The sequence below is a fragment of the Bacillus sp. JS genome (genome assembly GCF_000259365.1).
GTDB lineage: Bacteria > Bacillota > Bacilli > Bacillales > Bacillaceae > Bacillus > Bacillus stercoris.
Window position 1 is genome coordinate 2,382,962 of record NC_017743.1, and the last position, 112,840, is coordinate 2,495,801.

129 protein-coding genes, 1 tRNA gene, 1 pseudogene and 1 riboswitch (2 of these 132 cut by a window edge) are annotated in these 112,840 nt (G+C 43.8%); of the genes and pseudogenes, 30 read left to right on the forward strand and 101 right to left on the reverse strand.

Going from position 1 to position 112,840, the window contains the following annotated elements:
* Positions 1–387, forward strand: partial view of an NADPH dehydrogenase NamA gene (gene namA, locus MY9_RS11965; RefSeq protein WP_014664514.1) — the 3' end only. 630 nt of this gene lie to the left of the window's left edge; only the last 387 of its 1,017 coding nucleotides appear in the window; its start codon lies beyond the left edge, outside the window; its stop codon occupies positions 385–387.
* 109 nt (positions 388–496) lie between these two features.
* Positions 497–1,258, forward strand: coding sequence for an alpha/beta fold hydrolase (locus tag MY9_RS11970; RefSeq protein WP_014664515.1), 762 nt, complete (start codon positions 497–499; stop codon positions 1,256–1,258).
* 43 nt (positions 1,259–1,301) lie between these two features.
* Here the strand turns inward: MY9_RS11970 and rpmG (MY9_RS11975) are convergent, their stop codons facing one another.
* Positions 1,302–1,451: a 50S ribosomal protein L33 gene (gene rpmG / locus MY9_RS11975; protein ID WP_003226511.1), complete on the reverse strand. Its 150-nt coding sequence runs from the start codon at positions 1,449–1,451 to the stop codon at positions 1,302–1,304.
* Positions 1,452–1,530: 79 nt separating this feature from the next.
* The gene (gene rnz / locus MY9_RS11980) at positions 1,531–2,454 is read right to left on the reverse strand and encodes a ribonuclease Z (protein ID WP_014664516.1); all 924 of its coding nucleotides are present in this window, start codon (positions 2,452–2,454) and stop codon (positions 1,531–1,533) included.
* Positions 2,455–2,680: 226 nt separating this feature from the next.
* Here rnz and zwf point away from each other — a divergent pair, with 226 nt between their 5' ends.
* Positions 2,681–4,150, forward strand: a complete 1,470-nt coding sequence (gene zwf / locus MY9_RS11985; RefSeq protein WP_014664517.1) for a glucose-6-phosphate dehydrogenase — start codon at positions 2,681–2,683, stop codon at positions 4,148–4,150.
* Positions 4,151–4,272: 122 nt separating this feature from the next.
* On the opposite strand, the gene gndA is transcribed toward zwf, so the two are convergent.
* Positions 4,273–5,682 carry an NADP-dependent phosphogluconate dehydrogenase gene (gene gndA, locus MY9_RS11990; RefSeq protein WP_014664518.1) on the reverse strand — a complete coding sequence of 470 codons (1,410 nt, stop codon included), beginning with the start codon at positions 5,680–5,682 and terminating at the stop codon, positions 4,273–4,275.
* 109 nt (positions 5,683–5,791) lie between these two features.
* Positions 5,792–7,036, reverse strand: a complete 1,245-nt coding sequence (locus MY9_RS11995; protein WP_014664519.1) for a DNA polymerase IV — start codon at positions 7,034–7,036, stop codon at positions 5,792–5,794.
* A 72-nt stretch (positions 7,037–7,108) separates the two neighbouring features.
* On the opposite strand from MY9_RS11995, the gene mifM reads away from it, so the two are divergent.
* The 3 genes from mifM (at position 7,109) to MY9_RS12010 (ending at position 9,167) form a co-directional block, all read left to right on the forward strand.
* Positions 7,109–7,396 (forward strand): membrane protein insertion/folding monitor MifM, encoded by a 288-nt coding sequence (gene mifM, locus MY9_RS12000; RefSeq protein ID WP_072182058.1) that lies wholly within the window; start codon positions 7,109–7,111, stop codon positions 7,394–7,396.
* Positions 7,397–7,426: 30 nt separating this feature from the next.
* Entirely contained in the window at positions 7,427–8,254 is an 828-nt protein-coding gene (locus MY9_RS12005) for a membrane protein insertase YidC (protein WP_014664521.1), read from the forward strand.
* Between the two features lie 184 nt (positions 8,255–8,438).
* A complete protein-coding gene (locus MY9_RS12010; RefSeq protein ID WP_014664522.1) occupies positions 8,439–9,167 on the forward strand; it encodes a YqjF family protein in 729 nt (242 codons plus the stop codon).
* Between the two features lie 40 nt (positions 9,168–9,207).
* Here MY9_RS12010 and MY9_RS12015 read toward each other — a convergent pair whose 3' ends face one another.
* From MY9_RS12015 to mce, 3 genes are read right to left on the reverse strand one after another with little or no spacing between them, the layout of a single operon-like run.
* Positions 9,208–10,323, reverse strand: a complete 1,116-nt coding sequence (locus MY9_RS12015; protein WP_003230352.1) for a tripeptidase T — start codon at positions 10,321–10,323, stop codon at positions 9,208–9,210.
* 17 nt (positions 10,324–10,340) lie between these two features.
* Positions 10,341–11,864, reverse strand: coding sequence for an acyl-CoA carboxylase subunit beta (locus tag MY9_RS12020; protein WP_081483679.1), 1,524 nt, complete (start codon positions 11,862–11,864; stop codon positions 10,341–10,343).
* The gene (gene mce / locus MY9_RS12025) at positions 11,857–12,279 is read right to left on the reverse strand and encodes a methylmalonyl-CoA epimerase (RefSeq protein ID WP_014664524.1); all 423 of its coding nucleotides are present in this window, start codon (positions 12,277–12,279) and stop codon (positions 11,857–11,859) included. Before mce ends, MY9_RS12020 begins: the two co-directional genes overlap by 8 nt.
* Before the next feature lie 89 nt (positions 12,280–12,368).
* On the opposite strand from mce, the gene prli42 reads away from it, so the two are divergent.
* Positions 12,369–12,461, forward strand: a complete 93-nt coding sequence (gene prli42, locus MY9_RS21740) for a stressosome-associated protein Prli42 (protein WP_041521370.1) — start codon at positions 12,369–12,371, stop codon at positions 12,459–12,461.
* 21 nt (positions 12,462–12,482) lie between these two features.
* On the opposite strand, the gene MY9_RS12035 is transcribed toward prli42, so the two are convergent.
* The 6 genes from MY9_RS12035 to brxB all read right to left on the reverse strand — a co-directional run bounded on the left by MY9_RS12035 (position 12,483) and on the right by brxB (position 17,034).
* Positions 12,483–13,013: a L,D-transpeptidase gene (locus MY9_RS12035; RefSeq protein ID WP_014664525.1), complete on the reverse strand. Its 531-nt coding sequence runs from the start codon at positions 13,011–13,013 to the stop codon at positions 12,483–12,485.
* A gap of 51 nt (positions 13,014–13,064) precedes the next feature.
* Positions 13,065–14,033 (reverse strand): aromatic acid exporter family protein, encoded by a 969-nt coding sequence (locus MY9_RS12040; protein WP_014664526.1) that lies wholly within the window; start codon positions 14,031–14,033, stop codon positions 13,065–13,067.
* 73 nt (positions 14,034–14,106) lie between these two features.
* Entirely contained in the window at positions 14,107–14,829 is a 723-nt protein-coding gene (gene artR / locus MY9_RS12045) for an arginine ABC transporter ATP-binding protein ArtR (protein WP_014664527.1), read from the reverse strand.
* On the reverse strand, positions 14,822–15,481 hold the full coding sequence (artQ, locus tag MY9_RS12050) for an arginine ABC transporter permease ArtQ (RefSeq protein ID WP_014664528.1): 660 nt from the start codon (positions 15,479–15,481) through the stop codon (positions 14,822–14,824). Before artQ ends, artR begins: the two co-directional genes overlap by 8 nt.
* An 80-nt stretch (positions 15,482–15,561) precedes the next feature.
* The gene (gene artP / locus MY9_RS12055) at positions 15,562–16,329 is read right to left on the reverse strand and encodes an arginine ABC transporter substrate-binding protein ArtP (protein WP_014664529.1); all 768 of its coding nucleotides are present in this window, start codon (positions 16,327–16,329) and stop codon (positions 15,562–15,564) included.
* Between the two features lie 267 nt (positions 16,330–16,596).
* The gene (gene brxB / locus MY9_RS12060; protein WP_014664530.1) at positions 16,597–17,034 is read right to left on the reverse strand and encodes a bacilliredoxin BrxB; all 438 of its coding nucleotides are present in this window, start codon (positions 17,032–17,034) and stop codon (positions 16,597–16,599) included.
* Positions 17,035–17,194: 160 nt separating this feature from the next.
* On the opposite strand from brxB, the gene MY9_RS12065 reads away from it, so the two are divergent.
* The 3 genes from MY9_RS12065 to bmrR all read left to right on the forward strand — a co-directional run bounded on the left by MY9_RS12065 (position 17,195) and on the right by bmrR (position 20,267).
* Positions 17,195–18,088, forward strand: coding sequence for a diacylglycerol kinase family lipid kinase (locus MY9_RS12065; protein ID WP_014664531.1), 894 nt, complete (start codon positions 17,195–17,197; stop codon positions 18,086–18,088).
* 100 nt (positions 18,089–18,188) lie between these two features.
* Entirely contained in the window at positions 18,189–19,358 is a 1,170-nt protein-coding gene (gene bmr, locus MY9_RS12070; protein ID WP_014664532.1) for a multidrug efflux MFS transporter Bmr, read from the forward strand.
* Positions 19,359–19,430: 72 nt separating this feature from the next.
* A complete protein-coding gene (bmrR, locus tag MY9_RS12075) occupies positions 19,431–20,267 on the forward strand; it encodes a multidrug efflux transcriptional regulator BmrR (RefSeq protein WP_014664533.1) in 837 nt (278 codons plus the stop codon).
* Between the two features lie 59 nt (positions 20,268–20,326).
* Here the strand turns inward: bmrR and bfmBB are convergent, their stop codons facing one another.
* From bfmBB to MY9_RS12115, 8 genes are all read right to left on the reverse strand, one after another.
* Positions 20,327–21,601 carry a branched-chain alpha-keto dehydrogenase complex dihydrolipoyllysine-residue (2-methylpropanoyl)transferase gene (bfmBB, locus tag MY9_RS12080; RefSeq protein WP_014664534.1) on the reverse strand — a complete coding sequence of 425 codons (1,275 nt, stop codon included), beginning with the start codon at positions 21,599–21,601 and terminating at the stop codon, positions 20,327–20,329.
* A 21-nt stretch (positions 21,602–21,622) separates the two neighbouring features.
* On the reverse strand, positions 21,623–22,606 hold the full coding sequence (gene bfmBAB / locus MY9_RS12085) for a 3-methyl-2-oxobutanoate dehydrogenase subunit beta (RefSeq protein WP_041521371.1): 984 nt from the start codon (positions 22,604–22,606) through the stop codon (positions 21,623–21,625).
* Between the two features lie 13 nt (positions 22,607–22,619).
* Complete coding sequence (gene bfmBAA / locus MY9_RS21440) at positions 22,620–23,612, reverse strand: 3-methyl-2-oxobutanoate dehydrogenase subunit alpha (RefSeq protein WP_014664535.1); 993 nt, start codon at positions 23,610–23,612, stop codon at positions 22,620–22,622.
* Positions 23,613–23,633: 21 nt separating this feature from the next.
* On the reverse strand, positions 23,634–25,058 hold the full coding sequence (gene lpdA / locus MY9_RS21445) for a dihydrolipoyl dehydrogenase (protein WP_014664536.1): 1,425 nt from the start codon (positions 25,056–25,058) through the stop codon (positions 23,634–23,636).
* Positions 25,059–25,078: 20 nt separating this feature from the next.
* Complete coding sequence (gene buk, locus MY9_RS12100; RefSeq protein WP_014664537.1) at positions 25,079–26,170, reverse strand: butyrate kinase; 1,092 nt, start codon at positions 26,168–26,170, stop codon at positions 25,079–25,081.
* A gap of 18 nt (positions 26,171–26,188) precedes the next feature.
* Positions 26,189–27,283 (reverse strand): branched-chain amino acid dehydrogenase, encoded by a 1,095-nt coding sequence (bcd, locus tag MY9_RS12105; protein WP_014664538.1) that lies wholly within the window; start codon positions 27,281–27,283, stop codon positions 26,189–26,191.
* Between the two features lie 11 nt (positions 27,284–27,294).
* Positions 27,295–28,194 carry a phosphate butyryltransferase gene (gene yqiS, locus MY9_RS12110; RefSeq protein ID WP_014664539.1) on the reverse strand — a complete coding sequence of 300 codons (900 nt, stop codon included), beginning with the start codon at positions 28,192–28,194 and terminating at the stop codon, positions 27,295–27,297.
* A gap of 124 nt (positions 28,195–28,318) precedes the next feature.
* On the reverse strand, positions 28,319–30,397 hold the full coding sequence (locus MY9_RS12115) for a sigma-54 interaction domain-containing protein (protein WP_014664540.1): 2,079 nt from the start codon (positions 30,395–30,397) through the stop codon (positions 28,319–28,321).
* A 152-nt stretch (positions 30,398–30,549) separates the two neighbouring features.
* Here MY9_RS12115 and MY9_RS12120 point away from each other — a divergent pair, with 152 nt between their 5' ends.
* Positions 30,550–30,786 carry a DUF2627 domain-containing protein gene (locus MY9_RS12120; RefSeq protein ID WP_014664541.1) on the forward strand — a complete coding sequence of 79 codons (237 nt, stop codon included), beginning with the start codon at positions 30,550–30,552 and terminating at the stop codon, positions 30,784–30,786.
* A 43-nt stretch (positions 30,787–30,829) separates the two neighbouring features.
* Here MY9_RS12120 and prpB read toward each other — a convergent pair whose 3' ends face one another.
* The 9 genes from prpB to MY9_RS12165 all read right to left on the reverse strand — a co-directional run bounded on the left by prpB (position 30,830) and on the right by MY9_RS12165 (position 39,443).
* Positions 30,830–31,735, reverse strand: a complete 906-nt coding sequence (gene prpB, locus MY9_RS12125) for a methylisocitrate lyase (RefSeq protein WP_014664542.1) — start codon at positions 31,733–31,735, stop codon at positions 30,830–30,832.
* Positions 31,736–31,751: 16 nt separating this feature from the next.
* On the reverse strand, positions 31,752–33,167 hold the full coding sequence (locus tag MY9_RS12130) for a bifunctional 2-methylcitrate dehydratase/aconitate hydratase (protein WP_014664543.1): 1,416 nt from the start codon (positions 33,165–33,167) through the stop codon (positions 31,752–31,754).
* Positions 33,168–33,181: 14 nt separating this feature from the next.
* Positions 33,182–34,300, reverse strand: coding sequence for a citrate synthase (mmgD, locus tag MY9_RS12135; RefSeq protein ID WP_014664544.1), 1,119 nt, complete (start codon positions 34,298–34,300; stop codon positions 33,182–33,184).
* A 34-nt stretch (positions 34,301–34,334) separates the two neighbouring features.
* The gene (locus tag MY9_RS12140) at positions 34,335–35,474 is read right to left on the reverse strand and encodes an acyl-CoA dehydrogenase (protein WP_041521373.1); all 1,140 of its coding nucleotides are present in this window, start codon (positions 35,472–35,474) and stop codon (positions 34,335–34,337) included.
* A 26-nt stretch (positions 35,475–35,500) separates the two neighbouring features.
* Entirely contained in the window at positions 35,501–36,364 is an 864-nt protein-coding gene (locus tag MY9_RS12145) for a 3-hydroxybutyryl-CoA dehydrogenase (protein WP_014664546.1), read from the reverse strand.
* Positions 36,365–36,388: 24 nt separating this feature from the next.
* A complete protein-coding gene (locus MY9_RS12150) occupies positions 36,389–37,570 on the reverse strand; it encodes an acetyl-CoA C-acetyltransferase (RefSeq protein ID WP_014664547.1) in 1,182 nt (393 codons plus the stop codon).
* A gap of 127 nt (positions 37,571–37,697) precedes the next feature.
* Positions 37,698–38,429, reverse strand: a complete 732-nt coding sequence (locus MY9_RS12155) for a glycerophosphodiester phosphodiesterase (protein ID WP_014664548.1) — start codon at positions 38,427–38,429, stop codon at positions 37,698–37,700.
* Between the two features lie 77 nt (positions 38,430–38,506).
* Positions 38,507–39,127 (reverse strand): N-acetylmuramoyl-L-alanine amidase family protein, encoded by a 621-nt coding sequence (locus tag MY9_RS12160; RefSeq protein WP_081483628.1) that lies wholly within the window; start codon positions 39,125–39,127, stop codon positions 38,507–38,509.
* Positions 39,128–39,146: 19 nt separating this feature from the next.
* Positions 39,147–39,443 (reverse strand): hypothetical protein, encoded by a 297-nt coding sequence (locus MY9_RS12165; RefSeq protein WP_014664550.1) that lies wholly within the window; start codon positions 39,441–39,443, stop codon positions 39,147–39,149.
* A gap of 297 nt (positions 39,444–39,740) precedes the next feature.
* Between MY9_RS12165 and MY9_RS21605 the strand changes: the two genes are divergently transcribed.
* Together MY9_RS21605 and MY9_RS12175 are read left to right on the forward strand one after the other, a co-directional pair.
* Entirely contained in the window at positions 39,741–39,881 is a 141-nt protein-coding gene (locus tag MY9_RS21605; protein ID WP_373922682.1) for a hypothetical protein, read from the forward strand.
* Positions 39,882–39,953: 72 nt separating this feature from the next.
* Positions 39,954–41,072, forward strand: a complete 1,119-nt coding sequence (locus MY9_RS12175; RefSeq protein ID WP_041521374.1) for an NADH-dependent flavin oxidoreductase — start codon at positions 39,954–39,956, stop codon at positions 41,070–41,072.
* A gap of 215 nt (positions 41,073–41,287) precedes the next feature.
* Here MY9_RS12175 and MY9_RS12185 read toward each other — a convergent pair whose 3' ends face one another.
* From MY9_RS12185 to MY9_RS12325, 28 genes are all read right to left on the reverse strand, one after another.
* The gene (locus MY9_RS12185; protein ID WP_014664554.1) at positions 41,288–41,467 is read right to left on the reverse strand and encodes a hypothetical protein; all 180 of its coding nucleotides are present in this window, start codon (positions 41,465–41,467) and stop codon (positions 41,288–41,290) included.
* A 145-nt stretch (positions 41,468–41,612) separates the two neighbouring features.
* On the reverse strand, positions 41,613–42,416 hold the full coding sequence (gene spo0A, locus MY9_RS12190) for a sporulation transcription factor Spo0A (RefSeq protein ID WP_003226427.1): 804 nt from the start codon (positions 42,414–42,416) through the stop codon (positions 41,613–41,615).
* Between the two features lie 275 nt (positions 42,417–42,691).
* On the reverse strand, positions 42,692–43,972 hold the full coding sequence (spoIVB, locus tag MY9_RS12200) for a SpoIVB peptidase (protein WP_014664555.1): 1,281 nt from the start codon (positions 43,970–43,972) through the stop codon (positions 42,692–42,694).
* Between the two features lie 174 nt (positions 43,973–44,146).
* Complete coding sequence (recN, locus tag MY9_RS12205) at positions 44,147–45,877, reverse strand: DNA repair protein RecN (protein WP_014664556.1); 1,731 nt, start codon at positions 45,875–45,877, stop codon at positions 44,147–44,149.
* A gap of 36 nt (positions 45,878–45,913) precedes the next feature.
* Positions 45,914–46,363: an arginine repressor ArgR gene (gene argR / locus MY9_RS12210; protein ID WP_003230265.1), complete on the reverse strand. Its 450-nt coding sequence runs from the start codon at positions 46,361–46,363 to the stop codon at positions 45,914–45,916.
* Between the two features lie 96 nt (positions 46,364–46,459).
* The gene (locus MY9_RS12215) at positions 46,460–47,305 is read right to left on the reverse strand and encodes a TlyA family RNA methyltransferase (RefSeq protein ID WP_014664557.1); all 846 of its coding nucleotides are present in this window, start codon (positions 47,303–47,305) and stop codon (positions 46,460–46,462) included.
* Positions 47,302–49,203: a 1-deoxy-D-xylulose-5-phosphate synthase gene (gene dxs / locus MY9_RS12220; RefSeq protein ID WP_041521375.1), complete on the reverse strand. Its 1,902-nt coding sequence runs from the start codon at positions 49,201–49,203 to the stop codon at positions 47,302–47,304. The genes MY9_RS12215 and dxs overlap by 4 nt, the downstream gene beginning before the upstream one ends.
* Before the next feature lie 175 nt (positions 49,204–49,378).
* Positions 49,379–50,269 carry a polyprenyl synthetase family protein gene (locus MY9_RS12225; protein WP_014664560.1) on the reverse strand — a complete coding sequence of 297 codons (891 nt, stop codon included), beginning with the start codon at positions 50,267–50,269 and terminating at the stop codon, positions 49,379–49,381.
* Entirely contained in the window at positions 50,259–50,513 is a 255-nt protein-coding gene (locus tag MY9_RS12230; RefSeq protein ID WP_003226409.1) for an exodeoxyribonuclease VII small subunit, read from the reverse strand. Before MY9_RS12230 ends, MY9_RS12225 begins: the two co-directional genes overlap by 11 nt.
* The gene (gene xseA, locus MY9_RS12235) at positions 50,510–51,856 is read right to left on the reverse strand and encodes an exodeoxyribonuclease VII large subunit (RefSeq protein ID WP_041521376.1); all 1,347 of its coding nucleotides are present in this window, start codon (positions 51,854–51,856) and stop codon (positions 50,510–50,512) included. The genes MY9_RS12230 and xseA overlap by 4 nt, the downstream gene beginning before the upstream one ends.
* Before the next feature lie 138 nt (positions 51,857–51,994).
* Positions 51,995–52,846, reverse strand: coding sequence for a bifunctional methylenetetrahydrofolate dehydrogenase/methenyltetrahydrofolate cyclohydrolase FolD (gene folD / locus MY9_RS12240; protein ID WP_003226403.1), 852 nt, complete (start codon positions 52,844–52,846; stop codon positions 51,995–51,997).
* 11 nt (positions 52,847–52,857) lie between these two features.
* Entirely contained in the window at positions 52,858–53,253 is a 396-nt protein-coding gene (nusB, locus tag MY9_RS12245; protein ID WP_014664562.1) for a transcription antitermination factor NusB, read from the reverse strand.
* 262 nt (positions 53,254–53,515) lie between these two features.
* Positions 53,516–53,923, reverse strand: a complete 408-nt coding sequence (gene yqhY, locus MY9_RS12250) for a fatty acid biosynthesis protein YqhY (RefSeq protein WP_003236896.1) — start codon at positions 53,921–53,923, stop codon at positions 53,516–53,518.
* Between the two features lie 20 nt (positions 53,924–53,943).
* Positions 53,944–55,296 carry an acetyl-CoA carboxylase biotin carboxylase subunit gene (gene accC / locus MY9_RS12255; RefSeq protein ID WP_014664563.1) on the reverse strand — a complete coding sequence of 451 codons (1,353 nt, stop codon included), beginning with the start codon at positions 55,294–55,296 and terminating at the stop codon, positions 53,944–53,946.
* A gap of 11 nt (positions 55,297–55,307) precedes the next feature.
* Positions 55,308–55,790: an acetyl-CoA carboxylase biotin carboxyl carrier protein gene (accB, locus tag MY9_RS12260; RefSeq protein WP_014664564.1), complete on the reverse strand. Its 483-nt coding sequence runs from the start codon at positions 55,788–55,790 to the stop codon at positions 55,308–55,310.
* A 156-nt stretch (positions 55,791–55,946) separates the two neighbouring features.
* Positions 55,947–56,603: a stage III sporulation ratchet engulfment protein SpoIIIAH gene (gene spoIIIAH, locus MY9_RS12265; RefSeq protein WP_003230250.1), complete on the reverse strand. Its 657-nt coding sequence runs from the start codon at positions 56,601–56,603 to the stop codon at positions 55,947–55,949.
* On the reverse strand, positions 56,604–57,293 hold the full coding sequence (spoIIIAG, locus tag MY9_RS12270) for a stage III sporulation protein AG (protein ID WP_041521377.1): 690 nt from the start codon (positions 57,291–57,293) through the stop codon (positions 56,604–56,606).
* Positions 57,286–57,906, reverse strand: coding sequence for a stage III sporulation protein AF (gene spoIIIAF / locus MY9_RS12275; RefSeq protein WP_014664566.1), 621 nt, complete (start codon positions 57,904–57,906; stop codon positions 57,286–57,288). The genes spoIIIAG and spoIIIAF overlap by 8 nt, the downstream gene beginning before the upstream one ends.
* Positions 57,907–57,919: 13 nt before the next feature.
* A complete protein-coding gene (spoIIIAE, locus tag MY9_RS12280; RefSeq protein ID WP_014664567.1) occupies positions 57,920–59,119 on the reverse strand; it encodes a stage III sporulation protein AE in 1,200 nt (399 codons plus the stop codon).
* Between the two features lie 18 nt (positions 59,120–59,137).
* Positions 59,138–59,539: a stage III sporulation protein AD gene (spoIIIAD, locus tag MY9_RS12285; protein ID WP_014664568.1), complete on the reverse strand. Its 402-nt coding sequence runs from the start codon at positions 59,537–59,539 to the stop codon at positions 59,138–59,140.
* A 6-nt stretch (positions 59,540–59,545) separates the two neighbouring features.
* Positions 59,546–59,752, reverse strand: a complete 207-nt coding sequence (spoIIIAC, locus tag MY9_RS12290; RefSeq protein ID WP_003153142.1) for a stage III sporulation protein AC — start codon at positions 59,750–59,752, stop codon at positions 59,546–59,548.
* A gap of 22 nt (positions 59,753–59,774) precedes the next feature.
* Positions 59,775–60,290 carry a stage III sporulation protein SpoIIIAB gene (spoIIIAB, locus tag MY9_RS12295; protein ID WP_014664569.1) on the reverse strand — a complete coding sequence of 172 codons (516 nt, stop codon included), beginning with the start codon at positions 60,288–60,290 and terminating at the stop codon, positions 59,775–59,777.
* Positions 60,284–61,207: a stage III sporulation protein AA gene (spoIIIAA, locus tag MY9_RS12300; RefSeq protein WP_014664570.1), complete on the reverse strand. Its 924-nt coding sequence runs from the start codon at positions 61,205–61,207 to the stop codon at positions 60,284–60,286. Before spoIIIAA ends, spoIIIAB begins: the two co-directional genes overlap by 7 nt.
* 75 nt (positions 61,208–61,282) lie before the next feature.
* Positions 61,283–61,564 carry a YqhV family protein gene (locus tag MY9_RS12305; protein WP_014664571.1) on the reverse strand — a complete coding sequence of 94 codons (282 nt, stop codon included), beginning with the start codon at positions 61,562–61,564 and terminating at the stop codon, positions 61,283–61,285.
* A 145-nt stretch (positions 61,565–61,709) separates the two neighbouring features.
* Positions 61,710–62,267: an elongation factor P gene (gene efp, locus MY9_RS12310; RefSeq protein ID WP_003226377.1), complete on the reverse strand. Its 558-nt coding sequence runs from the start codon at positions 62,265–62,267 to the stop codon at positions 61,710–61,712.
* A gap of 24 nt (positions 62,268–62,291) precedes the next feature.
* A complete protein-coding gene (papA, locus tag MY9_RS12315) occupies positions 62,292–63,353 on the reverse strand; it encodes an aminopeptidase PapA (RefSeq protein WP_014664572.1) in 1,062 nt (353 codons plus the stop codon).
* Between the two features lie 2 nt (positions 63,354–63,355).
* A complete protein-coding gene (aroQ, locus tag MY9_RS12320; protein WP_014664573.1) occupies positions 63,356–63,796 on the reverse strand; it encodes a type II 3-dehydroquinate dehydratase in 441 nt (146 codons plus the stop codon).
* 86 nt (positions 63,797–63,882) lie between these two features.
* On the reverse strand, positions 63,883–64,419 hold the full coding sequence (locus tag MY9_RS12325; RefSeq protein WP_014664574.1) for a YqhR family membrane protein: 537 nt from the start codon (positions 64,417–64,419) through the stop codon (positions 63,883–63,885).
* A gap of 225 nt (positions 64,420–64,644) precedes the next feature.
* Between MY9_RS12325 and MY9_RS12330 the strand changes: the two genes are divergently transcribed.
* Positions 64,645–65,601 carry a DUF1385 domain-containing protein gene (locus MY9_RS12330; protein ID WP_014664575.1) on the forward strand — a complete coding sequence of 319 codons (957 nt, stop codon included), beginning with the start codon at positions 64,645–64,647 and terminating at the stop codon, positions 65,599–65,601.
* A gap of 39 nt (positions 65,602–65,640) precedes the next feature.
* A complete protein-coding gene (locus MY9_RS12335) occupies positions 65,641–66,036 on the forward strand; it encodes an SA1362 family protein (RefSeq protein ID WP_014664576.1) in 396 nt (131 codons plus the stop codon).
* On the opposite strand, the gene MY9_RS12340 is transcribed toward MY9_RS12335, so the two are convergent.
* The 3 genes from MY9_RS12340 to lipM all read right to left on the reverse strand — a co-directional run bounded on the left by MY9_RS12340 (position 66,033) and on the right by lipM (position 68,397).
* The gene (locus MY9_RS12340; protein ID WP_014664577.1) at positions 66,033–66,908 is read right to left on the reverse strand and encodes a patatin-like phospholipase family protein; all 876 of its coding nucleotides are present in this window, start codon (positions 66,906–66,908) and stop codon (positions 66,033–66,035) included. The two genes, MY9_RS12335 and MY9_RS12340, sit on opposite strands and share 4 nt — an antisense overlap.
* A 124-nt stretch (positions 66,909–67,032) precedes the next feature.
* Positions 67,033–67,461, reverse strand: a complete 429-nt coding sequence (mntR, locus tag MY9_RS12345) for a transcriptional regulator MntR (protein WP_014664578.1) — start codon at positions 67,459–67,461, stop codon at positions 67,033–67,035.
* Between the two features lie 99 nt (positions 67,462–67,560).
* Complete coding sequence (gene lipM, locus MY9_RS12350) at positions 67,561–68,397, reverse strand: octanoyltransferase LipM (protein WP_014664579.1); 837 nt, start codon at positions 68,395–68,397, stop codon at positions 67,561–67,563.
* A 190-nt stretch (positions 68,398–68,587) separates the two neighbouring features.
* Here lipM and MY9_RS12355 point away from each other — a divergent pair, with 190 nt between their 5' ends.
* A complete protein-coding gene (locus tag MY9_RS12355; protein WP_014664580.1) occupies positions 68,588–68,968 on the forward strand; it encodes a rhodanese-like domain-containing protein in 381 nt (126 codons plus the stop codon).
* A 35-nt stretch (positions 68,969–69,003) separates the two neighbouring features.
* Here MY9_RS12355 and gcvPB read toward each other — a convergent pair whose 3' ends face one another.
* Genes gcvPB through gcvT form a run of 3 tightly spaced genes read right to left on the reverse strand, consistent with a single transcriptional unit; the run spans position 69,004 to position 72,926 of the window.
* Positions 69,004–70,470 carry an aminomethyl-transferring glycine dehydrogenase subunit GcvPB gene (gcvPB, locus tag MY9_RS12360; protein ID WP_014664581.1) on the reverse strand — a complete coding sequence of 489 codons (1,467 nt, stop codon included), beginning with the start codon at positions 70,468–70,470 and terminating at the stop codon, positions 69,004–69,006.
* Positions 70,463–71,809, reverse strand: a complete 1,347-nt coding sequence (gcvPA, locus tag MY9_RS12365) for an aminomethyl-transferring glycine dehydrogenase subunit GcvPA (protein ID WP_014664582.1) — start codon at positions 71,807–71,809, stop codon at positions 70,463–70,465. The genes gcvPB and gcvPA overlap by 8 nt, the downstream gene beginning before the upstream one ends.
* Before the next feature lie 28 nt (positions 71,810–71,837).
* On the reverse strand, positions 71,838–72,926 hold the full coding sequence (gcvT, locus tag MY9_RS12370) for a glycine cleavage system aminomethyltransferase GcvT (RefSeq protein WP_014664583.1): 1,089 nt from the start codon (positions 72,924–72,926) through the stop codon (positions 71,838–71,840).
* 171 nt (positions 72,927–73,097) lie between these two features.
* Positions 73,098–73,199: riboswitch (glycine riboswitch) on the reverse strand.
* Between the two features lie 168 nt (positions 73,200–73,367).
* Here gcvT and MY9_RS12375 point away from each other — a divergent pair.
* The 4 genes from MY9_RS12375 (at position 73,368) to sinR (ending at position 76,582) form a co-directional block, all read left to right on the forward strand.
* Positions 73,368–75,041 carry a DEAD/DEAH box helicase gene (locus MY9_RS12375; RefSeq protein WP_014664584.1) on the forward strand — a complete coding sequence of 558 codons (1,674 nt, stop codon included), beginning with the start codon at positions 73,368–73,370 and terminating at the stop codon, positions 75,039–75,041.
* Between the two features lie 20 nt (positions 75,042–75,061).
* Entirely contained in the window at positions 75,062–75,856 is a 795-nt protein-coding gene (locus MY9_RS12380; RefSeq protein ID WP_014664585.1) for a YqhG family protein, read from the forward strand.
* Between the two features lie 183 nt (positions 75,857–76,039).
* Positions 76,040–76,213 carry an anti-repressor SinI gene (sinI, locus tag MY9_RS12385; protein ID WP_003230187.1) on the forward strand — a complete coding sequence of 58 codons (174 nt, stop codon included), beginning with the start codon at positions 76,040–76,042 and terminating at the stop codon, positions 76,211–76,213.
* 33 nt (positions 76,214–76,246) lie between these two features.
* On the forward strand, positions 76,247–76,582 hold the full coding sequence (gene sinR / locus MY9_RS12390; protein WP_003226345.1) for a transcriptional regulator SinR: 336 nt from the start codon (positions 76,247–76,249) through the stop codon (positions 76,580–76,582).
* 93 nt (positions 76,583–76,675) lie between these two features.
* Here the strand turns inward: sinR and tasA are convergent, their stop codons facing one another.
* The 3 genes from tasA to tapA form a co-directional block, all read right to left on the reverse strand.
* Positions 76,676–77,461 (reverse strand): biofilm matrix protein TasA, encoded by a 786-nt coding sequence (gene tasA, locus MY9_RS12395; protein ID WP_014664586.1) that lies wholly within the window; start codon positions 77,459–77,461, stop codon positions 76,676–76,678.
* 63 nt (positions 77,462–77,524) lie between these two features.
* Entirely contained in the window at positions 77,525–78,097 is a 573-nt protein-coding gene (gene sipW / locus MY9_RS12400) for a signal peptidase I SipW (protein WP_014664587.1), read from the reverse strand.
* Entirely contained in the window at positions 78,081–78,836 is a 756-nt protein-coding gene (gene tapA / locus MY9_RS12405; RefSeq protein ID WP_014664588.1) for an amyloid fiber anchoring/assembly protein TapA, read from the reverse strand. Before tapA ends, sipW begins: the two co-directional genes overlap by 17 nt.
* A gap of 271 nt (positions 78,837–79,107) precedes the next feature.
* Between tapA and MY9_RS12410 the strand changes: the two genes are divergently transcribed.
* Positions 79,108–79,434, forward strand: coding sequence for a YqzG/YhdC family protein (locus MY9_RS12410; protein ID WP_014664589.1), 327 nt, complete (start codon positions 79,108–79,110; stop codon positions 79,432–79,434).
* Between the two features lie 40 nt (positions 79,435–79,474).
* Here the strand turns inward: MY9_RS12410 and MY9_RS12415 are convergent, their stop codons facing one another.
* From MY9_RS12415 to corA, 10 genes are all read right to left on the reverse strand, one after another.
* Positions 79,475–79,654 carry a YqzE family protein gene (locus MY9_RS12415; RefSeq protein WP_014480252.1) on the reverse strand — a complete coding sequence of 60 codons (180 nt, stop codon included), beginning with the start codon at positions 79,652–79,654 and terminating at the stop codon, positions 79,475–79,477.
* Positions 79,655–79,725: 71 nt separating this feature from the next.
* The gene (comGG, locus tag MY9_RS12420; RefSeq protein ID WP_014664590.1) at positions 79,726–80,100 is read right to left on the reverse strand and encodes a competence type IV pilus minor pilin ComGG; all 375 of its coding nucleotides are present in this window, start codon (positions 80,098–80,100) and stop codon (positions 79,726–79,728) included.
* A complete protein-coding gene (locus tag MY9_RS12425; protein ID WP_014664591.1) occupies positions 80,101–80,481 on the reverse strand; it encodes a ComGF family competence protein in 381 nt (126 codons plus the stop codon).
* A gap of 25 nt (positions 80,482–80,506) precedes the next feature.
* Entirely contained in the window at positions 80,507–80,854 is a 348-nt protein-coding gene (gene comGE, locus MY9_RS12430) for a competence type IV pilus minor pilin ComGE (RefSeq protein WP_014664592.1), read from the reverse strand.
* Entirely contained in the window at positions 80,838–81,269 is a 432-nt protein-coding gene (gene comGD / locus MY9_RS12435) for a competence type IV pilus minor pilin ComGD (protein ID WP_014664593.1), read from the reverse strand. Before comGD ends, comGE begins: the two co-directional genes overlap by 17 nt.
* On the reverse strand, positions 81,259–81,555 hold the full coding sequence (gene comGC / locus MY9_RS12440; protein ID WP_003230162.1) for a comG operon protein ComGC: 297 nt from the start codon (positions 81,553–81,555) through the stop codon (positions 81,259–81,261). The genes comGD and comGC overlap by 11 nt, the downstream gene beginning before the upstream one ends.
* A 13-nt stretch (positions 81,556–81,568) precedes the next feature.
* Complete coding sequence (comGB, locus tag MY9_RS12445) at positions 81,569–82,606, reverse strand: competence type IV pilus assembly protein ComGB (protein WP_014664594.1); 1,038 nt, start codon at positions 82,604–82,606, stop codon at positions 81,569–81,571.
* A complete protein-coding gene (gene comGA, locus MY9_RS12450; RefSeq protein ID WP_041521378.1) occupies positions 82,593–83,663 on the reverse strand; it encodes a competence protein ComGA in 1,071 nt (356 codons plus the stop codon). The genes comGB and comGA overlap by 14 nt, the downstream gene beginning before the upstream one ends.
* 211 nt (positions 83,664–83,874) lie before the next feature.
* Positions 83,875–84,285 carry a CBS domain-containing protein gene (locus MY9_RS12460; RefSeq protein ID WP_041521379.1) on the reverse strand — a complete coding sequence of 137 codons (411 nt, stop codon included), beginning with the start codon at positions 84,283–84,285 and terminating at the stop codon, positions 83,875–83,877.
* Between the two features lie 62 nt (positions 84,286–84,347).
* Positions 84,348–85,301, reverse strand: a complete 954-nt coding sequence (corA, locus tag MY9_RS12465) for a magnesium transporter CorA (RefSeq protein ID WP_014664598.1) — start codon at positions 85,299–85,301, stop codon at positions 84,348–84,350.
* Positions 85,302–85,443: 142 nt separating this feature from the next.
* Between corA and MY9_RS12470 the strand changes: the two genes are divergently transcribed.
* Positions 85,444–86,772 (forward strand): hemolysin family protein, encoded by a 1,329-nt coding sequence (locus MY9_RS12470; RefSeq protein ID WP_040083766.1) that lies wholly within the window; start codon positions 85,444–85,446, stop codon positions 86,770–86,772.
* Between the two features lie 49 nt (positions 86,773–86,821).
* Here the strand turns inward: MY9_RS12470 and rsbRD are convergent, their stop codons facing one another.
* A complete protein-coding gene (gene rsbRD, locus MY9_RS12475; RefSeq protein ID WP_014664600.1) occupies positions 86,822–87,658 on the reverse strand; it encodes an RsbT co-antagonist protein RsbRD in 837 nt (278 codons plus the stop codon).
* 84 nt (positions 87,659–87,742) lie between these two features.
* Between rsbRD and MY9_RS12480 the strand changes: the two genes are divergently transcribed.
* Positions 87,743–87,813 (forward strand) — tRNA-Gln (locus MY9_RS12480).
* Positions 87,814–87,879: 66 nt separating this feature from the next.
* Here the strand turns inward: MY9_RS12480 and mgsR are convergent.
* On the reverse strand, positions 87,880–88,260 hold the full coding sequence (gene mgsR, locus MY9_RS12485) for a transcriptional regulator MgsR (protein ID WP_014664601.1): 381 nt from the start codon (positions 88,258–88,260) through the stop codon (positions 87,880–87,882).
* A 232-nt stretch (positions 88,261–88,492) separates the two neighbouring features.
* Between mgsR and MY9_RS12490 the strand changes: the two genes are divergently transcribed.
* The gene (locus tag MY9_RS12490; RefSeq protein ID WP_003226300.1) at positions 88,493–88,738 is read left to right on the forward strand and encodes a DUF2626 domain-containing protein; all 246 of its coding nucleotides are present in this window, start codon (positions 88,493–88,495) and stop codon (positions 88,736–88,738) included.
* 39 nt (positions 88,739–88,777) lie between these two features.
* On the opposite strand, the gene MY9_RS12495 is transcribed toward MY9_RS12490, so the two are convergent.
* On the reverse strand, positions 88,778–89,413 hold the full coding sequence (locus MY9_RS12495; RefSeq protein WP_014480263.1) for an MBL fold metallo-hydrolase: 636 nt from the start codon (positions 89,411–89,413) through the stop codon (positions 88,778–88,780).
* A 156-nt stretch (positions 89,414–89,569) separates the two neighbouring features.
* On the opposite strand from MY9_RS12495, the gene MY9_RS12500 reads away from it, so the two are divergent.
* The gene (locus tag MY9_RS12500) at positions 89,570–89,743 is read left to right on the forward strand and encodes a DUF2759 domain-containing protein (protein WP_003230141.1); all 174 of its coding nucleotides are present in this window, start codon (positions 89,570–89,572) and stop codon (positions 89,741–89,743) included.
* A gap of 31 nt (positions 89,744–89,774) precedes the next feature.
* Here MY9_RS12500 and MY9_RS12505 read toward each other — a convergent pair whose 3' ends face one another.
* The 12 genes and pseudogenes from MY9_RS12505 to MY9_RS12560 all read right to left on the reverse strand — a co-directional run bounded on the left by MY9_RS12505 (position 89,775) and on the right by MY9_RS12560 (position 100,033).
* Positions 89,775–90,089, reverse strand: coding sequence for an MTH1187 family thiamine-binding protein (locus MY9_RS12505; protein ID WP_014664603.1), 315 nt, complete (start codon positions 90,087–90,089; stop codon positions 89,775–89,777).
* Between the two features lie 2 nt (positions 90,090–90,091).
* Positions 90,092–91,147, reverse strand: coding sequence for a hypothetical protein (locus MY9_RS12510; RefSeq protein ID WP_014664604.1), 1,056 nt, complete (start codon positions 91,145–91,147; stop codon positions 90,092–90,094).
* A gap of 67 nt (positions 91,148–91,214) precedes the next feature.
* The gene (locus MY9_RS12515; RefSeq protein WP_081483629.1) at positions 91,215–92,345 is read right to left on the reverse strand and encodes a M14 family metallopeptidase; all 1,131 of its coding nucleotides are present in this window, start codon (positions 92,343–92,345) and stop codon (positions 91,215–91,217) included.
* An 82-nt stretch (positions 92,346–92,427) separates the two neighbouring features.
* A complete protein-coding gene (locus MY9_RS12520; RefSeq protein WP_014664606.1) occupies positions 92,428–94,344 on the reverse strand; it encodes an LTA synthase family protein in 1,917 nt (638 codons plus the stop codon).
* A 116-nt stretch (positions 94,345–94,460) separates the two neighbouring features.
* Positions 94,461–95,426 carry a glucose kinase GlcK gene (glcK, locus tag MY9_RS12525; protein ID WP_014664607.1) on the reverse strand — a complete coding sequence of 322 codons (966 nt, stop codon included), beginning with the start codon at positions 95,424–95,426 and terminating at the stop codon, positions 94,461–94,463.
* Between the two features lie 10 nt (positions 95,427–95,436).
* Positions 95,437–95,653 (reverse strand): annotated as a pseudogene (locus MY9_RS12530) (YqgQ family protein).
* A 111-nt stretch (positions 95,654–95,764) separates the two neighbouring features.
* Complete coding sequence (yqgP, locus tag MY9_RS12535) at positions 95,765–97,276, reverse strand: rhomboid protease YqgP (RefSeq protein ID WP_014664609.1); 1,512 nt, start codon at positions 97,274–97,276, stop codon at positions 95,765–95,767.
* Positions 97,277–97,365: 89 nt separating this feature from the next.
* Positions 97,366–97,539, reverse strand: a complete 174-nt coding sequence (locus tag MY9_RS12540) for a hypothetical protein (RefSeq protein WP_003230126.1) — start codon at positions 97,537–97,539, stop codon at positions 97,366–97,368.
* A 66-nt stretch (positions 97,540–97,605) separates the two neighbouring features.
* Entirely contained in the window at positions 97,606–98,169 is a 564-nt protein-coding gene (locus MY9_RS12545) for a 5-formyltetrahydrofolate cyclo-ligase (protein WP_014664610.1), read from the reverse strand.
* Positions 98,170–98,253: 84 nt separating this feature from the next.
* Positions 98,254–98,403, reverse strand: coding sequence for a 50S ribosomal protein L33 (gene rpmG, locus MY9_RS12550; RefSeq protein ID WP_003153056.1), 150 nt, complete (start codon positions 98,401–98,403; stop codon positions 98,254–98,256).
* A gap of 83 nt (positions 98,404–98,486) precedes the next feature.
* Positions 98,487–99,566, reverse strand: coding sequence for a glycosyltransferase family 4 protein (locus tag MY9_RS12555; RefSeq protein WP_014664611.1), 1,080 nt, complete (start codon positions 99,564–99,566; stop codon positions 98,487–98,489).
* The gene (locus MY9_RS12560; protein WP_014664612.1) at positions 99,563–100,033 is read right to left on the reverse strand and encodes a hypothetical protein; all 471 of its coding nucleotides are present in this window, start codon (positions 100,031–100,033) and stop codon (positions 99,563–99,565) included. The genes MY9_RS12555 and MY9_RS12560 overlap by 4 nt, the downstream gene beginning before the upstream one ends.
* A gap of 179 nt (positions 100,034–100,212) precedes the next feature.
* On the opposite strand from MY9_RS12560, the gene MY9_RS12565 reads away from it, so the two are divergent.
* Complete coding sequence (locus tag MY9_RS12565) at positions 100,213–100,566, forward strand: hypothetical protein (RefSeq protein WP_014477348.1); 354 nt, start codon at positions 100,213–100,215, stop codon at positions 100,564–100,566.
* Complete coding sequence (locus MY9_RS12570) at positions 100,563–101,027, forward strand: endolytic transglycosylase MltG (protein WP_014664615.1); 465 nt, start codon at positions 100,563–100,565, stop codon at positions 101,025–101,027. The genes MY9_RS12565 and MY9_RS12570 overlap by 4 nt, the downstream gene beginning before the upstream one ends.
* A 30-nt stretch (positions 101,028–101,057) precedes the next feature.
* Here MY9_RS12570 and pstB (MY9_RS12575) read toward each other — a convergent pair whose 3' ends face one another.
* The 9 genes from pstB (MY9_RS12575) to MY9_RS12615 form a co-directional block, all read right to left on the reverse strand.
* On the reverse strand, positions 101,058–101,840 hold the full coding sequence (pstB, locus tag MY9_RS12575; RefSeq protein ID WP_014664616.1) for a phosphate ABC transporter ATP-binding protein PstB: 783 nt from the start codon (positions 101,838–101,840) through the stop codon (positions 101,058–101,060).
* A gap of 10 nt (positions 101,841–101,850) precedes the next feature.
* Positions 101,851–102,660 (reverse strand): phosphate ABC transporter ATP-binding protein PstB, encoded by an 810-nt coding sequence (gene pstB / locus MY9_RS12580; RefSeq protein ID WP_014664617.1) that lies wholly within the window; start codon positions 102,658–102,660, stop codon positions 101,851–101,853.
* A 20-nt stretch (positions 102,661–102,680) separates the two neighbouring features.
* A complete protein-coding gene (pstA, locus tag MY9_RS12585; RefSeq protein ID WP_014664618.1) occupies positions 102,681–103,565 on the reverse strand; it encodes a phosphate ABC transporter permease PstA in 885 nt (294 codons plus the stop codon).
* Complete coding sequence (gene pstC, locus MY9_RS12590) at positions 103,565–104,494, reverse strand: phosphate ABC transporter permease subunit PstC (RefSeq protein WP_014664619.1); 930 nt, start codon at positions 104,492–104,494, stop codon at positions 103,565–103,567. Before pstC ends, pstA begins: the two co-directional genes overlap by 1 nt.
* Before the next feature lie 67 nt (positions 104,495–104,561).
* A complete protein-coding gene (locus MY9_RS12595) occupies positions 104,562–105,464 on the reverse strand; it encodes a phosphate ABC transporter substrate-binding protein (RefSeq protein ID WP_014664620.1) in 903 nt (300 codons plus the stop codon).
* A 154-nt stretch (positions 105,465–105,618) separates the two neighbouring features.
* Positions 105,619–107,769 carry a penicillin-binding protein 2A gene (pbpA, locus tag MY9_RS12600; RefSeq protein ID WP_014664621.1) on the reverse strand — a complete coding sequence of 717 codons (2,151 nt, stop codon included), beginning with the start codon at positions 107,767–107,769 and terminating at the stop codon, positions 105,619–105,621.
* Positions 107,770–107,882: 113 nt separating this feature from the next.
* A complete protein-coding gene (locus MY9_RS12605) occupies positions 107,883–109,175 on the reverse strand; it encodes an MFS transporter (RefSeq protein WP_014664622.1) in 1,293 nt (430 codons plus the stop codon).
* 106 nt (positions 109,176–109,281) lie between these two features.
* On the reverse strand, positions 109,282–109,890 hold the full coding sequence (gene sodA, locus MY9_RS12610; RefSeq protein WP_014664623.1) for a superoxide dismutase SodA: 609 nt from the start codon (positions 109,888–109,890) through the stop codon (positions 109,282–109,284).
* Between the two features lie 178 nt (positions 109,891–110,068).
* Positions 110,069–110,551, reverse strand: a complete 483-nt coding sequence (locus tag MY9_RS12615) for a DUF456 domain-containing protein (RefSeq protein ID WP_014664624.1) — start codon at positions 110,549–110,551, stop codon at positions 110,069–110,071.
* Between the two features lie 110 nt (positions 110,552–110,661).
* Between MY9_RS12615 and MY9_RS12620 the strand changes: the two genes are divergently transcribed.
* The 3 genes from MY9_RS12620 to ispG form a co-directional block, all read left to right on the forward strand.
* Complete coding sequence (locus MY9_RS12620) at positions 110,662–111,423, forward strand: DUF1189 domain-containing protein (RefSeq protein ID WP_041521381.1); 762 nt, start codon at positions 110,662–110,664, stop codon at positions 111,421–111,423.
* Positions 111,424–111,517: 94 nt separating this feature from the next.
* The gene (locus MY9_RS12625; RefSeq protein WP_014664626.1) at positions 111,518–111,817 is read left to right on the forward strand and encodes a LysM peptidoglycan-binding domain-containing protein; all 300 of its coding nucleotides are present in this window, start codon (positions 111,518–111,520) and stop codon (positions 111,815–111,817) included.
* Positions 111,818–111,939: 122 nt separating this feature from the next.
* Positions 111,940–112,840, forward strand: partial view of a flavodoxin-dependent (E)-4-hydroxy-3-methylbut-2-enyl-diphosphate synthase gene (ispG, locus tag MY9_RS12630; RefSeq protein ID WP_080478249.1) — the 5' portion only. It continues 233 nt past the right edge of the window; only the first 901 of its 1,134 coding nucleotides appear in the window; its start codon is at positions 111,940–111,942; the stop codon falls past the right edge of the window.

Consider the following 112,840-nt stretch of genomic DNA (forward strand, 5'->3'; position numbering starts at 1 on the left):
CCATTATTTGTCCGTGTATCTGCTTCAGACTATACAGATAAAGGATTGGACATCGCCGATCACATCGGTTTTGCAAAATGGATGAAGGAGCAGGGTGTTGACTTAATCGACTGCAGTTCAGGCGCCCTTGTTCACGCAGACATAAATGTATTTCCCGGCTATCAGGTCAGCTTCGCCGAGAAAATTCGTGAACAGGCGGACATGGCGACTGGTGCCGTCGGCATGATTACAGACGGTTCAATGGCTGAAGAAATTCTGCAAAACGGACGTGCCGACCTCATCTTTATCGGCAGAGAGCTTTTGCGGGATCCATTCTTTGCAAGAACCGCCGCGAAACAGCTCAATACAGAGATTCCGGCCCCTGTTCAATACGAAAGAGGCTGGTAATGCCTATGAGAGATATCCACTGCCGGATATCTCTTTTTTTATTTTTAGAGAAACGATCGGCTAAGGTTCTCCGTCTCCCTAGTAGAACCAATTAGAGGAGATGACTCCAATGAAATCAGCTTGGATGGAAAAGACATATACAATTGACGGATGTGCGTTTCATACACAGCACCGGAAAGGAACAAGCGGTGTAACGATTGTCTTTGAGGCCGGCTACGGTACTTCTTCTGAGACGTGGAAACCATTAATGGCGGACATTGATGATGAATTTGGCATTTTCACATATGATCGGGCGGGCATAGGGAAAAGCGGGCGAAGCAGAGCGAAACGAACAGCTGAACAACAAGTGAAAGAATTGGAGAGTTTGCTTAAAGCAGCAGATGTAAAACCTCCTTATCTGGCTGTTTCACACTCATACGGAGCTGTCATCACCGGCTTATGGGCCTGCAAAAACAAGTATGATATTATCGGCATGGTCCTTCTTGATCCAGCTTTAGGAGATTGCGCCAGCTTCACCTTTATACCCGAAGAGATGCACAAATCATATACGAGAAAGATGATGCTTGAGGGCACACCTGCAGAATTTTCAAAAAGTCTGCAGGAGCTCAAACAGCGGCAAATCCATTTAGGAAACATGCCTCTCCTTGTATTGTCATCAGGAGAACGGACTGAGAAATTCGCTGCTGAACAGGAATGGCAAAACTTGCACAGCAGCATATTGTCTCTATCCAACCAAAGCGGCTGGATTCAAGCTAAAAACAGCTCCCACAACATCCATCATGATGAACCTCATATCGTTCATTTGGCTATTTATGACGTATGGTGCGCAGCGTGCCAGCAGGCTGCCCCTCTTTACCAGGCAGTCAATTAACGTAAAAAAAGACCGGGCCGTAAGAGACGCCCGGTCTTTTTTGTTATTTTGTTTCACGGTGAAGGGTATATTTCTTCAAACGCGGTGAATATTTTTTCAGCTCCAAACGATCTGGATTGGTGCGTTTATTTTTTGTTGTAATGTAATTTCGGTCTCCCGTTTCAGTGCAAGCTAAAGTAACATTGACTCTCATCGTTCACATCTCCTTTTCAAAACGTAATGATTACGCTTTATTATACAACGTAATGGCAAATTGTCAAATAAGTATGCCTTCAGCCTCGCGGGATGGGTACCTCTAAGAAATCATATGCCGCCACACTATTTGGGAAAACGTCAACCGCTTCTTTTTGAAGCTCCAAAGAGGCATCCCCCTGATATCTTGCGCTGATATGGGTTAAAATAAGCTGCTTCGCCCCTGCTTCTTTCGCTGTTACAGCCGCTTGTTCCGTTGTGCTGTGATAATAACCAAAAGCAAGTTTATGATCTTCCTTAGCAAAGGTTGCTTCATGAACAAGCACATCACAATCTCTTGCAAGCTCTTTTAGTTTGTCGCTAACTCTCGTATCTCCGGAGAACACAACAGATCTTCCTTTTTTGGGAGGCTCCAGAAAATCACTCCCATTGATGATGCGTCCGTCTTCAAGCGTTACCGTTTCGCCTTTTTTGATTTTCTGATACACGGGTCCGGGCGGGATGTTCATTTCTTTTAATACATCCGCCTTCAGGGCACCCGTTACGTCTTTTTCCTGCACACGGTATCCGAAGGCTTCTACGCCATGAATAACAGAAACCGCTGTGACAATAAACTGATCGTCTTCAAACACGATTCCTTCTTCAATTTCCTGGACCGCAAGCGGATATGTCAAATGGGTTTTCGTGACGGCAAGGCTTGTTTCAATAAACGCTTTGATCCCTTTAGGTCCGTACACTGTCAGCTCGTCCTCTCCGCCTTGAAAGGAACGGCTCCCCAGAAGCCCCGGAAGTCCGTATACATGGTCACCATGCATGTGTGTAATAAAGATTTTCTCTATTTTACGAGGTTTAATCGTTGTATGTAAAATTTGATGCTGTGTGGCTTCCCCGCAGTCAAAAAGCCATACCGAACGCCTTTCTTCAAGCAATCTCAATGCGATAGAGGTGACGTTTCTCGTCTTGGCGGGAATGCCGGCTCCCGTCCCTAAAAAAAGTAATTCCACGTTTCCTTCCTCCTACTAGAACCAGATACCTACAAGAATACAGGATCAAGCGCAAAATGTGAATCTTGCCTCTCAAAAGAACAATCCTTTCGTGCTAGAAACATTTTTTCAGCATTCTGCTTAAAAAAGGGCTTAAATGTTTGCTTTCGTTGAATTTTAGATTTAAAATGAAGGAAATATACGGGGTGTACTAAAATAAAGCTTCGAATAAAGTGAGGTACTTTTAGTGAAAACAAACCAACAACCAAAAGCAGTAATTGTCATATTCGGTGCAACTGGAGATTTAGCAAAACGAAAATTGTATCCGTCTATTCACCGTTTATATCAAAACGGACAAATCGGAGAAGAGTTTGCAGTGGTAGGAGTTGGAAGAAGACCTTGGTCAAATGAGGATCTTCGCCAAACCGTTAAAACATCCATTTCCTCGTCTGCAGATAAGCATATAGATGATTTCACGTCTCATTTTTACTATCACCCGTTTGACGTGACAAATCCTGGATCTTATCAAGAGCTTAACGTATTGCTTAACCAGCTGGAAGATACATATCAAATTCCGAACAACAGAATGTTCTACCTGGCAATGGCTCCTGAATTCTTCGGAACAATTGCAAAAACATTAAAATCAGAGGGTGTAACAGCTACAACAGGCTGGTCCCGCCTTGTCATCGAAAAGCCGTTCGGCCACGATCTGCCAAGCGCACAGGCATTAAACAAAGAAATCCGTGAAGCGTTTACGGAAGATCAAATTTACAGAATCGACCATTATCTAGGCAAACAAATGGTTCAGAATATTGAAGTGATTCGATTTGCCAATGCGATTTTCGAACCGCTCTGGACAAACCGCTACATCTCAAACATTCAAATTACGTCTAGCGAATCACTTGGCGTAGAAGACCGTGCAAGATATTACGAAACATCAGGCGCCCTGCGCGACATGGTGCAAAACCATATTATGCAGATGGTTGCCCTCCTTGCAATGGAGCCGCCGATCAAATTGAACACAGAAGAAATTCGCAGCGAAAAAGTGAAGGTGCTGAGAGCACTGCGCCCTATTGCAAAAGATGAAGTGGATGAATACTTTGTGCGCGGACAATATCAAGCCGGTGAAATTGACGGTGTACCTGTTCCTTCTTATACAGAAGAAGATAATGTCGCTCCTGACTCCAATACAGAAACCTTTGTTGCCGGCAAGCTCTTGATCGACAACTTCAGATGGGCTGGTGTTCCATTCTATATCCGTACCGGAAAACGAATGAAAGAAAAGTCCACAAAAATTGTCGTTCAATTTAAGGACATTCCGATGAACCTGTACTACGGCAATGAAAACAACATGAATCCGAACTTGCTTGTCATTCATATTCAGCCTGAAGAAGGCATTACTCTTTACTTAAATGCTAAAAAGCTTGGCGGAGCAGCACACGCGCAGCCAATCAAACTCGATTATTGCAGCAATTGCAATGACGAGTTGAACACCCCTGAAGCATATGAAAAACTAATTCACGACTGTCTTCTTGGCGATGCAACAAACTTTGCACACTGGGATGAAGTTGCCCTTTCTTGGAGCTTTGTCGACTCCATTTCTGAAACATGGGCAGCAAACAAAACCTTATCTCCTAACTACGAATCAGGCTCAATGGGACCGAAAGAATCAGATGATCTTTTGGCGAAAGACGGCTTGCACTGGTGGAATATATAATAAGAAAAGAGCCGAAAATGCTTGTGAGCATTTTCGGCTTTTTTGCAGCTGCCACAGAGGTATAGCACTCTCTTTAATAACAAAACCCCCCGAAGCTCTTGAGGTTCGGGGGGTTCTATTGATTACTTCATCCATTCAGTATGGAAAATACCTTCTTTATCAGTACGCTCATACGTATGAGCGCCAAAGTAGTCACGCTGTGCTTGGATTAAGTTTGCAGGCAGTACGGCTGTACGGTAGCTGTCATAATAAGCTAATGCGCTTGAGAATGATGGCACCGGCACACCTTGAGCAACTGCAAGTGAAATCACCTGGCGAAGCGCTCCTTGGTAGCTTTCTGCAATATTCTTGAAGTAGCTGTCAAGAAGCAGGTTGTCAAGCTCAGGCTCGCGATCGTAAGCTTCTTTGATTTTCTGAAGGAACGCTGCACGAATGATGCAGCCGCCACGGAAGATCATAGCGATTTCACCATATTTCAGATCCCAGTTATATTCTTCAGAAGCAGCTTTCATTTGGGCAAATCCTTGCGCGTATGAGCAGATTTTACTCATGAACAACGCTTTTCTGACCGCTTCAATCAGCTCTTCTTTATTTTCCGTAACAGGCTTCACTTCCGGTCCTGAAAGAAGTCCGCTCGCTTTCACACGCTCTTCCTTCATAGCTGAGATAAAACGCGCGAATACAGATTCAGTAATAATCGGAAGCGGAACACCTAAGTCAAGTGCGCTTTGGCTTGTCCATTTTCCTGTTCCTTTTTGCCCTGCTTTATCGAGAATCACATCAACAAGCGGTTTGCCTGTCTCTTCGTCTTTTTTCGTGAAGATGTCAGCTGTAATCTCAATCAGGTAGCTGTCAAGCTCTCCTTTATTCCATTCAGCGAAAACTTCATGAAGCTCATCAGCTGAAAGGCCCAGCACCTGTTTCAGAATGAAGTAAGATTCAGAAATCAGCTGCATATCTCCGTATTCAATACCGTTGTGCACCATTTTTACATAATGGCCGGCACCATCTGGACCGATATATGTCGTACAAGGTTCTCCGTCAACTTTTGCAGAAATGGCTTCAAGAATCGGTTTCACAAGCTCATGTGCTTCTTTTTGTCCGCCAGGCATGATAGAAGGCCCTTTAAGCGCCCCTTCTTCTCCGCCGGAAACGCCTGTTCCGATAAAATGAATTCCGCTTTCAGCGAGTTCTTTGTTACGGCGCTGTGTATCTTTATAATATGTATTTCCGCCGTCAATTAAAATATCATCCTTCTCTAGATGAGGAAGAAGAGATTGAATTGTCGCATCTGTTGCAGTTCCCGCTTTAACCATTAATAAGATTTTGCGCGGTGTTTCCAAGGATTGGACAAATTCTTCAATGCTGTATGTGCCAACAACATTTTTTCCTTTTGCCTCTTGCAAAAACTCCTCAGTCTTACTGCTAGATCTGTTGTAAACAGAAACAGAAAATCCCCGGCTTTCGATATTTAAAGCCAGATTTTTACCCATAACCGCAAGTCCGATAACGCCGATTTGTTGTTTTGACATATTCTAACGTCCCTTCTGCAAACGTTTAATCATTTTAAAATTTAAATTAAAATAAAATGATATTTATAATAAAGAAATTACCATACTTTCACCCTTTTTTTCAAGCGATTCAGCTTTTCTTTTCATCCTGAAAAAAATCTTTATTAAAGCTTGTTCCCTTCGTTTTGCTCTCCTCTTTTTTTAACCTTGCACCTTTTCTGATCAGTTTAGATCCGTACTTTTCATTCAGCTTTTCCATTATCTGCTGAATGGGCTCATCCCTCGCATCCTCATTAAAGCTGAACAAATCGAGCTGCTTATAGGCCTGCTCTTTTTCTACCAAATCGGTTCCGGTAATGCCAAGCAGCCTGACAGGATTTTTATTCCAGTGCTTAAAAAAGAGGTGCTCTGCTTCTTTCAAGATTTCATTTTTTTGATCAATCGGATTTCTCAGCGTGATGCTTCTCGTAATGGTTTTCCAATCCGCATATCTAATCATAATAAATAGCTTTGAAGCCATGACTTCCTTGCGCTGTAAACGGTCACTCACGGAAGCGGCAAGTTTTCTGAAAACGCCTAACAGCTCCTCTTCATCACTGGAGTCATGTGAAAGTGTCGATGAGTTGCCGACGCTTTTAAATTCGTAAATGCGCTCCGGGTCAACCGGCGCATGGTGAATGCCGTTTGCTTTATTTTTAAGGCGCGGACCGTTGATGCCAAGCAGGCGCTTCAGCGAGTGTTCATCAGCTGCAGCTAGCTCTCCGATTGTATGAATGCCGAGTCCTTTCAGTTTTTCCGCTGTCTTATTGCCAACTCCGTGCATCTCTCCAACAGGAAGCGGCCAAAGGATGTCGGGCACTTGCCTCTTTCTTAAAATCGTAATTCCAAGCGGCTTTTTCATATCAGACGCCATCTTAGCGAGAAATTTATTCGGCGCGATTCCTATGCTTGACGGAAGCAGCAGCTCTTTTTGCAATCTGCTTTGGATTTCTTTTGCCGTCTCCAGCGCTCGGCTGCTGTATGGTGTATCGGTCATGTCCATATAGCCCTCATCAATGGAGACAGGCTCCACCAGGTCAGTATATTCACGGAGAATAGTAAACATGGCTCTGGAAGAGTTTCTATAGCGGTCAAAATTCGGCGGAAGAACGATGAGCTCTGGACAATGGCGCTTCGCTTGCCAAACCGGCATTGTTGTTTTGACGCCGCGCGCCCTTGCTTCGTAGCTGCATGTCACCACAATGCCCTTTCGCTCCTTTACGTTTCCGGCAACTGCGACCGGCTTTCCCCGGAGAGCCGGATCATATGCCATTTCAACCGATGCATAAAAGCTATTCATATCAATATGGAAAATAATTCGGCTCTTTCCCGGCATAAACAAATCTCCTTTTCGTTCATTAGACAACAGCTTGTACATATAGTAAAATGAAGCTATTGAATGGATGTGATGACAATGTTTGTGGAATCGATAAATGACGTTTTATTCTTAGTCGATTTTTTCACAATTATTCTTCCTGCTCTGACGGCAATCGGGATTGCATTCCTCTTACGAGAGTGCCGTGCCGGCGAGCATTGGAAATCCAAACGAACAGATGAACATCAGACAGTCTTTCACATTAACCGAACAGACTTTCTTATTATTATATATCATCGCATTACAACTTGGATACGTAAAGTCTTCCGCATGAATTCGCCTGTGAACGATGATGAAGACGCCAGTTCTCTTCTTTTATAAACCGCATTTATAAAAAGGAGGAGAACAAAATTGCTAAAAACATATCAAAAACTTATGGCTATGGGTATCTTTTTGATCGTATTATGCTCGGGCAATGCTGCCTTCGCGGCGACGAATCAGGTGGGAGGTCTCAGCAACGTAGGGTTTTTCCACGATTATTTAATCGAACCGTTTTCCGCGCTGCTTAAGGGGGTTGCCGGGCTGTTTCATGGAGAATACGGACTCTCTATTATTCTCGTAACCATTATTGTGCGTTTGGTTGTACTGCCCTTGTTTGTCAATCAGTTCAAAAAACAGCGTATGTTTCAAGAAAAAATGGCGGTTATTAAACCTCAGGTTGACAGCATTCAGGCCAAACTGAAAAAGACGAAGGACCCGGAAAAGCAAAAAGAGCTGCAAATGGAAATGATGAAGCTGTATCAAGAGAACAACATCAATCCGCTTGCCATGGGATGCCTCCCAATGCTGATTCAGTTTCCTATTGTGATTGGATTTTATTACGCGATTCGCTCCACACCTGAAATTGCGTCACACTCGTTTTTATGGTTCAGTTTAGGACAATCAGATATTCTCGTGTCTCTTAGTGCGGGAGCTATGTACTTTATCCAGGCCTATGTCGCCCAAAAACTGAGCGCGAAATATTCCGCTGTCCCGCAAAACCCTGCGGCGCAGCAATCCGCAAAATTGATGGTGTTCATCTTCCCAGTGATGATGACGATTTTCTCGCTTAATGTCCCGGCAGCGCTGCCGTTGTACTGGTTCACAAGCGGGCTATTCTTGACAGTCCAAAACGTCGTCCTTCAGATGACGCACCATAAAAATAAAAAAACTGCCGCTCTTACTGAGCCGGTGAAATAATGAAGCAACCCCGCGCGACAAGCCGGGGTTGTTTTTTTGTTGCTTGCGAAGTATTCACCGCGCAGGCAGCCTCTTTTGTTATGGCTGAAGCAGAGATGGCCATCCTAAAAAAACAGCGGTCTCGTTTAAAAAGAAGGAAATCGGGAATACCTTTACTCACCTCCAAACGAAAGGAGCATATACGTTGGCGGAACGTTTTCAGCAAAAAAACATTTCTGTACCTGAAGGAATTTGGATCATGAGACAAACCTGGAATGATGTCTTATTTGCCCACTGGCCTGTTGATGTTTCTATCCTTCGCGCTTTGGTACCGTCCGTATTAGAATTAGATACATACAACGGGCAAGCTTGGATCAGCATGCTTCCCTTTATGCTCACGAACCTAAGGGCGCGTTACCTTCCTCCCATTCCCGGTGCGCGTGCATTTCCTGAGCTTAACCTCCGCACCTATGTCACATATAAAGGCAAGCCCGGCATTTATTTTTTCAGCTTAGATGCCGATCATCGGCTGGCGGTTTTGGGCGCTCGCACGTTCTTTCATTTGCCTTATGTTCACGCTGATATGAAAGCTGACAAAAACGTTGATGGCATTGACTATGTCAGCAAGCGGAGAGACGGCAGAGAAGCAGTATTCCGCGCCGCATACCGGCCCGTTTCAGCTCCTTTTACAGCGGAAAAGGATTCACTCGATTATTGGCTGACGGAACGGTATAGACTCTACACTGCCTACCGAAATAAACTCTATTACGAAGACATCCACCATCACCCATGGCTGCTGCAAAACGCTGAGGCGGAAATTTCAGTCAATACGGTGACAGATGCTCACGGCATTACGTTGCCAGAGGCAGACCCCTTGCTTCATTACGCTAAAAAACAGGACGTGTTATTTTGGCCGCTTAGAAAATGGAGCTAAAAAAACCCGATGCGGGAAATCGCATTCGGGTTTTCTTTTTTTATTTTGCCGCCTCTTCAATAATGGCAACAACCATTTCTGCCGTTTTGACGAGTTCTTCGATCGGCATTTTTTCATTCTTTGTATGAATTTGCTCATAACCGACAGCAAGGTTGACCGTCGGGATGCCATGACCTGCGATTACGTTCGCGTCGCTTCCACCGCCGCTTGTTTGCAGCTCGCTTGGACGTCCGATTTTAGCAGCCGCTTTTTTCGCGATTTCAACAACTTGGTCGCCATCTTGATATTTGAAGCCAGGATACATGACTTCAATTTCGACTTCTGCGCGTCCGCCCATATCAGCAGCAGCCTCTTCAAAAGCAGCTTTCATTTTTTGAACCTGAGCTTCCATTTTCTCAGGAACTAAAGAGCGTGCTTCAGCAAGAATATGGACTTCGTCGCACACAATGTTTGTTTGCGTGCCGCCTTCAAACCGGCCGATATTTGCTGTTGTTTCTTCATCAATACGGCCCAATGGCATTTTTGAAATGGCTTTGCTAGCGATTGTAATCGCAGAAATGCCTTTTTCAGGTTCAACCCCGGCGTGCGCGGTTTTCCCGAAAATTGCCGCTCTTACCTTTGCCTGTGTCGGCGCAGCCACAATGATATTTCCGACTTTCCCGTCTGAGTCAAGGGCATAGCCGTAGGATGCTGTAATCATAGAACGGTCAAGCGCCTTCGCTCCGATCAGGCCAGATTCCTCACCAACTGTGATGATGAATTCAATCGTTCCGTGCTCAATGTTTTCTTCTTTCAGCACCTTAATCGCTTCAAACATTGCAGCCAGTCCCGCTTTATCATCAGCACCTAAAATCGTCGTGCCGTCTGTTTTGACGTAACCGTTCTCTACAACTGGTTTTACACCGTTACCGGGTACAACTGTGTCCATATGAGATGTAAAGTAGATCGTATCTGTTTGCTTTGTCCCTTTTAATGTGCAAATCAGATTACCGGCTCCGTGGCCAGTGATATCCATTGTATCGTCTTCTTTAACGTCCACACCTAAATCAGAAAATTTTCGTTTCAGCACTTTGCAGATTTCTGCTTCGTGTTTTGTTTCTGAATCAATTTGGACAAGCTCTAAAAACTCTTCCAGCAGGCGTTTTTCATTCACCATTTGTAAGTCCCTCCATATTAAAGCGGTATGTTACCGTGCTTTTTTTTCGGTCTCTCTTCTGTCTTATGTGCAAGCATATGAAAAGCTTGAATCAGTCTTCCCCTTGATTCTTCCGGCAAAATAATGTCATCGACCATTCCACAAGCGGCCGCTTTGTATGGGCCGGCGTTTTGCTTTTTGTATTCAGCTGTTTTTTGGCGTTTCGCCTTTTGCGGGTCAGCTGAAGCTTTGATTTCCTTTTCATACAAAATCGATGCCGCACCTTCTGGACCCATCACCGCAATTTCAGCATTCGGCCATGCAAATACAAGGTCCGCTCCAATTGCTTTGCTGTTCATGGCCACATAGGCGCCGCCATATGCTTTTCTGATAATGAGCGTGATTTTTGGGACAGTCGCTTCTGCATAAGCAAACAATAATTTTGCTCCGTGTCTGATGATTCCGTTGTGCTCCTGCTGAATACCGGGGAGAAATCCCGGGACATCCTCAACAGTCAACAGCGGGATATCAAATGCGTCACAAAAACGGATGAACCTTGCTGCTTTATCAGCAGCGTCAATCGTCAGGCTTCCCGCCAGATGCTTTGGCTGGCTCGCAACAATGCCGATTGCTTTTTCACCCAGCCTTGCAAATCCGATGACAATGTTTTTCGCAAAAAATGGCTGAATCTCAAAAAAAGACTGTGGATCGGCCAGCTCCTTAATCACCGTCCGAACATCATACGGCTTTGTCGTGTCAGCAGGCACGAGACGGTTTAATAACGGTCTGGAGGCCTCTTTCTCTGGTCTCGGCTCTGTTGTCCGGCCATTCAGCGGCAAATAAGACAGCAGTTTTTTCACCCCTGTCAGAACCTCCTTCTCCGTATGTCCGGAAAAGTGAGCGTTTCCGCTGACGGCATTATGTATCCCCGCTCCGCCTAAGCTCTCCGCATCGACCTGTTCCCCTGTCACTTTTTCAATCACCTTCGGGCCGGTAATAAACATCCGGCCGGTCTGTTCAGCCATAAATATAAAATCTGTGAGTGCCGGAGAATATACAGCGCCTCCAGCGCACGGCCCTAAAATAACCGATATTTGCGGAATGACTCCGGAATATAAGACGTTTCGGTAAAATATGTGACCGTATCCATCTAATGATACCACACCCTCTTGAATTCTCGCACCACCTGAGTCATTCAGCCCGATAATCGGCGCCTTATTTTTTGCTGCCAGGTCCATCAAAGCGCAAATTTTCCTGGCATGGGTTTCGCCAAGCGCACCGCCAAACACAGTGAAGTCTTGCGCAAATACATAAACTGAGCGTCCGTCAATTGTGCCATACCCTGTCACGACCCCATCCCCTAACATGCGCTGTTCTCTTGTTAACACTTGACTTTCCATGAAGGGGTGTAATTCGATAAAGCTGTTCTGGTCAAGTAGAAATATGATCCTTTCCCGGGCGGTGAGCTTTCCCTTTTTCCGCTGCTGAGCCTGCTTTTCCAGTCCACCGCCCTCTTCTGCCTGTCTGCGTTTCGTGTATAAATGATCAATGTGCTCATTCATGTTCATTGTGTTGGTCTCCTTTCGGTTCACAAAGCTCTACAAGAACACCATTTGTTTCTCGAGGGGAAATAAACGCGATCTTTTTCCCGTTCGCTCCCTGTCTTGGATACCTGTCAATCAATTGAACTTGCTGGTCAGACAATGCTTTGAGCTGTTCAGATAGGCTGTTGCACAAAAATGCAATATGATGCAGCCCCTGCCCTTTCTTCTCCAAAAATAAACGGATGGGGCTGTCAGCTGTCGACGGTTCTATCAGCTCAAGTTTGACGCTCCCCGCTTGAAAAAAAGCAACTTTCACCTTTTGCTCTTCAACCGTTTCTTGATGAAGAAATGCAAGCCCCAATACATTTTCATAAAAGCGTCTTGCATCTTTTATCGAAAAAACGGCTATCCCGATATGGTCAAGCCTGTTCATTTGCATCCCTGCTTTCGCTAATAGATATCGCTTGTCCGTCCATTCAAAACACGCTAAAATATAGACAGATTGTGTAAGGAGTGAAAATCATGTCTCAAAAACTGATGAAAAGCGTTTTGATCGTGATTTTGGGAGTTTTTATTCTTTCAACTGTACTCTCAGGAATCATCATGTTTTTATAACGATAAAAAAGCAGGGCAGCCTTATTCAATGGGAACATCCTGCTTTTTTATCAGAGCTTTATGCTCGATGGCAATCTCCTCAAAAGAGCGATTGTCGTCTGTGATCAGCACTCTCGTTCCTACTGGTATCGTTTGAAACAAATGAACGACCTCATCGTTATGCATACGTATACAGCCGTTTGACACAAATTTCCCTACTGATTCCTCTCGGTTTGTCCCATGAATTCCATAAATCCGCCCGTCCGTTCCTTTCGCGTCAAATCCGATCCATCTTGCCCCAAGCGGGTTGTCAGGAGATCCTCCTTCAATATTTTTCTTTCTGTAGTAAGGATTTTCCGCTTTTACCGTTACCGAAAACTCTCCTTCAGGCGTCAAATCATCTGTTTTTCCAGTGGCCACACTGTACACGCCTTCTACTTTGTTGTCGAGGATAACAGCAAGTTCATTTGTTCGCTTGTTGACAATAACATACGGATCACCCGGCAGCGGATTTTCGCCGAGCGGCCAAATCGGTGAAATCATCATTAAAATCGAACATAAGAAAAAACGCATAAGCTCCTCCTTTTTCATTAGGTTGACCAATGAAGGAAGAGCTCATGCGAATCATCCGAGTGATTTTTGCGCTTTTATTCCTTTAAAATAACTTTTAATCACTAAATATTGTTCCATTTCGCCGAGAAGATGGAAGAGAGCGGCTCTCGCTTCAAATTCCTCTCTAGTCGCCGGAAGCGGCATCTCCTCAAATTCTTTTCTCATGTCAGCAAGTCTTTTCAGAAATTTATACGCCGTGTTCCCAGGGTGTATCGCCTCCCGCAAATCGTGAATGAATTCAGCGATCATTTTTCCCTGATCTACAGTGATGGAGATCGATGTCACTTTAGGGAGAAGGCGTTCGATAATTTCAAATTGCTTTTCTCTCATTTTAAAATAATGATAATGCAGATTTTCGTAACGCAAAATGTGGTTTTGCACATCTCGATATGCCAGGTTTTTGGCCTCCGTAATGAGCTGGTGCGTTTCCGGAATTTCTTTTCCTGACCAATCTTGCTCACCAGTTAACAAATACCGTTCTATTTCTGCGAAAATGACAGCAAAGTTATCCTCTATCTTTTTGCGGTAAGCAATCAGCTTCCTGTCAAGACTTGGCATATACAAGTTCATCAATAGAGCGACGCCGATGCCGACTGTAATCAGCTGAACTTCATTCCAGATGAAAGCAGGCGTAATGCCGCCGGACATGTATAAATGAAGGATAATAACAGAACTGGTGACGATACCTTCGTTAATTTTTAACAGAACCGTTATCGGAATGAATATCAGAAGAAGCGCTCCGATCACAAACGGGTGGTAGCCAATGAGCTCGAAAAAGAGATAAGAAAAAACAATTGCCAGACAGCATGCCGCAAAGCGGGCCCATGACGCCTGAAGCGACCGTTTTTGTGTGATTTGAATGCACAAAATGGTGATGATTCCTGCTGATGCGAAGTTTTGCAAATGCAATAGCTGGCTTATATAAATAGCCAAAGCTGTTCCTAGCGCGGTCTTTATTGTGCGGTAACCAATTTTAAACATGTCGGACTCCATTTCTATTTGTTTCTTCAATAAAAAAGAAGAAGCGATCAGCCTTCTTCTTTTTTTCTATATTCTATAATATTTTCTCTAAAAAGTCCTGCGCTCTTTTGGATTTTGGCGAAAGAAAAAATTCCTTCGGATTGCCGTCCTCGACAATCGTTCCTTGATCCATAAACAGCACGCGGTCTGCCACTTCTTTTGCGAAGCCCATTTCATGTGTGACAATCACCATGGTCATGCCTGTTTCGACTAGCTCTTTCATCACCTGCAGCACTTCTTTGACCATCTCCGGATCAAGGGCGGAGGTCGGCTCGTCAAACAGCATGATGTCCGGATTCATCGCAAGAGCCCTGGCAATCGCGACACGCTGTTTTTGTCCGCCAGACAAGCGGTTTGGATAGTCATTTCGCTTTTCAAACAAACCGACTTTGCGGAGCAGGTCCTCAGCTTTCTCTTGTGCAGCCTGTTTTGATTCTTTTTTTACATTGACAGGCGCGTACATGATATTTTCGAGAACCGTTTTGTGCGGAAAGAGATGAAAATGCTGAAAAACCATCCCGATGTTTTCCCGAACCTTTAATGTGTTGGTTTTCGGCTTCGTAATCTCTGTATCTTTTATTGTAATGGTTCCGCCGTTTGGCTTTTCCAGCAGGTTTAAACAGCGTAGGAACGTTGATTTGCCTGAGCCTGAAGGACCGATCACGGCAACAACCTCGCCATCAGCGATTGTTGTTGAAATATTTTTTAATACTTCGTGTTTCCCAAATGATTTTGACAGCTTTTCAACCTTAATCATTGGATTTCAGCTTCCTTTCTACAGCCTTGCCGATAAACGTTAAAATCAAGACAAGCACGTAATAAATCAATCCCGCGATAATGAGCGGCTCAAGGTAATTGTAAGTAGCGGCGCCAGCTTGATATGCGCGTCTCATGACATCACCAAGCCCGATGACGGTGACGATCGCCGATTCTTTTGTTAACGTAATTAATTCATTCACAATTGCAGGGGATATATTTTTGAAGGCCTGCGGCAAAAGCAGATCCTTCATCATTTTGCCGTACGGGACACCCAGTGCGACAGCCGCTTCTTTTTGCCCTTTATCAATGGCGTTGATTCCGGCTCTGATAATTTCCGATACATAAGCGGCGGAATTCAAAGACAATGCGACAACCGCAGCCCAAAACTGGTCAATTTGAAATCCGAGCAGCTGAGGAAGTCCAAAATAGACAATCATAAGCTGCAGCACTAAAGGTGTGCCTCGGAACACTGATGTATAAAAATCAGCGATCCAGATCAGCGGGCGGAATGTGCTGATCTTGCATAAGCTTAGCACAATACCGAGTATAAGTCCGATAATAGCAGATACAACAACAATTTTTAATGTAATTGCCAAGCCTTCTAATATAAAAGGAATTTGGGGGATCGTTGCTGAAAAATCCAAATTCATAGCCTTTGTCTCCTTTTCTTACAGGAAAAAAGATTTCCTATTCAATAAAAAGGCTCAACGAAAAAGTTGAGCCGCTTTTTTTACTTCTCGTCAGTGAACCATTTTTTCTTCAATTTCTCAAGCTCTCCGTTATCTTTCATTTCCTTGAGCGCTTTATTGAATTTGTCTGTCAGTTCACTGTCCTTTCTGAAAGCAATTGCTGAACCGGCCTCTTCCGCTTTCGCATCAGGAATCACGAAGCCTTGCAGGTCATCATTTGATTTGAAATACCCTTCTGCAACAATGTCTTCAATAATCGCGGCATCGAAGCGGTCAGATTTGATTTCCTGCACCAAATCAGAAATTCTGTTGCGGTCTTCTGTTTTAAAACCATATTCCGGAGAAAGCTCTTTCCCCTTCTCTTCCTGAATAGAGCCAAGCTGAACGCCAACCGTTTTTCCTTTCAGGTCTTTCAAAGATTGAATGCCGCTGTCTTTTTTGCTGACAATCATATGGTTCGCTGTGTAGTACACCTCAGAAAAATCAACTTGTTTTTTACGATCAGGCGTCGGTGTCATTCCTGACAGAACGAGATCAACTTGTTTTGATTTAAGCGCTGTAATTAAGCTGTTGAAGTCCATATCCTGCACTTCAATTTCATAGCCAGCCTTCTTCGCCAGTGCTTTTGCCAACTCCACATCAAAGCCGACAATATCATCGCCTTCTTTATATTCAAACGGTTTGTAATCCGCCGAAGTACCCATAATTATTTTTTTCTTTCCGCTTTCTGAACCTGAATTGCTTGAACCGCATGCAGTTAATGCAAAGGTGATGCAGGCAGCTACAAGTAATAAGAGTATTTTTTTCATGATCCATTTCCCCCATATTCATTACTTTTGGTGTATCTGAATATTTATTCGTTAATTTGTATTTTAAACAGTTTCTTATTTTTATGCAATACTATTTTTAAAAATTATCTTCAAGCTTATCTTTCCAGTGATCTCTTTTGATATTACTAGATAAAAATAAAATCACTGTACAATCCGATTGAATAATTCGTTAATATTTATTCATATACCCTTGGAATTTTATGCACAAAAAAACCCGGGAAACTTTGAGTATCCGGGTTTTTTGTCTTATACTTCTTCACAATATTCTTCAAAGGCTCCCTGCAGCTTTGCCACTACGGCCATCGGCTCATGGCCTTCAATTTCATGGCGCTCTACCATTTTCATGATCTTTCCGTCTTTCAAAATCGCAAAGGACGGAGAAGATGGCGGATATCCTTCAAAATAGTCGCGGGCACGCGCTGTCGCTTCTTTGTCCTGTCCGGCAAAAACGGTCACGAGCTGATCAGGTCTTTTATCATAGTGAACGGAGTGGTATGCTGCCGGTCTTGCAATTCCTCCGGCGCATCCGCAAACAGAGTTTACCATGACGAGCGTCGTGCCTTTTTTCGTAAGTGCCGCGTCTACCTCTTCGGCAGTTTTCAGCTCGGTGTATCCGGCAGCTGTTATTTCTTGTCTCGCTTGGCGTACAATATCATTCATAAATAAATTAAAGTCCATGTTCAATGAAGACCTCTCCTTTTTCATCATCTGTTCTTATGATAGCAAGGAAACGTCCAAATCGGCAAATGACTTTGCTTCGCCGTGCACTTTTTTTGCTTTTCGTTTACTGCTTACAGAAAAAGGGGATTATATAACCAGAAGTAAAATAAAGGAGCAGTTGTATATGAGCCAACGGAAAGCATTACTGATTCATAACGGAAATGCCGGCAACAAAAATATAGAAAAAGCACTTGGTGCTGTCGTGCCGGTTTTATCTCACCATTTAGATGAGGTGATTATTAAGCAGACAAAGAAAAAGGATGATGCGTATCATTTTTGCCAATCCATTGATGATTCTGTCGACACCGTCTTCATTCTCGGCGGCGACGGCACGATCCATCAATGCATAAATGCTATCAGCGCTCTAGAAAGAAAACCCGCGGTCGGAATTTTGCCCGGCGGCACGTGCAATGACTTTTCAAGAGTGCTTGGCATCCCTCAAAATCTTGCAAAGGCCGCGGAAGCACTTATGTCAGGAAAAAAAACCAGCGTAGACGTATGTCAGATGAACGACCGTTATTTTTTAAATTTCTGGGGGATCGGCTTAATTGCAGAAACGTCGAATCAAATCAACGAAACAGAAAAAGCATTATTGGGGAAAATCAGCTATTTTACAAGTGCATTGCGAACCGTCTCATCCGCTGCATCGTTTCCGATGAGATTAAAAATTGATGGAGAAGAAATTAAAGAAGAAGCCGTTATGCTGCTTGTGATGAACGGCCAATACATTGGAACAAATCGAATTCCTCTACCCGATGCCAGTATTGAAGACGGCTTACTCGATGTCCTCATTTGCCGCAACACCAACCTCACCGCGTTGCGGGAGCTGATGAGCATGGAACAGGGCACAATTGATCGTTTTACCGGAGAGCTGTCCTATGTCCAGGCCTCTCGAATCGAGATTGAAACAGACACTGCCAAAAAGGCGGATATGGATGGAGAAGTTTATACACATACACCCGCAGTCATTCAGGTCCTGCCGCAGCATATCGACATGCTTGTTCCCGCAAATGATTAACTGTCTTAAGGGCTTAGAAAGATTTTGCAAATCCGTTGACTCTCCCCTAGGAGGAGGTCTTACAGTATAAGGGATACACACTTGAAAAAGGGGAAGTCATATGGAGAAGAAAAATATTACCTTAACGATATTATTAACCAATTTATTTATTGCTTTTTTGGGGATCGGGCTTGTGATTCCTGTAACGCCGACCATTATGAATGAATTGCATTTATCAGGGACCGCGGTCGGCTATATGGTTGCCTGCTTCGCTATTACGCAGCTCATTGTTTCACCCATAGCCGGGCGCTGGGTTGATCGCTTCGGACGCAAGATTATGATCGTGATCGGCCTGTTTTTCTTTAGTGTGTCGGAGTTTTTATTTGGCATTGGAAAAACAGTTGAGATGTTATTTATCTCCCGTATGCTAGGCGGTATCAGCGCTGCCTTCATTATGCCTGGGGTCACGGCTTTTATCGCAGATATCACGACCATTAAAACACGGCCGAAAGCGCTCGGTTATATGTCAGCCGCTATTTCAACAGGATTTATTATTGGTCCCGGCATCGGGGGATTTTTAGCAGAAGTCCACTCCCGGCTGCCTTTTTTCTTTGCGGCCGCTTTTGCACTGTTAGCAGCCATTTTATCAATGCTCACGCTGCGCGAGCCGGAACGGAACCCTGAAAATCAGGAAATAAAAGGGCAAAAGACAGGCTTCAAGCGAATTTTTGCACCCATGTACTTCATTGCTTTTCTCATTATTTTGATTTCATCTTTTGGTCTAGCATCATTTGAATCTTTATTTGCATTATATGTGGATCATAAATTCGGATTTACGGCCAGCGACATTGCCATTATGATTACAGGAGGAGCGATTGTGGGCGCTATTACGCAAGTCGTCTTATTCGACCGCTTCACAAGATGGTTTGGCGAAATTCATTTCATTCGGTACAGCTTAATTCTCTCAACGAGTCTGGTATTCTTGCTGACAACCGTAAATTCATATATTGCGATTCTGCTGGTTACAGTCACCGTTTTTGTCGGATTTGATCTCATGAGGCCTGCGGTAACGACTTACCTGTCAAAGATTGCGGGAAACGAACAAGGATTTGCCGGCGGTATGAATTCAATGTTTACAAGTATCGGCAATGTATTCGGGCCTATTATCGGCGGAATGCTGTTCGATCTTGATGTAAACTATCCTTTCTACTTTGCAACGGTTACCTTAGCTATAGGCATTGCACTGACGATTGCTTGGAAAGCGCCTGCACACCTTAAAGCCAGCACATGATCAAAAGCGTATTCTTTGTGTACTGCAAAGAGTACGCTTCTTCTTTATACTGGTGATAAAAGGAGTGATGGCATGAAGGAATCGTATTACTCAATTGGAGAAGTTTCAAAACTGGCAAACGTGTCGATTAAAGCGCTCCGTTATTACGATAAAATTGATTTATTTAAACCCGCCTACGTCGACCCGGATACCAGCTACCGCTATTATACAGATTCTCAGCTCATTCATCTGGATTTGATCAAATCATTGAAATATATCGGCACCCCTCTAGAAGAAATGAAAAAAGCACAGGACTTAGAGATGGAAGAACTGTTTGCTTTTTATACAGAGCAGGAGCGGCAAATCAGGGAGAAATTAGACTTTTTATCAGCACTGGAGCAAACGATTTCGTTGGTGAAAAAACGGATGAAACGGCAGATGGAATATCCCGCGCTCGGTGAGGTGTTTGTTTTAGATGAAGAAGAAATACGGATTATTCAGACAGAGGCAGAAGGAATCGGGCCTGAAAACGTGCTCAACGCCTCCTACAGCAAATTAAAAAAATTTATCGAATCAGCAGATGGATTTACGAACAATAGCTACGGCGCCACTTTTTCTTTTCAGCCCTACACCAGCATTGATGAAATGACTTACCGTCATATTTTCACGCCTGTACTGACGAATAAACAAATTTCAGCCATTACGCCGGATATGGAAATCACAACGATTCCTAAAGGAAGATATGTGTGTATCGCGTACAATTTTTCGCCTGAACATTATTTTCTCAACTTACAGAAGCTTATCAAGTATATCGCAGACCGCCAATTAACAGTTGTCAGTGATGTATACGAGTTAATTATACCGGTTCATTACTCCCCGAAAAAACAAGAAGAATATCGGGTCGAAATGAAAATACGAATCGCAGAATAATACTGCATAGAAAAAGAGCATTTTTGAAACAAAACTTCAAAAATGCTCTTTTTGCTTATTTAGTAAACAGATGTCTTTTCGTCAATAGATTCTAAAATTTGTTTCACTCGTCCCAGGAATCGTCCGCACACGAGACCGTCAAGCACTCTGTGGTCTAAGGACAGACACAGATTAACCATGTCTCTGACAGCAATCATGCCATTCTCCATGACAACCGGGCGTTTGACGATGGATTCTACTTGAAGAATCGCAGCCTGAGGATAGTTGATGATGCCCATCGACTGAACAGAGCCGAACGAACCTGTGTTATTGACGGTAAACGTGCCTCCCTGCATGTCATCTGCTGTGAGCTTTCCATCCCTTACTTTTTTGGCAAGACCGGTAATGTCTTTCGCAATGCCTTTAATTGTTTTTTCATCAGCGTTTTTAATCACCGGAACAAATAAAGAATCCTCTGTGGCAACTGCAATTGAAATATTGATATCCTTTTTCTGAATAATTTTGTCCCCCGCCCACATGCTATTCATTTGCGGGAATTCTTTTAACGCCTGAGCGACTGCTTTGACAAAAAAGGCGAAGAACGTTAAATTAAAGCCTTCTGTCTTCTTAAAGGAATCTTTTATACTGTTGCGATATGCAACCATATTTGTGACGTCGACTTCCATCATCGTCCAAGCATGCGGAATTTCTGTTTTGCTGCGCTTCATATTGGAAGCAATTGCTTTTCTTACGCCTGTGACAGGGATTTCTATATCACCTGCTGCAGACGCAGGATATGAAGTCTCTTCTTTTGGCTCAGGTTTTGGTGCAGACTTCGGTGCAGGAGCTGCTGTGTTCGGCTCCTCAGCCTTCCGTTCTTGCACGCCGCCTGTTTCAATTAAGCGCTGAATATCTTTTCGTGTGATGCGCCCGCCGGCACCTGTTCCCGTCACTTGATCAAGGTCAATGCCGTGTTCACCGGCTAAACGGAGTACAGCTGGCGAGTAACGCTTCTTATTGGGCTGATCGGTTGCTTCGGCACTATTTGCAGCAGGCGTCCCAGCGGATTCTGGCGCTTCTGGCTGTTCTTGTTTTTGTTCGATCGGATTCGCGCCTTCTGTTTCAACTTTGCAAATCACTTCTCCGACTTGCAGGGTCTGGCCTTCTTCTCCCACAAGCTCTGTTATCGTTCCAGTAAAAGAAGACGGAACCTCTGCATTTACCTTATCTGTCATGACTTCCGCGATCGGATCGTATTTGTTCACTTTATCACCGGGGGCGACAAGCCATTTGCTGATCGTCCCTTCTGTTACGCTTTCTCCAAGCTGCGGCATCGTCATTTGTTCAATTGCCATGATTGTATCCTCCTTACGTCTTTAAAACTCCGCTAATTCTCTCATCGCCGCTTCCACTTTATCAGGGTTGACCATAAAGTATTTTTCCATTGTCGGCGCATAAGGCATAGCCGGAATATCAGGACCTGCAAGCCGTTTGATCGGCGCGTCTAAGTCGAACAGACAATGCTCGGATATAATTGCGGCTACTTCGCTCATGATGCTGCCTTCTTTTGTATCTTCTGTGACCAAAAGAACCTTTCCAGTTTTGGACGCAGCTTCGATGATGGCTTCTTTATCAAGCGGGTAAACCGTTCTTAAATCTACCACATGTGCTGAAATGCCATCTTTTTCGAGACGTTCTGCAGCCTGTAAGGCGAAGTGGACACACAGGCCATATGTGATCACTGTGATATCGTCGCCTTCCCGTTTTACGTCCGCCTTTCCGATTGGCAGGACATAATCATCTGCTGGAACCTCTCCCTTTATCAGGCGATACGCCCGTTTGTGCTCAAAAAACAGCACTGGGTCTTCGTCACGAACTGCGGCTTTTAAAAGGCCCTTGGCGTCATATGGTGTTGAAGGCATGACAATTTTCAGTCCGGGCTGATTGGCGAAAATCGCTTCGACTGATTGAGAATGATAAAGGGCACCGTGCACACCTCCGCCGTATGGCGCTCTGACGACAATCGGACAGCTCCAGTCATTGTTGCTGCGGTAGCGGATTTTAGCCGCTTCAGAAATAATTTGGTTGACCGCCGGCATAATAAAATCGGCAAACTGCATTTCAGCAATCGGTCTCATTCCGTACATTGCCGCTCCAATACCAACTCCTGCGATCGCAGATTCAGCAAGCGGTGTATCCATCACGCGCTCTTCCCCGAATTGTTCATAGAGACCGGCTGTCGCTTTAAACACTCCGCCTTTTCTTCCTACATCTTCCCCAAGGACGAAGACTCGGGGATCTCGTTCCATTTCTTCTTTCATTGCCAAATTGATTGCATCAATATATGACATTACTGACATTTGTTCTTCCTCCCTACTTCGCATACACATAATCAAGCGCTGACTCAGGAGCTGCATAAGGGGCGTTCTCCGCTTCATCCGTCGCTTCATTAACGATTGCCATAATTTCATCCAGCATGGTTTGTTCTGTCTCATCGGACAGCAGGCCAGTTTCCTTTAAGTAAGTTTGATAAGTAAGCAGGGGATCACTTTTTTTCGCTTCCTCTACTTCTTCACGGCCTCTGTAGCTGCTGTCATCGTCATCACTGGAATGCGGTGTAAGGCGGTAAGAAATCGTTTCAATTAATGTCGGACCTTCTCCTCTGCGTGCCCGTTCGCGTGCTTCTTTAACCGCTTGATAAACTTCCAGCGGATCATTTCCATTCACAGTGACGCCAGGCATCCCATAGCCTACGGCACGGTCAGAAATGTTCTCGCATGCGACTTGCTTATCGTAAGGCACTGAGATTGCGTATTTATTGTTTTCACACATGAAAATCACAGGCAGCTTATGAACAGCGGCAAAGTTTGCCCCTTCATGGAAATCGCCTTGGTTTGAAGAGCCTTCGCCAAATGTAACAAAGGCTGCGATATCCTTTTTCTCCATCCGTCCCGCAAGCGCAATGCCGACTGCGTGCGGCACTTGCGTTGTAACTGGAGATGATCCCGTCACAATACGGTTTTCCTTTTGTCCGAAATGTCCCGGCATCTGGCGGCCTCCCGAGTTCGGATCCGCCGCTTTTGCAAATCCGGACATCATTAAGTCCTTTGCTGTCATGCCAAACGCGAGCACGACACCCATGTCTCTGTAGTACGGCAATACATAATCCATTTCACGGTCAAGTGCGAAAGCCGCTCCTACCTGTGCTGCTTCCTGTCCTTGACAAGAGATTACGAATGGGATTTTGCCAGAACGGTTTAACAGCCACATTCTTTCATCGATTTTTCTTGCTAACAGCATGGTTCTATACATATCAACGGCTTCCTTATCAGTCAGCCCTAGTGCTTGATGTCGGTTTTTACTCATTCAAGCCCCTCCTTTATGCTTTTAAAAATGAATGGCTTTGCCATCTACGGCAAGCGCTGCTTCTCCAATTGCTTCAGAAAGTGTCGGATGCGGGTGAATCGTTTGCCCGACCTCCCACGGCGTAGCGTCCAGCACTTTGGCAAGACCCGCTTCAGAAATCATGTCAGTGACATGCGGGCCGATCATATGAACGCCGAGAATATCATCGGTATCTCGATCCGCCACGATTTTGACAAAACCGTCGCTTTCACCGTATACAAGCGCTTTTCCAATCGCCATAAATGGGAACTTACCGATTTTGACATTATGCCCGTTCGCCTTCGCTTCATCTTCTGTTAAGCCGACACTGGCAGCTTCAGGGCTTGAGTAGATGCACTTCGGTACCAGCGTCGGATCAAGCGGATGCGGATTGAGGCCTGCAAAATGCTCAACAGCAATGATTCCCTCATGTGAAGCAACGTGAGCTAACTGCATGCCACCGATTACGTCTCCGATTGCATAAATATGAGACTCCTTCGTTTGGCAGCTTTCATTGACTGAAATCACGCCATTTTCAGTGATAATATCGGTGTTCTCTAGGCCGATGCCTTCGATATTTGCTTGTCTGCCGATGGAAACAAGCATTTTTTCAGCAGAGTAGGTGGCGGTTTCTCCGTCTATTTCCGCTTGTATACTGATATCATCTGATGTTTTTGTCATTGTGTCAGGCAGCACCTTTGCCCCTGTTATGAACTGGATGCCTTTTTTCTTAAGAAGACTTTCCATTTCTTTTGAAATCTCTAGATCTTCAGTCGGCAATATGCGATCCGCGTATTCGATAACTGTTACCTTCACGCCAAAATCATGAAGCATAGACGCCCATTCGATACCGATAACACCTCCGCCGACGATAATGATTGATTTTGGCAGCTCCTCCATTTGGAGCGCCTCATCTGAAGTCAGTACAGACTTACCGTCCGCTTCAAGGCCCGGAAGCATTCTCGGTCTTGATCCTGTTGCAATGATCACTTGTTTGGGGATCAGCATGTCATTTTCTTCGCCATTTCCCCGTTCAACAGAAATTGTTCCCGGCAGCGGAGAGAAGATTGATGGTCCAAGGATACGTCCGTATCCAGTGTACACGTCAATTTTTCCTTTTTTCATTAAATGGTTTACACCCGCTGCAAGCTTATCAACAACGGCTTGCTTACGCTGCTGCACTTTTTCAAAGTTGAGGGACACGCCAGCCGTCTCTACTCCGAACTGGTCGGCATCACGCGCTGTCCGGTATACCTCTGCGCTTCTAAGAAGCGCTTTACTCGGGATACAGCCTTTATGCAGACATGTTCCTCCGAGTTTTTCCTTTTCAACAACGGCTGTTTTTAAGCCGAGCTGAGCGGCTCTGATGGCCGCAACATAACCGCCGGTACCGCCGCCCAGAATGACTACGTCATACTCAGTTGCCATGGTGACTCACTCCTGTCTGTCTATTCAATACGATATTGTTTGGATTGCTCTTCGCCCTGCAATACTCTGAGCGCCCCTTGGGCAAGAGACTGCAGTTCATTTTCACCCGGATAGACTAAAACGTCTGAAATCCAATCTATGTATGATCTGATAGTAGAAACAAAGCCTTTGCCATACGCAAGGCCCCCCGTCAGCACAATTGCTTCAACTTCACCTTTTAAAACCGCGCTGGCTGCTCCGATTTCCTTTGCTATCTGATATGCCATGGCATCATAAATGAAGCGGGCTTTTTCATCGCCCCCCTGAATCATTTGTTCCACTTTTACTGCATCATTTGTACCGAGATAGCCTAAAAGCCCGCCGGTGCCCACCAGTTTTTTCATGATTTCTTCTTTTGTATATTCTCCTGAAAAACATAGATCAACAAGATCCCCCGCAGGCACTGTTCCTGCACGTTCAGGACTGAACGGCCCCTCTCCATGAAGGCCGTTATTGACATCCACGACGCGCCCGCGGTCATGGACGCCAATTGTAATACCTCCGCCCATATGGGTAATAATCATTTTCATGTTCTCATATCGTTTGCCAAGAGAGGCTGCCGCTTTACGGGCGACAGCTTTTTGGTTTAACGCGTGAAAAATGCTTTTCCTTTCAATTTCAGGCATGCCTGAAACTTTTGCGAGCACTGACATTTCGTCTACGACAACAGGGTCGACGATATACGAAGGGATATTCAGGCCGTCAGCAATTTCCCGCGCGATAATGCCGCCGAGATTAGAAGCATGCTGGCCGGCGTAGCCGCTTTTCAAGTCCTCAATCATGTCATCGTTCACTACGTAAGTCCCGCCTTCAATCGGCCGGAGAAGGCCGCCTCTTGCGCAGACTGCATCAAACTTTGAGATATTGATTCCCTGTTCATGAAGCGTTTCGAGAATATGGTTTTTGCGAAATTCATATTGATCAATAATTTGGTCAAATCGCTGCAGCTCTTCTATGTTGTGTCTCAATGTTTTTTCAAAAATGCTTCGTTCGTTATGAAAAACACCGATTTTCGTTGAAGTTGAGCCTGGATTAATTGTGAGAATGCGTTTTTCGTCATGTAGCACTTTCATAACCTCCAGATCAATTTCTTAACGTCTGCTTAATACACTGTGGCCGTTTTGCAAAAACTGGCTTCTTGAGCGGCGCATGCGTTCAATCCGTTCCTCTGCCAAGCGGTCAGCCGCTAAATATGCCGGAATGCCGTCACGCTGAGAAATCTCGAGTACACGCTCGATATTGCTGTAAATGCCTTCTACTTTTTTCAGTGCGCGTTCAGCATTATAACCGTAAAGCTCATCTGCGACGTTAATGACACCGCCCGCGTTAATCACGTAATCCGGTGCATAAACGATGCCCATTTCGTGAATTTGATCACCATGGCGTGTTTCTTTTAATTGGTTGTTGGCCGCACCTGCGATCACCTTCGCCTTCAGCTGTTTAATCGTGTCGTCGTTAATAGTCGCACCAAGGGCACACGGCGCGTAAATATCGCAGTCTTGTGAATAAATATCATCCGGATCAACTGCACGGGCGCCAAAATCTTCAACTGCACGCTGTACAGATTGTTTGTTGATATCCGTAACGATTAAGTTTGCCCCTTCTTCATGCAAGTGGCGGCAAAGATTATAGGCTACGTTCCCAACACCCTGTACAGCAATGGTTTTCCCTTCAAGAGAGTCGGTTCCGAAAGCAGCTTTAGCTGCTGCCTTCATTCCTCTGTACACCCCGTACGCTGTGACTGGGGAAGGATTTCCGGAAGAGCCGAACGCAGGAGAAATCCCTGTGACATAGTCTGTCTCATCATGAATGATATCCATATCCTCCACCGTTGTACCCACGTCTTCAGCTGTGATGTATCTGCCGTTCAGCCCTTGAATATAGCGGCCAAACGCGCGGAACATTTCCTCATTTTTGTCTTTGCGAGGATCGCCGATAATGACTGTTTTGCCGCCGCCCAGGTTTAAGCCTGCCGCCGCGTTCTTATAGGTCATGCCTCTTGCCAGTCTGAGCGCGTCTTCAATTGCAGCTTCTTCATTTTCATATGTCCACATTCTCGTTCCGCCAAGTGCTGGACCGAGTGTTGTATCATGAATCGCGATAATCGCTTTTAAGCCTGATTGTTCATCTTGGCAGAATACCAATTGTTCGTAATCATATTTCTCCATATATTTAAAAAGTTCCATGTTCGTTCCTCCTAATGTGTGTATTCTTCGGATGCGCATATTGCCAACGCAATGGAATACAGTTTATTTTCGGCAGAGTCCGCTCTGCTTGTTAAGGCAATCGGCGCTTTGGCTCCTGTAATGACAGCCGCCACGCTGGCTTTGGCAAAATAAATCAGTGATTTATATAAAATATTGCCGGTCTCAATTGTTGGGACGAGAAGGATATCTGCGTTGCCCGCTACGTCTCCCGAAATTTTTTTCTGAGCCGCGGCAATTTGTGAAACTGCGTTATCCAAAGCAAGCGGTCCATCAACAATACAGCCTTTGATCTGGCCTCTTTTGAACATTTGAGCTAGAGCTGCTGCATTCACGGTCGCTTCCATTTTTGGGTTCACCGTTTCGACCGCTGCCAGAGCAGCTGCTTTTGGCATATTGTTCCCTACTGCATGGGCCACATGAACGGCATTTTGCAAAATCTGCCGAAGCTCTTCCAGCGAGGGAGCGATATTCATTGCCGAATCTGTCACAAACATCAGCCTGTCAAAATCCGGTATATCAAAGACAGCCACGTGGGAAAGGACACTTGATGACCGAAGCCCCTCCTGTCTGTTTAATACCGCTTTAAGCAAAACAGAAGTCGGCACATTTCCTTTCATTAAAACGTCCGCTGTTTTATGATGTACAGCACGAACCGCTAATTTCGCCGACTCCTCAGGTGTATCGGCATGGACGATTTCCACTTGATGACCTTGCATGGATGATGTCAGCTCGTTCAGTTTTTTGCTGTCGCCCGTTAACAAAAAACGGGCGGATAGGTGCTCGGCAGCCAGCTTTACAGCCCGGATCACTTCCTCATCCTCAGCATGAGCAACCGCAATGGTCTTGTTTTTGTGCATCGACGCTTTGCCGATTAAATCTTTCAGCTTCATCTGCTACCACCTTTCTTGTTTCGACTCCGCCTTTTATTATGCAAGTTCCGTGCCAGCTCCTAAGGGTGCTGTCATACCAGGTATATTGACACATTCGTGCAGAAGTTTGCGTTTATTCTGCAGATTATTGCATGCCTTCATTTGCAAGGCCATATTTATCCATTTTGTAATATAAATTCCGAATGCTGACACCGAGGGCTTTCGCTGTTTTTGTCCGGTTAAAATGATGCTTTTCGAGCGTTTGCTGGATCAAATGCGCTTCAAATTTTTCTACTGCGACAGACAGCTTTTCGCCTTCAATATCCGGAAAATCAAAACCTGTCCTCAGATCTGTGTCATTTTCTTTTTGCTCAAGTTCAAATATAGGCAAATGATCTTTTTCAATCCATTCCATATGCGGATTGAGAAAAATCATGGCTCGTCCAAGGACATTTTCAAGCTCGCGGACATTCCCAGGCCAATGGTAAGCAGATAAGGCGCGCAAGGCTTGCTGCGAGAGCCCTTTTACATTCCTGCCGTAATCCCGGTTGATCTTTTGGATAAGTCTGACGCTTAATGCTTCAATGTCCTCCAACCGCTGCCGCAAAGGCGGAATGGAGATGGGATAGCGGTTGATCCGGTAATACAGGTCTTCGCGAAACTTTCCATCCGCCATCGCCTTTTCAATATTTACATTTGTTGCCGCGATCACTCTGACGTTGACAGGGATCGCTTTCGTGCCGCCCACTCTGACGATTTCCTTTTCTTGAAGGACGCGCAGCAATTTGGCCTGCATATTTTGTGTCAGCTCACCGATTTCATCTAAGAAAATACTGCCGTTATTTGCTTCTTCAAATAAACCCTTTTTACCGCCCCGCTTCGCCCCTGAAAACGCACCATCCTCATAGCCGAACAATTCTGATTCGAGCAGGTTTTCAGAAAGGGCTGCACAATTTACGCGAATAAATTTATTGTACTTCCGGTCGCTTTCGTTATGGATGGCATGGGCAAACAGTTCTTTTCCTGTTCCTGACTCTCCGCGCAACAAAATCGTTGCCGGCGTTTTCGCACCGAGCTTCGCCTGCTCAAGCGCAACCAGCATTTGCTCGCTTTTGCCGATAATGTCGTCAAACGTGTATTTCGCTTCAAGCGTGCGAATAATTTGCCTGGCGCGGTTAAGCTCCGCTGTCAGCATTTTAATTTCGGACACATCGTGAATCACACCGACGCTGCCTTTCAAAATACCGTCCACAATCACCGGTGCTACATTGACGATGACCTCTTTTTCATTCGGGCCGACCTTCATTCTGGCACCGCGGACAGGGCGTCTTGTTTCAAGCACCTTTAAATGCATGCTTTCGCCTTCGGAAATATCCGTGTTTGCAGGCTTGCCGATAACTTCTTTTTCAGATAGCCCGGTCATTTTCGTATATGCTTTATTGATTAGGAGCCCGATGCCGTTTTCATCAACGACAGAAATCGCCTCATCGGAGGATTGGATAATCGCCTCCAGCATCGTACGGACCTGCTTTAAGTTGGTCACTTCCTCCGCCAGCTCGACCGCATCGGTGATATCTTTAAACACACAAAGAGCCCCGAGCAGACGTCCGCCTTCATCAATAATCGGCAGCCTTGTGGTCACAATTTGCAAATGATCGCCTAAAAGCTGCTTCTGGTTGTATTCAGGCACTCTTGTTTTTAAAATCCGCGGCATCTTAGTGCTCGGAATGACTTCTTTTATTGGCCGTCCGATGACTTCCTCGCGTTTTTTCCCGACCATTTTTTCGGCCATATGGTTAAAGAGAATGATCTCTTCATTGATATCAATAAAAATCATCCCGTCATGGGTGGAATTAAAAATTCTGTCGTGTTTGTATGTTTGCTCTTTTAGCATTTGAATCAGGTGCTGCTTTTCTTCCATCAGCTGAAAAACGATGTATGCCATTTTCCCCGGCATGACAATGGTATCTTCATGCTTTCTTTGAAGGAGTTCGTCAAACACGGCTTGATCGCCGGTGGTATGAATGACGATATCCGGTTTTTGTTGTATGTAAGGTTTCCAATCAGATGAAACGGCAATCCCATACTGTTCTGCTTCTTTCAATCCCGGCGCCTTGGGGTCTTTGTCAACTACGGCAATGATATCTATGATGGCTGTTTTGATCAAAATATGTAATAACGCCGTTCCCCTTTTGCCGGCACCTACTATCAGTACCTTTTGCATCCCGATACCCCTTTGTATGAAAAAATTTGCACACCTAATTATTCCGTTGCAATAATTTGCACAACCCTATGTTACCACGTTTTCTTCTCTTGACAAAATATTTTTTCCGCTGGACAATAAAGGAAATGAAAAGATAAAGGGGTTTTCTGAAGATGAGCCGACTTCTTGCGCTTTTGATATTAGTCATCCCCGGGGCCATTTCCGCTTTAGGCATTAAACTGATGAGAGATACACTTTTCGGCCATGCAATAAAGCCATTTTCAGCTCTTTGGCTCCAAGGGTTGTCAGGATTCATCTTTTTCGCGATCGGCCTCTATGTGCTGGCCGGGTTCATTCTATACAGAGACAGAAAACGCAATCAAGTCAGCCCGCGATTCAGAAAACGATAACTGCAAAAAAAGCCGGAGAATGCTCCGGCTTTTTTTTGTCACACTATTCGTCAGGCAAAACGGTCTTGGCAATCGTTTTATCTAATGCTTCATAGTCATAATAAGAGATGGTATCGTACAGTTCTTTTCGTGTCTGCAAATGATGAAGTCCTTCTTTTTGTGAGCCGTGCTCCTTCATCAAACCAAATATCCGCTCATAAGCTTTTGCCGCCGCTCGAAGCGAGGTGACAGGATATATCACCATGCGAAACCCCATATCTTCGAATTCATCAGCACGATAATACGGCGTTTTCCCAAACTCCGTCATATTCGCAAGGAGCGGAACGGAGATATGCTCAGCAAACTGGCGGAATTCATTCTCTGCCTGGAGCGCTTCCGGGAAAATCGCGTCTGCTCCCGCCTCAATGTAGGCCGCGGACCGTTTTATTGCAGCATCAAGCCCTTCCTGCGCCCTGGCATCAGTGCGGGCAACAACAATCAGAGAGGGCGCCGCTTGTTTAATGGCTTTTATTTTTTGCGCCATTTCCTTGATCGGAACGAGCTGTTTGCCATTTAAATGCCCGCATTTTTTTGGGAGCTGCTGGTCTTCTATTTGAACGGCTGCTACCCTGGCTTCAAGCATCTCCCGGGCGGTTCGGGCGGCATTTAACACACCGCCAAATCCCGTATCGATATCCACTAGCAGAGGCAGATCAGCAGCACGCACAAGGTCTTTGGCCCGATCCGCCATTTCTGCCGACGTGATGATCCCTAGATCAGGAAGTCCCCTGCTGGCTGTATAAGCCGCACCAGACAAATATATAGCAGAAAAACCGGCCTCCTTCGCGAGCAACGCTGCCATCCCGTCATGGGCGCCGGGAATTTGAAGAATGTCCGGCGCCGACATCAGCTTGCGGAAACGCCCGGCAAGCTCTTCTTGTGACGATTGCTGATTGACGATCCACGACATGACACAAATCCTCCTTTTACATGCAGAACATGTCTACGAATTCATTTACGCGCATCGTTTGTAAAGTCTCGCTGGTACAGCGCTCATAAATGTGTTTGCACTGTTTATCAGGAAAATGGCTTTTGAGATTGCCAGAAAACTTTTCCAGCAGTTTTGGCACTGCCTCCTCTCTTCGAAAACGGTGGCCAAGAGGAAACTCACATTCCACCATTTCCGTGCTCGTTCCGTCTTTAAAATGAACCTGAACGGCATTTGAAATAGAACGCTTATCAGGTTTCAAATAATCCTCGGTATATGCTTTATTTTCAGTCACCTCCATTTTATCACGTAATTTATCTATTCTCGGATCACTCGCAGTTTCAGCTTCATAATGCTGTGCGGTGATATCACCAAAAAGCAAACCGATTGCTGTAATATATTGGAGGCAGTGATCACGGTCTGCCGGATTGTGAAGCGGGCCTTTTTTATCAATGATTCGGATAGCGGATTCATGCGTACTGATGACAATACGATCGATCTCATCAATTCGGTCCTTTACCCGCGGATGTAAAATAACGGCGCACTCTGCCGCTGTTTGAGCGTGAAATTCTGCTGGATAAGACACTTTAAATAACACATTTTCCATGACATAAGCGTCGAGCGGACGGGCGAGCTTGATCTCTTTCTTATTGAATAGAACGTCCTGGAACCCCCAACCCGGTGCGCTCAATGCTGTCGGATACCCCATTTCCCCTTTTAACGACATCAGCGCCAAATGAACACCTCTGCTCGTTGCATCTCCTGCTGCCCATGATTTGCGAGAGCCTGTATTTGGTGAATGCCGGTATGTTCTTAATGCTGCATTGTCAATCCATGCATTCGAAAGCGCATTTTTGATTTCTTCTCTCCCGCCGCCTAAAAGCTTTGCTGCAACAGCTGTTGTCGCAATTTTAACAAACAGCACATGATCAAGACCCACTCGATTCAGGCTGTTTTCTAACGCAAGGACACCTTGAATTTCGTGCGCTTTAATCATCATCTCGAGTACGTCGCGTACCGTTAAAGGCTCTTTTCCTTCAGACAGCCTCACTCTTGATACATAATCACAAACAGCAAGGATGCCTCCCAAGTTATCGGATGGATGCCCCCACTCCGCTGCCAGCCACGTATCATTGTAATCGAGCCAGCGAATCATGCAGCCGATATTAAACGCTGCCCTCACAGGATCGAGAACATAGGACGTTCCCGGCACTTTGCTTCCATTTGGCACAGTCGTTCCTGGAACAATCGGGCCAAGCAGCTTTGTGCACTCTGGATACCGCAGCGCCAAAATCCCGCAGCCCAGGGTATCCAGCAATACATGCCCCGCTGTTGTATACGCTTCGGAACTTGTAATCTCTTTCTCAAGCACATAGTCTGTGATTTCTTCGATAACACGATCCGTTTTCTGCATTCTGCCAGCTCCTTTCATGATTCTGTTTGATATCGCGGGCCCATGTAACTGACACGGGGACGGAAGAGTCGATTATTGGAATGCTGTTCAATCACATGAGCGCATAAACCGGATGTTCTCGCGCTGAAAAAGACAGGCGTATATAAAGGGATCGGTATGCCGAGCATCCAATAAACCGGGGCAGCATAGTAATCCAAGTTCGGATAGAGCCCTTTTTCCTTCTCCATCAGCCGCTCACCTGCTTCACACATCTCATATAAACGATGGTCACCGGCTTTATCGCATAATTGCTGCAGCGCCTCTTTCATCATGAGTGCTCTCGGATCCATTTTTTTCATATACACACGGTGGCCGAAGCCCATGATTTTTTCTTTTCTTTTCAGTTTTGTTTGCAGAAGCTGCTCAAATTCAGACGACGTTTTTGCCTCCAAAAGCATATACATTACAGCTTCGTTTGCCCCTCCGTGAAGATTCCCTTTCAGGGAAGCGACAGCTCCTGTCAAAGCGCCATAAAGATCCGAGTGAGTAGATGCGATGACTCTGGCCGCAAAAGTTGAATTTGGCATCTCATGCTCACTGTACAGGACGAGCGACCGGTCAAAAATCTGTTCTTCCAATGAGGACGGCAATTTTCCTGTCATCATGTATAGAAAATTCGCACTGTAGGACAGGGATTGAAGCGGAAGAATCGGCTCTTTTTTATTGATGATCCTGTAGCTGGCAGCAGTGAGGGCAGGCATTTTCCCAAGAAGCTGATATGCGCGCTCCTTGTTAGCGGAAGGAGACCGATCATCAATTTGCCGATCATAACCGGCAAGTGCCGACAGGCCGGTACGCAGGCTATCCATTGGATGCGTGTGCTCAGGGAGCAGCTCAAGCAGACGGAGATGATTAGCAGGCAGGCTTGACGCACTGTTTATTTTACTTTCCAGCGTCTCTCTTTCACTTTCTTCCGGCAGCCTCCCTTCCAGCAATAAATGGACAAGCTCCAGATAACTTTTTGTTTTAGAAAGATCTATTAAATCATAGCCTCGTATCAAAATCTGGCTGAACTGCGTGTCAAGATAAGAAATGTGAGTTTCTGCCGCAATCACACCGTCCAACCCTGGAGAGTAGTGCTGTTTCTCCTCCATATCCTCAACCTCCGTTTTTGCGTTTTTTTGGTTATCAGGTCCCGCCAAGTAAATACTTGGAAATAATCAGTCTTTGAATCTCATTCGTCCCTTCATAGATTTGCGTCACCTTTGCATCGCGAAGCAGCCGCTCAACGGGGTAATCCTTCATATAGCCATATCCCCCATAAATTTGGACGGCGTCTAACGCCGCCTTCACCGCTGCATCGGAAGCAAATTGTTTAGCCATAGACGCCTCTTTTCCACATGCCAGGCCGCGGTTATGGAGGTCTGCGGCGTGGTAGACAAGATGCCTTGCCGCCTCAGCCCTAGTCGCCATGTCAGCCAGCTTAAATGATATGCCTTGATTGGCTGCGATCGGCCTTCCAAATTGCACTCGCTGCTTCGCATAAGCAACGGCATGCTCAAGAGCCGCCTCTGCAATACCGAGCGCCTGTGCCGCAATGCCGATCCGACCGACATTTAAATTCGCCATGGCAATGTTGAAGCCTTCACCCTCTTTGCCAAGCAAATTAGCTTCAAGCACTTCTGCGTTATCAAAAATCAGTTCCGTAGTATTAGAGCCATAAAGCCCCAGCTTTTTTTCTTTTTTCCCAACGGTAAAACCGGGTGTGTTTTTTTCAACAATAAAAGCCGAAATCCCGTGCCTGCCTTGATCCGGAGCCGTTAAAGCAAATGTGATATAGATATCAGCTGCTCCGCCATTCGTTATGAATATTTTCGATCCGTTTAATACGTATTTGCCGTTCTTTTTAATTGCCGTTGTGCGAAGGCTTCCGGCATCCGATCCTGAGTAAGGCTCCGTCAGCGCAAAGGCCCCTAAATGGTCTCCTGAAGCAAGCTTCGGTATATATTTCATCTTCTGTTCCTCATTGCCGAAGTACAGAATCGGATTTGTGCCGACCGAGGTATGGACGGAGAGAATCACGCCGACAGCCGCGCTGATTTTTGAAATCTCATGAATCGCCAAAATATAAGAAACAACGTCCGCCCCGGCACCGCCGTACTGTTCCGGCACCGGTATTCCCATCAGCCCGTGTTCGCCCATTTTTTTGATCAGCTGAAAGGGAAATTCGTCCGTTTTCTCCATAATTTCCGCAGCGGGAGCAATTTCTTTTCGGGCAAAATCACGCACCATTTTTCGCATCATGACTTGCTCTTGGGTTATATGCAACTCGGCCACCCCCGATGGAATTGACTTCAGGAAGTCCTCTCCTCATATTCATAAAAACCGCGTCCGCTCTTTTTGCCAAGCCAGCCTGCTTTGACATACTTGCGGAGCAGCGGGCAAGGACGGTATTTAGAATCGCCAAGGCCCGAGTGAAGAACTTCCATAATGGATAAACACGTATCCAGTCCGATAAAATCCGCTAATGTAAGCGGACCCATCGGATGATTCATGCCAAGCTTCATCACCTCGTCTATTGCCTCTGGCTTCGCCACTCCCTCATACACGCAATAGATGGCTTCATTAATCATCGGAAGAAGCACACGATTGGAAACAAACCCCGGAAAATCATTGACTTCAACCGGTGTTTTCCCCATCTTTTCCGCTAATGCCATAACATCTAAGGCCGTTTCCTCTGATGTAGCCAAGCCGCGTATTACTTCAACCAGCTTCATCACAGGGACGGGATTCATAAAATGCATGCCAATGACCCGTTGAGGCCGATTTGTCACAGCAGCGATCTCTGTAATAGGCAAGGAAGATGTATTGCTGGCCAAAATCGTATGAGGCGGGCAAAAGCGATCAAGTGTTTTAAACATCTTAGTTTTCGCCGCCATGTTTTCAGCGATAGCCTCAATCACAATGTCCGCATGCTCTGCCTCCTCAAGCGTTTGAGAAATCGAAATGCGGCTGATGACACTCTTCACTTCCGCCTCGGTCCTTTTTCCTTTCTCAGCGTCACGGGCCAGCTGTTTCTTCAGCCGCTTCAACCCTGCCTCCGCAGCTTCCGAACTCACATCGTACATCCGCACATAAAAGCCTGCGTCAGCAGCTGCTTGTGCAATGCCGCTTCCCATCTGACCTGCGCCAGCTACCATGATTTGTTTGATTTCCATTTAAATCCCCTTTTTCATCATGTTTTAATGAACCTGCACTAAGACGGCATCTCCTTGGGCTGCCCCACTGCAAATGGCGGCAACACCCAATCCCCCTCCCCGTCGCTTTAATTCGTAAACGAGCGTCATGAGAATTCTCGCCCCGCTCGCGCCGATCGGGTGGCCAAGCGCGATCGCACCGCCGTTCACATTTACTTTTTCAAGATCGAAACCTACGATTTTTTCACATGTTAACACAACAGATGCAAACGCTTCATTTACTTCAAACAAGTCAATATCTTGGGCAGTTAAATCGTTCTTTTTCAGGAGCTTATTAATGGCAAACCCCGGTGCTGCCGCCAGTTCATGCGCTGGCATTCCCATAGTTGAAAAACCAAGAATTGTAGCCAGAGGCTGTTTGCCAAGCTCAGCTGCTTTTTCCTCCGACATCAGCACGAATGCGCCAGCTCCGTCATTGACCCCGGGAGCATTGCCGGCTGTGATCGAACCATCACTTGTATAAATCGGAGAAAGTTTCGCGAGCTGATCCAGACTTGTGTCACGGCGAATCGCTTCATCCTTATCAACAACGTTTGATTTTCCTTTTCGACCGATCCAGTTGACGGGAACAATTTCATCCTGAAATTTCCCTTCATCGGCTGCTTTAGCTGCCCGCGCATGGCTTCTCAACGCCCATTCATCCTGCTCTCTTCGTGAAATTGCATATTCCTTGGCCGCTGTATTTCCGTGAACAGCCATATGCACTTCGTCAAATGCGCACGTTAACCCGTCATACACCATTAAATCCCTTAGCTCGCCGTCCCCCATCCGTGCTCCCCAGCGTCCAGCGGGAATGGCATACGGAATATTGCTCATGCTTTCCATCCCCCCGGCAACAAGTATGTCCGCATCCTGCGCCCGAATCATTTGATCACATAAAGTGACAGCGCGAAGACCCGAAGCACAGACTTTATTCAGTGTTTCTGACGGCACACTCCAAGGCATTCCAGCAAGACGGGCAGCTTGACGGGAAGGGATCTGTCCTGAGCCGGCTTGGACAACCATGCCCATGACATTTCCTTCTACATCATCTCCAGAGACTCCAGCCCGTTGCAACGCCTCCTTCATCACAATGCCCCCAAGCTCGGCAGCTTTCACCTCTTTCAATACTCCGCCGAATTTGCCAAATGGCGTTCTTGCAGCACTTACAATGACTGTTTTCCTCATGGTTTCACCTCATTCAGAAGATAGACAGCGCTTACAAATTCTAGTTGTCTTCTATGAATGTATGCTTCGAAACGGGCACGAATGTATGAAAAAAGAAGGCTGTGTCAACAGCCTTCTTCTAAAGCAACTATTCATTTTTCAGCAATGCCGCAGCCTTTGCAGGAAAATCGGTAAACATGCCGTCTGCTCCCAGTTCAATGAGGTGCTTCATATCTTCCGGCCGATTGACTGTATACGGTCTTACCTTAATCGAACTGCTCCTCATTTTCTTCAGCACTTCATCTGTGACCCCGGGGCTGTTTAGCTTCGGGTGATAGCCGGTAGCTGGAATAGACGCGATATATTGATCCGGCTGATAAAGCACATCTGCAGTTAATACCGCCCGTTCGATATGGGGCGCAAGCTGAGCGCACAGTGCTACACTTTCATGATTAAATGTGGATAGGATGACTCTCTCCTCTATATTGAATCGCTTCACTGCCTCCAACACTTTTTCTTCCATTCCCTCATAGCGAATCACGCTGTTTTTCAATTCAATGTTGATGAGAAAATTCTTTTTTACTGCCCACGAGAGCACGTCTTCTAATAGTGGCACTTTTAGATCGCTGTACGCCTGATCATGACCAGCGGCCGCATTCGCAGTCTTGATTACATCATAGGCTGTATCCTTCACGAATCCTTTAAGCGTTGTCGTGCGGTTAAGCCTTTCATCATGAATCACAACAATGCGTCCGTCTTTCGTCAGTTGTACATCAAGCTCTATCCCGTCCGCTCCGGCTTCAATTCCTTTTTCAAATGCAAGCATTGTATTTTCGGGAAAGTGTCCTGATGCCCCCCGGTGGGCAAAAATCTTTGTCATCGTTTCACCTCAAGCCCTAAGTTTTCTCCATTATACTTATTTTGTAGGATCCACTCTAGGATTAAGGCTATATTCATCTACTGATCATAATAAGAATCAATGCCGTTGACAATCGCATCTGCTGCCTTTTGCTGGTATTCTTCATTTCCCAGCTTGTCCGCGTCAGAGCTGTTCGTGATAAACCCAAGCTCCGCCAACACACTTGGCATTTGTGAATATGTAATGACGTAAAAGTCTGATTCTTTCACGCCCCTGTCTCTCGTTTGTAAGGATGAAACGAGCTGCGACTGAATATCGGCTGCCAGACGCCGGCTGTTTTCCCCTTCATAATCAGATTGAAAATACGTTTCTGTTCCTGAAGCTGAAGCAACCCCGGAATTTACATGAATGCTGACAAAAAGATCAGCGTGATTGGCACTTGCCTTTGCGACTCTGTCCTCCAAGGTCAGAAAATGATCGTCTGATCTGGATGCAACAGGATTGGCTCCCTCCGCTTTTAGCTTGTCCGTCACATGCTCTGAAACAGCCAAATTAATATCCTTTTCAAAGAGCCCGTTTCCGACTGCTCCACTGTCTTCACCGCCGTGTCCGGCATCAATATACACGGTTTTCCCTTCTATCGGCTCTGCCGCCTGTGCACAAGGCGCGAGCGTCAAAGCCAATCCGCACAGCGCCAAGCTCCTCCATAACATTCTCAACTTTCTCCCTCCGGTCTTTTTATGACGAATTCTTTCGCAGCTGAATATCTTCCAGCTGTAAAGTCCCATTATCCTTCTTTGTATATTTCACCAAAACTTTTTTCTGGTCTGGCAAGGATTCACATTCATCACGTTTATCCTTCGGAACTTGTATCATGGTTTCTTCTCCATTGAGAGAAACCGCAATCGTATGAGGATCAGCCGAGCCAATAAATTTTCCCTCTTCGGTAAACCTTGGTGCTGAGTCATCCGCACTTGCTACACTGCATCCCGAAAGAAAAAGCGCAGTAAATAGCAAAAGAACCGTTTGTTTCACACGATCACCTCTTCCTGATGTTTGGCTTTTATCTTTGACCAGAATGGCGGATTTGTAAAGACAACGTGAATGCAGGCGATCAAGTTCCATGATTTTCAAAAGGGCTATACGACCCGATCATTTCCTGTTGTTAGAAAGATAACGAGCAGATTTGTCTATGAGGATGGCTCTAAATGAGGCGCTAATTAGAAAAAATTAGCGGAAAGAAGCAACTTTTTATTCATTTTTAAAAATTTGTGAATTGGGTGAGCAAATGGTTTGACTGCTAGATCAGCCAGGCGTAACCTTTGAAAGGATATTTCCTTGAAAAAATTCGTTCTGCTGCTGGCGGCCGCTCTCATCACATGCTCCATCGGCCACCAAATCAGCGGCGGCTACAAAGGCCCTGAAAAAGAGCGGCGAAAATATCACTCTGCACTCAAGATATTCAGCCGGTAAAGCAGATCAATTGCATTAATTTTTACATATAGGCTAGAATATGTGCGAATCCAAACGAAAGAAGATGATCAAATGAATCCTAAGTATAAGCCGCTGTTTGAACCCTTCACGTTTAAAAGCGGTGTTACAATCGACAACCGGATCGCAGTCGCACCAATGACTCATTACGCTTCTAATGAAGACGGTACAATTTCTGAAGCAGAGCTTGACTACATCATCCCTCGTTCAAAAGAGATGGGAATGGTGATTACAGCCTGCGCAAATGTCACACCGGACGGAAAAGCATTTCCTGGGCAGCCGGCCATCCACGACGATTCCAACATTCCGGGTTTAAAAACATTAGCACAAGCCATTCAGGCACAAGGCGCTAAAGCCGTTGTGCAAATTCATCATGGCGGCATCGAATGCCCATCTGAGCTCGTTCCTCAACAGGATGTTGTGGGGCCAAGTGACGTGTTTGATAACGGCAAACAAATTGCTCGCGCATTAACAGAAGAAGAAGTGGAACACATTGTGAAGGCGTTTGGAGAAGCGACAAGACGAGCCATTGAAGCCGGCTTTGACGGTGTCGAAATTCACGGTGCAAACGGCTACTTGATTCAGCAGTTTTATTCTCCAAAAACCAATCAGCGCACGGACCGCTGGGGAGGAAGCGATGAAAAACGATTAGCCTTCCCGCTCGCTATTGTCGATGAAGTGAAAAAAGCCGCTTCAGAACATGCGAAGGGCGCGTTCTTAGTCGGCTACCGTCTGTCTCCGGAAGAACCTGAGACACCAGGGTTGACAATGACTGAAACCTTTACGCTTGTTGACGCTTTAGGGGATAAAGAATTGGATTATCTTCATATTTCACTGATGGACGTGAACTCAAAAGCACGCCGCGGTGCAGATCCAACTCGCACACGCATGGACTTATTGAATGAACGTGTCGGAAACAAAGTGCCGCTGATCGCCGTCGGTTCCATCCATTCCGCAGATGACGCGCTGGCCGTCATCGAAAACGGTATTCCACTAGTCGCAATGGGACGAGAAGTTTTAGTTGACCCTGACTGGGCGGTAAAAGTAAAAGAAGGCCGTGAAAAGCAAATCGAAACAGTAATCAAAGGCACAGATAAAGAAAAATATCATTTGCCTGAACCGCTATGGCAAGCCATTGTGAACACGCCTGGCTGGGTGCCTTATAAAGATTAATATGAAAAGACTGCCGAAACGGATTCGGCAGTCTTTTTTCCCTTTATATAAATAGTTTATGTACACACCGAAACAGCAAAAGAAAGAGCTCCCCACCTACTTCAAAAAGAAAATCTAGGAAAAGCCCATCACGCTTTCTTGTTTTTTTCTTTTTCATTCGTATGTCTCCTTTTTACATCAATACGCCTTACTTACGATTTTGCAGGAGAAAGGTTTCAATTTGATCCTGATTGTTTGTTTTTGATAATCCAAGCAGCGAGAACACATGAAACCATGACTGTAAATGAGATAAAGTCAATCAGGGTGCCTAGTAAGCGTGAATCTGTAATGATGTTCGAATTGACGCAAAGCGCAAGAATAAATAAAGCAATCAGCAGACCATATTTTTCAAACACATACCTCACTCCTTACGGAAAATAAATTTTTCATATCCATCACCTATGATAACAAATGTCCCCAAAAACAAAACGCCTCCTATTTATCAGCGCAAACCAATAAATAAAAGACGTTTGATTTAATTATCACATAATATCCACATGTTTAAGAAGCCTTATGTTCTAATCTAAGCTTATCCGCAACCATTGCAATGAATTCGCTGTTGGTAGGTTTAGCTTTTGTCATGCTGACAGTATAACCAAACAGCGAGGAAATGGAATCAATGTTTCCTCTGCTCCATGCCACTTCAATTGCATGGCGGATCGCTCTTTCTACACGGCTTGCGGTTGTGTTGAATTTTTTGGCGATGTCCGGATAGAGGACTTTTGTAATGCTGCCGAGCAATTCGATGTCATTGTATACCATTGAGATTGCTTCACGCAGATAGAGATAGCCTTTAATATGGGCTGGGACGCCGATTTCATGGATAATGCTTGTGATGCTCGCGTCGAGATTTTTCTTCTTTGGTTCAGGCTGGCTGCTGCGTATAATGCTGCTTTGCGATGATGGCGCACGATGCGTCACACTGCTGGCATTTCCGCTGACTTGGCGGATATGACCGACAAGGTTTTCCATATCAAACGGTTTGAGAATAAAGTAGGACGCGCCTAAATCGACGGCCTTTTTCGTGACATCTTCCTGTCCAAAGGCTGTCAGCATGATGACATTCGGCTGTTTTTTCAGATCTGATTCCCTCAGCCTCTCTAAAACCGCAAGTCCGTCTAAATGCGGCATAATAATATCTAATACGAGCACATCGGGATCTTTTTCTTTAAACAACGACAGGCATTCCTGTCCGTTATAAGCAACGCCGATCACTTCCATGTCTTCCTGTCCTTCTATATATTCACTCAACAGGCTTACCAGCTCTCGATTATCATCAGCAACACAAACTTTAATTTTCTCCACGTTTCTTCCTCCCCAAATGTAGTTAACAGGATTCACCCTTGCTACATGTTTACATTCGACAAAACCGCTATATACCCTCTAAAAAAATCATAATCACCAATATTAGTGGCATATCTTTGTTATTCTATGTTTTTCTCTGTTTTTCGACTAAAAATGAAATTTGACAAACAAGGAAACGTGAATTTGTCGAAAAATCTTCTTTTGTATATTTTACCGTATGTATTCTGAGAAGTGAAGAGGGATCAAAACAAAAAAACTGCCGGAAACTCCGGCAGTCAGCTTGCTTTTTCTTTTCCGTAAATATCGATTCCTGCTTCTGACAGCATCCATTCAATATGAACACCGTAGCCGCTTGTCGGGTCATTTACAAACACATGGGTGACAGCGCCGATCACTTTTCCATTTTGAATGATCGGGCTTCCGCTCATCCCCTGTACGATGCCCCCTGTTTCTTTCAACAGCCTTGGATCAGTAATTTTCAACACCATTCCTTTTGTCGCAGGGAATTTTTGCGGCGTTGTGCTGACGATTTCAATATCAAATTTTTCCACCTTGTCATCATCAATGACCGTTAAAATTTCAGCCGGCCCTTTTTTGACTTCAGTAGAAAATGCAACCGGCAGTGCTTGATCTGAAATATTGTTTTGAATCGGCTGATGCAGCGTGCCGAAAATCCCAAATGGGCTGTTTCTGTTAATATCCCCGATCGTTTTGCGTTCTGAGGAAAATCGCGCCAGTTTTTCTCCCGGATTACCGCCTGTCCCTTTTTCAATTGATGTTACAGTGGATTTAACGATTTCTCCATTCTCCACCACAATCGGTTTCTTTGTGTCCATATCGGAAATCACGTGGCCAAGTGCTCCGTATTTTTTTGTTTTCGGTTCATAAAAGGTCATAGTGCCAATGCCGGCAGCAGAATCCCTGATATATAATCCGATTCTGTATTTGCCTTCTTGTTCATCCTTTTGTGGAATCAGCTTTGTTTTGATTTTTTGTTTGTCACGTTTGATCAGTAAATCTAAAGATTCACCAGTTTTTCCGGCCTTTTGGATAAATGGGGCTACATCATTCATTTTTTCAATTTTCTGTCCATTCATTTCAATAATGATGTCGCCCGCTTCAATTCCGGCCGTTTCTCCCGGAGATTTTTTGCCTTCACTTGTATTGATTTGATGAAATCCGACGACAAGAACACCGACGGAATGAAGTTTTACACCGATTGATTGTCCGCCAGGTATCACCTTTAAATCAGGAAGAACTTGCACTTTTGTTTTTTTAATTGGAAATCCGGCAAGATCGTATACTAATTCTGACTCACCTGACTTTTTGCCTGTCACCCTAATTTCGTGCGGATCTTTCTTTACTGTAAACGCTTCTGACGATTCTGATGTCTGAGCGTTTACCGATAAGCTTGTTTCAATCGCTTGTGTTTGGGATTCAAATACTCTCATTTGCGTTGGAATCAGTAAATACTCTTTTAGCGGTTTGCATAAACCTACACTTAATAACGAAACAAGGAGAATTAAACCTACTGCTTTTCTGATGTTATCGGGCATTCACTACTTCACTCTCCTCGCTCCTATCCCACACCTTCTTTATGACTTGCTGCTACATCATTTAATTTTGCCTTTTGGAGGCTTATTTATAACTGTCATATGAAGAAAAACATTGGATATACTGATGAACGAATGGATGTAAACAAAAAAAATAAGCTGCGCTTTTCGCGCAGCTTACCCAGTTGTTTTGACTTGATCCGCTTGTTTTAAAAGTTCTTTCGCATGGCGTTTCGTTAAATCGGTTACCTCAACACCTGCAATCATGCGTCCGATTTCCACTATTTTTTCCTGCTTAGAAAGCGGCTTGACACGTGTCGTCGTTCTGCCGTCTTTTAACTCCTTCGCAATATAAAGATGCGTATCGGCCATGGCAGCCACCTGAGGCAAGTGTGTAATACAAAGCACTTGTGATCCTATTGACACTTTATGGATCTTCTCAGCGATTGCCTGTGCGACCCTTCCGCTTACACCGGTATCAACCTCATCAAAAATGATCGATGTCACATCCTGCTGTGAGGAAAAAATGCTTTTTATGGCAAGCATCACCCGTGACAGCTCTCCACCTGAAGCGACTTTCGAAAGAGATTTCAGCGGCTCGCCTGTATTGGTTGAAATTAAAAACTTCACCAGATCGATCCCTTGTTCAGTCAGCTGAACAGGCTGGCCGTTTACAACCGGTGCCTCTTCATTGCGTGACGCTTGTCTGATTTTGAATTCCGTATCAAACGTTGATTTTTCCATGTACAGGCTTTTTAATTCCCGATGAATCTCATCAGCCAGTTTTTTCGCCCATGTTTTCCGGATTTGAGAAACATTTGCCGCTTCCACTGCGACATCCTTGCCAACGGAGTCAAGCTCCTTTTTCAGGCTTTGTAGGTGGCTGTCCCTGTTTTCAATTTGGTCAATTTCTTCTTCAATTTTAGAAGCATATTCCAAAATGTCCTCGACAGTGGCACCGTATTTTCGTTTCAGCTGTTTGATTTCATTGAGCCGCGTCTCAATATAGTTCAGGCGTTCCGGATCATATTCAAGCTCATCCAGCATATTTCTCATCTGAAATGTAGCGTCCTCAAGCAGATAGTAGGAGTTCGAAACACTCTCAGACAGTTTTTTCAGCGGTTCGTTAATATCAGATATATCTTCAAGCTGGGCTGATGCCATTCCGACCCAGTCCAATCCGCTCTGTTCACTGCGAAGCGCATTATATGCATTTTGCAGCGATTCATATATCTTCTCAAAGTTTGAAATTTGCTGACGCTCTTCTTGAAGCTGTTCATCTTCGTTGATCTCAAGCTTTGCTGATTCGATTTCTTCGAGCTGAAATTGAATGAGATCAAGGCGATGGGCCATTTCCTGTTCGCTTTCAGAAAGCTGTTTAAGCTTTTTGAGCAGCTTCATATACCGCTGGTACCCTTCCTGATACGCTTGGAGCGCGCTTTCCACTTCGGCTCCGGCAAACTTGTCCAAGAGCTGGAGATGATTTTCGTCTTCCATTAACAGCTGGTTATCGTGCTGCCCGTGAATATCTAATAAAAGCCTGCCGATCTCTCTTAGCGAGGCAATCGTGACAAGCTTGCCATTGACACGGCAAACGCTTTTCCCGCTCGTGCTGATATCTCTTCTCATGACGATCATTTCGTCTGAAACGTCGATTCCCTGCTCAGCGCATACGCCTAAAACGGGATGGCCGCTCTCCAAAAGAAACAGCCCTTCAAGTTCTGCTTTCGCTTCTCCATATCTAACAAATTCAGATGATCCGCGGCCTCCGACTAAAAGAGAAATGGCATCTATGATGATGGATTTGCCGGCTCCGGTTTCTCCTGTTAAAACCGTAAGCCCGCGTTCAAAAGAAACCGTCAGTTCCTCAATAATGGCAAAGTTTTTAATCGATAGTTCAGCTAACAAACAGCATTACACCTCTTATCTTTGTTAGTTTTTCTGTTACAGCAGTTCAAGCAGCCTGTTTTTTACGCCTTCTGTATCTTCAGGAGTCCGGCAAATAATTAAAATCGTATCATCTCCGCAAATGGTCCCCATCATTTCATCCCAGTCCAAATTGTCCATCAGCGCCCCGATTGCCTGGGCATTGCCCGGCATCGTTTTCAGCACAATCATATGGCTTGCTGAGTCTATTTTCACAAATGCGTCCATCAATGCCCGCTTTAGCTTTGAAAGCGGATTGAAACGCTGGTCCGCCGGAAGACTGTATTTGTAAGAACCATTATTCGTAGGCACTTTTACAAGGTGAAGTTCTTTAATATCCCGTGATACCGTCGCTTGCGTCACTTTGTAGCCATCCTGCTTCAGCATGTCGACCAATTCATCCTGCGTTTCGATTTCATTGCTCGTAATGATCTCTCTGATTTTAATATGCCTCTGGCCTTTGTTCATGTAAGCACCTCTATTTCCAGCTTATCTGTTCTTTTATGTTATATGATTCTCTGCACATTGTACATGAATGCAGAAAAAAGGAATAATAGCGCACTATTATTCCGGTACATCTGCTTTTTTTTCTTTTAACGTCGTATGTGCCTCTTCTACAACGCGCATGATCTCTTCTTCCGGCAGTTCCTGACCTGCCTGTCCCTCTCCCGGCCAATACAAATGAAGGAGAAACTCAATATTTCCGTCTCCTCCCGTGATCGGAGAAAATGACAGGCCTTTACAGATATAGCCTTCAGCGGCAGAAAAACTGATCATTCGCTTGAGCACATCAGCATGCACTTTAGGATCTCTGACAATCCCTTTTTTGCCGACCGATTCCCTTCCCGCTTCAAACTGAGGCTTAACAAGAGCCATGCAGTCGCTGCCCGGTACGAGCAATGTTTTAAGGACAGGAAGGATGAGCCGCAAGGAAATAAAGGACACATCTATTGTGGCAAACTCCGGCATGCCCTTTGTAAAGTCTGCCGGTGTTGCATAACGGAAGTTCGTCCGTTCCATCACGACGACCCGTTCATCCTGTCTGAGCTTCCACGCAAGCTGATTATAGCCTACATCCACAGCGTATGACTGTTTAGCTCCATTTTGCAAAGCGCAGTCCGTAAAACCGCCAGTGGAGGAGCCAATATCAATCATAATTTTATCTTTGACAGAGACGGGAAATTCCTTCAGCGCCTTTTCGAGCTTTAAACCGCCCCTGCTCACATACCTCAGCGGGTTTCCTTTGACGGTTAACGGAAGGTCGCGGTCAATTTTTTCTCCAGGCTTGTCCAAGCGGTTTTCGTTTGAATAGACGATCCCCGCCATAATGGCTCTTTTGGCTTTTTCACGCGTTTCCGCCAGCCCTCTTTCCACTAATAATACATCTAATCGTTCTTTCTTTGACGTCATGATCCAATTCCTTTGTGTGTCTTTGGCGGCATCAGTAATCTAATACGGTTTGCCACCTGCTGTATTGTCAGTCCAATTTCCTCTAGAAGCGCGGTTACGCTTCCGTGTTCAATAAACCGATCAGGAATACCCATTCTGTCGATCGGTGTATGATATTCACCTTGATCATGAGCGAATTCTAAAATCGAGCTCCCGAAACCGCCTTCTAAGACCGCTTCTTCAATTGTTAAAATGGGCAAGCCTTCTTTTAGGATACTCTTCATCATCTTTTCATCAATCGGCTTAATAAAACGCGCATTCACAACGCGCACGGAAAGGCCTTCTTTCTGCAGCTCTTCGGCTGCCTCAATCGCCATTTCAATTGTTGTACCGAATGTTAAGATGACAGCATCGTTCCCTGGACGCAGCACCTCCCACGTACCGATCGGAATCGTTTTCAACTGTTCATCCATTTTTACGCCGAGTCCGTTTCCGCGCGGAAAACGCATCGCTATCGGACCTTCGTCATAGCTAAGTGCTGTATGAACCATGTGCTGGCCTTCATTTTCGTCTTTCGGCATCATTAAGACCATGTTTGGAATGTGACGCATAAACGCAATATCAAACACGCCTTGATGTGTCTCTCCATCTGCGCCAACGAGTCCTGCACGGTCAATTCCAATAAACACATTGGCGTTTTGGCGGCAGATGTCATGAACGACTTGGTCATATGCCCTTTGCAGGAAGGTTGAGTAAATTGCCAAAAACGGCTTCATACCCTGCATTGCCATAGCTGCAGCCATTGTTGCCGCATGCTGTTCTGCGATTCCTACGTCGAACATCCGGTCAGGGAATTCCTTTGCGAACCCTTCAAGCTTTGAACCGACAGGCATAGCCGGCGTAATGGCTACAATGCGTCCGTCTTCGCGCGCCATTCGCTGCACAGTTCCACTGACAAGGCCGCTCCATGAAGGAGCTGCGGCTTTCGGTTTTACAAAGTCACCGGTATTAATTTTGTATGGTCCGGTACCGTGCCATGTTCCAATTGTATCGGTCTCAGCCGGTTTGTACCCCTTCCCTTTTTTCGTGATGACATGCAGGAGAACAGGGCCTTTCGTTTTTTTGGCGTATTGAAGATTCTCAATCAGCTCATGATAAGAATGTCCGTCCACCGGGCCCAAATACGTAAAACCAAGCTCCTCGAAAAACATTCCGGAGACGAGCATGTATTTCAGGCTGTCTTTGACCCGTTCAGCTGTCGCGGCAAGCTTGCCTCCAACTGCCGGAATCTTTCTAAATAAGTATTCAAGCTCATCTTTGACCCACTGGTATTTCCCCGCAGTGCGAAGCCGTCCGAGCATAGAATGAATGGCGCCGACATTTGGTGCAATACTCATTTCATTATCATTAAGAATGACAATCATGTCTTTTTTCTCGTCGCCGATGTGATTAAGGGCTTCAAGCGCCATTCCGCCGGTCAGCGCGCCGTCCCCAATAATCGGAATAATATATTCATCCGTTCCTTTAATATCACGCGCAGCTGCCATTCCCATCGCGCCTGACAGAGAAGTCGAGCTGTGCCCGGTTTCCCAAACATCGTGCTCGCTTTCGCTCCGCTTTGGAAATCCGCAAAGCCCTTTGTACTGGCGAAGCGTCGCAAATTCTTTTCCGCGACCTGTCAGCAGTTTATGGACATACGACTGATGGCCTACATCCCATAAAAACTTGTCTTTCGGGCTGTTAAATTCCTTATGCAGTGCAACAGTAAGCTCTACGACACCTAAGTTTGGGCCGATGTGGCCGCCGGAAGCGGATAAACTTGTAATTAAAAACTGACGGATTTCATCACTTAATTTCTCTAATTCATCAATGGACATGTTTTTTAAAAACGACGGGTCCTGTATTGATAAAAGATCCAAAGCGGATCAACTCACTTTCAGCATGAATTTCTGCAATGACACATGTCTTCCAGAATGCCGAGCTGGACAATCATCTCGGACATAAAAAAAGACAAACGCGCTTTCCTTTTCATTTTTCATATAAACTGCTTACATTTTACCATATCTCGTGCAGCCGCTTCAAATTAGGATCGTCTTAGTGATCTCTTGCCGCAATTAAATCACAAAGCTCATACAAAAGGTCTTGTTGAAGAGAGAGTCCGCCGATCAATCGCTTCGCCTCTTTTATATGAGCATCCAATTTACGTTTGGCCCCTTCCAGTGAAAGAAGTGATGGGTAAGTCGATTTGTCATTTGTGGTATCCGAGCCGACACGTTTGCCGATTTTCTCTTCACTGCCTTCTAAATCTAAAATATCGTCTCTGATTTGAAAACCGATTCCAATGTGGCTGCTGAAGGTACGCAGGGTTTCAATGTCTTCCTCAGGTGCATCCGCCAAAATCGCGCCGGCGATTACACAAAAACCTAGAAGCTTGGCAGTTTTCCGTTCATGAATGGATTCCAGCTCTTCAAGCGTGACTTGGCGGTTTTCCGCTTCCATATCAGCGACTTGTCCCCCGACCATGCCCTCGGTGCCTGCCGCTGAAATCAGTTCATTGACAAGCCGAAGGCGCTTTTCTGCTGACACCTCGTCTGACACGTGGGAGGTGATGAGCTTAAAGCTTTCCGTGAGCAGTCCGTCACCCGCTAATACTGCTGTCGCTTCACCAAATACTTTATGATTTGTCGGCTTCCCGCGGCGCAAATCGTCATCATCCATGCATGGAAGATCATCATGAATTAGCGAATATGTGTGAATCATTTCGACAGCACAGCCGACCGGAATGCCGTCTTGTTCGCTTTTTCCATATGCGTTTAATACAGCCAGTACAATCAGAGGACGCAACCGCTTTCCGCCGGCCTCTAGAGAATACAGCATAGATTTCTTTAATGAGTCCGGCATATCAAGCTTTTCTGTATAGACAGAAAGCTGATTTTCAATTGTTTTTTTCCGGTCCGCCAGAAAACTCGTTAATTTATTTGTCACCTTCGTCTTCCTCCTGAACACTGAAAGGTGCCAGTTCGCCGTCTTCTTTTAAAATGAAGTCCATTTGCTTTTCGACTTTTTGCAGCTTTTCATGGCACATTTTGGATAAAGCCATGCCTTCTTGGAAATAGTTAATCGCTTGCTCTAGAGGCACATCCCCCTCTTCAAGCTTTGAGACAATGCTCTCAAGACCTTTCATCGCTTCTTCAAATGTCATGTTTTCATTTTTTTTCACGTCTGTCATTTTTCTTCCCCTCTCTTTTCTAATACTTCACAGGCCAGCACGCCATCCGTCAGCTTCACTTCTAGCCGGTCCTTCTCTTCTATCTGATTGACACTTTTAATGAGTTTATCTTCTTTATAAGCAAGACTGTATCCTCTTTCCATCACTTGAAGAGGACTTAGTGCATTCAGCTTGCCAAGAACTGTTTGGAATTGGGAATGCAGCTGCTTCATTTGGATATTCATATTTTTTCTCAGCTGATTCGTCTGTTCCTCGTAGCGTGTTTTTGCTTGCTTCAGCTGTTCATGAGGATGCAGTGCCTCTAATCTGTACGTTTCCCGCTCCAACTGTCTGCTTTTCCGATCTAAAAGAGCGGTCAGCTGTGCTTGAAACTGCTGGTACGCGAGGTCAAACTGCTGCTCTTTTTGCGCATACAATCGCTTTGGAAAACGAAAGGCATAGGACGATTGCAGCGTTTGAATCCGTTCTTTTTTCTGGCCGAGATGCTGCTGCATCGCTCTTGTCATCCTGACTTCCGCTGTTTTTGTCCGTTCGATTAAATCAGTGGTATGAGGCACGGCAATCTCAGCTGCCCCTGTCGGCGTCGCTGCTCTGATATCTGCGACAAAATCACTGATCGTAAAATCCGTCTCATGCCCAACTGCCGATATAATTGGAATATTGGAAGCAAAGATTGCGCGAGCTACAATTTCTTCATTGAATGCCCACAGTTCTTCTATCGAACCGCCGCCTCTCCCGACAATTAATACGTCGCACATCTCTTTTTCATTTGCTTCTTCAATGCGCGTAACAATGGATCTGCTCGCATTTTCGCCTTGTACGAGCGCTGGAAGAACAATGACTTTCACAAGGGGATATCTTCTTTTTAGAGTTGTAATAACGTCTCTGACAGCGGCACCCGTTGGAGATGTCACAACCCCGATTGTGGCTGGAAATGCGGGGATTTGTTTTTTGTAGCGGTCGTCAAATAAACCTTCTCCGGCAAGCTTCTTTTTTAATTCTTCGTACGCTAAATAGAGCGCTCCGACCCCGTCAGGCTGCATTTCTTTGGCATATAGTTGATAGTTTCCGCTCGGTTCATATACGGAAATTCCGCCTCTGACCAGCACTTTCATACCGTTTTCAGGTTTAAAAGGCAGACGCTCGCTTTGTCTAGCGAACATCACCGACTGCATTCTTGCGTTTTCGTCTTTCAAAGTGAAATAAATGTGGCCTCGTGTGTGTATCTTTACATTCGATAATTCGCCTTTAATCCAAATATTTTCTAGGTGAGGATCTACATCGAATTTTCGTTTTATATACTTTGTCAGCGCTGAGACGGTAACATACGCTGCTTCACCCATGTCTAAAAACTCCTCTCCTAAGCATTCCTGCACCATAACTAAAGAAAACCCGCCCTGGCTTTAGGAGCCTGAAGAAGCGGGTATCGTGCTCATATTCAAGGCGGGCAATACGCCCCGCCTGTGAATATCTCCAATTATCTATGATAACGTACGTTTCGCAGATTTAACAGTATTATGCGCAAGCATCGTGATGGTCATCGGACCTACTCCGCCTGGAACCGGCGTGATGAAGGATGCTTTTTCCTTTGCCCCTTCAAATTCAACGTCTCCGCAAAGCTTTCCGCTTTCCAGACGATTAACGCCGACGTCAATGACAACAGCGCCCTCTTTGATCTGGTCTGCACTGATGAAGTTGGCTCTTCCCACTGCCACCACCAGGATGTCCGCTTTTTTCGTATGCTCAGTAATATTTTCTGTTCTTGAATGACAGTAAGTAACCGTCGCGTTTTCATTTAATAAAAGCTGGCCGACAGGTTTGCCGACAATGTTGCTTCGGCCGACTACAACAACCTCTTTACCGGAAAGGTCGATATTGGTTTTCTTCAAAAGCTCAACAATTCCATGAGGCGTGCAAGGGAGAAACGTATCTTCACCAAGCAGCATTTTCCCTACGTTTAACGGATGAAACCCGTCTACATCTTTATCAGGAGAGATACGTTCGATCACCGCTTTTTCAGAAATATGATCTGGAAGCGGAAGCTGAACGAGAATGCCGTGAAACTCAGGGTCTTGGTTATATTGATCAATAATGGAAAGCAGTTCAGCTTCAGTGAGGCTGCTGTCAAATTGATCGAGCTTGAAATTCATTCCCATTGTTTCAGCCGCTTTTTTCTTTCCTCGCACGTAAGAGTGAGAAGCAGGATCATCTCCAATCAAAATAACCGCCAGTCCGGGAGTGACACCTTGCTTTTTAAGCTCTTCTACCTCTTTTGCCAATTGTTCGCGTTTTTCTCTAGCCGTTTCTTTTCCGTCGATGATTGTTGCAGTCATTTTCTTTCCTCCTATGATTGTTCAATATCAGATTTAATGTTAGAAAGAACCCCGTTTACAAACTTTGTCGCTTTGTCATCACCAAACCGTTTTGCCAGCTCAATCGCTTCGTTCATGGAGACATTCACCGGAATGTCTTCGGCATATGCCATTTCATATGCTGCCAGGCGCAAAATCGCACGGTCAACATTGGCTATCCGATCGAGCTTCCAATTCACCAGATGCTTGGAGATCATTTCATCCAGCTGGTCTTGGTGTTCCAATACCCCGTATACAAGCTGTTCAAAGAAAGGATCTGTTTTTTCTTCATCCAGTGCGTGTTCTATGGCTTCATTCACTGCAATATCGCTGACATCAATTTGAAATAGTGCCTGCAAAGCTTTTTCTCTTGCTGTTCGTCTTTTCATTTTCTTTCTCCTTTGATCCTCTTTATACACTTGTCGTTAAGCCACAAAGAGATCATAACATATTTTTTTCGTATCCGCATATTGAAATCAAGGTTTTTTCACCCTATTACCGAATATTTTCATAAACCTTAATATGATCATTCGGATTTCACGTTCATGAAGAAACTCGGCTTTTGAGCCGGCTTTCTTCATGCTTTGAAATAAAGGGTAACGTGTAAAAAAACCAAAGGGCCGCCCTCCCCTTGGTTTCGTGTTAAGCCATTTACATTTCTTCGTCGATTTGGACTTCCTGGGCTTTTGTGTCAAATTGAATGCCGACGATGTGAATATTAATCTCGTTAATCGAAAGAGACGTCATATTTAATAAGGTTTGACGAATATTTTCCTGAACGGACGCTGCAACTTTCGGAATCGAAACGCCAAATGTAACGACACAGTATACATCGATCGTAATTCCGTCATCCGCCAGGTCGACTTTGACGCCTTTGCCATGATTCACTTTGCCAAAGCGCTCGACGACGCCTGTCGCAAAGTTTCCGCGCATTTCGGCAACCCCATCAACTTCTGATGCTGCAATGCCGGCAATGACCTCAATGACCTCCGGTGCAATCTCAACCTTACCTAAATGCGTATCTTCTTGATCCATTTTAAGCAAGCTGTTGTCTTTCATTCAATTCACCTCCGTAAAAATTATGAGCCCATTACATCATATGTTTCTAAAAATTTCGTATTAAACTCTCCGCTCACAAATGTTTCGTGTTCAAGCAGTTTTAAATGGAACGGGATTGTTGTCTCAATGCCTTCGATGACGAATTCGCTCAATGCGCGTTTCATGCGGGCAATCGCTTCATCCCTCGTTTTTCCGTATGTGATTACCTTTGCAATCATGCTGTCATAGTACGGCGGGATGGAATAGCCCGGGTACGCAGCTGAATCGACGCGGACACCAAGACCGCCAGGAGGCAGGTACATTTTAATTTCACCAGGTGACGGCATGAAATTTTTACTTGGGTTTTCTGCGTTAATTCGGCATTCGATGGACCAGCCTTCAAATTCAACATCTTCTTGCTTAAGGTCCAGTTCCATTCCTGATGCCACCTTGATTTGTTCCTTAATCAGGTCCGTGCCCGTCACCATTTCTGTGACTGGGTGCTCTACCTGGATTCTCGTGTTCATTTCCATGAAGTAATAGCGCTGTTCATTGTAGTCATAGATAAATTCAACTGTTCCAGCACCTGTGTAGCCAACCGCTTTTGCAGCCTTTACTGCTGCATCTCCCATCTGCTCCCTGATTTCTGAATCAAGGGCTGGAGATGGTGATTCTTCCAAAAGCTTTTGCAGGCGTCTTTGGATCGAGCAGTCGCGTTCTCCCAAATGGATGGTGTTTCCGTAGTTATCGGCAAGCACTTGGATTTCAACATGGCGAAAATCTTCTATGTATTTTTCGATGTATACGCCTGGATTTCCGAATGCTGTTGCAGCTTCCTGCTGTGTAATCTTAATGCCATTAATCAGTTCCTCTTCAGTGCGGGCAACTCTGATTCCTTTTCCGCCTCCGCCTGCGGTGGCTTTTATAATTACAGGATACCCAATTTCATTAGCAAGCGAAACCGCTTCTTCCACATTTTCTATAATTCCCTGTGAACCCGGTACGATTGGCACGCCGGCCTGTTTCATCGTTTCCCGCGCAACGTCTTTTGTTCCCATTTTTGAAATGGCGTCAGCGCTCGGGCCGACAAACGTGACATTCACTTCTTCACATAATTCAGCGAAATCAGCATTTTCAGCTAAAAATCCATATCCCGGATGAATAGCGTCCGTGCCAGTCAGCTTTGCAACACTCACAATATTTGTAACGTTTAAATAGCTGTCTTTTGATGCTTTTGGCCCGATACAAAAAGCTTCATCGGCCATTTGAACATGAAGGGCATCTTTATCAGCTTCTGAATAAACAGCGACAGTCTCAATACCGAGCTCTCTGCAGGCTCTGATGATTCTGACAGCAATTTCTCCTCTGTTGGCGATCAATAGCTTTTTAATCATGTTCAGTCTCCTTACTCTGCTTTTACAAGAAATAGAGGTTGTCCGTATTCGACCAGCTGGCCGTTTTCTACTAATACTTCAACGATTTCGCCTTTCACTTCTGCTTCGATTTCGTTGAAAAGCTTCATCGCTTCTACAATGCAGACAACTGTGTTTTCATTCACTTTTGAACCGGCTGTTACATACGGGCCAGCTTCCGGTGATGAAGATGCATAAAATGTTCCTACCATTGGTGAAGTGATTTTATGTAGATTCTCATCTTGCTTTGGTGCTTCTTGGGCAGGTGCAGACGCTGCTTGCTGCGCTTGCGGCTGAACTGCCTGCGGAGCCTGTGCCTGTACAGGTGCTGCCGGCGCCTGCTGCATGACTTGAACAGTGCCTGCTTCGTGTTTTTTCAGTTTTAAGGATACACCTTCATTTTCATATACGAATTCGTCAATTGTAGACTCGTCAATTGCTTTAATCAGCTCGTGGATTTCTTTGATATTTAACATTCAATCGCACTCCTATGTATGAAATTTCTTTTTTTATAGGTTACTACTAAAAGTACATACTATGTTCATCTTACAGGAGCGGACTTTTGAATTCAACTCTAATATGACAGCAACGCAAAAAGCCCGCTTGTTTAGCGGGCTTTTTTCTCCTCATTCTTATTTAGAGGGTTCAAATGTGACAGCGACATCTTTCATTGTTTTGATTTCTTTTGCGACAAGGTCTATAATGGCTGTCGCCTTCGATTTGGAGTGTTTGTCTGATTTGACTGTAATATTGATTTTATCTCCTTCAGCATTGACGAGCGCATCCTCGTAACCTTGTGTTTTAATCAGCGTTTCCAGCTGTTTTTCTGTTCCTTCCACTTCACTGAGAGCCGTCATTTTATCGTATGCTTCGCTTTTCTCCTTGGCTGTTGCATCATCGCTTGACACAATAGCATTCAGCTCTTCTCTTTCTTTGCTTCTGGCATCTTCTAAATCAAGACGGTACGTCGTAAATAGATCATCATCGGCTGTTTCCGTAACGACAGTTCCTTTTTCACTGGCTTCAGCGGATGTTTCCTTGTCTGCTGATGAATCTTTCGTTCCCTTTGTTCCATCTTCTTTTCCTTTTTCAGTTTCTGTACCGCTTTTTTCCTTCGTGTCTTGTTTGGCAGGCGCTTTTTCAGTTGCGACCTCTCCACTGTCAGACGCGCTTTTTTCACTTTGCATTTGCACGGCGTTTTTGCTTTCCGGCGACATGATATAGTAGACGCTTAACACCACGACAAGACTGAGCATTGTTAATAGCCAAACGGTTTGTTTTTTAAGCATTTATGAATCCTCCTTTATTTTTTTAGGGGCAACCGCAACCCGGTGGCTTGGAACATCCAGGACTCGTGTCACCGCTTCAATAATGGTTTGTTTTATTTGAACGTTGTCCACTCCTTGAGCAACAACGAGTACACCGCGTATATCAGGTTTTTTCGTTTGGACGACGACAGGTGTTTCTTTATCGCCGTTTTTGATCATGACGATTTCTTCCTCCGATGTCTGGTCTGTAACACTTCTTGTTCCGCCTTCTTTGTCTGTTTCTTCAGTGGTCGTATTTTTATTTGATTTGTTTTTTTCATATACTTTCAGGGACGTTGCATCAACATTCACGACAACCGAGACATCATCCACTCCAATGATTGTTTCAAGAATTTCTTTCAGCTGATTTTCGTATTCTTTTTCATAATCATCGATCGAGTTTTTAGGCTCATCAGACTTTGAGGCTTTAAACACTTCAGCTGTTTTCTCTTTGCTGCCTTCAGAATTTTGTGAGGATACGGCCGTTATTGTTTTGGCGTTTTCTGTTTTCTCGGGTGAAGAAAACAACTGGCTGACAAGCATAAAGGAAACTCCGAGAACAAAAACGAACAGAAAGTAATGATATTTGGTCAGCTTCGGCTTTTCGCCGTCCTTCGTTTGTCCCGGAAGAAACTGCTTTTTCAATACATTCCATAATCCGTTTTTATTCATTGCTGACACTCTCCCCGCCTTCCATATGAACCGTAATTTTCTTACGTCCGATTTCCCAAATGTCCGCGAGCTGCGTTTGGATCTGTTTGGCTTCTTTTTGTTCGGCTGCTTCTTTCGTTACGTATGCATGATCTGTATCAATGTGGACCGGCGCGACCGTTTGGACCGTTTTTTCAGAAGACGGGGCCATATACACCCTGATTGTTTTAATATCCTCTTCTGAATCTACCTTTTCTCCTGCCGTGAGTTTGATGCTGCCTACTTTATATTCATCATGACTGAATCTCTCCTCCGCTTTCTTTTTTAGTTGGACAGCCATTTCTTCTAGAATATATGCGCGCTGGGAAGCTTGTATTTCTATTTTTTTTGAATTGATTTGATTTTTTATGTCGGCGGACTCTGATTGTTCGTTTTTTGTGAGGTATTCAAAGATGACTTCGGGATCTGTCTTGAAAAGTTTAAAAATTGGCGTAAGCATGACGACAATCAAGAGCAGGCTGACTACCATTTTTGCATACTTTTGCATGCTGGAGCTTGGCAGCAGCATATCAATCACAATTGCAAATAGGATAAACAACACGATGGTGGTAAGCCATTCTGTTAAAAAACTCATTCGCCTGCCTCCTTTATTTCATCATCATCGTGAGGTTCCCGGCTGTGATTATGACAGTAAGGCTTAAAAAAAACATGAGGGACACAATGGCGAGAGCTGCAAAAATATAGATGACGCTTTTGCTGATGACGTCGAGGCAGGTGATGACGGGCCCGCCTCCAAGCGGCTGAAGAATCGCGGCTGCCAGCTTATAAATAAAAGCGAGGGAAAGCACTTTGATTGCCGGAAATGCCGCGATACAGATCAAAATAGCGACACCCAGAATCCCTACCGTATTTTTCAGCAGTAAGGAGGCGCTGATTACTGTATCTGTTGCGTCTGTAAACATTCTGCCAAGCACTGGAATAAAATTTCCGGTTATGAATTTAGCCGTCCTGAGCGTAATGCCGTCTGTCACTGCAGCTGAGGCTCCCTGAACAGAGATGACGCCGAGAAAGATGGTAAGAAAAACAGCCAGTGCTCCGATGGCGATATTTCTGAGCAGGTTGGCCAGCTGCGTTACTTTGTATTGTTCGGTCATTGTGCTGACAATGCTCAGAATCGCTGATAAGAAAATCAGCGGCATGACGATATTTTGAATCAAGAGGCCGCTCGTGTTCATCAGAAAGAGGATAACAGGATGAAAGAAGGCAGCAGATACAGCTCCGCCTGAGGAAGCCAAAAGCGCCAAGAGGAGCGGAATGAGTGCCAGGATAAAGCTGGTCATCGTCTGAATGGCCTCAGTTGCATAATTGATTGCCACATGAAAGCTGTTCAGCGCAAGGATAATCAGCACCATGTACACAATTGAGTAAGCGACCTTACTGACAGTGCTTTGCTGAAACGCATTTTGCAAAAGCTGCAGAATGACGCAAAAAATCGTGAGCAAAATCAATGTGCCCAGCAGCTTTCCGTTTGCAAGCACTTCATGGAACAAATAAGAAAAGAGAGCTTTCAGCCATTCTTGGGGTGAGAATGATTTCTCGCCGTTGATAAACTCGATTAAACTGCCTTTTTGGCTTTCCGGCAGCAGTCCGCCGTATTCTGTCATAATATCATTCCAAAATTCTCCGATCTTATCTGTTTCAAGCGAGGCTGCTGTCCTTTCCGCTAATTGCTCGGCCGTTTCAGCATGATCTTCCGTTTGTTCGTCATTACCGGCTGCTTGTACAATTTCTGCACGCCCTGCTATGATCAGCACGGCCAAAAGCAAAACCCATTGAAAACGCTTCAATCTACCGCCTCCTTTCGGTTATGACATAGAAGGTATGAGTCCGAGAATCGTTTCGATAATGACGGTTAAAATAGGCACAGACATAACGAGAATTAAAATTTTCCCCGCCAATTCTATTTTCGAGGCGATGGCTCCTTGACCGGCATCTTTTGTGAGCTGTGCCCCGAATTCAGCAATATAGGCGATTCCGATAATCTTTAAAATGGTTTCAACATAGACCATGTTGACATTTGCATTAATCGCGATTTTTTCTATCATTCGTATAATGTCGTAGATTTGGTCTACTAAATAAAGAAAAATGGCACATCCGGCAAAAACGACGATTAAAAAAGCAAAAGTCGGCTTTTGTTCTTTTACTATTAAAGAAAGGAAGGTGGCGATCAGCCCTAAACCTACAATTTGAACAATGTCAATCTGCAAGCCCCCCTATCCTTGGAATAAAAACACAGCTTTTATCTTTTTAAATAGGTCATCTACAATGGTGGCCACCATAAATAAAATATAGATAAAACCTAACAGCGTCACCCACTGAGCGTATTCTTTTTTGCCCATCTGATCCAATATCGTGTGTAAAAAAGCGACCACGATTCCCACTCCGGCGATTTGAAATATGACATTCACATCTACTCCCATTTTATTTTTGCTCCCCTCATGTTTACATCAATAGAAGAATGAGTAACAAGCCCGCTAAAAAGCCCAAACTTTTTATCATCTTTTCGTTTTTCGCTTGCGCCTGCTCAGCATCCGCTTCTGAGGCTTCCAAATGTGTCAGCGCCAGCTTGATGTGCTTTTGCTGTGAGATTCGATCATGAATCCCGAGCGTCTCGCCAAACTGCTTTAGCACCTCGTATTCGCTTTTTTTCAAAGACATGGTGTCCCATACCTTTTTTAAGCTTTGCTCCCACGCCGTTTTCGCGGAATCGCTTCCCTTTTCCAGCTGATCACTGAATGCGGAAAAAAGAGCTGAAACAGGCTGTGCGAGCTGCTTGGCAATCTGCTGTGAAGCGATATGAAGCGGTGTATGGCCGTACATGATTTCAGCCTCGAGGGATTGAAGCGCCGCACGCAGCTGACGGATTTGCCGCGGCCGTTCTGTATAAATCTTCGCCATCTCAAAACCTGTCCATGTTGTCGCTACCACAATGAATACTGCGCCCAGCAGCTTCAGCATGTTTTCACGCCCGTCGTCCTAGACAGCACATGTCCGTCTTTGTCATAAATACGACTCACTGTGCCCGGCCCTTTTGCTCTTGATAATTCCAAATAGCGGTCAAAGGCTCTTTCTTCCCACAATCGCTTCAATGAAGGCCGCTTCATGAGATCGGATATGCTCCAGCCATGCGCCGATACGATTACTGAAACACCTGCATGCAACGCCTCCAGAAGCGCATCTGTATCTTCCATACGCCCGATTTCATCGACAATCATCACCTCAGGACTCATGGATCGAATCATCATCATCAGCCCCTCAGCCTTCGGACAGGCGTCTAATACGTCAATTCTCTGTCCAAATTGATGCTGCGGAATGCCGCGCAGACATCCGGCAATTTCTGACCGTTCATCGACGATTCCTGTCTTTACGGGCAGCATGCGGTTTTTACCGGTGCTCGAGAGCCTCGCAAGGTCCCGAAGAAGTGTTGTTTTGCCGGTTTGGGGCGGCCCGATAATCAGCGTATTCAGCCAGCTGGTTTGATATAAGTACGGAAGCAGCGGCTCCGCAATCCCCAGCTTTTGCCTGGCAATTCGTATATTAAAAGATGCGATGTCACGGAGTCCTTTCACACCCCCGTTTTCCGTAATGACTCTGCCTGCCAGTCCGACTCTGTGGCCGCCTCTGATCGTGACATACCCTTTCTTCAGCTCTTCTTCAAGAGTATACATGCTATAGTTGCTGAGCCGGCTCAGGATCAGATGGGTATCCTCGGCCGTACCCACATACGATAAAAAAACAGGTTGTCCTTTTCGAATCAATTCAATGGGGCGGTTGACCCGAATTCTGACTTCTTCGATTTCCAGCCATTGTTGTTCCGGTATTTCAGAAAGGGCGTTTTTCATGGATTCAGGGAGAACCTCAGCGATTTCATTCAACAGAGCCTCCTCCTTTCTACCGATTGGCTTCTTTAAAATGTATGATGTGAGGCAGACTTTATGACAAGCCTCTTCTTATTTATGAACACCCGCCAAAATCAAAACAACACCCGTAAAAATCAGAATCAGCTTTGCATACGAAAGCTGCCCGGCAATTTGGTAGATTCCGACTGTCATCGTAATGATAAAAATCAACGGCCCTACAATAGCAAGAATGCTGTTAACCACAACTGCCTTCCGGACATCGTTTGTCACAAGCATGATAATGGCTGCAGTCAGCTCAATCATAGAGGATAAAACTCGCAATCCCGCCATTGTTAAAACAGTAGAATTGATATTTCCAAGAAAAAATTTCATAGCACTCTCCCAACCTCCTGTTTTTTTATATGATATGCTCTAGCTTGCTGGAGTAGTCTTGTCATTTTCGTATAAAAGAAAGATTCTGTTTTTGGGCACAAAAAAAGCCTGCTCCCAATTTGGGAACAGACTTCTTTTTTTCTTTCTATGCTCTTGAAACGTAAGAACCGTCTGATGTATTGACAACAAGTGTGTCGCCTTCATTCACAAAGAACGGCACGTTTACAACAAGCCCGGTTTCAGTTTTCGCAGGTTTTGTACCGCCTGATGCTGTATCACCTTTAATACCAGGTTCAGTTTCAACAACTTTCAGCTCAACTGTGTTTGGAAGTTCGATACCAAGTGTTTCATCCTGGTACATCATGATATGCACAGACATGTTTTCAAGCAGGTATTTTAATTCTTCTTCGATTTGAGTTGCGCTCAGTTCAAGCTGCTCATAAGAAGAAGTATCCATAAATACGTGCTGATCTCCGTTTGCATATAGATATTGCATTGTTTTTGTTTCGATTTGCGCTTTCGCTACTTTTTCACCAGCGCGGAAGGTTTTTTCCTGAATGGCGCCAGTGCGAAGGTTGCGAAGTTTAGAGCGGACAAAGGCCGCACCTTTTCCAGGTTTTACGTGCTGGAAGTCAACGACGCGCCAAATGCCGCCATCTACTTCGATTGTTAATCCTGTACGGAAATCGTTAACTGAAATCATGTTTAATGTCCTCCTATATTACAATCACAAAATAATAAGTTCTTTTGGGGAATGGGTGATTGTCCGGTTGCCGTTTTCTGTAATCACGATGTCATCTTCAATACGGACACCGCCTGTTTCTGGTATGTAAATGCCCGGCTCCACTGTGACCACCATGCCCGGTTCAAGGATAGCTGAAGATCTGACGGATAATCCCGGCGATTCATGAACTTCCATGCCGAGCCCGTGCCCGGTTGAATGACCGAAATATTCACCGTAGCCTTTTGCCGCAATGTGATCCCTTGTGAGGGCGTCAGCCTCTTTTCCTGTCATTCCCGGCTTAATATGTGCGACGCCGAGCGCCTGAGCATCAAATACAACCTGATAGATCTCCTTCAATTGATCACTGGGCTGACCAACAGCGACCGTACGGGTAATATCAGAACAATATCCTTTATAATAAGCGCCAAAATCAAGCGTAACAAGGTCTCCGCTTTCAATCAGTTTGTCACTGGCCACACCGTGAGGAAGGCTTGACCGAAGGCCCGAGGCGACAATCATATCAAAAGAAGAGCTGTCAGCTCCTTGGCTTCTCATATAAAATTCCAGCTCATTGGCAACAGCGATTTCAGAAATGCCGGGTTTCATAAACGTCAAGATATGTTTGAAGGCATCATCTGCAATCTTCGCAGCTTCCTCTAATATCTTAATCTCTTCACTAGACTTAATCAAGCGCAACTTTTCCACGGATTCAGCCACAGGCACTAATTCGGCCTCACTGATAACGGCGCTGTATGAAGCATAAGTGCCATATGTCATGCTGTTCTGTTCAAAGCCGAGACGCTTGATGCCGAACGATTCCACAGTGTCGGCAGTGGTCTGAATCAGGCTGCCGCCATGTTCAATGATCTCAAAACCTTTGACCTGAACCTTCGCCTGCTCTGTATAACGAAAATCCGTAATAAACGCTGCTTTGTCACCCGATATAACAGCCAAACCCGCAGAACCTGTAAACCCTGTCATATAGCGTACATTCGTGCTGCTTGTAATCAGCATGCCGTCAATTCCCAGCTGTTCAAAAAGGTTTCTTAATTTCTCTAGCTTCATCCTTATTCTCCCCCTTGCTGGCTTAATAAGTAGCGAACAGCAAGCTTGTAGCCTTCAGCTCCAAGACCGACAATCTGCCCTTTCGCAACCGGAGCGATAACCGACTGATGCCTGAATTCTTCCCTGGCGTATAAGTTTGATAAATGCACCTCAACCACAGGAAGACTGATGCTTGAAACAGCATCCCTGATCGCATAGCTGTAATGGCTCAGGGCGCCGGGGTTCAGAACAATCCCGCTGTATTGCTCCTCAGCCTCATGTATCGCATCGATCAAATCACCTTCGTGATTAGACTGGAAGAAAGTGAGCTGGATATGTAAGGCTTCAGCAAATTGAAATAAATCTGTTTCAATATCGGTCAGCGTCTGGCGGCCGAATACTTCAGGCTCACGCTTCCCAAGCCGATTGACATTCGGTCCGTTCAAAATCAAAAAATGAGGCACATAATCTCTCCTTTTCGCGAGGGTTTCTCATGCAAAAAATGTTCACTTCTCGTGAACATTTTATCATACTGGAAAAGGTTTATACACTATTCTCTATGCATTCCCAGCGCACGTGCCAGCTTTTCCGAATTCAGCTCATTGTATTCAAATGAAATGGAATACCCGACAAACAGCCCGTAAAGCAAATAAATGCAAATCGTCGTAATAATGGTATCTGATGTCAGTTCGTTCACCGTGCGCACATCTGGAAAAATCGGATTAAAAACAAAAAACACGAGCAGCCAAAGCACCAAGCCGTATAAAATACCCGGCCACATTGTTTTTAAACGTTTCAATAGAAGAAAATAAAGAAACGCTGCGCCAATTGAAATCACTCCAATCAAAATGATGCTGATCACCGTTCCTAGTCCATGTTTTTTCCACTCTCCGAGCACAAACGGCTGCAAAATCATATTCGGGCTGATTTCAGAAAAATGAAACAAATATGCGATATAAGCAACGAAACTCCATAATACGCCTCCGCAAAAACCTGTTGCTGCCACCCTGCCGGCCATCGAAACAGGCGGCCCTTGCTTCTCATTCAATTCTTCATTTTGTTCTGTATCTTTTTCGCTTGTCATCATGGCACCTCCAGTTAAAGTGTGCCCAAAAAATGAAATGTCAATAAAAAAGCTCACACTTTTTGACAGCTGCGAGTAAAATTTGAAAATAACGGGTATAATGCATGTAGAAAAAGCAAGGCTATGGCAATTTTTCAGCCTGTCAATCTAGAGGTTTAGCGCTGTTTCCTGTACAATAGAGTGAAAGGAAATGGTTAGCAATCCTAAAGAAATAGGCAGGTTGATAATATGTCAAAACATAAAATTCCGCCCGCTTACGGCGGGCAGGCTGTTGTGGAAGGCGTTATGTTTGGCGGAAAGCATCATTACGTTACAGCCATCAGAAGAACGGATGGAAGCATGAACTTTTTTAAGCTTCCCCGCAAACACAACCCGAAACTGAACATCGTAAAAAAGATACCGTTTTTACGGGGGATCGCGGCCATTATCGAAGCGAGTGCAAACGGCACAAAGCATTTGAATTTTTCAAGCGAACGTTACGGGCTCGATCCATCTGAAGACGAGACACTTGAGCAGGAAGAAAAAAAATCGTCTGGACTGTCTATGTATCTCAGCCTCGCGGTTATCGGCGTCCTTTCATTTTTGTTCAGTAAATTCGTATTTACATTGGTTCCGGTTTTCTTAGCTGAACTGACAAGGCCGATTTTTTCATCGGACATAGCTCAAATCGCGGTTGAAAGCCTGTTTAAGTTGATTTTGCTGCTCGGTTACATCTATTTTTTGTCCATGACACCGCTCATTAAAAGAGTGTTTCAATATCATGGAGCCGAACATAAAGTCATAAACTGTTATGAACAGAATTTGCCAATTACTGTGGAGAATGTCCAAAACCAATCTCGGCTTCATTACCGCTGCGGATCAAGCTTTATTTTATTCACGATTATTGTCGGCATGTTTGTTTATTTACTCGTTCCGACAGATCCGCTTTGGCTGCGTGTGATAGATCGTGTCGCACTGATACCGGTCGTACTTGGTATATCCTTTGAAGTTCTGCAGCTGACAAACAAAGTGCGTGATATTCGCGGTCTGAAATTACTAGGGTACCCGGGACTTTGGCTTCAGCTGTTAACTACGAAGGAACCTAAGGATGACCAGGTTGAAGTTGCCATTGAAAGCTTTAACGAACTTCTCAGACTCGAAGAATTGTCTGAGCAAAATCAGAAGCCTTCTCACAACGTCATCTAAAATTCGTTGCCCTGCTACTACTTTCGGAGGTGGACAGTTATGAATCATCGTGTACAACCTATTGTTGCTGTATTAATTGCGCTGGGAGCGTTCGGTTTCCTCTATGTGCTGGTAACCAATCCCGGGGAAATGGCAAAAATGGCGGTTACCGTCATCGTGGCAGGTATCATTATTTATTTTATTGTGAAATATGTAATGAATCGAAATGCGGGCAGCGAAGGAGCAGCCTTTAAAAAAGCGGCGAAACAATCGCGGCGCCGGATGAAAGAACAAAAAGCAAAACACCGCGCCGGACATAAGGGACGTGTCAGCCACCTGCGTAGCGTTCCGAGCGCCAGCAAGCCTAAGCCGATGATTCTCAAGAAAAAAAGCCAGACTCAGCTGACTGTTATAGAAGGGAAAAAAAATAAAAAGAAAAACAGAGCGCTTTTTTAATAGGTCCACTGCTTTAAAAACAGCTCTGTCCGTCTTTTACCTAGCTCAATCAGGGCTAGTTTTTTTTGTTGCGTTAAATGAAAATCAGTCGCCATTACGTCATCAACAGGGAGAAAAATAATATTTTGTTCATAGCGTGATGCTATGTGTCTTGCGTCATGGGCATCCTTCATCGTTTCAAACAGGGCGCCGAACAGTTCGAAAGCGTTGCGGATATTTTTTTTCGGACGTTCCCTTTCACGCGGCGCAAGCGTCACACCGATCACAGGGCGCTTTCTTTCCTTTGAAAACAGCCAGATGGGGAAATTGCTTAACACACCACCGTCAACAACCGTGGCGGTGCCTGTGTCCGTTTTTAATTTTATCGGTTCAAAAAAATACGGAATGCTGCAGCTCATTCTGACCGCTCTGGCAACCGGGAACATATCGGGATTTAACCCGTAACGGGGCAAATCGTCCGGCAAAACAATCATGGTGCCGTTTGTCAGATCAGAAGCAATAAGGCGCAGAGACCCTTTCTGCAAATCGCCGAAAACCCTTATGCCTTTCGCTCTTAATAGATCAGCAATCCATTTTTCTATCGTATCGCCTTTGTATAGTCCAAGACGCCAGTAGATGGACACCCACTGGAGCATTTTTAAGGGGAGAAAAGAGTACCTCTGATCCAGCAATTTCTCTCCGTCCACTTCTTCAATTAAAGCGTGGATTTCCTTACTGGTGTAACCTGACGCAATGAAAGCGGCAATAATGGCGCCCGCGCTTGTTCCCGCAACCCTTTTAAAGCGGAAGCCTTTTTCCTCAAGCGCTTCATAAGCACCTGCAAGCGCAATGCCTTTTACTCCTCCGCCGGAAAACACACCGTCAATATACATCTCATTCCCTCCCCCTCCATCCGATCGTTTATTACCATTTTAAGAAAACACGCGAAGAAATAGACCAACGAATGACGGGCGGCGCACCGCATCAAAAAAGACGGCCTCCTTTGAGACCGCCTTTTTACTGATTATGATGTTCTGTTTTCTTTTGGATTGATTTCAGATCTTTTTTACGGGTATCATCTTCTTCAAAATATTGAACAAGATCCCCGATGCGATCAATGCTGTTCCAGCTTAAATGATGTTCGATTCCTTCGACATCGTTATATATTTTCTCTTCATCAACACCAATGATTCTTAAAAACTGCTCAAGCAATTCATGTCTGTAAACCAGCCGTTTGCCTATTTTTTTCCCTTTAGACGTTAACACGAGACCGCGATATTTTTCATAAATTAAATATTCGTCTTTATCTAGTTTTTGAACCATTTTTGTTACAGAGGAGGGATGGACTGCCAATGCTTCCGCGATATCGGAAACTCGCGCATATCCTTTTTCTTCAATCAGCATATAAATCTGTTCAATATAATCTTCCATACTTGGTGTTGTCATCGAAACCCTCCCAAAAAGCACCTTAACTTTATAAACCATTACAAGTTTACACTAATGAACTTGAAAAAACAAGGATGCTCCGCGGGTCAAAAGCCCTGTTTACCGCTTATAATTCCATTCATCTGAAGCATACTTTGTTTCAGCCAAGTGATGAACGAAATCAAGCTCTTCCTGAGAAAGTTCGTACGGCTCCAGATGAATGTTAAGACCTGTTTCAAATCCTTCTTTAAAGGCTTTACGAGCCTCATCCATCGTCACCCGTTTTTCGGTTAGTTCATTAATGGCAACCGCTTTATTTTTGAAATTGCGCTGCATCCGCTCTCTTACTCTTTCACTTGGATATAAGAACAGATCGAACAGCTTGTCCTCATCCAAATCAAGAAGAATGGAGCCATGCTGAAGAATCACGCCTTTTTGTCTCGTTTGTGCGCTTCCCGCCACCTTGCGGCCCTCAACCACTAGCTCATACCACGAAGGCGCGTCAAAACAAACGGATGACCGCGGATTTTTTAAGCTTTCTTTTTCTTTTTCGGTTCTCGGGATGGCAAAGTAAGCATCCAGGCCGAGATTTCTAAAGCCTTGAAGTATGCCTTCTGAAATAACCCTGTATGCCTCAGTAACAGTCGCCGGCATTTCGGGGTGCTCTTCCGAAACAATCACGCTGTATGTCAATTCCTGATCGTGCAGAACGCCTCTCCCTCCGGTCGGGCGTCTGACGAATCCGAGATTATACTTATGTACTGCTTCAAAATTGATTTCCTTTTTAATATTTTGAAAATACCCTACAGAAAGCGTCGCCGGATTCCAGCCATAAAAACGGATAACCGGGGGAATTTTCTTCTCGCTGTGCCAATATAAAAGCGCTTCATCAAGCGCCATATTGAATGCAGGACTTGCATTGCCTGAGTCTATAAACCGCCAAGTTTCTTTTTGCATTTTAAGACCTTCCTTACCGTTTTAATAGAATCAGTTTATCAAACTGCCGGGAAAATGAAAAATATTTTAGTTCCATTATAGATGACAATCACGCTGTGCTTTACTATAATAGTATTTGTCGAAAACGGCTCTATGGCCTTGTTTTATGAAGCAGGGTTTTGATTTTATATGCTAAAGGAGTAGAATCGCATTGTCTAATATGATCGTTTTGATTATTTTTGCTGCATTTATTGTCTATATGATTGCTTCATATGTTTATCAGCAGCGTATTATGAAAACACTTACCGAAGAAGAATTCCGCGCTGGTTACCGCAAAGCGCAGCTTATTGACGTTCGTGAACCGAATGAGTTTGAGGGCGGACATATTTTGGGCGCCCGCAACATCCCGCTGTCCCAGCTGAAACAGAGAAAAAATGAAATCCGTCCGGACAAGCCTGTTTACCTATACTGCCAAAACAGTGTCCGCAGCGGACGCGCGGCACAAACCCTGCGCAAAAACGGCTGCACTGAGATTTATAACCTAAAAGGCGGCTTTAAAAAATGGGGCGGAAAGATTAAAGCGAAGAAATAAAGCAAAACAGCTGTCTGGCAGACAGCTGTTTTTATTTATTTCTCTTCCGCCTCGTATCTGAGCACCGGGTGTCTCGCCGCTTTTGTTTCATCCATTCTTTTTACAATCGTTGTATGCGGCGCCTCCTGAACAAGCTCCGGATTCTCCTCCGCTTCTTTTGCGATTTGAATCATAGCATCAATAAACGCATCCAATGTTTCCTTTGATTCTGTCTCTGTCGGCTCAATCATGATGCATTCTTCAACATTAAGCGGAAAATAAATTGTCGGCGGATGATAGCCGAAATCAAGCAGCCGTTTTGCAATATCAAGCGTACGCACTCCCAGATTTTTCTGCCGCTTCCCTGACAATACAAATTCATGCTTGCAATGGCGGTCAAACGGAAGATCGTAATAAGGCGCGAGCTTTCTCATCATATAGTTGGCGTTTAACACTGCGTTCTCAGTAACAGCTTGTAACCCGTCAGGCCCCATGGAACGGATGTACGTATACGCTCTGACATTAATGCCAAAGTTGCCGTAATACGGCTTCACGCGGCCGATCGCATGAGGGCGGTCATAATCAAACGTAAAGCGCCCTTCTTTTTTGACTAAAACGGGTTTTGGCAAATACGGAATCAGATCTTGTTTTACACCGACAGGGCCTGAGCCGGGGCCTCCGCCGCCATGAGGGCCTGTGAATGTTTTATGCAGGTTGAGGTGCACCACGTCAAATCCCATATCCCCAGGTCTCGCTTTGCTTAAAACGGCATTTAAATTAGCGCCGTCATAGTACAATTTCCCTCCCGCTTCGTGAACAATCTCAGCCATCTCTGTAATCTGTTCCTCAAACAAGCCGAGCGTGTTCGGATTCGTCAGCATAAGAGCTGCAGTTTCTTCATTCACTGCTCTTTTTAAATCCTCTAAATCAACAAGCCCATTTTCATTCGATTTCACCGTAACGGTTTCAAAGCCTGCTACTGTCGCTGATGCAGGATTCGTCCCGTGCGCGGAATCAGGGACAATGACCTTCGTCCGCTTGAAATCCCCGCGTGCTTCATGATAGGCGCGGATCATCATCAGCCCCGTCCATTCACCGTGCGCTCCGGCAGCAGGCTGAAGCGTTACTTCATCCATTCCCGTTATTTCTTCAAGGTGCTTGCTTAAATCATATAAAAGCTCTAACGCGCCTTGTACCGTGCTTTCATCCTGAAGGGGGTGAATCGCAGCAAAACCGGGAATACGCGCGATTTTCTCATTGATTTTCGGATTATATTTCATCGTGCAAGAACCGAGCGGGTAAAAGCCGGAATCCACCCCGTGATTGCGTTTGGAGAGCGCCGTATAATGGCGCATGATATCCAGCTCTGAAACCTCCGGCAGCGCTGCGTCTTCGTCACGAATATAGGTGTCTGACAAGAGGTCCTCCAATTCGATTTCCGGTACATCGAGCTCCGGCAGACTGTAGCCGATACGGCCTTCTCTGGAAAGCTCAAAAATAAGTGCCTGATCCTGATTACTCATGGCGATCCCCCAATTCCTGAATGAGTGCGTCAATTTCTTCTTTTGTTCTCAGCTCCGTTACAGCAACCAGCATATGACAGTTTAGCTCCGGGTACGTCAGCCCAAGATCATATCCGCCAATCATTCCTTTTGCCAGCAAACGCTGGTTCACAGCTCTCACTGGTTCCTCCAGTTTGATGACAAATTCATTAAACATCGGTCCGTCAAACATAACGGTAAGGCCTGCTTTTTTTGCTTCTTGCTTTGCATAGTTGGCTTTTGAGAGATTTTGGCGGGCTATTTCTTTTACACCGTTTTTTCCGAGAGCAGTCATGGCCACTGATGCCGCCAGCGCATTTAACGCTTGGTTCGAGCAAATATTTGATGTTGCTTTATCCCGGCGAATATGCTGCTCCCTGGCTTGCAATGTAAGCACAAAGCCTCTTTTCCCGTTTTCGTCTTCCGTTTGCCCGACGAGGCGGCCCGGCACCTTTCTCATCAATTTTTTCGTAACGGCAAAAAAGCCGCAGTGCGGGCCGCCGTATGCTGAAGGAATGCCGAAAGGCTGCGCATCACCGACGACGATATCAGAGTGAAACTTGCCAGGTGGCGTGAGGAGGCCAAGTGCAAGCGGGTTGGCTGATACAATAAACATGGATTTCCCTTGATGAGCGATAGGCTCAATATCCTGTAACGGCTCAATCCGGCCAAAAAAATTCGGGTATTGAACGATCACTGCGGCTGTGTCCTCGCAAACGGTTTGGCGCAAAGCATCAAGATCTGTAACGCCATCTGCAGCGGGTACTTCAACAACTTCGATATACTGACCTTTTGCGTACGTTTTCAGCACTTCCCGCGATTCAGGATGCACGGTTTTTGACACAACGATTTTTTTCTTTTTCGTGTGGCCTGAAGCAAGCATTGCTGCTTCTGCCAAAGCTGTACCACCATCATACATAGAGGAGTTGGCGATATCCATTCCCGTCAGCTCACAGATCATCGTTTGGAATTCAAAAATCGCCTGAAGCTCTCCTTGTGAAATCTCTGGCTGATAAGGCGTATATGCGGTATAAAACTCAGAGCGCGAAATGACATGATCCACAATGACAGGCTGATAGTGGTCATATACACCCGCTCCTAAGAAAGAAGCATATTGTACGGTATCACGATTTTTAGAGGCCAGCTTTGTCAGTTCTCTTGTTAATTCCGTTTCTGATTTCGCTTTTTTGATTTGATACTCTTTTTTATATTTGACGTTCTCCGGTATATCAGCAAATAAATCATCGACGCTGCTTACACCGATCGCGGCAAGCATTTCCTGTTTATCCTTTTCTGTTGCGGGCAAATAACGGTGCTTCATGTGTTGACTCCTCTCTCCAAGAAAAATATTAGCGTTTATAAAATGGGGTTTTGACAACCTTTGCTTTCACTAATTTTTTGCGAATCTCTACATCTACAACAGTCCCGATATCACTCGCTTCCGAAGCAATTAAGGCAAGGCCGACGTTTTTCCCTAATGTGGGTGACTGCGTGCCGGTTGTCACCTTTCCTACGGATTTGCCATTATGAAAAACTTCATATCCGTGCCGCGGTATCCCTTTGTCAATCATTTCGAGGCCGACAAGTTTACGCTTCGCTCCGTTTTCTTTTTGTTCACTCAATACTGATTTCCCGAAAAAGTCAGACTCTTTTTTGTACTTTACGGCAAAGCCTATACCTGCTTCAATCGGTGTAATATCCCGGGTCAGCTCCTGACCATACAGCGGGAGCTTCGCTTCAAATCGAAGCGTATCACGTGCACCGAGACCACATGGAATCAGTCCATATGCATCCCCTGCATCAATGATTTTTTTCCAAATATGAACAGCATCATCACTGCGGCAGTAAATTTCATACCCGTCTTCACCCGTATAGCCAGTTCGGGAAATAAGTGTTTTGCAGCCGCTGATATCGGCTTCATCCATAAACGCAAACGGCTTTAAGGCAGACACATCTGCAGCTGTCAGATTTTTTAAGATTGCTTCTGCTTTCGGCCCCTGTACAGCCAAGAGCGCGATTTGATCTGACTGATTGTCAATCTGCACATCACCTGCTGCATGTTCTTTCATCCAAGCCAAGTCTTTATCTATATTAGAAGCATTAATGACAAGCAGATAGCGGTTTTCTCCTTTTTGATAGATAAGCAAATCATCGACGGTTCCGCCATCCGGATAACACATCGCCGTATATTGAGCACGTCCCGGTGTTAACGCGGAAACATCATTTGTCATCAGCCTTTGCAAAAAAGACAGACTATCGTTTCCTGATACTTCGATTTCTCCCATATGGGATACATCAAACAAACCGGCTGCAGTTCGGACAGCCTCGTGTTCTTTTTTTATAGAAGAAAATTGGACAGGCAGCTCCCAGCCTCCGAAATCAATCGTTTTTCCTCCATATTCCTTATACAGGTTAAATAACGGCGTTCTTTTCAGCATCTAATTCCTCCCCTTTTTCAACGGCGCAGCTAAAAAACATACAAAAAAGGACAGAGAAACACCTCATGTAAAATGAAGGTTCTCTGTCCTGGCACCTGAAAGTTTACTTTGCATACGCAAAGACGTCCCCTTTGGTGGTTTGCGCATCCGCGCAAACACTCTCCAGAGTTGCGTCGAGCAAGAGTTCTTTTGCCTGAGAGATTCACTCAGCAGTTTGCTCCTTCGGCGCCTGTATCCCGAGGTTTTCGGTCAGGTCTCTCCCCTTGCTGTCATTCGCTCATATTTTCATGCTGTTGTGGACATACTATAGCAATATCTTACATCAAATACATACTCATATCCTACCATCATCACTATATGCTGGGCAACAGCAATTTGGGCAGATTTTTCTTATATTGTTCATCTTAAGAATCGAAGAATAAGAAAGGCGGTTTCAAAGCAATGAATGCAGAAATGATCTACGATGCAAAATGGCCTGAAGAATTTGCTGAAAGGCTGAAAAACGATGGCCCTTGGGCGAACTGGGAACTATACAAACTCTCTGCAGAAATCCAGAAAACATTAGCAATTCCAGAGTTTGAAGGCTTACGTGCTCCTTTATACCTGCCTTCCTTTACGCCGCTCCCACACCAGCTTGAGGTGGCGCAAAAAGTGGTTGAAAAAATGAACGGGAAAGCGATTTTAGCAGATGAGGTCGGCCTCGGGAAAACGGTTGAAGCCGGTTTAATTTTAAAAGAGTATATGATTCGCGGGTTAGCAAAAAAAATTTTGATCCTTGTGCCCGCTTCCCTTGTGTCACAGTGGGTCAAAGAGCTTCAGGAAAAATTTTTGATTCCGGCTGTTGAACAAAAGAAAAGCTATGTGTGGGAACAATGCGATATTGTCGTCTCGTCAATAGACACCGCAAAGCGCTCGCCCCATCGCGAAATCGTTCTGTCTATCCCATATGACCTTGTCATTATTGATGAGGCACACAAACTGAAAAATAGCAAAACGAAGAACTATGAATTTGTCCGGAATCTCGTAAAAAAATATTGCCTGCTTCTTACCGCGACGCCAATTCAGAACCGTATCGAAGAGATTTTCAATTTGGTGTCCTTACTAAAACCGGGGCATTTAGGCAGCCAGAATCACTTTCAGGAGGAGTTCGCCAACAAGAAAACCAGTTTAGAAGCGCATGAACATTTAAAAGATCTTGTGAATAAAGTCATGATCCGTAATAGGCGGCAGGATACCGGGCTGAATTGGAAACAGCGCCATGTTGAAACAGTGCCGATTGAATTTTCTCCTTCAGAGCAGGCCCTTTATGATGAAATTTCTCGCTTGAAGGAAAGTATCAATAAGCCGGCCAGCATGTTCTCAATTATGACCTTGCAAAGAGAATGCTGTTCGAGCAGAGAAGCGGTATATATGACGCTGAAAAAAATGCTTGATCAAAAAGAGAAACAAGCACCTGCCATTGATGAGCATACGATTTCAGTTTTAATAGAGCGCATCAATCAAGTGACACAAAATTCTAAAGCGCTTCAAGTCGTTGATTTAATCAAAAAGATTGACGATAAGGTCATCATTTTTACAGAATACCGGGCAACCCAGATTTATTTGCAGTGGTTTCTTCAACAAAACGGGATCAGTTCTGTGCCGTTTAGAGGCGGATTTAAACGCGGGAAAAAAGACTGGATGAAGGACCTTTTCCGCGGAAAGATTCAAGTTCTTATTGCAACTGAAGCAGGCGGTGAGGGGATTAACCTTCAATTTTGCAATCACATGATCAACTATGACTTGCCATGGAACCCGATGCGACTTGAGCAAAGAATCGGAAGAATTCACAGGCTAGGGCAGGAGCGTGACGTGCACATTTATAACATGGCAACAAAACATACAGTGGAAGAGCATATTCTAAAGCTTTTATATGAAAAAATTCATTTGTTTGAAAAAGTGGTTGGCGAACTTGATGATATTTTAACGAAAATTCAAGTGAACAATTTTGAAGAACACCTTCATGACATTTTGTATCACTCAGCAACAGAAGAAGAAATGAAAATAAAAATGGATAACTTAACCTCATTTTTGTCTTATAAAAAACAGCAGCCTGCTGAAAAAAGAGGATCTTAGCCTGTAAGGAGGTTTTAGTAGTGAGACAGCGAGAGGTTCACGATTTTCTGCTGCGTTTTTTTCAAGCAAACAGCTGCCAAATCGTCGATCAAGGCTTAGGCTATATGACAGTACAGCTTACAGTTGAAATGGACAAACAGATCATGAACCGCCCTTTCTATTGGCATTGGCGTGAGAAGACAGGCGGTGATCCGAATCCAATGAAAATCACCTTTATTACAGATAAAGAAAATGCGCCAAAAGACCTAGATGGCGAATTTATATATTTTGGGGCCCCGCGCCTTTTTCAAATATTTAAAGCTGTTAAACAAAATGGGAGATTTACCAGAATGTATGAGAAAATTGAATCAGCCGGAGCCAAAGTCCCACTTCAGCCTTGGCTTGGTATAAATGTCACGATTTCATACCAGTCCGACATGAAAAAGGATAAGCTATTGTCACTAGGTCTTCACCTAGTCTCTGGAACGATTATTGAAGATTTTCAAAGCAAGCTGACCCAGCTTTCACTGACATCTCAAATATGTGACTATTGCTTCACTATTTCACCTATGATCAAACCAGAAAGCGGGCTTAAACGTATGGAAAACTATATTTCCAAATCCGCTATGCAGGAGCCGTCCGACTGGGCGGAACAAGCGGTTAACAGGTGGAGAAATGATATGACATTGCTTGATAAGTTTTACGAGCATATAGAAGAAAAACCAGAAGAATACCATCTAGAAAAACAGGCGCTGAAAACGTTGTATCAACCAAAGATTTCAGTTGAAATTGAAAATGGCGGATTGTTTTATCTGCAAAATAATATTTCAAGCTAACTTTTTTACCATTCGACACCATTCTCGTTTTTTTTAAGAAAATGCGATTATAATAAAAGTATATTGGAAAAAAATTCTGGTAATTGTAATGGCAAATGACTTCCAGAGACTAATGAAGCATACAATGAGTCATGGCCGGACTGGCTGAAATACATAAACAAGTATTTTAGGAGGAGAAACTGCATGAAAAATGCAAAACAAGAGCACTTTGAATTGGATCAAGAATGGGTTGAATTAATGGTGGAAGCCAAAGAGGCAAATATCAGCCCGGAAGAAATACGAAAATATTTACTTTTAAACAAAAAGTCTGCTCATCCTGGTCCGGCAGCCAGAAGTCATACCGTAAATCCTTTCTGAATGTGCTATAATATCACAAGGAAGGTGATGACATTGATTGGCCAGCGTATTAAACAATACCGTAAAGAAAAAGGCTACTCACTATCAGAACTAGCTGAAAAAGCTGGGGTAGCGAAGTCTTATTTAAGCTCAATAGAACGAAATCTACAAACGAACCCCTCCATTCAATTTCTCGAAAAAGTCTCCGCTGTTCTGGACGTCTCGGTTCATACTTTGCTCGATGAGAAACATGAAACCGAATACGATGGTCAATTAGATAGTGAATGGGAGAAATTGGTTCGCGATGCAATGACATCCGGGGTATCGAAAAAACAATTTCGTGAATTTTTAGATTATCAAAAATGGAGAAAATCCCAAAAAGAGGAGTAGTGCCTGAGCAGAGGCACTAACTCCTCTTTTGTCAATAAACATGGAGACGGCCCAGTATACAATATACTGGGCCGCCTCTTTTTATTGCTGTTTTTAATTTTTATCCTCGCTGTGCGCTTTTTCATTTTCTTTCACGTAACCGTCTTTATCAGTATGGTCCTTTTTGATTGTCAGGCCGTTCCACTGTGTAGCTTCGAACGAGAATTGAAGCTTAATGGAGTTGCCTTGGTATTTATTTTGAACCATAAGCCCGTTTTCATCTTTTGTTTTATCATCTTTGAATTGGATTTCCATTTGAACCTGATCGAAATCAGTTGGTGTTTTTGGAACACCATCATATTCAGGAGCGGTTTTACCGTCAATTGTTGCTACATTGACTTTACCGCTTGCATGTAAGAATTTAGGGTCAATTTGTTTTTTAATTTTTTCAGCAGCCGCTGCATCATTTTTAGCAGACATCAAATACAAGTCTTTAAGGTTCGCATCATCTAAAATAATGTTTTTCGGGTAACCATTGCCGCCCTCTTTTCCAACTGTCAATAATGTCACTTCAAACTGGCTGAGAAAATCTTCCGGAGATGTATTGCTGCCGCCGTTTGCTTTAAAATCTCCATAATTAAGTGCCATTAAAACTTCTTTGATCGCAAGTGAGCCGTTATTTTCAAATTGGAAATCCTTTGTCAGCTTATCTCCCGGCTTTAGATTTGATAAGTTCACACTCGCTGAATTCTCTTTAGCAGATAAATCAAGCGTACCTGATGCAAAAGTAGCATCCTTTGATTTAATATCGTTAAATGCTGCCCATGTTCCTCCTCCAACTAAAGCTAATCCTAATGCCGCAGAAGCAACTCCTAAACTCAATTTCTTTTTCATACCCATGGCTAACTCCCCTTTTATTGAATATTTTTATATCGAAACCTGTTGCCAGGTTTACAACTGAGGTTAAGTGGACATGGTGCTGTCCTTTGTATCTGTTTCCAAGGCTTTTGTCTTTCTTTCAATTTCTCTGATGGCGCTGGTGATCGTCACAAAAGCGTACACTAGCAGCATCACGCCAGGAACAATTAATAAAATTGCCGTTCCAATCGGCTGGCTGGCAAAATGAAGCATATAGCCGGCATATGGAAGCTGAAAACCTGTGTATTGCGCGCGAACATTTTCGTCGGATACAGGCGCTGAATCGGCTGCAGCATTATTATCACCTTTTGTTTTAAATAACAAATGGTCTTCTTGCTTAGTGATGCCAACAATTCTGTGAGTGACCGCCGTATTTGCATCCTGCATAAATGTAATAACGTCACCTTTTTGGAGCTCTTTCACATCAGTGATTTCTTTGACCAATATTAAGGAACCTGTATTGAACTCCGGCTCCATCGAACCTGACAGAACTGATTTCAACGTGTACCCAAACACTGCCGGCTCTCCCCCGGATGAACGTGTTGAAATCACGACAAGTGTCAGCACTATAATAAGAGTAAAGATGATCACATAAAGAATATTACTGATCAGCTTCATTGCTTTTTTCATCCTCTTCCCCGCTTTCCTTCTGATCTGTTTGAGTTTCATTTTCTTTTATTACAGCTTCTTGTGATGTTTCTTCTTTAATTGTTTTTTTCTGTATATCGTTTTGTGTTGTTTCCTTGTTGACGTGCGACTTCGTTTCTTTTTTAGGAACTGTCGGTTTTTCATCGCATTTTGCAAGCGTCATAGGCTCCGACCACTCAAATGTACTGCCGTCTGCCGGGTAGCCGGCCGGTTTATATACTTTAAATGCATAAATGCCGGGTTTCATTTTTTTCTTCGTCTCAATTTTATAAAGTGAATCGCCAATTTGATTGGAGACAAACCCTTTTTCGATCACATTCCCATTCTTTAACGGTTTGCGGGCATTTTCCAGCTTATGAAGCTCCCACTTCCACTTTGATTTCTTAAGTTTCTCACCTGTATTTTTGAGCTCAGCAAATAAGGTAATAGGTGAGCATACAGTCCCTTTCGTATTTGTTTGATCTGATATGTGCAAATCACTTTGATCCCAGCGTTTATCATAATGGCAGTTTTTATCTGTATGCTGAAAGTCTTTACACGTTTGAAGTGAGACATCCAACGTTTCAATATCATGAAAAGCAGCGCTTGTATCATCGGAAAATTGTAAGCATATTGCGGCAGTCAGACTGAAAATGACTGAAAGCTGAAAGATAAGCAGCACTTTCAGTTTTGTCTTCGCCTTTTGCTGATTGCGAAACAATCGAAACATATCTTACCTCCTGTAAAACACTGTAACTTGATATGACAATCGTTCTCTTTAAAGAACTACACAAATAGAGTATAATCAACGATTTATAGATTTAAAAACATCAAAATCGACCATTTTGTTCGTTTAAAAGAATGATTTCGCCATATTACAAAGTCTCGCTCCATATTGCTCACGTTTTCAATTTTTTAGAAATTTTTGGGATTGTTATGTGAGAAATTAAATGCATATCCCGCTCTAATTTGGTAATAATAAACAAAGAAAGGGTGACAGCATGATGATCAAACAATGTGTGATTTGTCTATCTCTTCTCGTCTTCGGCACCGCTGCCGCTCACGCAGAAGACGCACCGCTCGTAACCGCCCGCCACATGTCCAAATGGGAAGAAATCGCTGTAAAAGAAGCAAAAAAAAGGTACCCGCTCGCACAGGTACTGTTCAAACAAAAAGTATGGGACCGCAAAAGAAAAGATGAAGCAGTGAAGCAATACCATTTAACTTTGAGGGAAGGGTCAAAAGAATTCGGTGTTTTTGTGACGATTTCATTTGATCCTTATAGCCAAAAGGTCAATAAAATTGCCATTTTAGAAGAATATCAATAAGGTCCTCCATTTTTGAAGGACCTTATTCGTTAATTTACGGTTATTTTTTCCGCTTGAGCCAAAGACGGAAGCCATAGGGTAAAATACCGAACCACTGCTGGGAAGCGGGCGTTTTTGTTTCTTTCCGCACCTCTTTTCGTTCTTTTCGCTCATCTCTCGGAGTATCTATATATTTGACAAATTGCTGCGTCATATATTTCACATAATCATTCGTTTTCACGTGATCACCTCATCATTCAATTATTATGAAGTGTTGTCTCATATGACTTTTTTTATACCCTTTCCACTGCTTTATTCTGTCCAGCTCAGCATTTTTTTCTGTTTTTGATCAAACACGATCAGTGCAGTTCTTTCTGTTCCCGACTCCGTCAACACTTTTAAGTTGATTTCTTTTTGCTCTTTTATTGATGTATCGTGAATATAATAAGAAACCTGTCCATATGGAAATTGCTGCGTACCCTTCTGCCCTTTCTGTTGCTCAAGGACATGCCGAATTGAAAGAAGCGCACCATTCTGAAGCAAATTCTCTCCTGTATATAACTCTTTCGTTTCCTTCTCAAACATGCAGCGTGAAATATATTGAGCAGCAGTAAAGTTCACGATTAACAGCACAAGTGCTGACACAAAAAGAACAGCTGGATAAATAAACCCACTCGTACGGTACATTCACCCTCCTCCTAAATACGAATAAACCGGAAAAGAAGTTTGATACACTTTTTTCTCACTCTCAATTTTCAGCAAAACAACACCATTTTCAATATCAGCTTTCATAGCTGTAATATGATCTAAAATGGGAACATGCCCTTTGCCATCCACTCTTTTTCTTACCATAGAATGATAAACTTCAAAACGGATGTCTTGCCCGGAAAGGTTGGTGCAAATTAAAACGCTCCCATGCTCGGCTGTCTTAACTGCCTGTGACTCCTTGCATTCATTCATCATCTGTTCTATCGAAATCATCCATTCTTGCTGTGTGAAACCGCCATGCTCCTGCTGTCGAGATAAAAACAGATGGAAAATCGTCGCTAACGATCCTGATATGAGCAAAAAGACAGAGAGAGAAAATAATACGTTAAGAAGCGTGTAGCCATTCTGTCTGCAGAATGCTGAGGCAAAATGATTTCTCTTTATAAGCTGCCGCTGAGATGCATACGTTTTGATATTCGCCCTCCTCCTCCCACGTCATAGCATAGGTCTGGTTGTTCTTTGTCATCGTTTTTGACGCGGCTCCTTCACCAGTCATGACATATTTGCTAATGCTCTCATTCATCATCTGATAACCGATTTCTCGTGATTCCGACATATTTTCATCAGCTATCAGCTTGTCCCACAAGGGGACAACTGTCAGCAGCACAAACAGCCATAGGCTTAGCGCAGACATTGTTTCTATTGTAGAAAAACCTTTACTTCCTATCCACATTGACTCTCCCGCTCCCTAAATAAACTGTTATGTCATAAGTCGCATAGCCTTTTACTTGTATTTTCCCGCCTGCATTCGGGTGCCCTTTCTCATTAAATTCCAAACGGTCTTTTAATGTCAGCGGTTTTATAGAAAGTCCCGTTGCATAAGGACGTTTAATTACCGTATCACCCATGACTAATTGATATTCTTTTTTGTGAAAGAGAATTTTTGTTCTTTGTTGACTGGAAATCGCAGTCTGCTGTGCGAGCATCATATCATTTTTCAGCTGCCATGCTGCCTGTCGGACAGCTGTATTCTCATAAGCAGGAGGAAGTGTGGTGAAGACGGCAATTAGGAGGATAGAGGCTATACTTAACACAAGCAAACTTTCTAAAAGGGTAAACCCCTCCTCCTCGTTTAGTTTAATGTTCAACCTTAACTTCTCCGCCAGTGATGATAATGCGCTTCCCATTTGGACAGACAGCATCCTTTTTCACATAGCCCTCTGACTGCAAATCGGCAAGGCTCGGAGTTTGTCCTTCATGATCAAGCTCAAATGCAGTCATTTGTGCTTTAACCATGTTTTGTAAGCCTTCACAGCCCTTTTTTTGAATGGTTTGATTATGTTTCGTCACGTTCGGTATTGTAATTAAAAGCAATATGGAAATAATGAAGAGCACGATCAACATTTCAACAAGTGTAAATCCTTTTTCATTCATCAGCCTCTTCCTTTCACATTTGATTCATCATCTGATACATAGGCAAAAGCATAGATAAATACACAAGTAAGATCATTGCAGCAACAAATCCATAAATCATCGGCTGAAGGATGCCTGTCCATTTTTGCGCCTTATGCTCCAGCCGCTGCAATATGAACTGGCTGTATGTGAAAAGCTCACGATCTAGACGGCCGCTCAGCTGGCCATGGGATATGACTTTTGAAAAATCAGTTTCAAAAAAAGGGCTCCCACAAATAGCCGCTTCAATTGATTCACCGGCTTTTAGCCGTTCAATCACGTGTTCTGCCTCGCAGCGGTAGAAAGGGAGAAACGTTTGATGTTTAAATGCATGAAGGCTGTCATAAATGGAGAGGCCTGATTTTAAAAGGCTGCTTAGCTGCAAAGAAAAAAAGTAGCTGTTAAACAGTCTGACAAGCTTTCCGACAAAAGGAATCCTGACACAAATAAGCATTTTCCTAGCAGGTGATTTTTTCTTAAACACAAACCAATAATAAATCCCGATACCAGCTGAAAAAAGAATCAGCAAAATGATCACAAGATCAATATGCTGAAAAAAAGCAAAAAGCATATCGGTTGAACGTGAGGTTTCCATATTCATCGATTGATAGATACCGGAAAATTGAGGAATGATGATGGACTGTAACATATAAAACATGACAGCAACGGTGAAGATGAGGAAAAGCGGATAGCGCAGCACCCTTTTCAGCTGGTCTGCCTGTGCAATTTTTCGTTCAAGCAGCTCTCCGCTCTGGATCATGGAGGCAGGCAGTTCACCATGTGTTTCAGCAAAATAACAAATACCTACAGCTTCCTTATGAAATGACAAACGCTTTAATACTTGATAAAACGGAGCCCCTTCCCTCAAACGAGTGACCGTATCAGTCAAGTCAGCTGACTGCCTCTTATTCATCTGAAGTTCCATCAGGCGCAATCCATCCAGAAGTGTATATCCGCTTGCCGTCATTTCTCCGAGCCGCTTTAATAACCGGGCCTGATCCTTTAACGGCCAGGTTTTTCTAATCTTTTTCATGATAAACCCACCGGTCATAGTTGTTTGTCGTTAAATAGCCGAGCGCAATTCCTTTTCTGATAATTTGACGAAGTGTTTGATATTGGTAATTTGCATGATTTCCTTTTGCCTCCTGGATACATTGCTGAAGGTTTTTCCCATAAAGAAGCTCATAAACGCCAGCTCTTCTGGTATTTCGTGACTGACGGCAATATACTGATGAACATCCGTTTTCACAAAATGGACAAGCCAAATCAACCAAGCGCTGAGCCGCTATTGCAATGACGGTCTGTTCAATTTCATTCATATTGATACCGAATTCAAGCAGCCTGTAAATTGCGCCCTTTGCATCTCTCGTATGAAGGCTCGTCAGTACCAGATGTCCCGTCATCGCTGCCCGCACCGCAATTTCAGCTGTTTCCGCATCTCTGATCTCACCTAAAATAATCATATCGGGGTCATGGCGCAAAATTGCCTTCAGACCTGCGGAATAAGTTACACCGGCTTTTTCATTCACCTGAACCTGAAGAACGTCGTCGTCCCTAGTTTCAACAGGGTCCTCTAATGTGACAATATTTCGATTAAAGTGTTTTTTTGCGTATTGAACCAGAGAGTATAATGTGGTTGTCTTCCCTGAACCAGTCGGCCCGGTAAAAATGAGCATGCCATGGGAATGTTTTAAAAATGAGAGTAATGTGGCTCCTGTCTTTGGAAATAACGACAGTTTATCAATCGAAGGGATATTGTATTGAGGCATCACTCTGATCACGAGGCTTTCTTCATTAATTGTGGGGAGCGTTGACATTCTTAAATGAACATTTCCCTCTTTCAGCTTTAACGTAAGCGAACCGTTTTGCGGCTTTCGCCTTTCCCCTATGTCCATTGCAGAAAGAAATTTAAAATGTGAAATCAGTCTTACGCACTCTTCTTTTTTCATGTTCCTTTTTTTCAGCAAGGCATGATCGACCCGAAAATGAATGATAGCGTCTCGCTCCCTCGGCACGATGTGAATATCAGAAGCCTTTGTTAGATATGCCTCTTCAATCAAGTTTTTGCTTATCTTTTCTATTGAATCCAATTTGATTCCCTCTCCTTTCCATGCGTATTGTAGGAAAAAAAGAGGCGATAATCAAACAGGAAAAACGTGATTTTGTGAAGGCATTATAGGCTGAAAAATCAATTCCTGCTGGCAGAAAAAAGACTTTCAACTGGAATGTACTCCTTTCATTATTATTTTCCCAATATAAAAAAGCAGACATGGTCACCATGCCTGCTTTATTCCATTTTCATTATGCTGTTTTAGAAATTTCACTTAATGCTTCTCCGGCTTTTTGATCAGTATCTTTCTCAACAGAAAGATCGCCTAAGGCAACGATACCGGTAATGTGCCCATTTTCAAGGATCGGTAAACGGCGGATTTGATGCTTAGCCATAAGCTGCCCCGCTTCTTCAGCAGACATATCAGGGTGGCCCGATACGATGTCAGTGCTCATGATATCACTTGCTTTTGCATCCATCTGATTTTCAGCTAAGCATCTCGTCACAATATCCCGATCAGATACAATCCCCTGAAGCGTGCCATTTTCACAGATTGGAATAGAACCGACATTGGAGTCTCTCATCTTTTTCGCTAGTTCCGTGATTGAAGCGTCTGGCTCACAGCATTCTACATTCTTCGTCATGATGTCTCTTATTTTCATGTTCATTCCTCCTTTACCGTGTTCTATTTATTCTTTATCCGCTGCACAAAATATGAAACATCTTATAAGGTCCGCCTTTTTCGAGATTTCCTTTTCTTCTTCCGCTCCTGCAGCATATCTCCCGTCCAGCCTTTTTTCCTCAAATATAGGTAGATCAGAACCGTAGATGTGACAATCAATAAGAGAGAAAAGAGGTATCCATATTTCCAATTCAGCTCGGGCATTACTGAAAAGTTCATTCCCCATAAGGCGCCCAGAGCTGTAATCGGCGTAAATAGCGTCGTGAAAATGGTCAATGCTTTTACAATTTCATTCCCCCTGTGTGAGGTAATGACTTCCTCTGAATGCAGCAGATTGTTCAGCTCCCCTTCAAATTCGCTGATGTATGTAAATCCTCTGTCAATTTTCTGGTGTGTCCGCTGATAATCCTTTTTCCCTTCATCTTGAGGTAAAAAGGTTTCTTTCAATGCCATTTCAATTTTTTTGGCGCTTAATATTAAATTTTTCCAAATCATCAGTTCATGGCGCAGGAGATGGACACGGTTTAAAATGCTTTTGCTATTGTCGTCTTTAATTTGCCATCGCAACTTTCTCAGCTTTACTTCAAATTCATCGACACCGATTAAATACGCATTCATTAGTTCGCCGAGAAGAATTAAAAACCCCTCTATCGCATTGTCCGCTCTTTCCATTTGCCGGACAACTTCTTTTCCTTTAATCTCTCTCAAAATCGCAAAGTCAAAGTTGATTGTAAAAAAATATTGTCTGGTGATATAAAAGTGAAAAACAGTATGGTCTTTTTCTTCACCAAGCCCCTGATCATAAACAATCGACCCAAATACCGCTTCATTGTCCGTTTCAGTTGTATCTACTCGCAAAAAATTAACGTGATGGTTATTTTCAAACCACTTTTCACACTGAGGCCAGTGAGAAAAGTGAATGAGATCCCTTGCCTTACTTCTTTCCTGAGGCCCCATTTGGTACCAAAACCAATCTTTTCCCTTATGTGCCTTCATGTCAAGCTCCTCCAAACTTTTGTTCTTTATACTTTAATTGCCCAATAACGGCGTCACTAAACCATTGTGCGGCTCTGACACATGTTTTATGAGCATTTTCAGGTGGTATGGAATGGAGAAAGACATCGGAAAAGGGAGGTGCATGCCTTCCTTGGAGAAGGCAGTTGTTTTGGAATTTGTCAATTTACTAGCAGTCGCTATTCTCATTTTGTTAACAGGATTTTTTGTCGCCATAGAATTTTCAATTGTAAAAGTGCGGCGATCCAGAATTGATCAGCTTGTCGCAAAAGGAAAGAAAGGTGCTAAAGCGGCAAAGCATGTCATCACTCACCTTGATGAATATTTATCAGCCTGTCAGCTGGGCATCACAGTCGCAGCTTTAGGATTGGGATGGCTTGGAGAGCCGACGGTGCAAACTCTGCTTCGGCCGCTTTTTCATAAAGCAGGCTTAAATGAATCGCTTACACACCTACTTTCACTCGTCATCGCGTTTTTAGCGGTTACGTATTTAAATGTCGTGATCGGGGAGCTGGCGCCAAAGAGTTTCGCCATTCAAAAGGCAGAGAGCATTACCTTATTGTTCGCTAAACCGCTTATTTGGTTTTATAAGATCATGTTTCCATTCATTTGGCTGCTGAACCACTCTGCCCGATTGATTACAGGAGTGTTCGGACTGAAACCGGCATCAGAGCATGAACTGGCATATACAGAAGAAGAGCTGCGGGTCCTATTGGCTGAAAGCTATAAAAGCGGTGAGATCAGAAAAAGTGAATTAAAGTACATGAATAATATCTTCACCTTTGATAAACGAATGGCAAAGGAAATTATGGTGCCGCGAAATGAAATGGTCAGTTTATCACTAGATGAAGGCTCCATTTCAAATCTTCAGGAAACAGTCAAGCAAACAAAATATACGCGGTATCCAGTTGTAAGAGAGGATAAAGATAACGTCATTGGCGTGATTAATATGAAAGAAGTGTTGTTTTCCATGCTGACGAAAGATTTTTCACTCAAAAAGCATCAAATTGAACCTTTCGTTCAGCCGGTTATCCATGTCATTGAGACGATTCCTATTTATAAACTACTGCTGAAAATGCAAAAGGAACGCACTCATATGGCGATCCTAATAGATGAATACGGCGGGACTTCCGGTTTGGTCACTGTCGAGGATATTATCGAAGAAATTGTAGGAGAAATCCGTGATGAATTTGATGCGGATGAAGTGCCTCATATACGCGAACTTGGAAAGGATCACTATTTATTAAATGCAAAATTATTAATCACCGACGTCAACAGCCTGCTTGGTACAGATTTATCAGACGCGGAAGTAGACACCTTGGGCGGCTGGTTTCTGACACAAAACATAGACGCTGAGCCTGAAAGTGTCATCGAATATGACGGCTACTCTTTTAAGGTAAAAGACATCGACAGCCATCACATTTTATTTATAGAAGTAAAAAAAGCTGAATAGCCTGAGAAAGGCTGTTCAGCTTCTACTTTCAGAATGAATGGCAAAAGCATCAACACTCTTTTATTTTAAATCCTTTATTGGCCAGAGCTTTAGCAAGACTTTGCTCGGTTTTCACATTCGAAAAATCCAGACCCAGCTTCACGACAGTTTGGGCAATTTCCGGCCTGATTCCTGAAATAATCGTCTCAATCCCGAGCAATTTGGTGCTGTCAATCACTTTAAAAATTTGATAGGCCACCATGGTATCAACGATAGGAACGCCAGAAATATCTAAAAATAAATACGAGAGCTTTAACGCTGAGCACTGCTCCAGCACCGACTCCAAAATCGTCCTCGCTCTGTAGGTATCAATTTCACCGACAAGCGGAAGAATCCCTATTCCCTCAGTGATCGGCATAATCGGCGCACTCAATTCATTAATCATTTCTTTTTGCGCGTTTAATTGTATTATGGTCACCTGATGATATTCCTCCGTAAACACTTCGATGATCCTATCAATGTTTTGATTCAAGATCCGGCTCCATTCATAAAAATCCTGAATGCTGATTTCTTGAGAAGAAGCTTCGCTGAATTTTTGAATCCATTCAAACATAATGTGCCTGAAGGCGTTAAACTGGCCGACACTTTCTGTTACCGTCACTTCATGAACGGCACGGTCTCTGGCGCATTGAAGAGACCATCGATTGAGCTCCTCCGTTACGTCTTCTTTTCCAAGGGATTTTGCTACGATGGTCACCAATAATTCATGTTGGTCTTTTAACTTTTGTGCTAGTTTTTGCTGATCTTTCGCCGAATACAGCCAGCTGCCTTTTGACGTACAAACTTCCAGCCATTGTTGCGTGATATCTTCTTTGTGCTCTGTTAAGTGCTGATCAAGAGCTGCCATCTTAATGAGTTACCTCCTGTATTTGAAAATTATGCTTTATATGTATAACGCATCTGCCTTTACACATACTATGTTTACATTCAATGGGCTATAGCCAAGCGGTAAGGCAATGGACTTTGACTCCGTGATCGTTGGTTCGAATCCAGCTAGCCCAGTTTCTGAACAGGTGAAAAACCGAAGATAAGCTGATTCGTATAAATCAGCGGATCTTCGGTTTTTCATCATGCAGATTGATGAACCGTTTTCTTCTTTGATAATTTCAACAGTTCTCCCGGATTGTAACCGATCACCAGCTTTTTGTTATCCACTAGAATTGGGCGTCGCAAAAGCTTTGGCTTCTCGATTAAAAGTTCCAGCACCTCATTTACCGTCATTTCTTCGATGTTTAAATTTAAATTTTTGAAGGTCTGGCTTCGTGTCGCTAAAATTTCATCAATGCCTTCTGTCGTTAACGATAAGATGTACTTTAATTCATCTATTGTTGGGGTTTCTCTGAATAAGTGCCGTTCGTTAAATTCAATTTGATGTGCTTTAAGCCAATGTTTTGTTTTTCGGCATGACGTGCAGCTTGGGTATGAGTAAAAAGTTAATTGTTGTTCCATTGTTTATTTTCCTCCTCAGTTAACCATCTCTTTGTAGAATAACTACCCGGATCATTTTTCATTTAAACCATTTACAGAAATTTTTTCGGATTATTTTTTAAAAAATATTCATACATTAGAGAACGCATCAAAAGGACAAATTCCATATGTATATTAATCATGAAAATGTTTACATTTCTAGGTGTGATCTATTATAATAACAGTCAGAGGGACTCTCGGGAGGGGATAAAAAATGAATCGCATGTTCCGGGTGTTAGGATTTTGGACGGGAATTTTTGCAGTCATGTTTTATTTAGGTGATATGAAAGATGCTTCCCTTTTATTTTTTGGACAGACGATTTTATTTGTGTTCCTATCGTATTTGAACTTAACTGAACGCATGTATATTTATATTTTTGGCGCTTATTTAACGATTTTCTTCGCCGGCTTTACATATTACTCGATTTTTATTATGGTGCCCGGCGGCGGAGGCCATTAAATGCAAAAAGAGACAAACCTTATCGGTTTGTCTCTTTTTTTACAATGAAAACCCATTTAAAAACGGATTTTGATCCTGCTCAGTCAGTACGTCTGTTTCAGGTCCATGGCCGCTTAACACCAGCGTATGTTCCGGCAGCGTAAGCAGTTTTTCATGAATGGATGTCAGCAGCGTCTCTTGATCGCCGCCTATTAAATCCGTACGCCCTATACCGCCTTGAAACAGAACATCTCCTGAGATCACCAAGTCTGCGTCTTTCACATAGTAAGACACACTGCCTGGTGAATGTCCCGGCGTAAATAATGTTTCCAAATGAAACGGCCCGATATTCAACTCACCGTCGCCTTCAATCAGATGATCTGCAGGCTTAGCTGTAACTTCTATCCCTCGCAGCATGCCGGAGCCGTTTAGAGAGGCATCCGTAAGCCAATTTTTTTCATTTTGATGTAAGTAAACAGGAATATCCCATTTTTCTCTCACTTCATCAAGCGCCCCAATGTGGTCAAAATGGGCATGTGTAAGCAAAATGGCTAAAGGCGTCAGCCCTTTTTCTTTTATGTATTGATTGATTTTATGTCCCTCGCCGCCCGGATCAAAAATCAGGCATTGATCATCACTGATGAGAAAATATGCGTTCGCTTGAATCGGCCCTACTGGCATTCGTCTCCATTTCACTATTATCACCTCTTTCTTTTTTATGCTCTTATTATGAGGGTTTTTTAAAAAAGATTCAAACAATCGCAATGAAAACGCTATCGACAAACCTATAAAAAACAGGTAGAATAAAACTGGAAAGAATTGCAGGTTTTTCAATGTAAAGGGGGCTGTGTTATGTTACTTGTCGTGATTTTCGGCCTTGTCGCTCTTTTCGCTTTATGGGGAGTCTTGCGTTCTGTTAGAAATAAAAATATACTCGGGTTTTTATTAGCCGGCGCCACCTTATTTGTCTTTGGCTGGTTTACCGTGATGACCGTCATAAACAGCGGCTATCCAACCGCACATTAAAACCTGTATCCGATAGGATACAGGTTTATTTTTATGGCTGTAAATGTTTATTGACACTTTCTATTTTGCTCTCAAGCGTCGTTTTTTTGTCACGTCTGTCATCAATGCGGATATTCGTTGCCACTCTGTGCAATCCTTTTTGAAATGGCGCTTCGTGAATGGCCTGAATGACTGTGAAAAGGTCACTGAGTTCACCTTCAATCAGCGTATTCATCGGTGTCAGCTGATATTTGATTTTCCCTTCAGCTTGATATCCTTCTAAAATCTTTTGCACATCGGCCACGTAAGCACTGACACTGGGTGTTTCCGTACCGATTGGGATAATGGTCACATCTGCGATAGCCATCGTTACTCCATCTCCTTTTGATCAATAATGAGTTGCTTCGTTTTATGTGATTTCAATAAAATGATTTGCTCAAAATGAAAGCCGTATAACGCATATTTCCCGTTCGGAGATATTTGAATCGGCTCCATTTCCCGCAGAGAGACAAGATCTTTTGTCTCACCCGATGCCACATTGATTGCAGCAAGCTTATAAGCATCACCGCTTTGTTTGAACGTATAAAACAGGCCTCCCGCTTCATCATAGTCATACTCCATTGGAGCCAAACTTGTATATTTCGTTTGGAGCGGCCATTTCACTGTAACAGGTGATTTTGTATGCGGCGTTTCAAACTGATACGTCCCTTTCTCTCCGGAAGCTGACTTCACAGTAAAACTCATTTGATGGAAAGAATCGAAGAACAGAACGTTATCCTCAAGCTTTTGCTCCGTCTTAGAGACTGTATTAAACGTATATAAAGGCCCTGTTTTTTCGTCTCTTCCCTCTTTTACATAATCAAATGTATTTTTGGATGTCCAATGAATGAACGGAACCTGTACCGGACTTAAGAAAGACTCGTCTTTTTTAGCATTCACCTGATATGTATGGAAATCCCAGTTCTCACTGAATTCCGTCACCATTATTTGATAAGGATCATACTGATTCCAAGCAGCCTCCAGTTCATATGTTTCGTAATCTTTTTCGTAAAGCGTCTCTCCGTCTGCATTAAGCAAAACCACTGCTGTCTTTTGGCTATGTGTGATTTGCAGCAGAATCATCTGCTCCCTCGCATTAATTTGAACATCAACGATTTGACCATCCGTTTGATAGAGCTTTTTCGCTTTGCCTGTAAAGATGCGGTACGCAAAAAGCTCTGTTTTCGTCGGATTAGACGCAGTATATAAAATGGTGCTGTTATTCAGCCAGCCTTCCGCCCCGTCCGCTTTTTCCGCGGAAAGCGGTATGATATCTTTTTCCTCATCTTTTGCCGCTGATGCCTGTTTTTGCTGCTGATGAGATGGTTCGCATGCCGATAAACTAAAGAGCAATGCCGACAGCAGAATGAAACAAACTGATCTCATCAGCCTTCCCCTCCGATCCTCTTTATTGTCTCATATTTGCTTCGGCAGAAAAAAGAAAAAGTTTTAGTTACTCATAAAAAAATAACGCTCTCCACAAGATGCCGTTTGTGGCGTTATAAATATGTGAAAACTGCTGAAACGGCAAAGGATTTCGGCCTTTTCCAAGTTCCACCGTGTACCCTTCTTTAAAATAGTGGTGAATAAACCAATCGCGAAATCCCGCGTAGCTGTCTATATCCCTTACTCCCTTATAAATGTTCCCGCTTATCTCCTCAAAATCCTTTATAACAGCGGCAGATTCTTCAGGCTCAAGGCCTTTATAGCCCCAATAAATTTCTTCCCCTTGAGTATGGAGAGCCAGCAGTCTGTCAGGCGGATTCTCCGTTATCAGCCGGTACATCGCAATGGATTCCGGCTCTGTAAGCGGAGAGATTCCCGGAAAATCGCGGTAGCTGGGTGCTGTCGGTTTTCGGTATTTTTCAATTTCCCATAACGAAGGGAATTGTTTATTTAAATCAACCCCGTTTATGTTCGCCTTCCATTCATTAAAATTCGGACGATGCTCATTTAGCCTCTCGAGCTCATCTCTTCTGGCTCCCATAACTTCTGATCCGTTTAAGACAAGATCAACGCCATCCGGATTGACAAGAGGAACGAGGGATAAGGATGTACTGCTAAACAGCTGTATGGGAGAAAAGCCGAAGAAGGGCGAGTTGCGGCATAATGACATACAGTATTCCTTAAACCATTTTAGCAGGACAGACGTAGTAATCCACTCATTCGCATGAAATGATGCATTCATATGGACCTTTTTTACAGTATGCTCCCCACCAGCCTTCAGCTCCCAGATAGGCCTTCCGAGTACAGAACGGCCAATTTCCCTGCATGAGACAAACGGAAACACATCAATGATCTTCTTTAGTTCCTTTTCAACAGCTGAATCATCGTAGATTTTCTCTTGTTCAATCCATTTATCAGAAAAGTCCAGCTGCCGAGGCTGTAAAAAACGCTTTATGTCCTGTATGGTTTGAAGCTCCTTGCCACTATGCTCTTCTATCACATAACCAGGGCAATACAATTGGTGTTCCTGTGCGGTACGATTTGCACGTCTAAGCAATTCCTCGTCTATCTTCAGCTCTCTCGCCACTCTGGACAAATTGTTCTTGATCTCAGGCTTCACCGTAATAAACGCCATCATCATCCCCCTTTTTTGTTACTATATGACAGCGCACTTAAAAAAAGAAAGCCTCCCGCTCACTTTGATGCGGGAGACATTATGATTACGATGCTTGATCAAGCATTTGTTTTTCTTTCCGTTTTGACGAATTGTCCAGCCTTTTCTGATCATAAAATCGCAACAAATCTCCATAAATGATTTCATCAGAAAGTGATAGCTCTTGTTTCGCTTTATCAGCAAATGCTTCACATTGTTGTGTCTCTTCTAACGGTTTTCCCGTCTCTTTGTCATAACACGCACCGTCTGTATATACAACCTGATCCGTGATAAAGCTCCCGTCCCGGAGCACCGTAAAGTCCAGTTTTTCGTCCGAAAGCAGATCGTTGCCGAATTGAATTTGATCTTTCGTATCAATTCCTAAAAGATTCATCAGCGTCGGCCTGATATCAATCTGCCCGCCTACTGTTTCTATGGTTTGCGGCTTTTTATCGGTAATACCCGGAATATGAATGACAAGCGGCACTTTTTGGAGCTGCACCTCTTCAAATGGGGTTATTTCTTTTCCTAAAAACTGCCCCATTGCTTCATTATGGTTTTCCGATATACCATAATGGTCACCGTATAATACAATAACAGAGTTGTCGTATAACCCGTCTTCCTTCAGCTTTTCGATAAACCGTTTCAGCGCCTCATCCTGATAACGCACTGTCGGAAAATACTTATTTAGCGTCTGGCTGCTTGAATCATATTCATCAATCAGTTGATCCTCTTCATCAAGATCAAATGGGAAGTGGTTCGTCAGTGTGATCAGCCTTGAGTAAAACGGCTGAGGCAGATTTTTCATCAGCTCTGAAGACTGCTCAAAAAATTCTTTATCCTTTAGTCCCCAGCCGACTGAATTTTCGTCCGTAACATCATACGAGTTACTATCAAAAAACGAATCATATCCAAATGAGTCGTACATTAAATCACGATTCCAAAAGCTTTTATTATTAGCGTGAAGCACCGCTGAATAATATCCGCTGTTTTTCAAAATTTCAGGAGCTGCCATATATTGATTGCCCGCATTCGTAAAAAACACGGCACCTCGTCCAAGCGGATACAGTGAATTGTCCACGATAAATTCAGAATCCGAGGTTTTCCCCTGGCCTGTTTGGTGGTAAACATTATTAAAGTTGTAGCTCTGTTTTATAAAGTCATTCAGAAAAGGCGTGATTTCTTCTCCATTCACTTTTTCATTAATCACGAAGCTTTGCGTTGACTCTAAGGATACGAGAATGACATTCCTTCCTTTTGCAGCGCCGAATAACCTTTTGTTGGCATCTTTCGCATTAGCGGTTACATAGTTTTCAATTTCCGTCAGGCTGTTGCTATCTGCCAACGCTCTCTGTGCGGATTGCTTTGACTGAAGAACACCGTCGTAAATATGAAAATTAAACAGGCTAATGTTTTTAACAAGCATTTCTCTGTCAAATGAGCGTGTCAACAGCTGAGGTCTTTCCGCCTCAGACAAGCCCAGATTGAAGAAATAAACAGAAGCAACGAACAAAAAATAAGCCGCCCGTTCATTTTTCGTAGAGGGAATGTCCGATTGAAAAGCTTTTTGCCGGATGTGAAGCCATATTAAAACCGCAATATCTACACCCAATAGGAGGTCTGTCGGTTCAAGAAGTGTTCCGATGCTGCTTCCGAGATCACCCATATTGCTCGTTTGAAAAAGAACAGGGATTGTTAAGAAATCATTGTAAAAACGGTAAAAAACCATATTAGCCAGCAATACAAACGTGACAAGACAGCTCATCGCGATAATGTAACGATTTCTGTTTTTGCCTTTTAAAAACAGGCTGAGGCCAAAAATAAGCAACAAAAAACTCAATGGGTTGATAAACAGAATAAATTCCTGTGTTAGATTGTCGATTTTAATATGAAAACTGGTTTTGTAAACAGCATACGTTTTCAGCCACATCAATAAAATGGCAATCAGCATAAATGAAATCTTCGAAAAAAATGTTTTTCGCATTTCAACCTCCTATGCAGCACGCTCAAAAAAATCAGTCAATTCCCAACATTCTCATTAACACATCAAATTAAATCTTAACCTGAGCACAACAAAAAATCAATTTCATTTACACAATTTTAACAATTTTGGTGTTTTAGCCATTCGTTTTTAGCGATCCAAGCGCCTCCAATAACGCCGGCATCATTTCCAAGCGCTGCGATTGAAATATCAGCAGCTTGGGCTGCCCGCGGAAACGCGCATTTGCGGAATGTTTTCTCTACTTTTGATCTCAGCAGCTCTCCGGCTCTCGATACGCCGCCGCCAAGAACGATTTTTGACGGATTAAGCGAGCTTGCCAAATTTCCGAGCACCAAACCAAGGTGCTTGGCTACATAATCAACCACCTCAAGGGCAATTTCGTCATTTTCACCAGCCGCTTCAAACACATCCCGCGCTGACAATTGTTCAGTTGCTTTTAAACGTGTCGTCTGCTTAGCATTCGCTATTTTTTCTTTTGCAATTCTTACAATTCCTGTTGCCGATGCAATGGTTTCGATACAGCCCGTCTTGCCGCAGTTGCAAGGCGCTCCGCCTTCAGGGATGCTGCAAATATGGCCGATTTCTCCGCCTGCGCCATTTATGCCATGTACAATTTCACCATTTGCAATAATGCCGCCTCCAACTCCTGTGCCAAGCGTCACGAGAATGACGTCCTTTGCGCCATCACCCGCTCCTTTCCACATTTCCCCAAGCGCAGCAATATTCGCGTCATTTTCTATCACTGCTGGGATGCCGGTCTCTGTCTCCAAATGGTTTTTTAAAGCGTAATTTTTCCATCCTAGATTTACGGTTTCATACACAACTCCTGCCGCCATATCTACAGGACCTGGTGCGCCCATTCCGATGTATTTAATGAGGTGCTTCGGTTTTTGCAGCTCATCCAGCTTGCTGTCGATTGTTTTTGCAATTGTAACGGTAATGGTGTCGCCGGTTTTATCAGTCGGGACTTCCCATTTATGCTGAATTTCACCATATTGATTAATAAAAGCGAGTTTAATCGTCGTTCCTCCCAGGTCAATGCCCGCAAACCAAATCTCATCCATTTTTATCACCTTAGCCTTTATAAAAATCTCTTAACGTTTTTTGTTTGTTCCAATTCTTTTCGAAGGACAGCTGCCGCTCTGGCCCACTGCTCCTTTTCAATCATGTGGTTCATGTATAATTCCTTTAATTCATCTAACATAAACTCAATTTCAAGCTCTCTGTCTCCAAAATAAACAATGTGGCCAAACGTTTTTAACAGCTGCTGCACATCATAAAATGTATTCATTTTTTCTCACCATTTCTTGATCTTAACTTAACATAAGCGTATTCATATGGAAGCGGTCCGTCAAGAAGAAAACGCTGACAAAAAAGCCTGCCCCCTTACCCTATTCCGCCTTTATGATTCTTTATTGTTTTCAATTTGCTGCTGAAGCTCTTTGTAGCGCTTCTCCTTCGGCTTCAGTTTTACAGCCGTTCGGATGGCCTTTTCTGCTTGGCCAAGCTCATTTTTTTCCACATACAATACGGCTAAATAGTAATATGAAGCATGGTCTTTAGGTTCTTTTTTCACTGCTCGTTCCAAAAGGGAAATCGCCTGATCATATTCGCCGAGTTGAATATCAGAAACCGCCAGGATTTTCAACAGATCGGCAGAGGCACCTTTTTGCTCTGCTTCTCCGTTTAGCAATTCCGTTACTTCTTCATACTTTCCTTCCTGATAAAGCTCGCTTGCCTGCTGAAACAGCGCTGACTCCTGGTGGGAAGGCGAATGCAATCCGTAATATAAAAATCCAGCCGCCAAAGCAATCAGTAAAACCGCTGACAACAATCTTTTTCCCAAGGCTCCGGCTTTGGGCAGCCCGAGTGCTGCAGCGGCGAAAAAGCCGCCAATCAAGCCGCCAATATGTCCCGAATTATCAATATTCGAAACCGCAAAACCAAAGCCCAGATTGATGATAATAATGACAATAATATTGGTTCCTATAGTTCTCAAAAACATTTTCCGATTTGACAAAGCTACATACAGCAGTGCGCCTAAGCATCCGAATATGGCTCCTGATGCGCCTGCTGAAGGATACGGGCTGAACACAAAGCTCGCAATCGATCCCGTAATGCCAGCCGCCAGATAAATCAGCAGAAACCTGCCCGATCCATACATGCGCTCAACCGCTGTACCAACCGACCATAAAGCCAGCGTATTAAAAGCTAAATGCGCTATGCCAATGTGAAGCACGATCGGTGTCAGAAGACGCCACCATTCTCCTTGTGCAATCAGGCTGTTTTCCTTTGCTCCAAAAGCGACCAGCGTCTCCGTATTTGTGCTGCCCCCGTTTATTTCGAGCACGAAAAACATTAGGACCTGAAGCGCAATAAATAAATATGTAAAAATGGGTTTTCCGTTTTGAAAAACCGCCGCTTCAGTTTTTCTCTGTTCTTCTTGTTTCAGCACTAACGAAAGGAAGCGTTCCCTTGCCATTTGCGTGTCTTCAAACGAAACGTGTTCTTCTGTACGAAATGATGGAAAAACCGCTTGAAGATCATCTCGAAGCATCGATCCTCTAACGACCACAGACTCAACTGACACAGTTCCCTTCTCAAAAGGTTGTTTGGAAATTTCTTGCCAGTCATCAACAGGGGCTTCAGTTGAAAAAAACACATTCAGCAGCTTCATCCTTCGTCTGCCCAATTGATTTCTGACTCTTTCTACTCGTTCGGCCTGCTCTTCGATGTCTCTAACCATTTCTTGACGGAAATCAAGATCGTGCTTATAAAGACGAACTAGATCATAAGAGGACTTGTCCGGCGCTTCAAGCCATATTTCATCTGACTCGCCGGCTTGTATAACACCATACCCGCTTTTCACCAGGTGCGTTGCCACTTTCCAATATGTATACTCCAGCAAAAACATATTTACCGCTCCAATAGTTTTTTTTCATTATAACAGCTGGCGGTCCGAAACGCCTACTGAAAGCAAAAAATCCCGTTTTTCACGGGATTTTAGAAAGCTTGCTGTATAAACTTATTGCGGATAAACGGAATTCTTAAAAACAAATGGATAAAAGACCGCCTGATTCCTGGCTGGCTGAGTACAGTATTCATAAGACGGTAGCGATTTTGGTAAAACATGACGGCAGAAACAGCAAAAATGGCATAAATCAAAAGTTTTTTCATGATATCCCTCCTGCCAATAGGGTTTGTTATTCTACCTGATTTATTCTTGGAAAAGAGGCAGGAAAGTTATGAATAACAAGAAATGATGCGATCCTCTGTTATCAGCTTATGTACCGGCATGTCATGCGGCAGACGGGGTACGTGCGCAAACAGCTGACACTCGAAAAGCAGAGAGACTGACTTTCCTTGATATTTACTTAAAAAACGATCATAATAACCGCCTCCAAAGCCGATCCTAAACCCGTTAACATCAAAACAAACACCTGGAACGATCACCAAGTCAATTTGTGATTGGTTTACTTCTTTTGTTTTTTCAATTATCGGCTCAAGGAGTCCGGCGTAAACGGTTTCGAGCTGATCATCAGTCTGATATGCGCGAAATTGCATTTTCTTCGTGTCCGGATGGCATTTGGGGATGCAAACTTGCTTTCCTTCCTCCCAAGCCTGCTCAATGACAGGACGCGTCGGTATCTCTAGTCCTCTGGAAATGGTGACGGCGATGGTGCTGGCATTTTGCCAGTCCGGCAGAGAAAACAAATCCTTATACATACGTTCCGTTTTTTGAAGCAGATCTTCATTTGGTAAAGCAGACAGTGCCGCCATCGTCTGTTTTCTTAATTTTGATTTCATCTCTCATCCCCCTCGGAATAGAAAAAAAGCCAGAACCTTTTTCAAAGCTCTGGCTTTTTTCTTACACCTAAAACAGCAAAGCTGTTATTTTGTTTCACGGTGTAACGTAGATTTTTTATCACGTGGGCAATATTTTTTAAATTCAACGCGGTCTGGATTGTTGCGTTTGTTCTTTTTAGAAATATAGTTACGCTCACCACATTCAGTGCAAGCCAAAGTAATATTAACGCGCATTATTTTCCCTCCAAACTAAAATCATTTACTTATTCAGACTTATATATAATACCACTATAATGGACGGAATGCTAGGCTGTTTTTCAATGAATTGCTGAATTATTGATGATACGCTCATAAAGCTGCACATATGATGCCGTAATGAGTCGGGGGTGGTGGAGCTTAAACACTTGTTGTCTGCCAGCTTCTTTTATCCGGCGGGCTTTTTCCCGGTCTTTTAAAAAACGGTCCAGCAGATCAGCCGCTTCCTGTACTTGCGTAAAATCAGCGATGATTGCCGTTTTGTCATGAACGGCATAATCACAAAAACCACCCGACTGAGAAACGACAGTCAGCACACCTTGTTCCATGCTTTCCTGTGCGGCAAGCCCAAACGGTTCATAAGAACTAGGGAAAACTGCCATTTCACAGTGAGACAGTAACGTTCTAATGTCTTTTCCATTCAGGAACGGCAGGAACATGACACGATCCTCTAGGTTCAATGCCGCAGCCAATTTCTCATAGGAGGACAGAGACGGACCTTCCCCAGCCAGCACTAGATAGAGGTCAGGCTGCCGCTGCTTCAAGATGGCAAACACCTTTAACAGCTGAGAAAATCCTTTTTCCGGAACGAACCTTCCATATGAAAAGAGGAATCTTCTATTTATGCTTCTTGGGATTTTCCCCTTCTCTTCCTCCATAGATGCAGGGCTCGGAATAACGGTTGTTTTTTTATGTGCTGCCTTATTAAGAGACCGCTTCATAAATGTGCTTAATACGATCAAAGCATCGGCAGACTCTATAAGGAGCTGTTCGGTCTTGAGCCTGTATGGGTGTGGGACTTCTCGGCACACCTTCTTCCTTTCGCTTTCAAGACCGTGGATTGTCGCAGCAAGCGGAAGGCCAAGCCGTTGTTTCAAATACTGGGCGGCAGGGACTGTTGTGTCATCATGCGCATGAATCAGATCAAAGCGTTCATTGCCGGATAACACCTGGCGAACCATTGTAAAGTTGGCATCGGCTATGTAATCTTCAAACTTCGCATATGAAGACAACTGCCCTCTCGGAGTACAAACCGTCATGTTGATATGAGGATTTAAATAGGAAATGAGACGGTTTAAATAGACACCGAGCCCGCTTTTCGGGCCATCGGGATGTTCGAGTGAAAGCATGAGAATGTTCACCGTTCTTTTTCTCCTTCTCCATAACAGGTGTATGCAGAAAATTGCGCCTCCCACCTGGTGTGTGCCTCCTCAATCTGAAAGCTGTTTATATGACGAATCCCATTTTCTTCAAGATAGATGTCGTCTGTGCAGGCAAGCTCGAGAGAGACATTCATGGAGTTAACCATTCTGTATTCAGCCCGATATACAGCATCACCAGCCGCCTGTCCAATCGTCCATTCCCCTTTATCATACGGTGTGCGTTTAGTCCTGACAGCTTCGTTATCTTTTCTTTTGATGACAATGCGCAATTCTTTCATCATATCCTGCGTTTTTTCGAAAAGGACCGCTTCAGCCAGCCGCATTGTTTCTTCTGAGATTTCCCAGCATACGGTCAAGGTGTGAGCGTTTTGAATGTTCATGTCGAATGTGTCCCTAAAAAAAGAAAGCTTATGTCGTATATTATAGGGAAATGGGTGTTTATCCATGGACTCCTGACATTCTCCTTTCCTATCGTTCACTTAGTGATCCTATTAAACCATTACATAGAGAAGAAGCAAAGAAAGATTTCTCGACAAAATCTCGTTTTTTTCGCGAATTCCTTTAGAAACTATTGGTTTTATGGTATAAAAAAGAAGGATAAAAAAAGAATAGAAGGTGATGAAACGTGGAAATTGCTATTATTGCGTTGTTTATCGTCAGTATAGCGCTAATTGCATTCTCATATTCTCAAAGAGACCCGATGAAAGATGTAGAACAAGAGCTCGAAACTCTGCAGCTTTCTGCGATGCAGGAAATTTACAAGCTCAAAAAGAAAATGACCGTGCTTGAGGAAGAATTACTGGAAACAAACCTTGTCATCCGCAAATCAAAGCAGAGTGACATCAATCAAAAAATCGCTAAACAAATACTTTCTAAATATAATAACGGCATGTCCGCTGAAGCGATTGCTAAAGCTGAGCATGTATCAGTTGAAGACGTAAATACGATTATCAAAGATAACGAGAAGGTGCTCGTATGACAAAACGAGGCATTCAGGCATTTGCTGGCGGCATCATTTTAGCGACAGCCGTTCTTGCAGCTGTTTTTTATCTGACTGACGAAGACCAGGCCGCTGCTGTAAAAGAAAATAAAACAGTAACCGAACAAGACGTGAACAATTACCTTGATTCTAAAAAAATGGTTTCTGTGAATCGCGATGAATATCAAAAACTTCTCGATTCAAAAGAGAAATCCTTGACCAATAACAGCGGATCAGACACGAAAACAGACAAGGTCAAAACGTACAAACTGAAAATTAAAGACGGCATGAGCACTGCAGATGTATCTGCTCTTCTTGAAAAAGAAGGCATTATCTCCTCGGCTCAAGACTTTAATGACTATGTCATTGATGCCGGCTATCACAAAGAAATCCGTGCCGGCGAGTTTAAAGTAAAATCAGATATGAGCTTTAAAAAGCTCGTAAAAACGTTAACACGATAAAAAACAGGCTGAAGACTCAGCCTGTTTTTTTCAACCAAACTTTCCTGTAATGTAATCGAGGGTTCTTTGGTCCTGCGGGTTAGAGAACATTTTATTCGTATTGTCGCATTCAACAAGCTCGCCCATATAGAAAAAGGCGGTTTGATCAGAAACCCTTGCTGCCTGCTGCATGTTATGCGTGACAATGACAATCGTATATTTATTTTTCAGCTCAAGAATGAGTTCTTCAATTTTTCTTGTTGAGATTGGATCTAATGCAGATGTCGGTTCATCCATCAGCAAAATATCTGGATTGGTCGCAAGTGCCCTGGCGATACAAAGACGCTGCTGCTGGCCGCCTGACAAGGAAAGAGCGGACGTATGCAATCGATCCTTCACCTCATCCCATAGCGCCACGTCTTTCAATGATTTTTCCACAATTTCTTGAAGCTTCTTTTTATTTTTGGTGCCGTGGACTCTCGGTCCGTAAGCTACATTATCAAAAATAGATTGGGGAAACGGGTTCCCTTTTTGGAATACCATACCGATATTTTTTCGCAAATCCACGATATCCACTTTATCTTTTAAAATGTTGCTGCCATTATAATTCAGCTCACCTGCAAGCTTTACATTCGGCGTCATTTGAATCATTAAATTCAATGTTTTGATAAAGGTCGATTTCCCGCATCCCGATGGCCCGATAATCGCCGTGACCTCGTTTTCATGTATGCTCAAATTGATATTTTTTAAAGCATGATGCTGTCCATACCATAAGTTCATTCCATTGACTTGATAGACTTCCTGTTTCATTACAGCTTCGATAGCAATGCTCATTGCCGCCCTCCTATCCGAATTTCCCGTTAATATAATCCTCTGTCTTTTGCTGTTTCGGACTCGTGAAGATCTGTTCAGTCTGTCCGTATTCTACAAGCTCGCCATTTAAAAAGAATGCCGTCCGATCAGAAACCCGCAGAGCCTGCTGCATATTGTGTGTGACTATAATAATCGAGTATTCTCTTTTCAATTCTGTTATTAATTCCTCTATTTTTGCATTTGAAATCGGATCAAGCGCTGAAGCTGGTTCATCAAGCAGAAGAACAGCCGGCTTCATCGCAAGCGTTCTCGCAATGCACAAACGCTGCTGCTGGCCGCCGGATAACGAGAGTGCGGATGAATGTAAACGATCCTTCACCTCATCCCAGAGCGCTGCTTTTGTTAAACTCTCTTCCACAATTTGATCTAAGGCCGCTTTATTACGCTCTCCGGCATATTTCAATGCATGTGTGATATTTGCATAGATCGATTTCGGAAAAGGATTTGGTTTTTGAAAAACCATTCCGATTTCTCTTCTCAAGCTGACGACGTTAATATTGCCGCCCAATATGTTTAATCCTTCATAAAGGATTTCACCTTCAGCTCTTGCAGAAGGAATTAAATCATTCATTCGGTTAATATTTCTCAAAAAAGTAGATTTTCCGCATCCTGACGGCCCAATTAAAGCAGTCACCGCATTCTTTTCAATATCCATGTTCACATGATGAACCGCTTGTTTATTTCCGTAAAAAATAGACAGGTCTTTGACCTCAAGCACGTGGTTCTGCTTCGGAACAATAACAGCTCGCTCAGGTTTTTCTTTTACCATTTGTTCAGACATGTTTTTCGCCTCTTTCCGTACTAATTTGCCGTAAGCTTTTTGTAGATCATCGTGCCAAGCCATCTCGCTGCGAGATTAAACACAAGAACAGAAATCACCAGCACAGCAGAACCACCATTGGCAATCGCTTCAGCATCCGGAATCATTCCTTGCGTATTTACGTTCCAAATGTGGACCGCAAGTGTTTCAGCGGGCCTGAAAATATTAAGCGGCGATGTTTCCGAAAACGGATTCCACTCCGTAAAATTAAGACGCGGTGTTGTCAGGCCGGCTGTAAATAATAATGCTGCCGCTTCTCCGAACACTCTTCCTGACGCTAAAATGGCTCCAGTAATGATAGAAGGGATCGCACTTGGAATTAAAACGGTTTTTACGGTATGCCAGCGTGATACACCTAAAGCGAGAGAGGCTTCCTTCAGGTCCTTAGGGACTGAACGAATCGCGTCTTCTGTCACACGCACCATGACGGGAAGGTTAAAAACAGTTAACGCAAGCGCTCCGCCTATGATCGTATATCCCCAGCCTGTTAAATTGACAAACATCAATAATCCAAACATTCCAATGACAATAGACGGGAGAGATGAGAGCACCTCGATACATGTTCTGATAAAATCAGTCACTTTATTATTAGGCGCATACTCAGCCATGAACACTCCGCCTCCCACACCGAGCGGGATTGTAATCAGCATCGTAATCAATAAAATATAAAAGGAGTTAAACAGCTGGTCGCGTATGCCTCCTCCGGCTGCAATGGCGCTCGATTTTGTCGTAATAAAATGAAAACTGAGCTGAGAAACACCGTTTATAATAATATAGGAAAACAAACCTACTAAAATGGCAGCGATAATGGCTGCACACAAACCAAACATTCCGGTCGCCAGTTTATCTGTTATTTTGCGGTTCATTACACTTTCCTCCTAGATGACAAGTAGCGAATAAGCAGGATGAACAAGAATGACATCGCCAGAAGCACAAGCCCCATTGACCACAGCGTATTGTTTTCAACACTTCCATATGTGGTGTGGCCCATATTCAGCGTGATGATTGTTGTCAGCGTTCCCGCAGTGTCAAACAGACTTTCCGGCAATACTCTTGTATTTCCTATGACCATCTGAACAGCCAAAGCTTCACCGAACGCCCGAGCCATGCCTAACACAACAGCTGTCATTAATGTTGGAAAAGCCGCAGGCACAAGTACTTTTCTGATCGTCTGCCATCTCGTCGCACCAAGCGCGTAAGAACCCTCTCTTAAACTCTTCGGAAGAGAAGCCATTGCGTCAGCAGAAATTGATGTAATGGTCGGCAGAATCATGACGGAAAGGACAATCGTTCCCGCCAATAAACTGTGCCCTGTCCCGCTCGATTTGAACTGGGCGATAAACGGCACCAATACTGTAAGACCTATGAATCCATAAACAACAGATGGAATGCCGACTAAAAGCTCAATCACAGGCTGCAGCACTTTTTTCCCCCAATTCGGGGCAATTTCTGTCATGAAAATCGCTCCTGCAATGCCAAGCGGAGCAGCGATCAGAGCAGAAAGAATCGTTACTGCAAACGAGCCAAAAATAAATGGCAGCACTCCGTATTTCGGATCACTATCTGTAGGATTCCAATTTAAGCTCGTTAAGAATTCAATTGGGCTTACACCATTTACAAGAAAAGATTGCAGCCCCTTAATGCCGAGGAAAATGGTGATCGCCACAGATGCCGCAATCATAATGAGCGCACATGCTGTCACCATCATTCTTCCACGCACTTCATCCAATTGCCGATTTTGCCTCGAGCTGATTAAACGCTCGCTCACAGACATATTTTCTCTATTGTTTATCATTTTTTACACTCCTATGAATGTGTTAAGAGGAGAAACGGTTGTCCCCGCACTCCTCTTTTTATTAAGATCAGCTTTGCTTCCCTTTGGCATCACGTGTCACTTTCATATCAGTAACCGGAATGTAGCCTTGGTCAGTAACAATGCTTTTTTGAATGTCTTCACTCTTTAGATAATCGAGAAACGCTTTAGCTAAACCTGTCGCTTCACCTTTTGTATAAGAATGCTGATAAGCCCAGATTGGATACTCGCCAGTTGCTACATTTTTCGCTTCAGGCTTAACTCCATCAATAGATAGCGCAGTTACTTTGTCATCTGTTAAATATGAGAATGCAAGATATCCAATCGCTCCCGGAGTATCAGCAATGATCTTTTTCACTGTGTTGGAGGAATCTTCAGTAATGCCTTCTGCAGGTTCTGCTCCATCAAGCGCATACTTCACAAATGTAGCACGTGTGCCAGAAGAATCAGGACGGTTTACAAGTGTAATCTTTTGGTCTTTGCCGCCAAGCTCTTTCCAGTTTTTGATTTTGCCAGTGAAGATTTTTTTCAATTCATCTTTTGAAATATCCTTCACACCAGCATTAGGGTTTACAGCTGCTGCCATACCAACTACTGCGACTTGATGATCGACAAGCGCTTTTGCATCGATGCCTTCTTTTTCTTCAGCAAAAACGTCTGAATTCCCGATTTGAACAGCTCCTTCAGAGACTTGAGAAAGCCCTGTTCCAGAACCGCCAGCTTGTACCTGTATATCAGCATCAGGGTTTTCTTCCATAAATTTTTCCGCGGCTGCAAGTACTAGCGGCTGCATAGCCGATGAACCAGAAATGGTTAAAGAACCTGATGCCTTTTCTTCTCCTTTTGCAGAATCGCTATTCGATTTTTCACTTTCTCCTGCATTTCCGCATGCAGCTGCAATCATCATAAAAGCAGCCATCAGAAGCATAAGCACCAATTTGTTTTTTTTCATTTCCTGAATTCCCCCTGCGTATAATGTGTAATTTGTCCTACACGTATAGAGTAAAGGTTCTATGTAAAAAGGGTTTGAATCGAATGTTAAGGTTTTGTAAATCAATGCGTTTTTTTGTATAAAAAAAACGCCCACATTATGTGAGCGTTTCTTTTTAGTTATCAGAAGACGTTGTGTTTTCTGCATTTTCTTCGATTTTGTTTTTATTCTTTTGTTGCGTATCTTCTTTGTCCTGCTTCGATTTCAGCTCAAAATATTTATCCATTACTTCCCTGCCGATTTCGTTTGTAATGGTATATTTAGCGCTGTAATCAATATAAGCCCAAGGGACTACTACAGAGATCGCAATCTCAGGATTATCAGCTGGTGCATAGGCAACAAGTGTCGTATTATAAGTCGCTGTTCCTGTTTTTGATTTATCAGGTCCATCATAGAACGATTGTGCTGTTCCTGTTTTACCGGCAGGCTGATAGGACGCTGAAGCAAATTGGCTGGCAGCTGTCCCTTTTGTCATCACCCGTCTGAATCCGGCCTGCACCTCTTTAATATATTCACTCTTCATGTCGATTTTATTCAGCACTTCCGGCTGAACGGATTGTACGACAGCACCGATCCCTCTTTTAGCATCAGGTTCTCTGACTTCCTTTACAAGCTGAGGCTTTAAGCGATATCCGCCGTTTGCAATCGTTGATACGTATTGCGCGAGTTCCAGCGGTGTATACGTGTCGTATTGGCCGATCGCATAGTCAAGCAAGAATCCCGTCAATCTGTCTGTTCCTTTATAGCCTGTCATTTCATTCGGAAGATCAATTCCAGTTTTGACACCTAATCCAAATTGACTGAAATAATTACGGAACGTATCAAAGGCCGTTGTATCAATCGGTAAAGCCTGGTGCGGTTTATATTCACCTTTTCCGAGCGCAATCGCAGTTTTAAACATAAATACGTTGGAAGACTGCTCTAAGGCTCTTTGAATATTGACCGGTCCTAAGTTAGTCCATGATTTTTTACCATTTTTATCCTGTCCGATATACAATGGTTCATCCTGAAAAACTGTATTTAGATTGATGGCTCCGGTTTGAAGGCCTGTCAAGACTGTTGCGCCTTTGACTGCTGAACCCATGGCGTAAGATGACGTCATTGTACCTAAAGCATAATCATCAATTTTATATTTCCCATTTTCTTGTTTAATCTGCTTGCCCGCCATTGAAAGCACTTCACCGTTTCTTGGGTCCATCATCACAACGAATGCCCGGTCTAACAATTGAGTGCTTGGTCTTGCTTTAGCAGATTTGAGGTTCTTCTCAATGATTTTTTCCACTTCTTTTTGCAAATCAATGTCAATCGTAAGTACGAGATCTTTACCGGCTTTGCCTTCAGATACCGTTTTTGTTCCCGTGACATTGCCGTTTGAATCTGTGATATTTTCGACTTTGGCTTTTTGGCCCTGCAGAAGGCTTTCGTATTGGTATTCCAAATAGCTTTTTCCGACCCTGTCATTACGGCTGTAGCCAAGCGACAGATAATGGTCGAGCAAGTTGGACGGCAATCCTTCATTAGAGCTGGAAACACTTCCGAGCACTGAGCGAAGAAGGTTTTTATACGGATATTCACGTTCCCAATCGGAGGTGACATCAACACCCGGCAGTTCGTCTAAATGTTCACTTACCACTGCCATTTCCTTCGCTGATACATCTTCGTTTTTGATATATTGAGGGGTCAATGCATAGCCAGAATCCATCTGTCTTTTGATAGCGAGGATCTGCATATCTTTATCCGTCAATTCATTCAGCTGCTTATCAGTAATCCGTTTTAGCTGAAGCTGGTATAAATCGTCATCGGATATTTTTTTGTCTTCAACCTGCTGTCTTTCTTTAGAGCTAATCAGCTTTTTTGCTTCTTTCGGTCTAGTCAAAATCCAATAATCTTTTTTATCCCGTTCTGTTACTTTTTTTGTATCGACTTTGATCATGTCAGACAGCTTTTTTGCGATCTTTAAGCGCTGTTCTTGCGTGGTCGATTTAGATCTTGTGTATGTGATTGCATTTAAAGCCTTGTTTGTCACAATGGCATTAAAGTTTCGATCATAAATTTTCCCGCGCGGCACCGCTGAGCTGACTTCACTTTGTTCCTGCTTATTCGCTTGATTTTTGTAATCATCGCCTTGCACGATCTGCTTAATGCCCAATTCCACAATGATCCAGGTGAATATAACAAAGGCAGCTAAAAATAAAATATTCAGCCGGATCGGAAGCGACTTCTTTTTCTCTTTATGATTTTGTTTTTTTGGTTTATTTCTCCTCATAACATCACCTTTTTCTATTTACAGAAAGAAAAGACACTCAGTAAGAGTGCCAGTTTTCATTTTAAAGGTTTTTTCGACTTTTTTCTACAGATAACCCCTTTTTGGCAAAAAAATTATCTCTCGCCTTTTAAAAGGGTCGGTTCTGTTACCCGTTTTTGGCCGTCTTCTTCCATGGTTTCATTTTCCCCTTCCTTCTCCTTAAAACGGATATCCTTGACAAAGTAATAAATCAAAGGATGTCCTATACCTAATATCGCAAGTGACAAAGGAATCCCCACGTCCTCTTTCAGAAGGGCCACGATCAGGAGGAAGCATAAAATCGAAACAATTCTGCCGGCGTTCAAAAACATTTCCCTTAGCACGATATATTCAATTCTTGCTTTTCTGGCATGCCTCGCGCGCCCTATCACATCATATGTAAGTGATACATATGGCACAAGCAACAGAGGATAGCCGATGGCAATAAAAACGCCATACGTTAATAATGTCGAAAAGCTCATATGAAACAGAATCAAAAACAGCGCGCCATACAAAATAAGTCCGCCCAGCAAAATCGATTTTTTTCTGGCCTTTTTCTTAATCAGCCTGGATGCAAAGTAGTAGGCAAAGAAGGAAACAGCTGAATTGACAAGACCGAATGTACCGAGAGCAAGTTCGCTGTTTGTCTCAATAAATACAAACACACTGATTAAAAAGACAAAAATCCCTTCTCTCAAACCCTGAAAAAAATGCGCATTCGTGATTCTCCGCCAATTCATATTGCTATGGCGCTCTCCAAATACTTTGCTCAGCATAAAACGGCCCTTTGATTCTCTCCGTTTTAAGAAAAAGCTCATCACGACAGCGAGGGCAAATAAGCTGAGGGAGAGACTGAAAATGACTGTATAACCCGTATTATTTTCAAGCCTTGAGATCACAAATCCCGCTACAATCGGGCCGATCATTCCTGCAGAGGAAGACAGAATGCCCATAAACCCGTTGAAAAAGTCTCGCGTATCCGGCTCTGTTATTTCAAAGGTCAGCACGTTAAACGCTAGCCAATAAAAGCCATAGCCCACTCCGAGCACCGCTCCGATCAGCACGAGACGGCTGGCCGCCGTTTCTCCGGCTAAAAGCACACTTAAATAAAAGGCAGCTAAGAAAATGACGCCGAATCTTAAAATAAACACCCTGTCTATTTTTTTGGCTAACCGTCCAGCCAAATAAAAGGTTATCGGCTGCATTGTCACAACGGATAAATTATATATCGCCAAATCAATAAATTTCCCTGACTGCTTCCAAAGATACACATTAACAAATGTATTGGACAGTGCAATTCCCAGCGAGTAAAGCCCGCCAATGGTCAGCAGAAAGAGTAACCCTTTGTTTACGTCTACATCGCCTATCACTTTTTTTAGTTTGCTCATTACTGACTCCCCTTTACTATCCCTTAGTCTGTCTCACTCAAACCGAGATATGTAAAAAGAAGACATAAAAAAACAAGGTCCTTTATTGAGGACCTTGTTTGTGTCATTATTTTGCTTCGCTGTATAGACGAGCCACTTCATCCCAGTTTACAACTTTCCAGAAAGCTGAAATGTAATCAGGACGGCGGTTTTGATAGTTAAGATAGTAAGCATGCTCCCAAACGTCAAGACCCAAGATAGGCGTTTTGCCTTCTGAAAGTGGAGAATCTTGGTTTGGCGTGCTTGTGATTTCAAGTTTGCCGTTGTTCACAACAAGCCATGCCCAGCCAGAACCAAAGCGTCCAGCCGCTGCAGCTGCGAATTGCTCTTTGAATTTGTCAAAGCTTCCAAATACACTGTTGATCTCTTCAGCAAGCGCGCCAGTCGGTTCGCCTCCGCCGTTTGGAGATAAAAGTGTCCAGAATAATTTGTGGTTCGCGTGTCCGCCGCCGTTGTTGCGGACTGCAGTGCGGATGTTTTCAGGAACAGAATCAATATCTGCAACAAGCTCTTCAACTGATTTGTTTGCAAGAGCAGTGTTTCCTTCAACCGCTTTGTTTAAATTTGTAACGTATGTGTTGTGGTGTTTCGTATGGTGAATAGTCATAGTTTCCTTGTCGATATGCGGTTCTAAAGCATCGTACGCATATGGTAATTCTGGAAGTTCGTAAGCCATGATAATTCCTCCTTAATATATATGTACTGAAATGCCGCTTCACAGCGAGCCTTTCTTCATTCAATGTAACAAAAGAATGCATTGTAATCAATGAAAAAGCTCACAATTTGGCTCATTTCAGCGGACATATTTCACTTTAACCGATAATCAGCACCATTAAACCTCCCGCCAGTATTTCTTATAGGACCGTCCATAAAAAATATCCGATCATCAAAAGCTGTATGATGCCCTTTGCAATGACGCCTGTTAAAAAACCAATGAGTGAACCGAGGCCAATTTTAAACGCTGACTTTAAGTCCTTCTGATGGACGATAAGTTCTGCACAAACAGCACCGATAAACGGACCCAATATGATCCCTGCAACCGGAATGACAAAAGGTCCGATTAATAAACCGATCGTGCTTCCCCATATGGCGGCCTTGCTTCCTCCGAACCTTTTCACTCCAAGCAGATTAGACACGTAATCTGCCGCGAATAATACTGCAGCAAAAACTGCCTCAACGAGCCAGAACATATAGGAATACGGACTGAATGAAAATAAAAATCCGTATAATATAAATCCGGCAACAATAAATACTACACTCGGAATAACAGGATACACCAGCCCGATAAAGGCGATGATAAAAACCGCTGCAATTAACAGCCAATACAACATATCCATAGTTTCCATCCTCCCATTTTACATCTGCCTTCTTCATATCTTCCTTGTATTCACACGCATGCAACGATACAATAAGCAACATATATTAGTTTAGCTAGGAAGTGAAGATAGTGAATGTGTTTCAGCTTTTCATTAAAAGTACATACTCTCCCCGTGATATTGCAAAAACAAGATTTCAAGGAATCGGTAAAGCGATTCTTTATGTATTTTTGCTCTCTGTCCTGTTTGCAATCCCTACCGCTTATTATGTAAGTACAGGGACCGTAAAATCAATGAATGGCTTTAAAACTGTTTTAAACAAAGATTTCCCTGATTTCACAATTTCAAACGGCAAACTTCAAACGGATGAGAAAAAAGCCACGGAATCTCAGGCAAATGGTTTCGTTATCGTGTTCGATCCGACAGACGCCTATGGCACGAAACAAATTGAAGCAAAACAAAACGCGATCGGCATCCTTCAGAACAAATTTGTTTTGGCCATTGACGGACAAGCCCAAGAAATGCCTTACTCAATGATGCCGTCAGAGTTACAGAAAAAAGATGTCATTGCAGGTTTAAACCAAAATAAAGCGATGATCGTAACTGTTCTCTCAGCACTTATTTTTCTCGTAACAGCAGCGGGGAAATTTATTGAAGTGTCATTCTTAGCGCTTATCGGGTTAATCATTAAGAATTCGCAGAAAAAACATCTATCCTATCATCAGCTTTGGAAGCTTTCTGCTTATTCCATCACCCTTTCGACTGTATTCTTTACAATCATGCGGGCATTAGAAGCAACCGTTCCAAGTGAATTTTTGCTTAACTGGTTTGTCAACTTTGTCATCCTGTTTCTCATTTTAAAAGAGATCCCATCCAAAAAAGCTCCTGTATAAACCGAGACTGCATTCGCAGTCTCTTTTCTTTTGTCATGATTCTAAATGGACAAGCATACTATGGTATAAAATTTCGTATGCGGGAGGAAAAGCGATGAAGCGTCTCACCTTAGTATGCAGTATTGTTTTTATTCTTTTTATTCTTTTTTATGACCTTAAAATTGGAACGATACCCATTCAGGACCTCCCTGTCTATGAAGCATCAGCAAAAACTGTTTCACAAGAACCAGCATATAAAACTGTTAAGGTAAAGCCGGGTGATACGGTTATGTCGATAGTCGGATCAGCAGGTTCCCCAGATGACATTATAAAGGATTTTGAAGCATTGAATCCGAATGTGAAAGCCAACGCCATTCAAGCCGGAACAGCATACAAATTCCCGGTCTACCCTTAATTTAACGTTAATTTCTTGTCAGTTCGGCGAAGACACTGTTACAATGTAATTTGTAAAATAAATTCACATAAACCATACTAGAATTGTTATATCTAGAAGCGGCAACTACAATTAAGGAGCGATTGCAAGTGAGTGAAATCACACATCGTACAAAAACGCGTCCCGTCAAAGTGGGACCTTTAACAATAGGCGGCAACAATGAAGTTGTCATCCAAAGCATGACAACAACAAAAACACATGATGTAGAAGCAACGGTTGCGGAAATTAACCGTTTGGCTGAAGCCGGATGCCAAATTGTTCGGGTAGCATGTCCGGATGAACGGGCGGCAAACGCCATTGCGGATATTAAAAAGCGCATTACCATCCCTCTCGTTGTTGACATACATTTCGATTATAAACTTGCGTTGAAGGCCATTGAAGGCGGCGCAGATAAAATCCGAATCAATCCCGGCAACATCGGCCGTCGCGAAAAAGTGGAAGCGGTTGTTAAAGCGGCCAAAGACAAGGGCATTCCGATCAGAATCGGAGTAAACGCAGGTTCACTTGAAAAACGGATTTTAGAAAAATACGGTTACCCGACAGCCGACGGAATGGTAGAAAGTGCACTTCATCACATTAAAATTCTTGAAGATCTTGATTTTCACGATATTATCGTCAGCATGAAGGCATCTGATGTGAACCTTGCGATCGAGGCCTATGAAAAAGCGGCAAAAGCGTTTGATTACCCGCTGCACCTCGGCATCACCGAGTCAGGAACATTGTTTGCCGGCACAGTAAAAAGCGCAGCAGGGCTCGGCGCCATTTTAAGCAAAGGCATCGGAAACACCCTGCGCATTTCATTAAGCGCAGACCCTGTGGAAGAGGTAAAAGTAGCAAGGGAGCTTCTGAAATCTTTCGGTTTAGCCTCCAATGCTGCCACGCTCATTTCATGTCCGACTTGCGGCCGTATTGAGATTGACCTGATCAGCATTGCCAATGAAGTGGAAGAGTATATCTCTAAGATAAAAGCGCCCATTAAAGTGG

Bases quoted from the DNA above. Each gene is read 5' to 3' on its own strand.
- mntR (WP_014664578.1), bottom strand. From the start codon at position 67,461: ATGACAACACCAAGTATGGAAGATTATATTGAACAGATTTATATGCTG.
- mgsR (WP_014664601.1), bottom strand. From the start codon at position 88,260: ATGGAACAACAATTAACTTTTTACTCATACCCAAGCTGCACGTCATGC.
- MY9_RS11995 (WP_014664519.1), bottom strand. From the start codon at position 7,036: ATGCCGGGAAAGAGCCGAATTATTTTCCATATTGATATGAATAGCTTT.
- glcK (WP_014664607.1), bottom strand. From the start codon at position 95,426: ATGGATGAGATTTGGTTTGCGGGCATTGACCTGGGAGGAACGACGATT.
- MY9_RS12040 (WP_014664526.1), bottom strand. From the start codon at position 14,033: ATGTTTAAAATTGGTTACCGCACAATAAAGACCGCGCTAGGAACAGCT.
- yqgP (WP_014664609.1), bottom strand. From the start codon at position 97,276: ATGTTTTTGCTGGAGTATACATATTGGAAAGTGGCAACGCACCTGGTG.
- yqhY (WP_003236896.1), bottom strand. From the start codon at position 53,923: ATGAAAGACAACAGCTTGCTTAAAATGGATCAAGAAGATACGCATTTA.
- prli42 (WP_041521370.1), top strand. From the start codon at position 12,369: ATGTCTCAAAAACTGATGAAAAGCGTTTTGATCGTGATTTTGGGAGTT.
- folD (WP_003226403.1), bottom strand. From the start codon at position 52,846: ATGACTGCAACAATCATCGACGGAAAAGAAACGGCTAGAGAAAAACGC.
- tasA (WP_014664586.1), bottom strand. From the start codon at position 77,461: ATGGGTATGAAAAAGAAATTGAGTTTAGGAGTTGCTTCTGCGGCATTA.
- xseA (WP_041521376.1), bottom strand. From the start codon at position 51,856: ATGGGTGAAGCAGCGTATGTTACCGTCTCAGCGCTGACAAAGTATATA.
- nusB (WP_014664562.1), bottom strand. From the start codon at position 53,253: ATGAAAAGACGAACAGCAAGAGAAAAAGCTTTGCAGGCACTATTTCAA.
- gcvPA (WP_014664582.1), bottom strand. From the start codon at position 71,809: ATGAAGCACCGTTATTTGCCCGCAACAGAAAAGGATAAACAGGAAATG.
- tapA (WP_014664588.1), bottom strand. From the start codon at position 78,836: ATGTTTCGATTGTTTCGCAATCAGCAAAAGGCGAAGACAAAACTGAAA.
- mmgD (WP_014664544.1), bottom strand. From the start codon at position 34,300: ATGGAGGAGAAACAGCACTACTCTCCAGGGTTGGACGGTGTGATTGCG.
- MY9_RS12540 (WP_003230126.1), bottom strand. From the start codon at position 97,539: ATGAAAAAACTTTTGATTTATGCCATTTTTGCTGTTTCTGCCGTCATG.
- mifM (WP_072182058.1), top strand. From the start codon at position 7,109: ATGACAATGTTTGTGGAATCGATAAATGACGTTTTATTCTTAGTCGAT.
- MY9_RS12335 (WP_014664576.1), top strand. From the start codon at position 65,641: ATGAATCATCGTGTACAACCTATTGTTGCTGTATTAATTGCGCTGGGA.
- gndA (WP_014664518.1), bottom strand. From the start codon at position 5,682: ATGTCAAAACAACAAATCGGCGTTATCGGACTTGCGGTTATGGGTAAA.
- MY9_RS12470 (WP_040083766.1), top strand. From the start codon at position 85,444: ATGCCTTCCTTGGAGAAGGCAGTTGTTTTGGAATTTGTCAATTTACTA.
- accB (WP_014664564.1), bottom strand. From the start codon at position 55,790: ATGTTAAATATCAAAGAAATCCACGAGCTGATTAAAGCAATTGACGAG.
- sodA (WP_014664623.1), bottom strand. From the start codon at position 109,890: ATGGCTTACGAACTTCCAGAATTACCATATGCGTACGATGCTTTAGAA.
- spoIIIAG (WP_041521377.1), bottom strand. From the start codon at position 57,293: ATGAATAAAAACGGATTATGGAATGTATTGAAAAAGCAGTTTCTTCCG.
- MY9_RS12505 (WP_014664603.1), bottom strand. From the start codon at position 90,089: ATGGCTATCGCAGATGTGACCATTATCCCAATCGGTACGGAAACACCC.
- yqiS (WP_014664539.1), bottom strand. From the start codon at position 28,194: ATGAAGCTGAAAGATTTAATCGGCAAAGCGTCGATGCACAAAAACAAG.
- MY9_RS12330 (WP_014664575.1), top strand. From the start codon at position 64,645: ATGTCAAAACATAAAATTCCGCCCGCTTACGGCGGGCAGGCTGTTGTG.
- MY9_RS12570 (WP_014664615.1), top strand. From the start codon at position 100,563: ATGACAAAACGAGGCATTCAGGCATTTGCTGGCGGCATCATTTTAGCG.
- spoIIIAC (WP_003153142.1), bottom strand. From the start codon at position 59,752: ATGGGAGTAGATGTGAATGTCATATTTCAAATCGCCGGAGTGGGAATC.
- MY9_RS12150 (WP_014664547.1), bottom strand. From the start codon at position 37,570: ATGAGGAAAACAGTCATTGTAAGTGCTGCAAGAACGCCATTTGGCAAA.
- MY9_RS11970 (WP_014664515.1), top strand. From the start codon at position 497: ATGAAATCAGCTTGGATGGAAAAGACATATACAATTGACGGATGTGCG.
- MY9_RS12410 (WP_014664589.1), top strand. From the start codon at position 79,108: ATGATGATCAAACAATGTGTGATTTGTCTATCTCTTCTCGTCTTCGGC.
- artP (WP_014664529.1), bottom strand. From the start codon at position 16,329: ATGAAAAAAATACTCTTATTACTTGTAGCTGCCTGCATCACCTTTGCA.
- spoIIIAB (WP_014664569.1), bottom strand. From the start codon at position 60,290: ATGCTGAAGCTGCTGGGCGCAGTATTCATTGTGGTAGCGACAACATGG.
- MY9_RS12175 (WP_041521374.1), top strand. From the start codon at position 39,954: ATGAATCCTAAGTATAAGCCGCTGTTTGAACCCTTCACGTTTAAAAGC.
- MY9_RS12615 (WP_014664624.1), bottom strand. From the start codon at position 110,551: ATGGATATGTTGTATTGGCTGTTAATTGCAGCGGTTTTTATCATCGCC.
- efp (WP_003226377.1), bottom strand. From the start codon at position 62,267: ATGATTTCAGTTAACGATTTCCGTACAGGATTAACAATCGAAGTAGAT.
- artQ (WP_014664528.1), bottom strand. From the start codon at position 15,481: ATGAATTTGGATTTTTCAGCAACGATCCCCCAAATTCCTTTTATATTA.
- MY9_RS12515 (WP_081483629.1), bottom strand. From the start codon at position 92,345: ATGATGGCGTTTATTACGGTGAAGCCTGAGATCAAGAACAATTTGTCC.
- MY9_RS12130 (WP_014664543.1), bottom strand. From the start codon at position 33,167: ATGCAGAAAACGGATCGTGTTATCGAAGAAATCACAGACTATGTGCTT.
- pstB (WP_014664617.1), bottom strand. From the start codon at position 102,660: ATGTCTGAACAAATGGTAAAAGAAAAACCTGAGCGAGCTGTTATTGTT.
- MY9_RS12120 (WP_014664541.1), top strand. From the start codon at position 30,550: ATGAGCCGACTTCTTGCGCTTTTGATATTAGTCATCCCCGGGGCCATT.
- bfmBAB (WP_041521371.1), bottom strand. From the start codon at position 22,606: ATGTCAGTAATGTCATATATTGATGCAATCAATTTGGCAATGAAAGAA.
- papA (WP_014664572.1), bottom strand. From the start codon at position 63,353: ATGAAGCTAGAGAAATTAAGAAACCTTTTTGAACAGCTGGGAATTGAC.
- corA (WP_014664598.1), bottom strand. From the start codon at position 85,301: ATGAAGGCACATAAGGGAAAAGATTGGTTTTGGTACCAAATGGGGCCT.
- MY9_RS12305 (WP_014664571.1), bottom strand. From the start codon at position 61,564: ATGAAATTTTTTCTTGGAAATATCAATTCTACTGTTTTAACAATGGCG.
- MY9_RS12460 (WP_041521379.1), bottom strand. From the start codon at position 84,285: ATGAAAATAAGAGACATCATGACGAAGAATGTAGAATGCTGTGAGCCA.
- sipW (WP_014664587.1), bottom strand. From the start codon at position 78,097: ATGAAGCTGATCAGTAATATTCTTTATGTGATCATCTTTACTCTTATT.
- MY9_RS12325 (WP_014664574.1), bottom strand. From the start codon at position 64,419: ATGATGACAAGCGAAAAAGATACAGAACAAAATGAAGAATTGAATGAG.
- rsbRD (WP_014664600.1), bottom strand. From the start codon at position 87,658: ATGGCAGCTCTTGATCAGCACTTAACAGAGCACAAAGAAGATATCACG.
- gcvT (WP_014664583.1), bottom strand. From the start codon at position 72,926: ATGCTGAAAAGAACGCCGTTATTTAACCTGTATAAGGAATATGGAGGA.
- MY9_RS12020 (WP_081483679.1), bottom strand. From the start codon at position 11,864: ATGAATGAGCACATTGATCATTTATACACGAAACGCAGACAGGCAGAA.
- MY9_RS12215 (WP_014664557.1), bottom strand. From the start codon at position 47,305: ATGACGTCAAAGAAAGAACGATTAGATGTATTATTAGTGGAAAGAGGG.
- bmr (WP_014664532.1), top strand. From the start codon at position 18,189: ATGGAGAAGAAAAATATTACCTTAACGATATTATTAACCAATTTATTT.
- pbpA (WP_014664621.1), bottom strand. From the start codon at position 107,769: ATGAGGAGAAATAAACCAAAAAAACAAAATCATAAAGAGAAAAAGAAG.
- accC (WP_014664563.1), bottom strand. From the start codon at position 55,296: ATGATTAAAAAGCTATTGATCGCCAACAGAGGAGAAATTGCTGTCAGA.
- mce (WP_014664524.1), bottom strand. From the start codon at position 12,279: ATGAACAGGCTTGACCATATCGGGATAGCCGTTTTTTCGATAAAAGAT.
- buk (WP_014664537.1), bottom strand. From the start codon at position 26,170: ATGAAAGTGCTACATGACGAAAAACGCATTCTCACAATTAATCCAGGC.
- MY9_RS12490 (WP_003226300.1), top strand. From the start codon at position 88,493: ATGAATCGCATGTTCCGGGTGTTAGGATTTTGGACGGGAATTTTTGCA.
- lpdA (WP_014664536.1), bottom strand. From the start codon at position 25,058: ATGGCAACTGAGTATGACGTAGTCATTCTGGGCGGCGGTACCGGCGGT.
- MY9_RS12015 (WP_003230352.1), bottom strand. From the start codon at position 10,323: ATGGTGAATGAAAAACGCCTGCTGGAAGAGTTTTTAGAGCTTGTCCAA.
- comGE (WP_014664592.1), bottom strand. From the start codon at position 80,854: ATGTGGATAGGAAGTAAAGGTTTTTCTACAATAGAAACAATGTCTGCG.
- argR (WP_003230265.1), bottom strand. From the start codon at position 46,363: ATGAACAAAGGCCAGAGGCATATTAAAATCAGAGAGATCATTACGAGC.
- pstA (WP_014664618.1), bottom strand. From the start codon at position 103,565: ATGAACCGCAAAATAACAGATAAACTGGCGACCGGAATGTTTGGTTTG.
- MY9_RS12035 (WP_014664525.1), bottom strand. From the start codon at position 13,013: ATGCGTTTTTTCTTATGTTCGATTTTAATGATGATTTCACCGATTTGG.
- MY9_RS12545 (WP_014664610.1), bottom strand. From the start codon at position 98,169: ATGAAATCAAAATTAAGAAAACAGACGATGGCGGCACTGTCTGCTTTA.
- MY9_RS12605 (WP_014664622.1), bottom strand. From the start codon at position 109,175: ATGAGCAAACTAAAAAAAGTGATAGGCGATGTAGACGTAAACAAAGGG.
- MY9_RS12625 (WP_014664626.1), top strand. From the start codon at position 111,518: ATGAAGCGTCTCACCTTAGTATGCAGTATTGTTTTTATTCTTTTTATT.
- lipM (WP_014664579.1), bottom strand. From the start codon at position 68,397: ATGCAAAAAGAAACTTGGCGGTTTATAGACTCAGGCAATGCAAGTCCT.
- bfmBAA (WP_014664535.1), bottom strand. From the start codon at position 23,612: ATGAGTAAAAACCGACATCAAGCACTAGGGCTGACTGATAAGGAAGCC.
- MY9_RS12375 (WP_014664584.1), top strand. From the start codon at position 73,368: ATGAATGCAGAAATGATCTACGATGCAAAATGGCCTGAAGAATTTGCT.
- artR (WP_014664527.1), bottom strand. From the start codon at position 14,829: ATGATTAAGGTTGAAAAGCTGTCAAAATCATTTGGGAAACACGAAGTA.
- comGC (WP_003230162.1), bottom strand. From the start codon at position 81,555: ATGAATGAAAAAGGATTTACACTTGTTGAAATGTTGATCGTGCTCTTC.
- MY9_RS12510 (WP_014664604.1), bottom strand. From the start codon at position 91,147: ATGAGATCAGTTTGTTTCATTCTGCTGTCGGCATTGCTCTTTAGTTTA.
- pstB (WP_014664616.1), bottom strand. From the start codon at position 101,840: ATGAGCATTGCTATCGAAGCTGTAATGAAACAGGAAGTCTATCAAGTC.
- rpmG (WP_003226511.1), bottom strand. From the start codon at position 1,451: ATGAGAGTCAATGTTACTTTAGCTTGCACTGAAACGGGAGACCGAAAT.
- pstC (WP_014664619.1), bottom strand. From the start codon at position 104,494: ATGATAAACAATAGAGAAAATATGTCTGTGAGCGAGCGTTTAATCAGC.
- spoIIIAF (WP_014664566.1), bottom strand. From the start codon at position 57,906: ATGAGTTTTTTAACAGAATGGCTTACCACCATCGTGTTGTTTATCCTA.
- MY9_RS12230 (WP_003226409.1), bottom strand. From the start codon at position 50,513: ATGACAGACGTGAAAAAAAATGAAAACATGACATTTGAAGAAGCGATG.
- MY9_RS12145 (WP_014664546.1), bottom strand. From the start codon at position 36,364: ATGGAAATCAAACAAATCATGGTAGCTGGCGCAGGTCAGATGGGAAGC.
- comGB (WP_014664594.1), bottom strand. From the start codon at position 82,606: ATGAAAAAGATTAGAAAAACCTGGCCGTTAAAGGATCAGGCCCGGTTA.
- bcd (WP_014664538.1), bottom strand. From the start codon at position 27,283: ATGGAACTTTTTAAATATATGGAGAAATATGATTACGAACAATTGGTA.
- MY9_RS12340 (WP_014664577.1), bottom strand. From the start codon at position 66,908: ATGTATATTGACGGTGTGTTTTCCGGCGGAGGAGTAAAAGGCATTGCG.
- MY9_RS12520 (WP_014664606.1), bottom strand. From the start codon at position 94,344: ATGCGAAAAACATTTTTTTCGAAGATTTCATTTATGCTGATTGCCATT.
- spoIIIAH (WP_003230250.1), bottom strand. From the start codon at position 56,603: ATGCTTAAAAAACAAACCGTTTGGCTATTAACAATGCTCAGTCTTGTC.
- MY9_RS12115 (WP_014664540.1), bottom strand. From the start codon at position 30,397: ATGCAAAAGGTACTGATAGTAGGTGCCGGCAAAAGGGGAACGGCGTTA.
- comGG (WP_014664590.1), bottom strand. From the start codon at position 80,100: ATGTACCGTACGAGTGGGTTTATTTATCCAGCTGTTCTTTTTGTGTCA.
- bmrR (WP_014664533.1), top strand. From the start codon at position 19,431: ATGAAGGAATCGTATTACTCAATTGGAGAAGTTTCAAAACTGGCAAAC.
- gcvPB (WP_014664581.1), bottom strand. From the start codon at position 70,470: ATGAGTAATCAGGATCAGGCACTTATTTTTGAGCTTTCCAGAGAAGGC.
- prpB (WP_014664542.1), bottom strand. From the start codon at position 31,735: ATGTCGTGGATCGTCAATCAGCAATCGTCACAAGAAGAGCTTGCCGGG.
- MY9_RS12065 (WP_014664531.1), top strand. From the start codon at position 17,195: ATGAGCCAACGGAAAGCATTACTGATTCATAACGGAAATGCCGGCAAC.
- spoIVB (WP_014664555.1), bottom strand. From the start codon at position 43,972: ATGCCCGATAACATCAGAAAAGCAGTAGGTTTAATTCTCCTTGTTTCG.
- rpmG (WP_003153056.1), bottom strand. From the start codon at position 98,403: ATGCGCGTTAATATTACTTTGGCTTGCACTGAATGTGGTGAGCGTAAC.
- bfmBB (WP_014664534.1), bottom strand. From the start codon at position 21,601: ATGGCAATTGAACAAATGACGATGCCGCAGCTTGGAGAAAGCGTAACA.
- MY9_RS12500 (WP_003230141.1), top strand. From the start codon at position 89,570: ATGTTACTTGTCGTGATTTTCGGCCTTGTCGCTCTTTTCGCTTTATGG.
- MY9_RS12155 (WP_014664548.1), bottom strand. From the start codon at position 38,429: ATGACAAAGATTTTTGCCCACCGGGGGGCATCAGGACACTTTCCCGAA.
- MY9_RS12595 (WP_014664620.1), bottom strand. From the start codon at position 105,464: ATGAAAAAAAACAAATTGGTGCTTATGCTTCTGATGGCTGCTTTTATG.
- sinI (WP_003230187.1), top strand. From the start codon at position 76,040: ATGAAAAATGCAAAACAAGAGCACTTTGAATTGGATCAAGAATGGGTT.
- MY9_RS12560 (WP_014664612.1), bottom strand. From the start codon at position 100,033: ATGGATAAACACCCATTTCCCTATAATATACGACATAAGCTTTCTTTT.